The organism is Mycobacterium avium subsp. avium (assembly GCF_009741445.1).
GTDB lineage: Bacteria > Actinomycetota > Actinomycetes > Mycobacteriales > Mycobacteriaceae > Mycobacterium > Mycobacterium avium.
This window is the reverse complement of the sequence record NZ_CP046507.1, coordinates 2,862,295-2,976,890: the sequence shown is the minus strand read 5'-3', so window position 1 is coordinate 2,976,890 and position 114,596 is coordinate 2,862,295. Positions and strand designations below refer to the sequence as shown.

The window sequence follows — 114,596 nt, the reverse complement described above, 5'->3', positions numbered from 1 at the left end:
CGTACCGCTGCGCACCGCCGAGACGGCCCGGGAGGCGACGAGGCGTTACGATCGCCACGCCGCGGGCGTGGCGAAATTGGCAGACGCGATGGTTTTAGGTGCCATTGCTCGAAAGAGCTTGAGGGTTCGAGTCCCTCCGCCCGCACCGATGCGGTAAGGGCATTCATGCAGGTAGACAGCGGTTTTCATGTTCTCTCTGGCCGCTCCGTGGCCGCATTTTGGCCACAACTCACGAGTAACTTGGGCGAGCTGCATTGCTGGACGCGCTGCTCGATGAACGCGCCGCGGCCGCCCAAACCGGTGTTGCTAGGCGCGGCGGTATCAGCCGTGACGCCTGACGTGCGGTACTAGCGTGGGTCATCAGGCTGGCGGGGAAAGGGATGGGCGATGCTCGCTAGGTTGGCCCGGTCGCAACGTCCGACGCACGCCCGCAGGGCGACGGGGACAACTGCGAAAACTCGGGCGCGGCAGTGCAGCTGAAGTGGTTGAGCGTCGCCGAGCTGATCGCGGAAGCCGGCGGCGATCCGTGGGCGATCAACCAGAGCCTTCAGGCCGGCAGCCCCTCTCAAATATCCAGCCTCGCTGAGCCTTTCCACGGAGCCGGACGCCACACGGCCGAAGCCGATCACGCATTCGAGCAAGCCCGGAAACGCTTCGACGCGGCCTGGAATCACCAGAACGGCGACCACCCGATCAACGACTCCGCCGAAGTGCAGCGCCTCGTCAATCCCTTGGCGCGCAGTCGGAGCAACTTCCCAAGATCGGCACCGATCTGGAAGAACATCGCCGCCGCGCTGGCTGAAGCGCAGAAGGCGGGGACGCAACGAGTCAGCTTGTTGGAAGACGAGTTGCAGGGCCTCGACAATGTGATCGACGCTGCTGAGCATGACCTGCAATACGGCCATCCCAATCATGTGGGTGGGCAGGCAACCACCGGGCACACACACAGCGCCCCCCGGTGGATGAGGAATACCGTTTCAGAAGGGAAGTGACGAGTGTGGACCTTGGGAGCCAGAATCGCGGTTGCGGCGTCAGTTGTCAGCCTGCTCCTGAGTGGCTGTTCTGAAGTGCGCAACCCCATCGCGCCGCCACAGGCGCGGGCTCAGGTCATCGCCGCCGCCCGCGACATCGTCCAGGCGCTCCACGCTGAAGTGACCGAAGCGAACTTCAGCTACGAGTCGTGTAATGACCAGGGCGAGGCGCCTTTTCGCGGTGTTGTCAACCTGTCGTTTTGGATGCCAGGAGTGCCGCACAACCAGGCCGTCGACCCGCAAGCAGTCATCAAGGGCCTCGTCGCCGACGGGTGGAGCACCGATTCCGACTTCGTATCGCACGGCGCAACGCTGAAGAAGAACGGCGTCATCGTCATCCTGACGATCGCGCCGCAAGCCGGGCCCAGCACCGTCTATCACCGGCATGTCGGCGCCGACATCAACGGCGAATGCCGCGACACCACCGACCACCGCACTGACGGCTCGACGTCTCCCGTCGACGTCAGCAAGGAAATCCAGCCTCAGTGACAAAAGGCCGAGTGGGACAAACCTGACCGAAAGTTATTGCTCAGGGACTTTTGCGAACTTCCAGGCTGGTCGCGACGTCATGGGCGAGCTGGTCGGCTAGTTCCCTCGACACGGTGCCGGCACAGCGCCACCGAAATCCTGCGGACTGGTAGGCGTCAAACACGTCCTGCCGGGTACATGGACCTCACGGGATATGAGGGAGACGCCATGCCCACCGGATACGAGTCAACACCACACGGCGAAGAGGCCGTCAGCGCAGAAGATGTCGAGCTCGCCGAACTCAGGGCCGCGAAGGCGCGGGAACGCGCCGCCCGCGCGGGACTGTCGGCGGCGCGCAGTTTCGAGGAATCCGCCGTCCAACACGAACGGGTCGCCAAGACGCAGGACTGGACGGTCCAGCAGGGCGTGCCGGAGGTGGACATGCACCGCGCGTCGGCGATCAAGCACCGTCAGGCGGCGGCGGAGGACCGCAAGCTGGCCGAGCGCAAGCGCCGGGAATCCGCCGCCGACCTGGCCTCTCCGGCGTCGGCCAGCGACTGACGCCGGCCAGTCCTCGATGAACCGGGCCCGCACGTCGGGCGCCGGCAGCGGGCGAGTGTCGTACTTGCCGAACAGGCGCTACCGGACGTCGGCGACCCGGTCGTAGAGCCGGTCGCGCAGCCGAGCCGGCAGCGGCCGGGCCCGCAGGTTGACCTTTGGTAAGGCAACCCTTAGTTTGTGGGTGACGTACCGAGTCGTGAGCGGCTGGCCGGTGGTCGGCGAACGGGGATGCCACCCGCCCGGGCACGCCCGGGTGACGAGACCGGGATTGGCCGCGGCCCCGGCGGCGACGATGCTGCCCGGGCGTCGGATCGGCGAGGCCGGTGTCCGGCGCGCCGCGAGAAAGGAGCGCTAATGGCCCGCGGCCTCCAGGGTGTGATGCTGCGCAGCTTCGGCGCCCGCGACCACACCGCGACGGTGCTCGAAACCGTCCGGATCGCACCGCATTTCGTGCGGGTCCGCATGACCTCACCCACGCTCTTCGAGGACGTGGATGCCGAGCCCGCCGCCTGGCTGCGGTTCTGGTTCCCGGACCCGGACGGGTCGAAAACCGAATTCCAGCGCGCCTACACGATTTCGGAGGCCGACCCCGCCGCCGGACGGTTCGCGGTCGACGTCGTGCTGCACGACCCCGCCGGGCCGGCGTCGCGGTGGGCGCGCACCGTGCAGCCCGGCGCCACCATCGCCGTGATGGCGCTGATGGGCTCGTCCCGGTTCGACGTGCCCGACGAGCAGCCCGCCGGCTACCTGCTGATCGGGGACTCGGCATCCATCCCCGGAATGAACGGCATCATCGGCGTCGTCCCCGACGACGTCCCGATCGAGATGTACCTCGAACAGCACCACGACGACGACACCCTGATCCCGATTGCCGTGCACCCCCGGCTGCGGGTGCACTGGGTCGCCCGGCGCGACGAGAAATCGCTTGCCGCGGCACTGGAAAGCCGCGACTGGTCCAACTGGTACGCGTGGGCGACTCCCGAGGCCACCACGCTCAAGCACGTGCGCGCCCGGCTGCGCGACGAGTTCGGCTTCCCCAAGTCCGAGGTGCACGCCCAGGCCTACTGGAGCGCCGGGCGCGCGATGGGCACCCGCCGCGGGGACGAGTCGGCCACCACCGACGGCGGCACCGAAGCCGCGGAGGACATTGCGGCACAGGTCGATTCGCCCCAACGTCAGCCCGAGGCCGCGCCGGTGCCGGCGGTGCGCGGAAACTGGCGCGCCCAGGCCGCCGGCCGGTTGCTGGCACCGCTGCGCTGGGCGCTGATCCTGTCCGGCGTGCTGCAGGCGGTGATCACGGTGATCCAACTGGCGCCGTTCGTGCTGCTGGTCGAGCTGGCCCGGCGCCTGGTGGCCGGGGCGCCCGCCGCCCGGCTGTGGGACGTCGGCATCGCCGCGGTGTCGCTGCTGGGTCTGGGGGCGTTGCTGGGCGCTGCGCTCACGCTGTGGCTGCATGTCGTCGACGCGCGGTTCGCCCGCGACCTTCGTTCGGCCTTGCTGCGCAAGCTTTCCCGGCTGCCGCTGGGCTGGTTCACCGCCCGCGGATCGGGCTCCATCAAGCAGCTGCTGCAGGACGACACGCTGTCGCTGCACTACCTGGTCACCCACGCCATCCCGGACGCGGTCGCCGCGGTGGTGGCGCCGGTCGCGGTGCTGGTCTACCTGTTCGCGGTCGACTGGCGGGTGGCGCTGGTGCTGTTCGTGCCGGTGCTGGTTTACCTGGTGCTGACGTCGTCGCTGACGATCCAGTCGGGGCCCCGCATCCCGCAGTCGCAGCGCTGGGCCGAGACGATGAGCGACGAGGCCGGCGCCTACCTGGAGGGCCAGCCGGTGATCCGGGTCTTCGGTGGTGCCGCCGCATCGAGTTTCCGGCGCCGCCTCGACGAGTACGTCGGCTTCCTGGTCGCCTGGCAGCGCCCGCTGGCCGGCAAGAAGACCTTCATGGACCTGGTCACGCGTCCCTCGACCTTCCTGTGGCTCATCGCGGCCGTCGGCACCCTGCTCGTGGTCGCGGGCCGGATGGATCCGGTGAATCTGCTGCCGTTCCTGTTGCTGGGCACCACCTTTGGCGCACGACTGCTCGGCATCGCCTACGGCCTCGGCGGTATCCGGGCCGGCATGCTGGCGGCCCGGCGCCTGCAGAACACGCTGGACGAACCCGAACTCGAGGTGCGCGAGCCGGGCGAGCCCACCGGGGAGTCGGCGCAGGCGGTGGTGTTCGACAACGTCGGTTTCGGCTACCGCCCCGACGTTCCGGTGATCCACGACGTGTCGCTGACGCTGCGGCCCGGCACCCTCACCGCGCTGGTCGGCCCGTCGGGATCCGGCAAGTCGACGCTGGCCGCCCTGCTGGCCCGCTTCCACGACGTCGACCGGGGCTCGATAACCGTTGGGGGGCGCGACATTCGGTCGATGACGGCCGACGAGCTCTACGCCCGGGTCGGATTCGTGCTGCAGGAGACGCAGTTGGTGCACGGGACGGTCGCGCAGAACATCGCCCTGGCGGTGCCCGACGCCACCGCCGCGCAGATCGAGCAAGCCGCGCGCGAGGCGCAGATCCACGACCGCATCATGCGGCTACCGCACGGCTATGACACCGTGCTGGGCGCCGGCGTCGGGCTGTCGGGCGGGGAGCGGCAACGCCTCACCATCGCCCGCGCCATCCTGGCCGACACCGAGATCCTGATCCTCGACGAGGCCACCGCGTTCGCCGATCCGGAATCGGAATACCTTGTGCAGCAAGCACTTAACCGGTTGACGCGGAACCGCACCGTGCTGGTGATCGCCCACCGGTTGCACACCATCACCCGGGCCGACCAGATCGTCGTGCTCGACCACGGCCGCATCGTCGAGCGCGGCAGGCACGAGGAACTGCTGGCCGCCGACGGCCGGTACCGGCGGCTGTGGGAGGGCGGCCGGCGCGACGCGGTGACCGTCGGCACGGCCGGGGAGGTTGCCCGATGATTCGCACCTGGCTGAGCCTGGTCCCGGCGGACCGCCGCAACAAGGTCGTCGCCTATACGGTGCTGGCCCTGCTGTCCGTCGCGGTGCGCGCGGTGGCCACCGTTCTGCTGGTGCCGCTGGTGGGCGCGCTGTTCAGCGGCACCCCGCACCGGGCGCTGGTCTGGCTGGGCTGGCTGACCGCCGCCACCGCGATCGGCTGGGCGATCGACACCGCCACCGCGCGCATCGGCTTCAACCTGGGTTTCGCGGTGCTCGACCACAGCCAGCACGACGTGGCCGACCGGCTGCCCGGGGTGCGGCTGGACTGGTTCACCGCCGAGCACACCGCGACGGCCCGGCAGGCCATCGCGGCCACCGGCCCGGAACTGGTCGGCCTGGTGGTCAACCTGCTCACGCCGCTGATCTCGGCGGTGCTGCTGCCCGCCGCCATCGCGGTGGCGATAGTGCCGGTGTCCTGGCAACTGGGGCTGGCCGCGCTGGGCGGGCTGCCGCTGATGCTGGGCGCGCTGTGGGCGTCGGCGCGCCTGGCGCGGCGCGCCGATTCGACTGCCGCCGAAGCCCATAGCGCGCTCACCGAGCGGATCATCGAGTTCGCCCGCACCCAGCAGGCGCTGCGGGCCGCGCGGCGCGTCGAGCCGGCGCGCAGCCTGGTCGGCGACGCGCTGGCCGCCCAGCACGGCGCGACGATGCGCCTGCTGGCCATGCAGGTCCCGGGCCAGCTGCTGTTCAGCCTGGCCAGCCAGCTGGCCCTGATCCTGCTGGCCGGGACCGCCACCGCGCTTACCGTCAACGGCACGCTGACGGTGGCCGAGGCCATCGCGCTGATCGTCGTCATCGTGCGCTACCTCGAGCCGTTCACCACCATCAGCGAGCTGGCGCCCGCACTGGAGAGCACCCGCGCCACGCTCGACAACATCCGCGCCGTGCTCACCGCGCCGCAAATGAACGCCGGCTCGGCGTCCCTGCCGGGCACCGCGGCGCCGCGCATCGAGTTCGACGACGTCGTCTTCCGTTACGACGGGGCGAGCGCGCCGGTGCTCGACGGGGTGAGCTTCTCGTTGGAGCCGGGCAGCACGACGGCGATCGTCGGACCGTCCGGATCGGGCAAGAGCACCATTTTGGCGTTGATCGCCGGACTGCACGAGCCCACCCGGGGCCGGGTGCGCATCGACGGCGTGGACGCGGCGACGCTGGACGCCGAATCCCGCCGCGCGGCCAGCAGCGTGGTGTTCCAGCACCCCTACCTGTTCCACGGCTCCATCCGCGACAACGTGCTGGCCGGTGATCCCGGCGCCGGCGACGACGCCTACGCGCGCGCGGTGGCGCTGGCCCGCGTCGACGAGCTCGTTGCACGACTGCCCGACGGCGCCGACAGCGTGGTCGGGGAGGCCGGCTCGGCGCTGTCCGGCGGTGAACGCCAGCGGGTCAGCATCGCCCGCGCACTGCTCAAACCGGCGCCCATACTGCTGGTCGACGAGGCGACCAGCGCGTTGGACACCGAGAACGAGGCGGCGGTCGTCGACGCGCTCACCGCCGACCCGCGCTCGCGCACCCAGGTCATCGTGGCGCACCGGCTGGCCAGCATCGGGCACGCCGACCGCGTCCTGTTCCTCGACGACGGACGGGTGGTCGAGGACGGAACGGTCGACGAATTGCGCGACGCGGGCGGGCGTTTCGCCGAATTCTGGCGGCAGCAGCACGAGGCCGCCGAATGGCGGATTCCGGCCGGTTAGCTCACCGCGGTTGACCGCAACTCTTGCGGTATGCCTTACAGTTTGTCAGTCGGATCTGCATCCAGGAGGCGTGCCGCGATGAGTGCTGTGCTGTCGATACCGCGTTACCCCGGCGACGTCACCCCGCAGTGGCTGTCGGCGGCGCTGAGCGGGCGCGGCGCTCCCGTCGAGGTCGCCGAGGTGGACGTGGCCGCGATCGGCACCGGGCAGACCGGGGCCACCTATCGGGTGACGGCCCGCTACGCCACCGATCCCGGTGACCTGCCGCAGACCTTCGTGATCAAACTTCCCGCTCAGGACGACACCGTGCGCGACCGGGTGGTCATCGGCTACCGCAGCGAATGCGCGTTCTACTCCTCGGTGGCCGACCGGGTGCAGGTGCCGACACCGCGCTGCTTCTACTCCGAGATCACCGAGGACGCAATGGATTTCGCCCTGCTGCTGGCCGACCAGGCTCCGGCGGTGCAGGGCGATCAGCTGTTGGGCTGCGGTGAAACCGAGGCGCGGCTTGCGGTCACCGCGCTGGCCGGTCTGCACGCGCCCAGCTGGTGTGACCCGGTGTGGCTCGACTTCCCGGGCATCGCGTTCGGGCGGCCCGACGAAGCCGGGGCGGGCGGCATGGGCGAGGTGGCGAAGATGAGCGCCGACATCACGCTGGAGCGGCTGGGCGATCGGATGAGCGCCGAAGACCGCGAAACCTTCGCCGCGGCAATGGGTGTGATCGCGCCGTGGCTGCTGTCCGAGTATGACCGGTTCGCCCTGCTGCACGGCGACTACCGGCTGGACAACCTGCTGTTCGACCCGGACCGAACCAGGGTGAGTGTGGTCGACTGGCAGACGCTCGGGGTCGGCCTTCCGGCCCGCGACCTCGCCTACTTCACCGCGACCAGCCTGGATTCGCCGCTGCGCGCGGCCATCGAGGAAGAGCTCGTCGCCGACTACCACCGCGCGCTGGTGGCCGGCGGGGTCAGCGGCTACGACCGCGAAACCTGTTGGCGCGACTACCGGCTCGGGGTGCTGCAGGCGCCGCTGATCTCCGCGCTGGGGTTCGCGTTCGCCGCGGCCACCGAGCGCGGCGACGACATGGTGCTCACCATGCTGGGCCGCGGCCGCCGGGCGATCCGCGAGCTGGGCACCCTCGAGCTGATCGGCTGACGCCTCAGAGGTCGCCGGTGAAGTCGGCGCTCAGCCAGCGGTCGGGCCGGATGGTGAACAGCACCTCCTCGACACCCTCCAGGCTTTGCACGAACGCGCGCCCACCGTCCTCGCCCAGGTAACGGATGGCGACGGCCAATTGCACGTCGGACGGGGCCGGCTTGGTGGCGTCGACGACGGTGCCCTCCACCACCACGTACTGATACGGCGGCTCCTCGCGCTGGACCACCACAGTGACCTTGCCCGCCCGCTCGATGAGCCGGGCCTTGCGACTGGACGCCCCGGTCATGATCCGGATGTCGCCGCCGGGGGTATAGTCGTACCAGATCGGGACGGCGGCCGGCGGGCGGCCGTCGGTGGCCTCGACCGATAGGACCGCGACGTGTGTGCCGGCGAGGAACTCCTGGCGTTCGGATTCGCTGAAGGGTTTCATGTGGCCTGCAAGTGCGCGACGCGCGTGATCTATTCCCGGGGCCGGCGCTCAGTACTGGGTCGAGCCCTGATCGACCGGGATCTGGGCGGCGGTGACCTTGCGCGATTCGTCGCTGGCCAACCAGCACACCGTGTCGGCGATATCCTCCGGCTCGGCGACCCAGTCGGGCAAAAACGGTGTCAGCACGTGCGACAGCTGCGGGTTGGTCTCCATGGCCTGGCCCACCGCGGTGACCATGTCGCCCGAGCCCATCGGCGTGTTCACCGGTCCGGGATGGACGCTGTTGACCCGGATCGAATGCTTGCCCAACTCCGCGGCGAACGCCCGCGCCAGCCCGGTCACCGCGTGCTTGCTGGCCGTGTAGTGAATCATGAACGGCTGCATCTTCATTCCCGCCGCCGAACTGATCAGGATGATGGAGCCGCCGCGGCCGCCCTCGATGATCCGGGGCGCGCCGGCCATCACCGTGTTCCAGGTGCCGGTGACGTTGATGTCCATGACGTCGCGGAAGTCTTCCGGGGTGATGTCGTCCCAGGCCTGGGGGGCCGCGACCCCGGCGTTGGCGACGATGATGTCGAGGCGCCCCAACGCGGCCACGCCGTCGTCCACCACCTTTCGCAGCCCGTCGAAGTCGCGGGTGTCCACCACCGCGGCGACGATCCGGCGGTTCGCGGCCTCGACCAGGCGCACGGTTTCGCTCAGGTCCTCCGGGCTCGCCGGATCGTAGGGAACGCACGAGGGCAGCTTGCCGGCGATGTCGACGGCGATGATGTCGGCGCCCTCGGCGGCCATCCGGACCGCATGCGCACGGCCCTGGCCGCGGGCCGCCCCGGTGATGAAAGCTACTCGCCCCTCGAGCTTTCCGGCCATCAGCGCTCCTTCGTGGTAGTGGCTCGCTGGGCCGCCTTGACGAGGTTCGACCCGATGATCAGACGCTGTATCTCGCTGGTGCCCTCGTAGAGCCGCAGCAGGCGCACGTCGCGGTAGATGCGTTCCACCGGGACACCGCGCATGTAGCCGCTGCCGCCGTGCACCTGGACCGCGAGATCGGCCACCCGGCCGGCCATTTCGGTGCAGTACAGCTTGGCCGCCGACGGTGCCACGCGGCGGTCCTCGCCGGTCACCCACAGCCGGGCGGCCTCGCGCACCAGCGCGCGCCCGGCCAGCACCTCGGTCTGCTGGTCGGCCAGCATGGCCTGCACCAGCTGGAAGTTTCCGATCGGTGTGCCGCCCTGTGTCGCGGTGGAGGCGTAGGACACCGATTCGTCGAGCGCGCGTTGCGCGGCGCCGACCGCGAGGGCGGCGATGTGCACCCGTCCGCGCGCCAACGAGGTCATCGCCGCGCGATACCCGATGTCCTCGCTGCCGCCGATCAGCGCGTCGCCCCCGACCCGGACGTCGTCGAAGCTGACATCGGCGGTCCAGGCGCCCTCCTGGCCCATCTTGGCGTCCTTGGCGCCGACCTGCACACCCGCCGCGTCCGCCGGAACCAGGAAGACGGCGATTCCGGGTCCCTGGTCGTCGGCCGGCCGGGTGCGGGCGAACACCACGAACAGGTTGGCGACGGGCGCGTTGGTGATGAAGCGCTTTTGCCCGGAGATCACCCAATTGTCGCCGTCGGCAACGGCTTTGGTGCGCAGGCCGGCCGGGTTGGACCCGGCGCCGGGTTCGGTCAGGGCGAAGGAGGCGACGACGTCGCCGGCCGCCATCGGCTCGAGCCAGCGAGCCTTTTGCGCCTCGGTGCCGAAGCCGACCAGCACTTGACCGGCGATGCCGTTGTTGGTGCCGAACATCGAACGCAGCGCCAGCGAGGTGTAGCCCAATTCCATCGCCAGCTCGACGTCTTGCATCAGGTTGAGGCCGAGCCCGCCCCACTGCTGGGGGATGGCGTACCCGAACAGCCCCATCTTCTTGGCCTGGTCGCGCAGGTCGTCGGGCACCCGGTCGCCGTCCAGGATTTCCTGCTCGCGGGGCACCACGGCGGTGCGGACGAACTGGCGGGTCTGGGCCAGGATCTCGCCGAAATCCTGCTCCGAGACCTCGGCGACTTCAGCGCCGGCATCTGCGGACGCTCCCTCTTCTGGCACCTATCTGGTCGGGATCCCTGCGCCGCAGGGGGCGGGCCCCTCCGTCGGCCCGGGCCGGGTACCCGGCATCGAGGCAGATCCTATATGAAATATGATATTCGGACGTCGGGCACCCCCGGCCGGGGGCCAATTCAAGGGAGGCGTGGTACAGGTGTCCTTGCTCAGTGGTCAGACCGCGGTCATCACAGGTGGCGCACAAGGTTTGGGGTTCGCGATCGCCGAACGGTTCGTCGCCGAAGGGGCGCGGGTCGTCCTCGGCGACGTCAATCTGGAGGCGACGCAAACCGCGGCCAAACAGCTGGGCGGTGACCAGGTGGCGCTGGCCGTGCGCTGCGACGTCACCAAGTCGTCCGAGGTCGAAACGCTGATCCAGACCGCCGTCGAGCGGTTCGGCGGCCTGGACATCATGGTCAACAACGCCGGGATCACCCGGGACGCCACCATGCGCAAGATGACCGAGGAGCAGTTCGATCAGGTCATCGCCGTGCACTTGAAGGGCACCTGGAACGGCACCCGGTTGGCGGCGGCGATCATGCGGGAAAACAAGCGCGGCGCCATCATCAACATGTCCTCGGTGTCGGGCAAGGTCGGCATGGTCGGCCAGACCAACTACTCGGCGGCCAAGGCCGGCATCGTGGGCATGACCAAGGCGGCCGCCAAGGAGCTGGCCTACCTGGGTGTGCGGGTGAACGCGATCGCCCCCGGTTTGATCCGCTCGGCGATGACAGAGGCCATGCCGCAACGCATTTGGGACTCCAAGGTGGCCGAGGTGCCGATGGGCCGGGCCGGCGAGCCCAGCGAGGTCGCCAGCGTGGCGCTGTTTTTGGCCTCCGACATGTCGTCGTACATGACCGGCACCGTCATGGAGATCACGGGCGGCCGGCACCTGTGAGCGCGGTCCGCGAAGCCGTCATCTGCGAGCCCGTCCGGACGCCGATCGGCCGCTACGGGGGAATGTTCAAGGCGCTCACCGCCGTCGACCTCGGCGTCGCGGCGCTCGGTGGGCTGTTGCAGCGAACCGGGTTGCCCCCCGAGGCCGTGCAGGACGTCATTCTCGGGCACTGCTATCCCAGCAGCGAGGCGCCGGCGATCGGACGCGTCGTGGCACTGGATTCCGGTCTGCCGGTGACGGTTCCGGGCATGCAGGTCGACCGGCGCTGCGGCTCGGGACTGCAAGCCGTGATCCAGGCCTGCCTGCAGGTGCGCAACGGCGATCACGATCTGGTCATCGCCGGCGGCTGCGAAAGCATGAGCAACGTCGCCTTCTACTCCACCGACATGCGCTGGGGCGGCGCCCGCAGCGGTGTGCGGGTGCATGACGGGCTGGCCCGCGGACGCACCACGGCCGGGGGCCGGCGCTACCCGGTGCCCGGCGGCATGCTGGAAACGGCCGAGAATCTGCGCCGCCAGTACGGCATTTCCCGCCAGGAGCAGGACGAGCTGGCGGTGCGGTCACACCAGCGCGCGGTGGCCGCGCAGAAAGACGGCATCCTGGCCCAGGAGATCATCGCCGTCGCGGTGCCCACCCGGCACGGCGACGAGCTGATCGACACCGACGAACACCCGCGCGCGGATACCTCGGTGGAGTCGCTGAGCAAGCTCAAACCCGTTCTGCTGGAACAGGATCCAGAGGCCACCGTCACGGCGGGCAACGCCAGCGGGCAGAACGACGCGGCCTCGATGTGCGTGGTGACCACGCCGGAGAAGGCCGACGAGCACGGCCTGAGGCCATTGGTGCGGCTGGTGTCGTGGGCAGTGGCCGGGGTCGCCCCTCACATCATGGGCATCGGGCCGGTCCCGGCCACCGAGGTGGCGCTGGCCAAGGCGGGGCTGTCACTGTCCGACATCGACCTCATCGAGCTCAACGAAGCCTTTGCCGCGCAAGCGCTTGCGGTGATGCGGGAATGGAAGTTCGGCGCCGCCGACCACGACCGCACCAATGTGCACGGCTCCGGGATCTCGCTGGGCCATCCGGTCGGCGCCACCGGCGGCCGGATGCTGGCCACCCTGGCACGCGAGCTCACCCGCCGCCAGGCCCGCTACGGCCTGGAGACGATGTGCATCGGCGGCGGCCAGGGCCTGGCCGCCGTCTTCGAGCGGGTCGCCTGAGATGACCGATCCGCGGCTGCCCCTGCACGGCCTCAGCGTGGTGGAGGTGTCCAGCTTCGTCGCCGCGCCGTTGTGCGGCATGACGCTGAGTCAGCTCGGCGCGGAGGTGATCCGGGTCGACCCGATCGGCGGCGCTTCCGACGTGCAACGCTGGCCGCTGGCGGCGGACGGCACGTCGATCTATTGGACCGGGCTGAACAAGGGAAAGCGTTCGGCCACCATCGATTTGCGGTCCGCCGAGGGCCAACGGCTGGTGCAGCGACTGATCGTGGAGGGCGACGGCGTCGTCGTCACCAACGCGGCGGGCCTGTCCTGGCTGAGCCACGATGCGCTGGCGGCGCTGCGCGCCGACGTCATCCACGTCCAGCTACTCGGTCGCGGCGACGGCTCCACCGGCGTGGACTACACCGTCAACGCCGGCATCGGCTACCCGCTGGTCACCGGCCCGGCCGAGCACGCCGGCCCGATCAACCACGTGCTGCCGGCCTGGGACGTGTGCTGCGGACTGTATGCCGCGCTGTCCGTCGTCACCGCCGTCCACCGCCGCGAGCAGTCCGGGGCCGGCGCGCGGATCAGCCTGGCGCTGGAGGACGTCGCGCTGGCCACCGCGGCCAACCTGGGGTTGCTCACCGAGCCGCAAGTCGTCGGCACCCAGCGCGAACGGTTGGGCAACGCCATCTACGGCCAGTACGGGCAGGACTTCACCAGCCGCGACGGAGCCAGGTTCATGGTTGTCACGTTGACCGGTCGGCATTTTCGCGACCTGCTCGACGTGACGGGCACCGGCGCGGCGGTGTCGGCGCTCGCCGATGCGCTGGGTGTCGACTTCGGCTCCGAGGGCGAGCGCTACCGGTACCGCGACGTGCTCTCCGGTCTGTTCGCCACCTGGTTCGGCGATCACACCGCCGACGAAATCACCGCCGCGCTGTCGCACACCACCGTGCTCTTCGAGCGGTACCGCACCTTCGCCGAGGTCGCGGCGGGGCCGAAAGTCACTGCCAATCCGCTGTTTTCCCGATTGCACCAGCCCGGCCTGGGCGACTACTTCGCGCCCGGATTGCCGGCCGCGTTCGACGGCACCCATCCCGCCGGCGCGCCCGCCCCCGCCCTGGGGCAAGACACCGCCGAGGTCCTCGCGCGGCTGGGGCTCACCGCCGCGGACATCGAGCGGCTGGCCGACGCCAAGACCATCGCCTGCTGAGCAACCGAAGGGAATCTCAATGAGCGTGTCAAGCGGTGAGGACGCCCGGTGAGTGCGTCAGGCAGCTGCCACGGTTGGTTGCTGGGGTTGCCAGGTTCTGTTGTCGCGCAGCAGTGCCCACAGGACGTCGACGTGGCGGCGTGCCAGGGCAAGCAGGGCCTGGGTGTGGATATGGTTCTCGGATCGTTTGCGGTCGTAGAAAGCCCGCGAGGGACCTTCGATCTTGAGGCTGGACAGGGCGGCGAGGTAGAACACGCGGCGCAGGCGCCGGTTGTAGCGCTTGGGCCGATGCAGATTGCCGGTGATACGGCCGGAATCGCGTGGGACGGGTACCAATCCGGCGAACGATGCCAGTCGGCCGGGGTTGGTGAAGGCGGCCATGTTGCCGCCGGTGATTACGAGGAACTCAGCGCCCAGGTGTGGCCCCATGCCGGGCATCGACTCGATGATGGCGGCGCTGGGATGCTCACGAAATTTGTTGGTGATTTGCTTATCGATGTCCTTGATCTGCCGATCCAAGTCCAGCAGCCGTGCTGCGAGTTGCTTGATGAGCGCGGCGGTTCCGGCTTCGCCGGGAAGGGTGATTATCTGGCCTGCTGCCGCGGCGAGCGCCTTGTCGGCGATCGTGTCGATGTTGTTGGGCCATGCCCGGTTTTTCCGAAGGTGCTTGATCACGCCAGCTCTTTTTGCCGACCGGATTTCGCCCGGAGTGCACATAGCGGATACCAGGATCAACGGCGCGCGGGTGGAGTAGTCGAACGCAGCTTCCAGAGCAGGGAAGATGGCGGTGAGCATCGAGCGCAGCCGGTTCACGCCTCGCACCCAGTCAGCCATCAGATCCGACCGGTATGCGGTCAGCGACCGCAATTCGGCAACCAGGTCTTCGCCGGGTACGACCGGGGACAGATCTCGTCGGTGCCGAGCGGTTTCGGCGATTACCCGCGCGTCTTTGGCGTCGGTCTTGCCTTCGCCGCGGAACGCATGACTCATCGTGTTAACCGTGCGGCCCGGCACATACACCACCTCGGCTTTCGCGCTCAGCAGTACGGCGATCAGCAGCGCCGCCGGCGGCGAGGTCAAATCGATCGCCCACACCACGTGGTTAGCAATCCGGCCGCCCTGGGCGATCAGGTCTTCGATCGCGGCCTGTTCGTTCGGGATTTTCTTCGACCACACCACCTTTCCGGTGTCATCGATCGCGCACGCATGATGAGTGGACTTACCGACGTCGATACCCACCCACACTCGGTCGGGTTCGGCCATACCGCTACTCCTGTCGTCGCAGTCCCCGCGGACAACCCCGCCAACAGGTCCTTAGAGCAGCGTCATCGAGTACGCGTCAGATCTCAATCAGTGGCCAGGACCGTCCAAAACGGCAGGGCGGCCATTCCTTTCAAGCAACAACCGTTGCAACAACACATTAGCCACACCCCACCGTCCTGGGCATCCAGGACATCCAATCCCAGACCCCTTCAACCCTAAGGAACGCAGCACATGACCAGACTGGCCCAGACCCTCGGGTTGACCGAATTCCAGACCGAGATCATCGCCACCGTACGGCAATTCGTCGACAAGGAAGTCATTCCCCACGCCGCGGAACTGGAACGCGCCGACACCTACCCCCAGGACATCGTCGACCAGATGCGCGACATGGGGCTGTTCGGGCTGATGATCCCGCAGGAGTACGGCGGATTGGGCGAGTCGCTGCTGACCTACGCCCTGTGCGTGGAGGAGCTGGCCCGCGGCTGGATGAGCGTCTCCGGTGTGCTCAACACCCACTTCATCGTGGCCTACATGCTGCGCCAGCACGGCACCGACGAACAGAAGCAGCGCTTCCTGCCGCGGATGGCGGTCGGCGAGACCCGCGGCGCGTTCTCGATGTCGGAGCCGGAGCTGGGCTCCGATGTGGCCGCGATCCGGACCCGCGCCCGGCGCGATCCGGACGGCGGCTACACCATCGACGGCCAGAAGATGTGGCTCACCAACGGTGCCACCTCGACGCTGATCGCGGTGCTGGTGCGCACCGACGAGGGCTCGGACAAGCCGCACCGCAACCTGACCGCGTTCCTGGTCGAGAAGCCGGTCGGGTTCGGCGAAGTCGTTGCGGGCCTGCGGATTCCGGGGAAGATCGACAAGCTGGGCTACAAGGGCATCGAAACCACCGAGCTCATCTTCGACGGCTACCGGGCGGCCGCCGACGACATCCTCGGCGGCACGCCGGGGCAGGGCTTCTTCCAGATGATGGACGGCATCGAGGTGGGCCGGGTCAACGTCTCGGCCCGCGCGTGCGGTGTCGCGATCCGCGCCTTCGAGCTGGCGGTGCGCTACGCGCAACAACGCGAGACCTTCGGCAAGCCGATCGCCGAGCACCAGGCCATCGCGTTCCAACTGGCCGAGATGGCCACCAAAGTCGAAGCGGCACACCTGATGATGGTCAACGCCGCACGTCTGAAGGACTCGGGGGAGCGCAACGACGTCGCCGCCGGAATGGCCAAATACCTGGCCAGCGAATACTGCGCCGAAGTGACCCAGCAGAGTTTCCGGATCCACGGCGGCTACGGCTATTCCAAGGAGTACGAGATCGAGCGGCTGATGCGCGACGCGCCGTTTTTGCTCATCGGCGAGGGCACCAGCGAGATCCAGAAGAACATCATCAGTAAGCGGCTGCTCGCCGAATACCGGGTGTAGGCAACGATGAGCGTTCCGGATTTCGCGGCCCGACCGCAACTTTCCGACGACGTCGCGCATCTGATCCGCGGCCGGATCTTTGACGGCAGTTACGCCGCCGGCTCCTATGTGCGGCTGGATCAGCTGGCCGCCGAACTCGGGATCAGCGTCACACCGGTGCGTGAAGCGCTGTTCGCGCTGCGCGCCGAGGGCCTGATCAGCCAGCAGCCCCGGCGCGGCTTCGTTGTGCTGCCGGTCACCCGGCGCGACGTCACCGACGTGGCGAACGTGCAGGCGCACGTCGGCGGTGAGCTGGCCGCGCGTGCGGCGGTCAACATCACCGACGACCAGCTGCGCGAGCTCAAACAGATCCAGGCGCAGCTGGAGGACGCCTACGCCGGCGACGAGCACGAGCGCACTGTCCGGCTGAACCACGAATTCCACCGGGCCATCAACATCGCCGCCGACTCACCCAAACTGGCGCAGCTGATGTCCCAAATCACCCGCTACGCACCGGAATCGGTGTTCCCTGCGATCCCGGGCTGGCCCGAGCAGTCGATGAAGGACCACCGGCGCATCTTGTCCGCGCTGAAAAAACGGGACGACAAGCTGGCCCGCGCGGCGATGTCGGAGCACCTGGCCGCCGGTGCGGTTCCGCTGATCGATCACCTGATGTCGCGCGGCGTGGTGACCGATCAGAGCGGTCGGGCCTAGCGGCCGCCGGCGGCCCGGTCGCGAAACGTGCTGCGGTAACTTCGCGGCGACACCCCGGCCAATCGGCGAAACTGCTCGCGGAAATTCGTCGCCGACGTGAAACCGACTTGGCGCGAGATGGTTTCGACGCTGTCCGAGGTGCTTTCCAGCAGTTGTTGGGCATGTCGGATCCGGACGTTGTTGACCCATTGCATGGGTGTATGACCCGTCTCTTGTTTGAACCGGCGATTGATCGTTCGTTCGCTGCTGGATGCCCGTCGTGCGATGTCGCGCAGCGTAAGCGGCAGGTGCGCGTTCTTCTCGATCCAGATCAGCAGGCCGTCGAGCTCCGTGTTGGCGATGCGGCGGTTGCGGATGATGAATTGTGCTTGGCCGCCGTCGCGATGCAGCGGGGTGACCGCCAGGCGCGCGGCGTCGGCGGCCGCGGCGGAACCATAGTCGCGGGCGACCATGTGCAAACACAGGTCCAGACCCGCGGACGCCCCGGCGGAGGTCAGGACCTGCCCCTCGTCGACGTAGAGCGCGTCAGCGTCGAGTCGGACGTTGGGGTAGGTCGCCGAAAACAGTTCCGCCGCCACCCAGTGCGTGGTCGCCCGTTTGCCGTCGAGTACACCCGCCGCAGCCACGGTGAAGGCCCCGCTGCAAATGGAGGCGATACGGATTCCCTTGTGGTAGGCCGACTTCAGCGCGGCGGTGACGTCCTCGCGGACCACCGCCGTGACGTCGTTGCGACCCGGCACGACGATGGTGTCGGCGTTGGCGAGCTCGTCCAAGCCGAAGTCGGTGGCGATCCGAATCGGCCCGGCCGCGACCACGGGCTCGCAGCCGCAGACGCGCACTCGGTAGCCCGGCGCCCCGCCGTCGAGCCAGACGCGGCCGAACACCTCGATGGCAATCGCGAGGTCGAACGCGATGGCATCGGGCTCCGCCAGGATCGCAACAGCGTGCATGGTTTGGCAATATACCGGCGTAACGTGGCAGCCTTGCCACTGGCGGCGGCGGGAGGCGGCCGGCGAGCATTGCCGGGTGCATGCGCAAATCGTGTTGTACGACGGGTTCGACCCGCTCGACGTCATCGCCCCGTTCGAAGTCCTGGCCGCCGGCGCGGCGATGGTCGCCGGTGAGCTCGCGGTGACATTGGTTGCGGCCGAAGGGCCGCGCAGCGTGATCAGCGGTACGTGCGGGCTCGCGCTGGCCGCCACCGCCGCCCTCGATCCGTCTCGCCCCGGCTGGGTGATCGTGCCCGGCGCCAGCGGGCCCACCGTCGGTGACCCCGACGACGGCGTGGAGACCATCCCGGTGTTGCTGGCTCGTGCGGCCCAGTCCGAACTAACTCCGCTGCTGTGCAAGGCATTTGGTAATCCCGACGTGACCATGGCGGCGGTGTGTGGCGGTTCCCTCGTGATGGCGATGTCCGGCCTGATCGAAGGGCGCCGCGCGGCGACCCATCACCTGGGTTTGGAATTGCTCGAGGCCGCTGGCGTGCGCGCGGTGGCCGCCCGCGTCGTCGACGACGGCGACCTGGTCACCGCCGGCGGCGTGACCTCGGGGCTCGACCTGGGTCTGCACCTGTTGGAGCGCTGCTACGGACCCCGAATCGCCCACGCCGTCGAGGAACTCTTCGAATACGAGCGCCGCGGCACCGTGTGGCGGCCCGTGGGCCGAGAGCCGGCGGGGGTATAGGTGGGCATCGAAGGAGACTGGGACGTGCGCATCAAGACCCCGATCGGCACGCTGGCGGTGCTCTACACGTTCAGGCGAGTGCGCGACGAGCTTGTCGGTACGGCAACCTATAGGGGCGAAATCGTTGCGCTGCAAGATGTTACGAGCGAGGTAGTCGGCGGCGGCACCCGGCTCACCTGGCGCCAATCGGTGACCAGGCCCATGCGACTCAACCTGGACTTCGACGTGCTGATCGACGGTGACGTTCTCTGCGGACACTCGCGCGCCGGGCGGCTACCGCGTTCGGCCGTGTCCGGCACTCGTCGGTAGCCGCCATCTCTTGTCGCGCAGCCGGGTTGGGCATACGCTGCCATCGGGGTGGGCAACGAACGGAGGCAACGAGATGCCCGCAAAGCTTCGCGCGTCGGCCCTGTTGGCTGTGGCCGCGACGGCGATTGCGCTCGCGGCCCCGGCCTTCGCCGACCCGATGGACCCCATTCCCGGCACCGGTGTTTTCGTGGTGGGCCCCGACATCGCCCCGGGCCTCTACCACACGGGCGGCTCGGGCTCGGCCTTCGGGGTCTGGATCAACAATGTGCCGACCCAGGACTCGATGTGTTCGTGGTTCACCTACAGCACGGCGGACGCGAACAAAGAGCATGTGCTGCAGACGAATACCTCGATCGGCCCGATGTATGCGAACATCAACTCCGCGGTCAAGGCGTTCGAGTCGCAGAACTGTCAACCCTGGACACGGGTTTCCTGACGCCGGTCGGCGTCGGCGAGCAGCTCGCGCAGCCGGCGCACGTCGACCTTGCCGGTGACCCCGCGCGGCAGGTCGTCGTCGGATCGCAGCACCAGCCACACACTGGGAACCTTGAAGGAGCTCAACAGGTTTCGCGCGGCGGCGCGCAGTTGTGCGGCGGTCAACTCACGGCACACCACCGCCGCGCCCACCCGGTCACCCGTGGCGCCCGGCACATTGGTGACGACGGCGCCGTCCACCCCGTCGATGGTGCGTAGCGCGCGCTCGACCTCGCTCGGGTAGACGGTGGCGCCGCTGACCTTGAACATGTCGTCGGCGCGCCCGTGGTAGAACAAAAACCCCGCGTCGTCGAGATGACCCAGGTCGCCGGTGGGGTAGAAGCCGTCGACGGTGAACAACTCTTCGCGGCTGCGGCCACACATGCCGCGCAGCGTGTGCGGTCCCCGGATCTGGATGATGCCGGCGGTCCCGGCCCCGACCGGCGCGCCGGTGTCGGGGTCGACGATGCGGACTTCCATGCCGTCGAACGGCTTTCCGCAGCTGCCCCGCGCCGAAACGGGCATGTCGGTGTCGGCGGGGTAACCGCTGTACGGGCCGAACGCCTCGGTCATGCCGAAAAGTGTGGCCCGGGCGCCCGGTCGGGCGCGCTGTTCGGGCGGCAGCAGGGCTTGCAGGCTTCCGGGCCGCAGCGCCGAGAGGTCGGCGCCGACGGTGCCGGCATGCCTGGCCAGGGTCTCGGCCTGGTCCGGCCAGCCCCGAAACAGCGTGACCCGTTCGCTTTCCAGCAATCGCAGGGTGGTCTCCGGTCGAGGGATTTCCTCGGTCACCAGGGTGGCGCCGGCCAGCAGCGCGGACAGTATTCCGCTGCCGAAACCGCCCACCCAGAAGAACGGCATCGGCAGATACAGACGGGAGTCGGCGTCGATGCAGCGGGCCGCGAGGCCGGATTGCACCGCGCCCAGCGCGCTGCCGTGCGAGTGCCAGACGCCCTTGGGCGTTCCGCTGCTTCCCGAGGTGAACATGATCACCAGCGGGTCCGCGGGGGTGACGGTTTGGGTCATGGCATCGACGATCTGGCCGGCCCGCGCGCCGGCCGCGGCGGCGTCGAGCTGTTCGGTCGGCCAAACCTGTTGCAGCGCTGGCAGTTCGGAACGCACCGCCGCGACGTCGTCGAGGTAGCGGTGACCGCGGAATTCGTCCACGCTCACCAAGAACTGCACGGCGGCGACCCGCAACTGCGCGACGAGTTCACCGGCTCGCAGCAGCGTGCTCAGCGGTACCAGGACGGCGCCGATGCGGGTCAGGGCGATGGCGATCAGCACCCAACGGGTGTTGTTGGGCATGATCAATCCCACCCGGGTGCCCTTGCCGACGCCGGCCTGCACGAACACCGCGGCGAGTTCCCTTGTGGCGGTGTCGAGTTGGTCATAGGTGATGCGGTAACCCGGGTCGATCACCATCGGCTTGCCGCCGAACTCGACGCCGCGCGACCTGACCAGGCGATCGATGGTGGGTGTGCTCGCCTCAGGCATCGAACAGCTTCCTCAGTTGCCGCAGGTCGACCTTACCGCTGGACAGCAGTGGGACGTCGGCGCGGCGCAGGGAAGCGAACCGCCGGGGGATCTTGTACGCCGACAGTTCGGATTTGAGTCGTTCGCGCAGCGCGTCCGGATCGAGGGCGGCCCGGTCATCCGGCCACACCACCGCGGCGGCGACCAGCTGGCCGCGCCGGGCATCGGGAATCCCGACCACGTAGGCGGTCGCGCCGCCGGTGACCGCCGCGATCGCCTTTTCGACCTCGACCGCCGAGACGTTGGCGCCCGCGGTCTTGATCATCGCGCCCAGCCGCCCGGCGAAATAGAAGTATCCGTCGGCGTCGGCGCGCACCAGATCGCCGGTGTGGAACCAGCCGTCGGGGTCGAAACACTCTTCCCGGCTCCGTTTGTGGTACCGCTGCATCAGATACGGCCCGCGGATGCACAGTTCGCCCACCTCACCCACCGCGACGGCGGCCCCGGTGTCGGGGTCGAGGATCCTCGCCTCGAACCCGGGCGCGGGTTTGCCGAACGAGCCGCGCCGGTGCTCGGGCTGGTCGGCTTCGTCGTCGCCGATCAGCACCACCCCGCCGGCCTCGGTCATGCCCAGCATGTTGTGCCGCAGTTCGGGGTCGGCGGGCCGCGCCTCGACCGCCATGATCGGATACAGGTTCCCCCGCCGCATCGACGACAGATCGCGGTCGGCAAAGCTCGGGTGCTCGGCCAGGTGGGCGATCCCCGCGCTGAAACCGTTGGTCATGGTGGGCTTTTCGGCTTCCAGCAGGTCCAGAGTCGCCCCGGCGTCGGTGGCGTTGGAGCATATCAGCGTCGATCCGGCCACCAGTGTGGCCAGCAGTCCGAAGGCGAACCCGCCGATCCAGAAGAACGGTGAATTGCAGAACAATCGGTCGTCGGCCGTCAAACCCCGGATTCCGTTGAGGTTGCGCTGGTGTTCCAGCAGCGCACCGTGGGTGTGCACCACCCCCTTGGGGGTGCTGGTCGACCCGGAGGTGTACACGATGGCCAGCGGATCGCACGCCTGCACGTCGTCCTCCATCGCGGCCAGCAGTGCCGGGTCGATGCCGCCGCCCGGGGCGCCCACCGTCTGCGGGGCGAACAGCACCCGGCGCAATTGCGGCGCCGCGGTGCAAAACAACCGGCGGCCGGGATCGAAGTCGGTCTCCGACACCGCCTCGGACAAGCGCCGCGCATAGTCGTGCGAGCGAAAGGAGCGGGCGCTCAACAGGATCTCGACGTCGCTGTCGAGAAGCTGCTCGCGCAGCTCGCGCACGGTGACGAACGTCGAGAACGGCACCACCACGGCGCCGATCCGGGCCGCCGCCAGCATCGCGACGACGAACCGCGCACCGTTCGGGTGGAGCAGCCCGACATGCGTTCCCTTGCCGGCGCCAAGGGCGATCAGCCCCCGGGCGAGTTCGGCCGATCGGACGTCGGCCTCGGCGTAGCTGATCCGTTCGGCGTCGCAGATCAGCAGCGGGTGGTCGCCGCGCCACCGCGCCTGGTGCCGCAACGTCGCGCCGACCGTCGCGAAATCACCGGGCATGGTCGCGCAGTACCGTCGGCCGCTCGGCGAAGTAGCCGCGGACCGCGGCCAGGTCGGCCTTGCCGGACGGGGTTCGGGGCAGGGCGTCGACGATCGCGATCTCGGTGGGAATCTCGTAGCGCGCCAAGCGCTCTCGCAGATGCTCGACCAGTGCGTCGGTCGTCGACGGCGCGCGGAGTTCGACCATGGCCACCGGCGTCTCTCCCAGTCGTGGGTCGGGCCGGGCGACGACGGCCGCACCGGCGACCGCGGGGTGGCTTTCCAGCGCGGCGCGCACGTCGTCGGGCATCACCTTGAACCCGCCGCGAATGATCGCTTGGTCGGCGCGCCCGACGATCCAGACAAACCCGTCGGCGTCGATGCGCGCCATGTCGGTGGTGCGCAGCCAGTCCGCGTCGGGCCCCAGCTGCCCGGGCTTGACCTCCATCAGCCCGATTTCGTCCGGCCCCAGCGGTGTTCCGTCCTCGGCGACCACCCGCAGCGCCGCGCCCGGGTTGGCCCGGCCGACACTGCCCCGTTTGACCCGCCAGTACCGCCGGTGATCGGCGAGGGTCCAGCCCGCCACGCCGCCACCGAATTCCGTTGCCGCATAAGAGGTCAGCACCGGGATGCCGTACTTCTCGGTGAACGCGCCGGTCGTCAGCGACACGGTCAGCGCCGCGGTGCCGCACGTGACGACCTGGATGCTTTCCAGATCGGCGCGCGGCAGGTCGGAGTGCAGCACCGTGCGCAGCGCGGCGGGCACCAGCGACACCGCGCGGGGCCGGTGCCTGCGCACGGCGGCGGCCCAGGCGTTCAGCTCGAAGCGTTCCAGCAACACGAATGGCCTTGCGTCGGCGATGCATTGCAGCACGCGGAACACCCCGCCGATGTGCACCAGCGGAGAGTTCACGATGGCGACGCCGCGCCGCGGTTCGGTGGGCGCCGGTGCGGTGCCCGGCTCGACGCCCAGCACGCTGCGCGCCAGCATGTCGTAGCCCAGGTCGATTCGCTTCGGTGGGCCGGTGGTGCCGCTGGTCAACATGCGCACCGCCACACTGCGCGGCGCGGCGGCGGGCGGGGCGGCCGGCCCCGGCGGGTCGGCGAGGCGCGAGATCGGCATCGTCGGGGTGTCGTCGGTCACCAGGGCGGCCAGATCGTCGGGCTCGCCGATGATCAGGGGCAGCCGCAGCCGCGCCAGGTCGGCCCTGGTGCGCTCGTCGCCGCGGGACGGGTTGACCACCACGACCGTTCCGCCGCCCAGCAGCACGCCCAGGAACGCCGCCACCTGCCAGGGCCGGTTGCGTAGCAGCATCCCCACCTCGGTGCCGGTGGTGCGAGCGGCCACCTGTCGCGCCGTCGCGCCCAGCTGTGCCCAGGAAAACCATTGGCCGCCATACTCGATGGCGCGGCCGTGCGGCTCGAGGTCGAGCACGTCGGCGATGCGCTGGACAAGGGGATGACGCGGCATCAGCGGATCTTCGGTGTGCGTGCCGCGCCGCGTGCACCGGCGTCCCGGCCGGCGGCCAGCTCGGCGGTGCCCAGCGGATTGCCCAGCCGGGTGTAGATGAGGCCCTGCTCCATCGCCGCGCGATACGGCTTGTCCAGTGATTCCCAGATCGCCTTCACCGTGCCCGCGGTCGCGGTCGGGGGCTTGGCGGCGATGGTCGCCGCGATCTCGTGGGCCCGGTCCCAGAGCCGTTCGGCGGGAACCACTTCCGTCACCAGGCCGATCCGCAGCGCGGTGTCCGCCCCGACCCGTTCGTCGTTGCCCATCAGTGCGATCCGCAACGTCTCGCCGAGCCCGATGCGACGCATCAGGCCGACCGGTTCCAGGGCACAGACCAGGCCGGCCGACACATGCGAATCGAAAAAGGTGGCGTCCTGCGAGCAGATGACCACGTCGGACTCGTTGACGAAGTAGAACGCGCCCGCGGTGCACATGCCCTGGACCGCGCACACCACCGGCTTCCACATCTTCTGCCACTTCGGGCTCAGGGCTTCGCCGGGATCCTCGTGGTTCCAGATGTTTTCGGGCTGACCGTACGGCGTCTTGATGTCCAGCCCGGCGCTGAACGCCCGGTCGCCGGCGGCCCGCAACACCACCGCGTGCACCGCGTCGTCGAGCTTGACCAGGCGCCACGCCTGAGCCATCTCGGCACACATGGCGCGGTTGAACGCGTTGAGCTGCTCGGGCCGATTCAGCGTGATGGTGGCGACGTGGTCGGTGGCGTCCACCTCGAGCAGGATGGTGTCGAACCGTGCGCTCATCGGCATTGCCAATTCGGTTGGCGCTTCTCCACGAAGGCCCTCGGTCCTTCGGCCGCGTCCTCGGTTCGCAACACCCGCTCGCGGAAGGTCTCGGCGAGGATCTCCGCCTCGTGCAGCGGCACGTTCAGCCCCTTGAGGATGGCCAGCCGGGTGCCCCGAACGGCCAGCGGCGCATTGGAATTGACGATGTCGGCGATCTCGTGCGCCCGCTCCAGCAGCCGGTCGTGCTCGACGATCTCGCTGATCAGCCCGAGCTCGTAGGCGCGCTGTGCGCTCATCCGCTCGTGTTTGCCCATCAACGCCATCCGCAGCGCGATCGAGCGGGGCAGCACCCGCGACACCCGGACCAATTCGCGGCCGGCCACCAGGCCGATACTGACGTGCGGGTCGAAGAAGGTGGCCCGCTCGGACGCGATCACGATGTCGGTCGTCGTGACCCAGTCCATGCCCGCGCCGCAACAGATTCCGTTCACCGCGGTCAGCACCGGCTTGGCCATGGTGCGAAACGGCGGCGTCCCTTCCTGCGGGGCCTCCCATTGGTCGTAGGTCGACAAATACGGCCGCTCGTAGATCACCTTGCCGTCTTCGGGGATCTCCTTGACGTCGGCGCCCGAGCAGAACGCGCGGCCGGTGCCGGTGACGACGAGCAGCCACACCCTGTCGTCGTTCTCCGCCTCGTGGTAGGCGGCCCGCAGTTCGGTGATCATGTGCGGGCTGAGCGCGTTGAGGGCGTCCGGGCGGTTCAGGGTGATGGTCGCGGTGTGCCCGTCGACCTCGTACTTGATCGTGTCGAACGAATCAACGGGCATGAGTCATCCCTTCGTATCCCGGCGCCACCGAGCGTGGGCCGTATGTACGGGTGGGCGCCGCTTTTCGTGCATGGCGCCCACGCTCGACGCCCCGGCGCCTGTAGTCAGCGGCCACGGAAATCCGGGTCCCGTCGCTGCCGGAACGCCTCCAGGCCTTCCTTGAAATCACTTGTTCGGCAAGACAATTCCAGATTGAACAACTCCTGGGTCAGCGACTGGCTCAGCGTTGCGTGCTGACCGAAGCTCAGCGCCTGCTTGGCCAGGCCGAGCGCGGCGGTCGGTCCGGCGGCCAGCCGGCCCACCAACTCCTCGGCGGCGTCGTCGAGTTCGGCGCCGCCGACCGCCCGGTGGATCAACCCCCAGTCGGCCGCGTCGCGCCCGCCGACCTTCTCGCCCAGCAGCAGCATTCGCCGCGCCCGCGCCAGGCCGACCAGCCGGGCCAACAACCAGGTGGATCCCGAGTCGGGGCTGAATCCTCGCTCGACGAAAGGCTCCCAGAACACCGCGTCGGCGGCGGCGACGGTGAAGTCGGCGGCCAGCGCCAGATTGCAGCCGAACCCCACCGCCCAGCCGCGGACACTGCACACCACCGGCAGCTGGATGCCGGCGACGAGCTCGATCACCCGGTGCGCGGCGTGGGGGATGCGGCGCACCAGATCACCGGCGCGCGGGCGGGGCCCGCCCGGATCGTTGACGGCCACCCAGTCGGCGCCGGCGCAGAAGTCGTCCCCGGCGCCGACGATGTGGACGACGCGCAGCGAATCGTCGGAGGCCGCGGCGGTCAACGCATCGACCAGTGTGGCGATCATCAACTGCGTCAACGCATTACGCCGCGACGGGCGATCGAGCGTGAGGCGCAGCACCGCACCCTGGCGGTGCACCGCCACCGAACCCTCGGCTGCGGCCGCGTCGGCCCCCTGACTCACCGTCGAATCCGGCCTTTCTTCACCGATACGGTTACCCATACAGTAGGCAATACGATTGATACGCTGTATAAGTTAGCAAGGATACGCTGCCTGCGAAACAACCCCGGTGAAAGCCGGTGACAGCGCGACCCGCGCGGGCGGCGACGCACAGCGAAGCGACGAGGAGGAGCGGCGCCGATGACGATCGAGGAGGGGCAGGCCGCACCCGCGTCGGCGCCCGGCGGTGACGCCCGGTTCGGCGAGGCGCCGCTTGCCCAGACGGTGGCCGCGGCCGCCGCCATCCGGCGGCTCAGCTCGCTGCTGGTGTCCCTCGAACATCCGCACCCGGCGGTGGACGCCATGCTGGCGAAGTTCACCGAGTGGGAGAGCGAACTGTCGGCCGCGGCACCGGCGGACAATGCGCCGCGCATCGGGGAGATGCCTGATGACCCGCGGCGGGTCTATCTGAACCACGCCACCGACATCGGTGCCTACAACCCGTGTTTCCCCGAGTACCGGTTCACCGGGCTGGATGCCGAAAAGGCAACGGGGCGTGTGGACTTCCCGCTGGTCTACGAAGGGCCGCCGGGGCTGGTGCACGGCGGATTCCTGGCCGTGTTCTTCGACTGCGTTATCCAGCACCATAATTGCGTCACCGGCCGGTCCGGGAAGACCCGCTCCCTGGCCGTGACGTTCCGCCGGCCGACGCCGGTGCTGACCGAGTTGGCATTCGACATCACTCGGTCGCAGGGCGAACGGGGCATCACCTCGACCGCACGGCTGTTGCTCGGCGACGACGTGCTGTGCACCGGCGAGGTCAACACGTTGGCGTCGCGCCCGGATCAGCTCGCCGGGTCGCGATTCGGCCGGCGCCGAAAGGAATCTCAATGAGCGTGTCAAGCGGTGAGGACGCCCGGTGAGTGCGTCAGGCAGCTGCCACGGTTGGTTGCTGGGGTTGCCAGGTTCTGTTGTCGCGCAGCAGTGCCCACAGGACGTCGACGTGGCGGCGTGCCAGGGCAAGCAGGGCCTGGGTGTGGATATGGTTCTCGGATCGTTTGCGGTCGTAGAAAGCCCGCGAGGGACCTTCGATCTTGAGGCTGGACAGGGCGGCGAGGTAGAACACGCGGCGCAGGCGCCGGTTGTAGCGCTTGGGCCGATGCAGATTGCCGGTGATACGGCCGGAATCGCGTGGGACGGGTACCAATCCGGCGAACGATGCCAGTCGGCCGGGGTTGGTGAAGGCGGCCATGTTGCCGCCGGTGATTACGAGGAACTCAGCGCCCAGGTGTGGCCCCATGCCGGGCATCGACTCGATGATGGCGGCGCTGGGATGCTCACGAAATTTGTTGGTGATTTGCTTATCGATGTCCTTGATCTGCCGATCCAAGTCCAGCAGCCGTGCTGCGAGTTGCTTGATGAGCGCGGCGGTTCCGGCTTCGCCGGGAAGGGTGATTATCTGGCCTGCTGCCGCGGCGAGCGCCTTGTCGGCGATCGTGTCGATGTTGTTGGGCCATGCCCGGTTTTTCCGAAGGTGCTTGATCACGCCAGCTCTTTTTGCCGACCGGATTTCGCCCGGAGTGCACATAGCGGATACCAGGATCAACGGCGCGCGGGTGGAGTAGTCGAACGCAGCTTCCAGAGCAGGGAAGATGGCGGTGAGCATCGAGCGCAGCCGGTTCACGCCTCGCACCCAGTCAGCCATCAGATCCGACCGGTATGCGGTCAGCGACCGCAATTCGGCAACCAGGTCTTCGCCGGGTACGACCGGGGACAGATCTCGTCGGTGCCGAGCGGTTTCGGCGATTACCCGCGCGTCTTTGGCGTCGGTCTTGCCTTCGCCGCGGAACGCATGACTCATCGTGTTAACCGTGCGGCCCGGCACATACACCACCTCGGCTTTCGCGCTCAGCAGTACGGCGATCAGCAGCGCCGCCGGCGGCGAGGTCAAATCGATCGCCCACACCACGTGGTTAGCAATCCGGCCGCCCTGGGCGATCAGGTCTTCGATCGCGGCCTGTTCGTTCGGGATTTTCTTCGACCACACCACCTTTCCGGTGTCATCGATCGCGCACGCATGATGAGTGGACTTACCGACGTCGATACCCACCCACACTCGGTCGGGTTCGGCCATACCGCTACTCCTGTCGTCGCAGTCCCCGCGGACAACCCCGCCAACAGGTCCTTAGAGCAGCGTCATCGAGTACGCGTCAGATCTCAATCAGTGGCCAGGACCGTCCAAAACGGCAGGGCGGCCATTCCTTTCAAGCAACAACCGTTGCAACAACACATTAGCCACACCCCACCGTCCTGGGCATCCAGGACATCCAATCCCAGACCCCTTCAACCCTAAGGAGTCCGACACATGACCGCCTCGAGCACCTCCGACGATCGCGTGCTCTTCGACGTCGACGCCGAGCACCGCATCGCGACGATCACGCTGAACAATCCCAAGCAGCGCAACTCCTACGACGCCGCCATGCGCGAGGCCATCGCCCGCTGCCTGGATCGCGTCGCCGAGGACGACGACCTCACCGTCGTGCTGCTGCGCGGGGCCGAGGGGGTCTTTTCCACCGGGGCCGACATGAACAACGCCTACGGCTGGTACGGCACGTCACGCAACGCGGACGAGTCCACCCGGCGCCGCCCCAGCCAGCGTCGGCGACTCACGGTGGACCGCAAGTCTTTTGGCTTCTACCACAATTTCATGGGCTTCCCGAAGGTGACGGTCGGCGAGATCGCCGGCTACGCGCTCGGCGGCGGCTTCGAGATGGCGCTGATGACCGACATCTCGGTGATCGCGCGGGACACCAAGATCGGCATGCCGGCCACCCGCTTCCTGGGCCCCGCGCTCGGCAGCCTGCACATGTTCTTCCACCGGCTGGGGCCGGTGCTGGCTCGGCGCCTACTGCTGACCGGCGACATCATCGACGCCGGGCAGGTCGAACACCTCGGAATCTTCACCGACACCTGCGATCCCGCTGCGGTGACGGCCCGGGCGCGCTACTGGGCCGAGAAGGCGGCGAAGATGCCCGCCGACGGGGTGGTGATCGCCAAGGAGGCCTTCCGGCTGGTCGAGCAGAGCCAGGCGTATCAGGGCGAGGAGGTCGCCAGCTATCTGTTCCATGCCTTCGGCACCAACCTGCAATTCGCCCCGGGGGAGTTCAACTTCGTCAAGACCCGCGCCGAGCACGGCGCCAAGGAAGCGTTCCGGCTTCGCGACGAGCACTTCCACGTGCCGGAACCCGAGGCGTGACAAGCCTTTTCGGGAACGGTCAGCGATTCGCCGGCGCCTTGGTGCGGCCCCGCGCGGCCGACGACTTGGCGGGCTTGCGCTGCCGCGACGGCCCGGCCTTAGCGCCCTTACCCTCCTCGATCAGCCGGCTGGCGTGGTCGAGGATGCAGGTCAGGCCGTACTCGAAATTGGTTTCGTCGGGCGCCCCGATGCGATGACCGATCCGGGTCACTTGAGCCAGCAGCGGGGTCTTTTCCGGATCGATGGCAACGGCGTCCTCGATGGCGCGCGGCCCGACGTCGGACGACTGATTCTTTTCGTAGAGCCGTTGCAGCACCACCGAACCGCGCACGTGAACGGAGATCGCCGAGTAGGTGTCGAACGCGTCCTCCGGTGACAGGCCGGCCTGCACCAGATTGGCCACCGCTTTTTCCATCTCCTGGGCCCCCAGCCGCGCCGCCTTGGGGCTCAGCGCCGCCCGAATCAGAATCAGGTCGCACAGAATGGGGTTGCCCATGAACGTCTTACGCATCAAACGGGCGTGATTTCGCAACGTCTCGCGCCAGTCGCTGGCTTCGACGTAAGGGGTGGCGAACACGTACTTGCTCAGCGCGCGGTCGGTCATGGCGTTGAGCAGGTCGTCCTTCTTGCGGAAGTACCAGTAGATGCTCGTCACACCGACACCGAGATGTTTGCCCAGCAGCGGCATGCTCAGGTTGTCGATCGACACCTGCTCCGCGAGTTCGAAAGCGCCGGTGATGATGTCATCGGGATTGATGGACCCGCGCTCGCGTCGTTGGCGCTTGTCGGCGGTTGCCTGTTTTGCCACTACGGGCACCTCCATCAAAATCTGTTCCGTGCATGCGGTCCGGCGGCGGCGCAGCCGGTAAACTCGAATTTACCGGTTCCTCGGTTCTGACCTGCGTATACGCTTACGTGTCGCAATTTCCCTCTGCTACTGTAATACCTATCGTAGGCTTTTTGGTAAATCGGCTGGACAGGCGAAAATGACCAGGCTAGAGCAATGGATCTAGGGCTGGCCAATGCCGCCGCGGTGGTGGTCGGCGGCAGCCGCGGGATGGGGTTGGCGACGGCGCGCTGCCTGGCCGATGAGGGCGCGCGGGTCGCGGTGATCGGCCGCAGCCGCGACGCCCTCGACTCGGCGGTGACCGATCTCACCCGACGCGGCAGCCCGGACGCGCTCGGGCTGGTCGCCGACATCGGCGACGACGCCGCGGTGGGCCAGGCGTTCGGCGAGCTCGCGCGGCGCTGGGACGGCGAACTCAATGCTCTGGTGATCACGGTGGGGCCGGGCGCGGCCGGCACGTTCGAGGACCTGACCGACGAGCAGTGGCGCCAGGCCGTCGAGGACGGGGTGCTGGGCATGGTGCGCTGTGTCCGTGCGGCACTTCCGCTGCTGCGCAAGGCGCAATGGGCGCGGATCGTCAACTTCTCGGCGCATTCGACGCAGCGTCAAAGCGTGCTGCTGCCCGCCTACACCGCGGCCAAATCGATGCTGACGAGTGTTTCCAAGAACCTGTCCCTGCTGCTGGCCAAGGACGAGATCCTGGTCAACGTGATCTCGCCGGGCAGCATCGCGTCGGAATCGCTGGTGGGCTGGGCGAATTCGGTGGGCGTCGACGGGCGCGACCCGTACGCCCTGATGGAGGCGATCGGCAAGCATTTCGGTCATCCCGCGCACATGCCGCGCGCCGGCCTGCCGGAGGAGATCGGACCGGTCGCGGCGTTCCTGGCCTCACGACGCAACTCCTACATGACGGGCGCCAACATCAACGTCGACGGCGGTTCGGACTTCACCTGAACCGGCGGTGAAAGAAAACGATTGGCAGACAAAAGGAGTCGACTGTGGCTACGGCAGCAGACGCGCGCACCTGGGCGCGCGGCGCATTGCGGGGGATCGGTGACTCCCTCTACACCCCGTTCTGCGGACCGGACGGCGACGACATCGACTGGGACGCCTACCGGGAACTGGTGCGCTACTGCGTCGGCGATCTCGGCCACCCGATGTTGTGGTGCACCAGCGGCATCGCCGAGTTCTGGGCCCTGACCCTCGATGAGCGAAAACGCCTGCTGGAAGTGGCAATCGAAGAAGGACGCGCCGCGAATCCCGACGTGGTGATCCAGGCCTGCACGGCGGCCATGTCGGCGAAGGACTGCGTGGAGTTGACGCTGCACGCCCAGCAGGTGGGCGCCGACATCGCCTACATCCAGACGCCGATGATGGAGGCCCACGGCGGCGAAGGCGTGTTGCGCTTCTTCGAGTATGTGGCGGCGCGCACCGACATCGCCCTGGGCATGTTCAACTCGCCGTCGTCGGGCTACGTGCTGACGCCGGCCGAAAGCGCCCGGATCTATCACGAGGTTCCCGCGGTGTGCGCCACCAAGGAAGGCGCCTTCCGGCCGGGGGCCAGCCGGCTGCTGCACGAGCTGGCACCCGGCCTGGTGCTCTGGGAATGCGACAAGACGGTGTACCGCGCCGGGTGGCTGCGCGACGGGATCGTGTGCCCGGCGCAGCTGGGTACCGCCGGCTACCTGTTCGAGACCCCGCAGCGCCGATTGTTCTCCGAATATTGGGATTTGGTGCAGAGCGGCAAGCTCATCGAGGCGATGGACTACGGCCGGGAATCCGGGTTGGACCAGTTCGACCTGGACGTCGGGCCGTGGTGGACCTGCTACCCGGGCAGGGCCGATTACTTCACCCACTGGGGCGGGGCGTTCAAGTACGCCGCCTCGCTGCTGGGGCTGCCGACCGGCGCCTACCCGCACTCGCGTCCCCCGCAGGCCGAGCTGCCCGCCGAGGCCAAGGCCCAGATCGAGAACGCCTACCAGCGGCTGGGCCTCCTGGCAACGGCGTTGCGGTAGAAGCGGTTACACGGAAACGGGCCCGGTCGTCGACCGGGCCCGCCTCGCGTCACTCACTGTTGCTGTTCGGCCCGTTCGCGCTGCTCGTAGGCCTTGGCCTTGCCCCGGGCCTTCTCGGCGGCGGCTTCCTTCTTGCCGGCGCTGCGCTGAGCATCCGCCTTGTCCTGCTGGGCCTTGCCCTGCTCGATCAGGCCGTTGTGGCCGATGATGATGCCGATGACCTGCTTGGCCCTGCCCAGCACGTCGTCGACGATGCCCTGCACCAGCTCGACCGGGCCGCTCTTGACGTCAACCATTGCGTCTCCTTCCCCCATGATGGTCGGTTCTTTCCACGGACGTTCCCGTCGTCCCGCCGGGGGCAAACATGGCGCCGGCGTGGCCCTCGCCACAACGACTGCGCTCCGCGCGGCCGGGCCGTCAGCACCCGGCGGTACCCACGGCAGCCACGTGGCCGGCGCGGCAGGCGGCGCGGCGAAAATCGCAGATTAGTCCCGGTTCACGCGCGCCATACCGCAGTTGTGGAATGCGCTACCGATAGGTATACAGTATGGGTACAAACTTGCCTGCCGGGTCAGCCCTGCCGGGTCAGCTGTGAGGGGACGCCTTGATGAGTGCCGCCGACCATGTGGTCACCGACGAGGCGGTGCTGTACCAGACCACGGAAACCGGCGTTGCGGTCGTGACGTTCAACCGGCCCGAGCGGCTCAACGCCTGGGGACCCGACATCTCGAGCGGCTTCTACGCGTGCATCGACCGCGCCGAGGCGGACCCCGCGGTCCGGGTGATCGTGTTGACGGGCGCCGGTCGGGGGTTCTGCGCGGGCGCCAACCTGGGCGGCGCGGGATCCATCGATGCGAAGCTGGGCGACGGCGACACCGACGTCACCGCGTTGGTCGGCGATCGCCATCCCCACTTCCTGACCGCACTGCGCAAACCGATCATCGCCGCGATCAACGGCGCCTGCGTCGGCATCGGGCTGACCCACGCCCTGATGTGCGACGTGCGGTTCGCGGCCGCCGGCGCCAAGTTCGCCACCGCGTTCACCCGCCGGGGACTGATCGCCGAGTACGGCATCACCTGGATCCTGCCGCGGCTGGCCGGCTGGGGCGCGGCGATGGACCTGCTGTTGAGCGGGCGCACCTTCTTCGCCGAGGAGGCCGCAAAACTCGGGCTGGTCAACGAGATCGTCGCACCCGACGAGCTGATGGCCCGCGCCCTGACCTACGCCGACGACATCGCCCGCAACTGTTCGCCGGCGTCGCTGGCGGTGATCAAGCGGCAGGCCTACGACGACGCGCTGCGCGACGTCGTCGACGTCAGCGCCCGCGCCGAAACCCTCATGCACGAGTCGCTGCAGCGCCCCGACGTCATCGAGGGCATCACCAGCTTCCTGGAGAAGCGGCCGCCGCGGTTCCCACCCCTGGCCACCTGACCCGCCGGAAAGGATCATCATGACCGCCCTGAACTATCGCGTGATCGACGTCGACAACCACTATTACGAGCCGCTGGACTCGTTCACCCGCCACCTCGACAAGAAGTTCAAACGCCGCGGCGTCCAGATGCTCAGCGACGGCAAGCGCACCTGGGCGGTGATCGGCGACCGGGTCAACCACTTCATCCCCAACCCCACCTTCGACCCGATCATCGTGCCGGGCTGCCTGGACCTGTTGTTCCGCGGCGAGATCCCCGACGGCGTCGACCCGGCGTCGCTGATGAAGGTCGAGCGGCTGGCCGATCACCCCGAGTACCAGAACCGCGACGCCCGGATCGCGGTGATGGACGAGCAGGACATCGAGACGGCGTTCATGTTGCCGACGTTCGGTTGCGGGGTCGAGGAGGCGCTCAAGCACGACATCGAGGCGACGATGGCGTCCGTGCACGCGTTCAACCTGTGGCTCGACGAGGACTGGGGCTTCGACCGGCCCGATCACCGGATCATCGCCGCGCCCATCGTCTCGCTGGCCGATCCGACCAGGGCGGTCGAAGAGGTCGACTTCGTGCTGGCCCGCGGCGCCAAGCTGGTGCTGGTGCGCCCGGCGCCGGTGCCCGGCCTGGTCAAGCCGCGGTCGCTGGGCGATCGCAGCCACGACCCGGTGTGGGCCCGGCTGGCCGAAGCCGGGGTGCCGGTGGGATTTCACCTGTCCGACAGCGGCTATCTGCACATCGCGGCGGCCTGGGGCGGCAAGTCGACGTTCGAGGGCTTCGGCGCGAAGGACCCGCTGGATCAGGTGCTGCTCGACGACCGGGCGATCCACGACACGATGGCCTCGATGATCGTGCACGGCGTGTTCACCCGGCACCCCAAACTCAAGGCGGTCAGCATCGAAAACGGTTCGTACTTCGTGCATCGGCTGATCAAGCGGCTGAAGAAGGCGGCCAACACCCAGCCCCAGTACTTCCCCGAGGACCCGGTGGAACAGCTGCGCAACAACGTGTGGATCGCCCCCTACTACGAGGACGACCTGCCGGAGCTGGCGCGGGTCATCGGCGTCGACAAGATCCTGTTCGGTTCCGACTGGCCGCACGGCGAAGGCCTCGCATCGCCGGTGTCGTTCACCGCGGAACTGAAGGGATTCAGCGAGTCCGACATTCGAAAGATCATGCGGGACAACGCCCTCGATCTGCTCGGCGTGCAAGTTGGCTCGGCCGCCTGAGTATCCGGAACCGACGACGCCCGTGAGCGAATGGACCATAGGGGCGGTTCTCGACGAAATCGCCGACGTCATCCCCGACCGCACGATGACGGTGTGCGGCGACCGCCGCAGCACGTTCGCCGAGTCGGCGGACCGCACCCGCCGGTTGGCGAACTTCCTGTCCGGCAACGGATTGGGCGTGCACCGGGAACGCGCGGTCCTGCAGAACTGGGAGTGCGGGCAGGACCGGGTCGCCCTGGTCATGCACAACGATCTGTACCCGGACATGGTCGTCGGCTGCCTCAAGGCGCGCACCGTGCCGGTGAACGTCAACTACCACTACACGCCGCGTGAGGTCGGTGAGCTCTTCGACTACCTGAGACCGCGGGCGGTCATCTACCACCGCGGGCTGGGGCCGAAGTTCGCCGACGTCCTCGGCCGCGGCGACGTCGACCTGCTCATCGCGGTCGACGACGGCAGCGAGGCCCCGCAACTGCCGGGCGCGGTGTCGCTAAATGATGCTCTGGCCCAAGGCGATACCGGTCACCCGGTGCCGGGATCGCCTGACGATCTGCTGATGATCTGCACCGGCGGGACGACGGGCCGGCCCAAGGGGGTGCTGTGGCGCCAGTCCGACATCTACGTGTCGTCGATGGTGGGGGCGGATCACGCCTGCGCTCAGGAGATCCGCGACAAGGTCAGCGGCGCCGCCGGGGCGCCGTGGTTCGCCGTCTCGCCGCTGATGCACGCGGCCGGCATGTGGACGGCGTTCGCGGCGATCATGTCGGGGACCACCGTGGTGCTCTACGACACCGGCAAGAAGCTCGACCCGCGATCGGTGTGGGAGACCGCCCAGCGTGAGCGGGTCGGGATGATGACCATGGTCGGCGACGCCTACGCGGCACCGCTGGTCGCCGAATTGCGGCGCGGCTCATATGATTTGTCGTCGCTGTACGCCATCGGCACCGGGGGAGCGGCAACCAACGCCAAATACCAGCAGGCCCTGCTGGAGCTGCTTCCCCACATCACTCTCATCAACGGTTACGGGTCGTCGGAGACCGGCAACATGGGATTCGGCCACAGCCGAACCGGCACCCGAACCGACACCTTCACACTGCGCGAGGGTGGGCTGGTGCTCGCCGAGGACTACAGCCGCTTCCTTTCCCCCGGCGAGCCGCAGCTGGGCTGGGTCGCCCGCGAGGGACGAATCCCGTTGGGGTACTTCGACGATCCCGACGCCACCCGCAAGACCTTTCCGGTGATCGACGGCAAACAAGTGGTGATCTCCGGAGACCGCGCCGCCCTGGAACCCGACGGAACACTGCGGTTGTTCGGGCGGGACTCGCTGGTGGTCAACACCGGTGGGGAGAAGGTCTTCGTCGAGGAGGTCGAGGAGGTGCTGCGCGCCCACCCGGCCGTCGCCGACGCGCTGGTGGTCGGGCGGCCCAGCGGGCGTTGGGGCGAGGAAATCGTCGCGCTGGTGGAACTTCGTGCCGGAACCGGTGCCGCCGCCGACGAGTTGCACGCGCACTGCACGTCGCGGCTGGCGCGGTTCAAGGCGCCCAAGGAATTTCTGTTCGTCGCTGCGGTTCAGCGCCTGGGCAACGGTAAGGCGGATTACCGTTGGGCCAAACGTCACGCTGTCACCGAAGCTAGCGAGAAGGCGCCGATGTCGACATGAAAGCAATCGATTGTCTGGTCAACGTGCACTTCGGCGAGACCGAGAAGCAGCCGACGTGGATGCTCAAGGTGCGCGACGACTACTTCAAGGGACCGGCGTCGATGTTCGCGCCCGTCGAGTTGTCCGAGCTGATCGACGAGATGGACGCCCAGGGGGTGCGCAAAGCCATCCTGATGGACAACCTGGCCAAGCCGTCGGTGACCGCGCGCAAGTTCGTCGAGGACAAGCCCGAGCGTTTCGCCCTGGCGATGGGTGGGGTGAACCTGCTGCGGCCGATCCCGTCCCTGCGCGAGCTCGGCGCCGTCGTCGCCGACCTGCCCGTCGCGTATGCCGCTGTAGGACCGAGCTTTTGGGGGGATGGCCAGTATCCGCCCAGCGACGCCGTCTACTATCCGCTCTACACCAAGTGCGCCGAGCTCGAGCTGCCGCTGTGCGTCAACACCGGCATTCCCGGGCCCCCGATCCCGGGGGAGGTGCAGAATCCGATCCACCTCGACCGGGTCTGCGTGCGCTTCCCGGAACTCAAGCTGTGCATGATCCACGGCGCGGACCCTTGGTGGGACGTCGCCATCAGGCTGTTGCTCAAATACGCCAACCTGCGCCTGATGACGTCGGCCTGGTCGCCAAAGCGGTTGCCGGAGAGCCTGTTGCACTACATGCGTACCCGCGGGCAGGACAAGGTCATCTTCGCGTCCGACTGGCCGGTGCTCAAAATGCATCGCGTCGTCCCCGAGGCGGCCGGGTTGGATCTGCCCGCCGACGTGCTGGAAAACTACCTCTACAACAACGCGCACGAATTCTTCTTCGGTGGCCACAAGGAAGGCTGAGTATGGACCGCTATGAACTGCGCAGGCTCGACTACAGCCTGACCGACGATCACCAGGCGTTGCAGGCGGCCTACCGCGATTTCTTCACGACGCACTGCCCGATCGAGACGGTACGCGCCGCGGAGGAGACCGGCTTCGACAAGAACCTGTGGGAGCGGTTGTGCGCCATGGGCGCAACGAGCATGGCCGTCCCGGAATCCGCCGGCGGCGACGGGGCGACGCTGGTCGACCTGACGTTGGTGGCCGAGGAGATCGGCAGGTCGCTGGCGCCGGTGCCGTGGATCGACCAGGTCTGCACCGCCCGGCTGCTGGCCCGGCTCGGTGCGGTGGAACCCGATGTCGTTCACGGCAAGCGGCTCGCGGGGTTCGATCCGCAGCACGACAGCCTGTCGGGGCCCCGGCTCATCCCGACCGGGTCGATCGCCGACGCGATCATCGTGCGCGACGGCGACGACGTCGTCGCGCTGAGCTTCGGCACCCGCCCCGCGAAGGTGGACAACATCGGCCGGCTGCCCATGGCCTGGGTGGATCCGGCGGCGGCCGACACCCGCACCGTGCTGGCCGGCGGATCGGATGCACTCGCGGAATATCAACGCGCACTTGACGAGTGGCGCGTGCTCACCGCCGCGGCGCTGGTCGGCCTGGTGGAGGAGACCATGACGATCGCGGCCGAGTTCGCCAAGACCCGCTACACGCTGGGGGTGCCGATCTCGACGCTGCAGGGCATCTCGCACCCGCTGGCCAACATCGCGATCACCGTGCAGGGCGGCCGCAACCTGGCCCGGCGCGCGGCCTGGTTCCTGGACAACGAGCCCGACGAGCGGCCGGAGCTGGCGCCCTCGGCGTTCGTGTTCATGGCCGAGGAAGCGGCGAAGGCGGCCACCATGGCGGTGCATGTGCAAGGCGGGCTTGGTGTTTCGGCGGAGGCGGCGGCGACGGCGTATCTGGTGCGGGCCCGCGGCTGGGCGCTGGCCGGCGGGGATCCCGGGGCCAGCGCGAAGTACATCGGCGAGCTCGTCGCCGCACGGGAAAGCGGAAAGGGCGCATAGGTGGACTTCTCACGTGTCACGCTGTCCGACGAGGACCAGCGATTCCTGGACGAGGCTCGCGAGTTCCTGCGCACCCATGTGACCGACGAGGTCAGGCGCCGGGACCGGGAAACCGGCGACAACTTCGACGAGGGCGTGCACCTGGCGTTGGGTGCGGCCGGCTATCTGGAACGCGAATGGAAGCCCGAGGCCGAGGGCGGTTTCAGCCGGGTGCAACGTCGCATCTGGGAGCTGGAGAAACGACGCGCCCACGTGCCCTGGGTGACCTGGGGGACCACCGCCATGGTGGCCCGCTCGGTGGCCAAGTTCGGGTCCGAGGAGTTACAGCGGGAAGTGCTGCCCGGCGTGTTCAGCGGGCACGTGCGGCTGTGCCTGGGCTATACCGAACCCGAGGGCGGATCCGATGTGGCCACCTGCAAGACCAGGGCGGTCCGGGACGGCAACGGCTGGATCATCAACGGCTCCAAGATGTTCACCACCGGGGCGCACAACTGCCAATACGTTTTCCTGATCACCAACACCGACCCCGATGCGCCGAAGCACAAGAGCCTGACCATGTTCCTGGTGCCGCTGGACTCGCCGGGCATCGACATCCAGGGCATCCGCACCGTCGACGGGGACCGCACCAACATCGTCTACTACAGCGACGTGCGGGTCGACGACAAGTATCGGCTGGGCGACGTGAACGCCGGCTGGACCGTGTTGCGCGAGCCGCTCAACGTCGAGCACGGGGCGGTGGCGGCGGCCCCGGACGGGCTGCAGGACGTGTCGATCATGATGCACCAGGCCGGGTTCATGGCCGACACCCTGGACAAGGTCGCGGCCAAGGTCACGCTGCCAGACCCGCACGGGCGCAGGCTCATTGACGATTCGGCGATCGCGTATCGGTTGGGCCGCAACGCCGCGCGGATGGAGGCGGCGCTGAGCGCGCCCAGCATCTACGGACGCGTCGCCCTCGCCCAGACGATGCGCGACATCTCCCCGGACCTGATGGACATCCTGGGCACGGCGTCCGCGCTGCCGGTCGGCACCGACGGCGCGGCCGACGACGGCGCCTCCGAATACGTCTTCCGGTTCGCCCCGCTGGTCGGCATCTACGGCGGCACCCTCGAGGTGTTCCGCAACATGATCGCGCAGTACATGCTCGGCCTGGGCAAGCCGGCCTACGCGCCGGTGGCCCAGCGCGCCAGCTGACGGCGGGTGCCGGCGCGCCTCCTGCCGCGCCTCCTGCCGCGCCTCCTGCGCGCCGAACGTGCACTGGCCGCGAAATTCCGCGCACTTTTTCGCGCTGGGTGCACGCTCGGCGACGGTCAGGTGGTGAGGATGGTGGCCGCCGCGGTACCCGGGGCACCGTAGAGCTGAGCGAACCCGACGCGCGGCTCACCGGCCACCTGCCGATCGCCGGCTTCGCCACGCAATTGCCGCACCAGCTCGTGGATTTGGCGCAGGCCGGACGCGCCGATCGGTTCGCCGTTGGCGATCAGCCCGCCGTCGGTGTTGATCGGCATCGCGCCGGTGATCTCGGTGACTCCGTCGGCGAGCAGCTTCTCCTGCTCGCCGTCGGCGCAGAACCCGCACTCCGCCATGTGGATGATCTCCGCCCCGGCGTCGGTGTCCTGCAGCTGGATCACGTCGACGTCTTGCGGTGCCACACCGGCCTTTTCGAACGCGGCCCGCGCCGCGTACACGGTGGGCGCCACATCCTCGTCGACCGGGGCGAAGGTGGTGTTCACCTCGTAGGCGCCGTAGCGGCGGGTGCGCACCTCGACCGCGCGCAGATAGACGGGCTTGGCGCTGTACCGGTGCGCGATGTCGGCCCGGCACATCACCACCGCCGCCGCGCCCTCGTCGGGCGCGCAGAACATGTACTGGGTGAGCGGGTAGTTCAGCATCGGCGAGTTGAGGATCTCATCCTCCGGGATCGGCTTGCGCCGGAAGGCATTCGGGTTGCGGGCGCCGTTGCGGAAGTTCTTGGCCGCGACCTTGGCCAGGGTCCGCTGCGAGATGCCGTGCTGGTGCAGGTAGCGGTTGGCCTTCATGCCGAAGAACTGTGTGGTGAGGTACTGCCCATTCTCGGCATACCAGCGCGGCATCCCCACCAGGGCCGGGTCCTCGGTGAACGCACCCCGCGGGTGCTTGTCCAGGCCGATGGCGATGCCGATGTCGTAGTCACCGAGCCGGATCCCGTCGGCGCACGCCTTGGCGGCACTGGCCGCGGTCGCGCAGGCATTGAACACGTTGGTGAACGGAATGCCCGAAAGCCCCACCATGCCGACGATCGCGTCCGGGTTGGCCACCGTCCAGCTGCCCCCGGTGGCGGCCTGGATGTCCTTCCATTCGACACCCGCGTCGGCCACCGCGAGCTGGATGGCGTCGACGGCCATCTCCATCGCGGACTTGCCCTCGAAGCGGCCGAACGGGTGCAGGCCGACGCCGATGATGGCGACGTCATTCATTGGCGCCGCTCCTCCTCATCGCTTCGCTCTGCATCGTCGCGGCGCGACTCGCACTCACGCAATGGCTCCTGCATTCTTGAGCTCCTCGATGCGGTCCCAGTCCATCCCCAACTCCATCAGCACCAGCTCGGTGTGCTCACTGGCCTGGGGTGCCCTCGTCGTGGCGAGCGGCTCGTGATTGAACTGCACCGGACCGCGCACCACGCGGAAAGGCTTTCCGCCGCCGGCGAGTTCGACCTCGGCGATCATGTCGTTGGCGATGGCCTGCTCGTCGTCGATCAGGTCGAGCAGGCTCTGGAACGGTGCCCACTGGCCCTTCATCGTCTTCAGATGCTGGCGCCAATAGTCAAAGGGCTTGGCGGCGAACGCCTTTGCGATCAGCTCGGCGGCCGCGTCGGCGTTCTGGATCAACGGCAGCACATCACAGAACCGGGGATCGTCGGCCGCCTCGGGGATGCCGAGGTGCTCGAACGTGTCGCGGATCAGCCCGGTCGGGCTGATGATGCACAGGTTGATGGTGCCGCCGTCGGAAGTCTCATAGTTGCCCATGAACGGATTCACCGACGGCGCCCCGGCACCCGGCATCGGGGTGCGCATCACTTCGCCGGTCTCCATGCCCTGCGTCACGCTGGCGCCCGCCGCCCACCATGCCGTGCTCAGCAGCGACACGTCGAGCTCGACGGCCTCGCCGGTGCGTTCACGGTGCAGCAACGCCGCCGAGATCCCGCCGGCGATGAACATGCCGCCGATGGAATCGCCGAATGCGGGAATGCCTTGTCCCAGTGCGCCGCCCAACTCCTCCGGCGTCAGCGCGTAGCCGATCCCGCTGCGCGTCCAGAACGCCGTCCCGTCGTAACCGCCGACGTCACGCTCGGCGCCCTTGTCCCCGTACGCCGAACCGCGGGCGTACACGATGTTCGGGTTGACCGCCCGGATGTGCTCCACGTCGAACTTGTGCTTGCGACGCTGCGCGGGCATGTAATTGGTGAGGAACACATCGGAAGTCTTGGCCAGTTCGTAGATCACCTCCTGGCCGCCCGGCGTGGACACGTCGACCCCGACGCTGCGCTTGCCCCGGTTGGGGTGCTCCATCAGCGGGTGACGCTCCGGATCAACCTGGATGCCACCCATGTTCACGAAGCCGCGCTGGGTGTCGCCGCGCACCGGGTGCTCGACCTTGATGACGTCGGCTCCCCAGTCCGCCAGGATCGCGCCGGCGGCCGGGACGAACGTGAACTGCGCAACCTCGAGGACCCGAAAGCCCTGCATTACCTTCACCATTCCCGGGACCCTACTTGGCGTCGAAGGTAACCGGAAGTGCCGTCGGAGACCGAAACGGCTGACCGTGGATGTGCGGGTCGTCGTCGCTGAGCAGGGTGACGTTGGTCAGCCGATTCAGCAGGCATTCCATCGCGACGCGCGTCTCCAGCCGCGCCAGATGCAGGCCCAGGCAGGTGTGCTCGCCGGCGGCGAAGGAGATGTGCGGCACGTGTTTACGGAAGATGTCGAATTCCTCGGAACGCTCCCAGCGCCGCTCGTCGCGGTTCGCCGAACCGATGCACACGCCGATCACCGAACGCGCCGGAATCCGCACGCCTTGCAGTTCGGTGTCTTCGGTGGTGAACCGCTGCACGGTGGTCAGCGGCGTCTCGAAGCGCAACCCCTCCTCGATCGCCGGCGCCAGCAGCTCGCGATCGGCCTGCAGCGCGGCGAACTGGTCCGGGTGGGTCAGCAGCAGATACAGCAGGTTTCCCGACGACCGGTAGGTGGTTTCCAGCCCGGCCGGCAACAGCAGCCGCAGGAACGAGTAGATGGCCTCGTCGCTGAGCTTTTCGCCGTCGATCTCCGCGGTGACCAGGTCGCCGATAATGTCCTCGGTGGGCTGGGACTTACGTTGTTCGATCTGCTCGAGGAAGTAGTCCTTGAGCGCCGCCGACGCCTCGAAGGCCCGTTCGTAGTCGACGTGGTAGCTGATCAACTGCACCGCGCGGGTGTGGAACATCGGCAGGTCTTCATCGGGCAGCCCGAGCAGCCGGGCGATCACCCGGGTGGGGAACTCGAAGGTGAATTGCCTTACCAGGTCGGCGGTTCCGGCATCGATGAACTCGTCGATCAGCGCGTTGCAGATCGGGCGCACGATGGTGGGCTCCCACCGGGCCAGCGCCTTGGACTTGAACGCCGCAGACACCAGGTTGCGGTGGTCCCGGTGCTTCTTGCCCTCCATCGCCAGGATCGTCGGCCCCATGAACAGCCCGATGGTCTTGTCGTACGGCTTGGAACTGAACACCCGGCCGTCGCGGAACACGGTGTTGACCGCGTCGAAGGACACCGCGGAGTATTCCTGCTTGGGCATCAGGGACTCCGGCGTCTTGGAGTAGTCCATCACCGTGCCGGCGAACACGCCGGCCTCGCGGCGTTTGCGGGCGAAGAACGGGTAGGGGTCACGCAGGCTGACGGTCTCGCCTCCGGCGGCGGTGGGAACGTTGGTCGTCACCTGATCTCCAGCATCTTGATCTCAGCACGATCGAACACTTCTTCGTAAGATCATACTGTAATTATTACAGTAGACAATATGGCGGGGCCATGCCCCGATCGCCACCGGCTGCGGCGCCGCAGGTGTGGTCAGCGTCCGGAGTGGGCCGCGCGGGAGTCGGTCAACCGCGCGGCACGCGCCAGCAGGCCCGCATAAGCCACGCCGAGCAGCCGGGGCAGCGCCGCCATCGCCCGTCCGTCGGCCCCGATCAGGATCCGGGCCCGGTTCTTCTCGGCGCCGCGCAGGATGAGCCGGGCGGCCCTGGCGGGGGTGGTGAGCGCCGCCCGGTCGAAGAGCTGGGCGGCCAGGTCGGGATCCTCGGTGTCCGAGGTGCGCATGTTGGCGCCGAAGTTGGTACGCACGACTCCGGGGTGCACGCAGTGCACCGTCACCGGATGGCGTTCGATGATCATCTCCTGGCGCAGGGCCTCCGTGAAACCGCGCACCGCGAACTTCGACGTGCTGTAGGCCCCTTGGTAGGGGACCGCGATGAGACCGAAGGCGCTGGACAGGTTGACCAACCGCGACGGCCGCCGGTCGGAGCCGGCTTCGATGAGTTGCGGCAGAAAGGCTTTGGTCCCGTTGACCACACCGCCGACGTTGATGCCCATCAGCCAGTCGAAGTCCTCCCAGGACATGTCGGCCACGCTGGCGAACAGGTCGACGCCGGCGTTGTTGAACACCATCGAGGCGGGTCCGTGCTTGCGGCGCACCTCATCGGCGAAGCCCAGCACCGCATCCCGGTCCGCCACGTCGATGCGATACGGCGTGACCTGTCCGGGCCCGCACGACGCCTGGGTTTCGGCCAGGCCGTTGTCGTCGATGTCGGACGCCGCGACATGCGCGCCGCCCGCGGTGAGCGCCTGCGTCAGCGCCCGGCCGATGCCCGAGCCGGCGCCTGTGACCACCACGACCCGCCCTTGGTACTTCATCGGTGTGCTCCTAGCCTAAAAGCGCTCGGCCCCAGCGGGTTTCATCCGTCCACCGCCTGCTCGCGCGCCCACCGGTAATCGGCCTTGCCCGACGGGCTGCGCTCGATCACCGGACGGAACACGATCGCCTTGGGAAGCTTGTAGCGCGCCAGCGAATTCGATGCGTGGGCGATCAATTCTCCGGCGTCGACGGCGGCGCCGTCGGACAGCGCGACCACCGCGACGACTTCCTGGCCCCACCGTTCACTCGGCCGTCCGGCCACCACCACGTCGGCCACCGCGGGATGCGACGCGATGGCCGTCTCGACCTCCTCGACGAAAATCTTCTCGCCGCCGGAATTGATGCACACGGAGTCGCGGCCCAGCAGCTCGATATGGCCGTCGGCGTGGTGGCGTGCCCGGTCGCCCGGCACCGCGTAGCGCACCCCGTCGATGACCGGAAAGGTCTTGGCGGTCTTGGCGGCATCGCCCTTGTACCCGAGCGGGACATAGCCGCGCTGGGCCAACCAGCCCATCCCCTCGTGCCCGGGCGGCAGGATCGCCGACAGGTCCTCGGCCGCCACGAAGGTGTCCGGGCCGGCGTTGAAGGTGCCGGTCGCCACCGCCCCGGGCGTCGACATGTGGTGCATCTGCGCCCCGGTCTCCGACGACCCGACGCCGTCGACGACCACCGCGTTCGGCAGTACCTCGATCAAGCGCTGCTTGACGAACGGGGTCAGCAACGCGCCGCCGTTGGCCACCACGGCCAGCGACGACACGTCGGCGATCCCCTTCTCGATGGCCGCGACCAACGGGCGCGCCATCGCGTCACCCACCACCGTCACCACCATGACCTTTTCCCGCTCGATGGTGCGCACCACGTCCTCGGCGTCCAAATGGTCGACGACAGTGGGGAAGACGACCGTCTGGCCGGTCGTGATCGCCGTCATCACGCTCCACTGGGCCGCGCCGTGGATCAGCGGCGGCAGGATCATCAGCTTGGTTCCCGGCCCCGACGCGGCGCGCTGCACGATCTCGTCGATCGACGACGAGGGCTCGCCGGTCATCAGGTTGCGCCCCCCGAAGGACGTCATGAAGATGTCGTGCTGACGCCACAACACGCCCTTGGGCATTCCCGTGGTGCCGCCGGTGTACAGCACGTACAGGTCGTCCGGACAGTGCCGCACCGGCGGTGGCTCCGCGGACACCGACGCCAGCGCGTCCTCGTAATCCACTGCGCCGTCGAGTAATTCGTTGCCCGACTCGTCGGCGATCTGGATGAGCACCCGAAGCCGCGGCAGGTCGGGCAGGATCTCGGCCACCCGGGGCGCGAACGCCGCGTGGTAGATCAGCGCGGTCGCCTCGGAGTCCGCGAGCAGGTAGTGCAGTTCGCTTTTGACGTAGCGGAAGTTGACGTTGAACGGGGCGACGCGCGCCGCGAGGGCGCCCAGCAGCGCTTCGACGAATTCGTTCCCGTTGTACGCGTAGAGGCCGAGCAGGTCCTGGCCCACCTCGTGGCCGGCCAGCGCCTCGCGCTCGGTGTGGCATCCCAGACCCTGGGAGTGCAGATACGCGGCGAGCCGGTTCGACCGTTCGATCACCTGCCGGTAGCTGTAGCGACGGTCGCCCTGGATGATCAGCTCGCGGTCGGGAATCGCGGCCGCGACGGCCTTCGCGACCGCCGGTACCGTGAATGCTGTTGTGGTGTCGGACATTTTGCCTCTCACGGCTGGTGGGGTAGCAGGCGGACCATCAGGCCGGTGGCCTCACTGAGCAGCGTGCCGTCGGCCGCCGTCATGCTAGCGGAGATGAAGATCTTGCGGCCGTCGACGTCGGTGATGCGGCCGTGCGCCGTCAGCGGCGCGTCGATCGGGGTGACGTTGCGGTAATCCACGTGTAGGAAGGCGGTGCGCGTGGGTGGACAGTTCGCGCCAGACACCACCATGCCGAACAGCCAGTCGTAGTAGAGCGGGATCATGCCGCCGTGCACGGCGTTGTTGCCGCCCACGTGCGATCGGGTGAAATGCCCCTGCATGGTGACGCCGTGCGCGCCGGAGTCGACGACGGTCCACGGCGGCAGCAGCGGGTGGCCGAGGCCGGGCCGTTCGATGACCCGCCCGGCCGGCGACACGCCTTCGGGAACCTGGTGGCCGTCCAGCACCGCGCAGGCGTCCTCGACGTGCCGGGCGGCGACGGTCCACAGCGGATCCGCCGGGTTGGTGGCGACGGTCAGGTCCTGCAGCCGGCGCAGCGCGGCGACCAGCCGGCCCAGACCCGGCGGCGCCGACTCGGCGGGCTTGATCTCGGGGAATCCGCCGGCAGACCCGTCCAGCGTGCCGGGTGCGGTGTCGGTCATGGCCGGCTCCAGGCGCGCAGCAGCTCGTCGGTGGTGGTGATGGTGGCCAGCAGCGACAACGTGTTCGCGATGACCGCCTCGCCGTACTCGGCGGGGACGCCGGCGACGGCGTCGCGCGGGACGACGACGCGGTAGGCGGCGTTGACCGCATCCATGACGACGTTGGGAATCGCGATGTTCAACGAGACGCCGACCACCACCAGGGTGGACACGCCCAGGTTGCGCAACACCGCGTCGAGGTCGGTACCGCCCATCGGGCCCACGCCATGCCACCGGCTCAGCACCAAATCGCTTGGCGCGGGGCCTAATTCGGGCAACAGCGTGGCACCCGGGGTGCCGGGGGAGATGTCCACCCGGCCTTGCCCGGAGCGGCGACCCAGCGCGAAGATCTTGGCGTTGTGATTGGAGCCCAGTCCGTCCGGGCGCCGCTGCACCAGGCAGTGCACGATTCGCACACCGGCGGCGCGGGCCGGCGGCAACAGCCGCACGATGTTCGGCAGCGCGACCCGGCGGGCTTCCGCGGCCAGCGCGCCCAGGCCGGCGTCGGGACCGACGACCGCGCCCTGGACTTCTTGCGTGATGACGGCGGTGTGCGCCGGCGCCACCAGCTCTGCCAGGTCCGTCATGCCGGTGACGACGTTCCGGCCGGCGGCAACTCATAGAATTGGGTGGCCCATTTGCGCAGTGCCATATAGCCTTTGGCGTCGACCTTGGACAGCGGCGGGTGCTCGACGTATTTCTGGTAGCGCCAGATCTGCAGATCGTCGAAGACGGTGGACAGGAACTGCTTTTCGATGACCTCGCGCAGCTTGCCCTCGGGCACGTCGGCGGTGTCGCCGGGGACGCGGGGCCACCAGATCGAATAGAACAGGTCCGAGCACTCGTCGTCGACCGGTGTGCAGGTGAAGATCAGCCGATGGTTCTGCGCACCTTCGAAGACGCTGATCGCCCCGCCCAGGCCGAACAGGTGGCTGTGGAAGCGCAGCGCGAGGGCCTCGGGGTCGTCGCTGTTGGCATCGGGCCAGCCGGCGACGAACTGCCATTCCTGCTCGACGATCTTCCAGTCCAGCACCCGCGGCGTCACCGTGGCGTGGTGCACGTACTCGAAATGGGCGCTGTCGGGCGCGTTTTCGGCCACGATCTGCGGATGCACCGGCTCACGCTCGGCGCGCCGGGAAAACTCGGGGTAGGCCCGGTAGTAGGCCGCCGGGTCGGTCTCGAATTGCGGGAACTTACCGAAGATGTCCGGCATCTCCCACTGCGGCTCCTTGCCGTGCGGCTGGTGCCAGACGAACACGCAGTCGTACTGCTCGCGCACCGGGTACACCTTCAGCCGCAACCCGCGGTTGGGCCGATCGGGTTGGTAGGGGATGTAGCGGTTGGTGCCGTCGGGCCCCCAGCGCCAGCCGTGGAAGGGGCACTGCACGCAGTCGCCGACCACCGTGCCACCGTGCCCGAGATGGGCGCCCAGGTGTTTGCAGTGCGCCTCCAAGATGTGCAGTTCGCCGGACTCGTCGCGGTAGGCCACCAGGTCCTCGCCGAAATAGTGCAACGGGCGCACCTCTCCGATGGGGAACTCCGGTGACCAGCCGACCATGAACCAGCCGGTGACCTTCCAGGTGAAGGGGACTTTCACGCCAGCGCCTCCGATACGTTGATACTAAGTCCATTACAGTATAGATTTCAGCAGTCCGGCCGTCGCGCGGCAAGGAGTGACATGACGACAGCGGCTGACCAGCCAGGGCGGTGAGGATGACCGAAGCCGACACCCCGTTCGACGTACTCGTCATCGGCGCGGGATTCTCCGGGCTGTACATGCTGCACCGGCTGCGCCAACTCGGCATCCCCGCCCGGGTGCTGGAGATGGCCGAAAACGTCGGTGGCACCTGGCTTTTCAACCGCTATCCGGGCGCACGGTGCGACATCGAGAGCATCGAATACTCCTACAGCTTCTCCGAGGAGATCCAGCAGGAGTGGGTGTGGACGGAGTCGATGCCGGCGCAGCCCGAGATCTTGGCCTACCTCAACTACGTCGCCGACCGGCTCGACCTGCGCCGCGACATCCAATTCGGCGCCGAGGTCGTCGCGATGACCTTCGACGAAGACGCCGCGAGGTGGTCGGTGCGCACCCGGTCCGGCGACACCTTCCGCGTTCCGTTCGTGGTCGCCGCCTCCGGCATCCTGTCCGTGCCGCTGCAGCCCGACATCCCCGGGATGGACACCTTCGCCGGGACGTCGCTGGTCACCAGCCGCTGGCCGGCCGCGGGCGTCGACCTGACCGGCAAGCGCGTCGGCGTCATCGGCACCGGCTCGACCGGTGTCCAGCTCATCCCCGTGGTTGCCCGAGAAGCGTTGCACCTCTCGGTGTTTCAGCGTTCACCCGCATACACCCTGCCCTGGCGGGTGCACCGATTCCAACCCGGCGAGCTGGACGAGATGAAGGCGCGCTACGGCGAAATCCGCGCCGCTCAACGCGCCCACCCGATCGGCGCGGCCCGGCTGAGCGCCTTTTCCGTCCTGCTGGAAATGCTCGGGCGGCCGCCGCTGAAATCGGCCACCCGCGAAGAACAACTGCGCGCCATCGAGGAGCACGGCGTCCTGGGGGCGTTGAACTGGGGTGACGTCTTCTTCGACATCGAAGCCAACCGGATGGCCGCCGAACTGTACGGCGAGGCGGTCGCGCGGATCGTCAAAGACCCCGAGACCGCGGCGTCGTTGGTGCCGGTGCATCCCTTCGCCTGCAAGCGGCCGATCATCGACCAGGGCTACTACGAGACCTTCAATCGCGACAACGTCACCCTCGTCGACCTGCGCAAGGCGCCGATCCGGGAGGTCACCCCGGCCGGCATTCGCACCGACGACCGATTCCACGAGCTCGACGTCATCGTCTACGCCACCGGCTTCGACGCCATGACCGGTGCGCTCAGCCGGATCGACATCCGGGGCCGCGGCGGCATCGGGCTGGCCGAGTTCTGGGCCACCCAGGGGCCGCTGTCGTATCTGGGCCTGGCGGTCGCCGGCTTTCCGAACCTGTTCACCGTCCAGGGCCCGGGCAGCCCCAGTGCCGCCACCAACTTCGTCGCCGCCCTCGAACAGCACGTGGAATGGATCGGCGACTGCATCGCATACCTGCGCGCCAACCACATTCGCACCATCGAGGCGCTGAGCACCGCCCAGCAGGAGTGGATCGAGCACACCACCGCGCTCGTCGCGCCCACGGTTCTGGTCCACCCGTCGTGCAACTCCTGGTACAACGGTGGCAACGTGCCCGGCAAGAAGCGGATGTACATGGGCTATACCGGCGGGATCCCCGAATACCGGCGCAGGTGCGACGAAATCGCGGCCGGCGGCTACACCGGTTTCAAGCTGGCTTAGTTGAAGGTGAGCGGATGGCGAAGGCATTGAGCGGGCTCAGCCTGGCCAGAGACGCCGCCCGGGAACTGGCCATGCTGGTGCCGCGGACGGTGGCGGGCCTGCAGGAGTCGACCGGTTGGGCTCCGCTGTCGCCCCGCGGTGCACGCCAGTTCGGTGAGGTCATGCTGGACGAGCTTGTGCTGAGCGCCTTTTCGCTGCTGGGTGGCAGCCCGGCGGCGCTGCGCCCGGTCGACGCCTGCGCCGCTGCCGCCGAGGAACTCGCCGCGCTGGGCATCGACGGCGCGCACGCCGCGCCGAACCCGTTGCGGCCGACCTCGATTCGGCGGCGCAGCATCGCCGGTCTCGACTACGAACGGATGGCCTTCGAGCACGACCCCGCGCTGCCGGCGACGCTGGTGGCCGACGGCTTGGGCGGCCCGGCCCGGGCGGTGGTGCACCTGCGCCGGCACCGTGACGGGCCCAGACCCTGGCTGGTCTGGGTGCACGGCGCCGGCCAGGGCGGCACCGAAGACCTGCTGCTGTCCGGCATCGGCCGAATACATCGCGAGCTGGGGTTCAACATCGCGATGCCGGTACAGCCCGGACACGGGTGCCGGCGCCGGCAGTGGCCGGTCTACCCCGACATGGATCCGCTGGGCAACGTCGCGGGCATGATGCGCGCGGTGTCGGAGGTGCGCGCCGTGGTGCGCTGGGCCCGGTCGCAGGCCAGCACCCTTGTGGTGGCGGGCATTTCGATGGGCAGCCCGGTGGCCGCACTGGTCTCCCACCTGGAGAGGCAGGTCGACGCCGTCGCGCTGTACACGCCCATCCTGGGACTCAACGCGATGATCGCCCGGCACCTGCAGCGCTGGGGGCCGGCCCGGGACGGATTCCGCGAACTGCTGCAATCCCCGGTGGTCACCCGGCTCACCTCGGTGATCGACCCGCTGGCGGTGACCCCGGCGCCGCCGCCGGAGCGCCGGCTCATCGTGGGGGCCTGGCACGACCGGATGGCGATGCGCGAGCCCGCGAACGCCTTACAGGACCGCTGGGCCGGCCAGTTGTACTGGTACGACGGCAGCCACGTCGGGCACATCTTCTCCCGGCGGGTACAGCGCATCACCGACCGGTTCCTGCGCGACGCGGTGCTTGCCTGATGCGGCCCACCTGGACCGCTCGCACCGTGGTCGAGCTGTACAACCTGGTGGTGTGGAACGAACGCAACATCGAACTGGCCCGGGAGTTGTTGGGCGACACGGTTATCCGGCATGAGGTCGGCGCGGCGCACACGCTGACACACGCCGAGGCGGTACAGCGGGTGGTGGACATGTGGGAGATGGCCGACTCGCTGCACTTCGACCTCAACGTCGTCGTCGAGGGCGACGACGGCGAGCACGTGGCGATCGTCTACGACTCGACGATCAGGACCAAGGACGGCGCGGAAACCAACATCGCCGGCATCGAGGTTTTCCGGGTCGTCGATGGCAAGATCACCGAGGTTTGGAACTGCGGCTACCAGCAAGGGGTTTGGAATTGAGCGACCGGGTGCTTGACGAGTTGGGCTTCTATCTGCTGGCCGGGGCAGGAGGTGAGGGCCCCGCGACCCTGATGGACGAGGCCCGCCGCGGCGAGGAACTCGGCTTCGGCACCGCCTTCATCTCCGAGCGGTGGAACGTCAAAGAGGCGTCGTCTCTGGTCGGGGCGGCGTGCGCGGTCACCCACCGGATGCAGATCGCCACCGCCGCAACCAATCACAACACCCGTCATCCGCTGATCACCGGGTCGTGGGCGACCACGATGCATCGACTGTCCGGCGGCCGGTTCACCCTCGGCGTGGGACGGGGGATCGCCGCGATCTATGGGGCGTTCGGCATACCGGCGGTGACGACCGCGCAGATGGAGGACTGGGCCGGGGTGATGCGCCGCCTGTGGCACGGCGAGCTGATCTTCAACCACGACGGACCGATGGGTAAGTACCCCATCCTGTTTCTCGATCCGGACTTCAACGAGGACATCCGGCTGGCCCTGGTGGCGTTCGGGCCCAACACGCTCGCGCTCGGCGGGCGGGTATTCGACGACGTCATACTGCACACCTACTTCACCCCGGAGACCTTGCAGCGCAGCGTCAAGACCGTCAAGTCGGCCGCGGAGAAGGCGGGCCGCGACCCCGACAGCGTGCGGGTGTGGTCGTGCTTCGCCACCGTCGGCGACCATCTGCCCGAACAGCTGCGGCTGAAGAAGACGGTCGCCCGGCTGGCCACCTACCTGCAGGGCTACGGAGACCTGCTGGTGCGCACCAACGACTGGGATTCCGCTGTGCTGCAACGGTTCCGCGACGACCCGGTGGTGACGTCGATCGCCGGCGGGATCGACCACAAGGCCACCCCGGAGCAGATCGAGCACATCGCGACGCTGATCCCCGACGAATGGCTGGAACCCTCGGCCACCGGGTCTGCGCAGCAGTGTGTGGCCCGCATCCGCCAGGAATTCGACTACGGCGCCGACGCGGTCATCCTGCACGGCGCCACACCCGACGAGCTCGAGCCGATCGTCGCCGCCTACCGAGCCGGCTGACCGCGAAAGTGCAACTAGCGACGCGTTTCCCGAGAGGTGCCGTCGGTAGTTGCACTCTCGCGGCGTACCGGTTCAGGGCATGATGACGGTCCGGCTCACCGGTTCGGCGGCGGCCTGCCGGCTGGACAGGCCGCGCCGCAACGACGCCAGCAACGCGTCCCGCGTCTCACGCGGGTCGATGAGTTCGTCGAACCCCATGTGCTCGGCCGACCGGTAGGAGGCCTGCAGCTCGGCGTTGCGCAGCTTGGTGGAGAGGTCCTCACCGGCGTGCGAGGCGCGGCTCAGCGCCGCCGCGCTCATCGCGCCCATGGTTGCACCCGGGTAGGCGAACGTCGCGACCTGATGGTCGAATCCCAACAGCGACATGACCATCGACCCGAACCCGTACGCCTTGCGCAGCGTGACGTGCAGCTTCAACGTGGTCGCCGCGGTCTGGGCGGCGAACATCCGCGCGCCGGCGCGCAGCACACCGCTGCGTTCGGACCGGCTGCCGGGCAGCATGCCCGGGTTATCGGCGAGGAAGACGATCGGCAGGTGGAACGAGTCGGCCACCATGATGAAGTGTGCCGCCTTGTCGGCGGCGTCGGCGTCGATGGAGCCGGCCAGCACCTGAGGCTGGTTGGCCACCACCGCGACGGGGTGGCCGCCGAGGTGGGCGAGCGCGCAGATGATCGCCTTGCCGAACTGGGGTTGCACCTCGAACCAGTCGGGGCTGTCGAACACCACGTCGAGCACGGCGCGCATGTCGTAGACGCGGCGGTTGTCCCGGGAGACGATGTCGAGCAGCTCCGGCGTCGGCCGCGGCATGGCGGCGTCGCCGGCGGGCAGCGACGGCGGGTACGACCAGGCGCTGGGCGGGAAGTAGGACAGGTAGCGGCGGACGTCGTCGAGCACCGCTTCGTCGTTTTCGGCGACGTTGTGGATCACGCCGCTGGGCAGCGCGACATCCGGCCCGCCCAGGTCCTCTTTCGAAATGTCTTCTCCGGTGGACTCTTTGACGACGGGAGGCCCGGCGGTGAAGATCGCCCCCTGCCTGCTCATGATCCGGAAGTCGCAGACCGGGGCCACCAGCGCGCCGTGTCCGGCCGACGGGCCGAGCACGGCGGCGACGGTCGGGACGCGACCAGAGCACTGCGCCTGGGCCAGCAGGTCGGTCGGGGTGCGGCCGTAATGCCCGCCGGTGGGGCGAAAGCCCGCGCCCTCGAGCAGCATGACCAACGGAATCTTGTCCCGCAACGCCAGTTCGGCGATGCGGTAGCGCTTCGAGTTGCCGCCGGGCCCGATGCTGCCCGCCAGGGTGGTGAAATCCTCGGCGCCCAGCATCACCGGCGTGCCGTTGATCTCGCCGGAGCCGACCACCAGGCCATCGGCGGCGATCTCGCCACCGACCAGGGTGCCGAGTTCACGGAACGTGCCCGGGTCGAGCAGGTATTCGATGCGGGCGCGGGCGTCGAGTTTGCCCTTGTTGCGGTGCTTGTCCAGCCGCTCCGGGCCGCCCATGTCGAACGCGTGCTGACGGCGCCGCTGGAGATCGGCGAGCGTTTCTTCCCAGTCCTGGGCTTTCGGCATGCCTATGTCCTACCTCATAGAGGATTCGTCGCGCGACCAGTCGGGGGCGGGCCGCAGATCTGCAGGGTCACATACTGGATTGCTTACTGTAAAGTTACCCGCATGCCTGACCCCGGCCGTCTCGAGGTCGGCGGCACCGAGCATCCCGGATCGAGGAGTTGCACCAGTGAGCACAACCACGATGGACGAGGCCGCCAAGTTGCTGGCCGATCCGATGGCCTACACCGACGAGCAGCGACTGCATGCGGCACTGACCCACCTGCGCGCCAACGCCCCGGTGTCCTGGGTGGAGGTGCCGAACTACAAGCCGTTCTGGGCGATCACCAAACACGCCGACGTCATGGACATCGAGCGGGAGAACATGCTGTTCACCAACTGGCCGCGCCCGGTGCTGACGACCGCCGAGGGCGACGAGATGCAGGCCGCCGCGGGGGTGCGCACCCTGATCCACATGGACGACCCCCAGCACCGGGTGGTGCGCGCCATCGGCTCGGACTGGTTCCGGCCAAAGGCGATGCGGGCGTTGAAGGTTCGCGTCGACGAGCTGGCCAAGATCTACGTCGACAAGATGCTGGCGGCCGGACCGGAATGCGACTTCGTCCAGGAGGTCGCGGTCAATTACCCCCTCTACGTGATCATGTCGCTGCTGGGCCTGCCGGAGGCCGACTTCCCCCGGATGCTCAAACTGACCCAGGAGCTGTTCGGCAGCGACGACTCGGAATTCAAGCGCGGCAGCTCCAACGAGGATCAGCTGCCGGCGCTGCTGGACATGTTCGGCTACTTCAACGGTGTCACCGCCGCGCGCCGCGAGCATCCGACCGAGGATCTCGCGTCGGCGATCGCCAACGCCCGGGTTGACGGCGAACCGCTCTCGGACATCGACACCGTCTCCTACTACCTGATCGTCGCCACCGCCGGCCACGACACCACCAGCGCCACCATCTCCGGTGGCCTGCAGGCACTCATCGAGAACCCCGACCAGCTGCAGCGGCTGCGCGACAACCTCGACCTGATGCCGCTGGCCACCGAGGAGATGATCCGCTGGGTCACCCCGGTCAAGGAGTTCATGCGCACCGCCGCCAAAGACACCGTGGTGCGTGGAGTGCCCATCGCCGCGGGCGAATCCGTGCTGCTGTCCTACGTCTCGGCGAACCGCGACGAGGACGTGTTCGACGAGCCGTTCCGCTTCGACGTCGGGCGCGACCCCAACAAGCATCTGGCCTTCGGCTACGGCGTGCACTTCTGCATGGGTGCGGCGCTGGCCCGCATGGAGGTCAACAGTTTCTTCACCGAGCTGCTGCCCCGGCTGAAATCCATTGAGCTGACCGGTGATCCGGAGCTGGTGGCCACCACCTTCGTCGGCGGTCTCAAGCACCTGCCGGTGCGGTATTCGCTGGCGTGAGTCGGGGTCAGGCCGCCACCGCTGCGTGATCGCTACACTCCCGGTGGAGGTCTGGCAATGACGCGCAGGACGATTGTCATCACGGGCGCCAGCGACGGCATCGGCGCGGCCGCGGCTCGTCGCCTCAGCCGCGCCGGCGACCGGATCGTCGTGGTCGGCCGCTCCCAAACCAAGACCGCCGCGGTGGCCGCCGAATTGGGCGCCGATCACTTCGTCGTCGATTACGCCGACCTGTCCCAGGTGCGGGCGCTGGCGGACAAGATGCGTGCGCAATACCCGCGCATCGACGTGTTGCTCAACAACGCGGGCGGGGTGGCCAGCAGGATCGAGCTGACGGCCGACGGCTACGAACGCACCTATCAGGTCAACTACCTGGCGCCGTTCCTGTTGACCACCCAGTTGCTGGATGTGCTGCTGGAGTCCCGGGCCACGGTCGTCAACACGACCAGCTCCTCGCACAAGCTGATCCTCCGTGCCACCGTCGACGACCTGGAGAACACCGCCAACCGCAGGCCCGCCGTCGCTTACGCGTACTCGAAGCTGGCAATCGTGTTGTTCACCAAGGAATTACACCGGCGCTACCACGCGCGCGGCCTTTCCGTTGCGGCCGTGCATCCCGGCAACGTCAACTCCAACATCGGCATCGCCTCGGGTTCGCGATTTCTGGTGTTCATGCAGCGGTACACCCCGGCGGCGCTGTTCATCTCGAGCCCGGACCAGGGCGCCGACCCCTTGGTGCGGCTGGCGTCGAGCCCGTCCGTTTCGGAGTGGACGTCCGGCGCGTACTACGCCAAGCGCAAGATCGGCAAAACCACTCGCCTGGCGGACGATCCGCGATTGGCCGCCGAGCTGTGGGAGCGCACCGCGGCCAGGCTCGGCTGACGAGCTCCCGGGGTCGGCGGAGGACCGCCCGGGTGATCTTCGATACTCGCTGGTATCTATCCGATACTGGCCGGTATGCTGCTGGGCATGTCGCCCGTCAAACCGCTTCGCAGCCGCCCCACCCGCGGCGAGGTTCGCGACCGGATCCTGGATGCGGCGGCGAAGGTGTTCGCGGCCGAGGGCTTCGCCGGGGCCACCATCGACGCGATCGGTCAGGCCGCGGGGTTCACCAAGGGAGCGGTCTATTCCAACTTCGAGTCCAAGGACGAGCTGTTCCTGGCCCTGCTCGACCGCGAGTTCGAGCTGCGCGGGCAGCAGATCGCGATAGCGCTGGACCGCAGCGCCGGCGACACCACTGCGGCCGCGCGCGAGGTGAGCCGGTCGGTGCTCGACTCGGTCCGCGACCATTCCGACTACTACGTGCTGCTCGTCGAGTACTGGCTGCGCGCCCAGCGCGATCCGCAGCTTCGGGAACGCCTGATCGAGCGCCGCCGCGCCGCGGCCGACCAGGCCCTGCACATCGTCGAGTCGACCGACACCGTGCCGGGCGACCGGCGGCTGACCGACATCGCCCAGCTCGTCGTCACCCTCAACCTGGGCGTGGCGATGGAAGAGGTGCTGCGCCCGGGAACCATCAACCCCGACCTGCTCGCCCAGCTGATCACCGCGCTGCTGGAATCGGTACCGGTCTGACGGTGATGAGGGAAAGCCACACCATGGATGCCAACAACGAACCGGACGACGTCGCACCGGTGATCACCGCCGCCGGATTGGGGGTCGACGGCGAGCACGGGCCCCTGTTCTCGGGGGTCGACCTGGCCCTGACGCCGGGCTTTCACGCGATTCAGATGCCCGGCGGACCGGGGCAGACCACACTGCTGTTGACGCTCGCGGGACGGTTCAAGCCCAGCCACGGCACGCTCACCGTCCTCGGCGAAACAACTCCGCGCGCGATCCGCCGGCACTGCTCCATCGCGGCGTTCGAAGGCATCGACGATCTGGAGGATTCGGTGACCGTGGGGACCGTGCTCGCCGAGCAACGCCGGTGGCTGGCGCCCTGGTACTCGTCGGTGCCGCTGCAATCGCGCCCGGCCGAGCTCACCGAGGTCTTCGGCGACATGGCCCCGCCATCCGACAACACCTACGTCGTCGAACTGTCGGACCTCGAACTGTTCCTGCTGCGGATCACGCTGGCGTTGCTGTCGAACCGTCCGATTCTGGTGGTCGGCGACCTCGAACAGGTTCGTGACAACTCCCGACGAGCGATCGCGGCCGAGCGGCTCGGCGCGATCGCGAGGCAGCGCACCGTCGTCGTCGGGGTGACCAACCCGCTCGGCGCCGACGCGCCCGACCACGAACTCCACGATCACCGCATCCCGACCGGGGAGGACTGAAAGATGCTGGCTGGACTCGCCTTTGGCTCAGAGATCAAACGCTTCCGGCGTAGCCGATTGACGCGCGCGGCCATCGTCGTGCTGATGCTGCTTCCCCTGGTGTACGGGGCGCTGTACCTGTGGGCCTTCTGGGATCCCTTCGGCCACACCAACAAGATGCCGGTGGCGCTGGTCAACTCCGACCGGGGCGCCGTCGTGTCCGGCCAGCAGTTCAACGCCGGTGCGGAGATCGCCAAGAGTCTGACCGCCGACGGCAGCCTGGACTGGCACGTCGTGGACTTACCGGAGGCACGCAACGGAGTCGACCACGGCAAGTACTACTTCATGGTCGAGCTGCCGCCGGACTTCAGCGCGGCGATCGCGTCGCCGGTGACCGGGCAGCCCAAGAAGGCCAACCTGATTGCCGTCTACAACGACGCCAACAACTACATCTCGACGAGCATCGGTCGTACCGCCATCGAGCAGGTACTCAACGCCGTCTCCAGCCGGATCTCGGGACAGGCCGTCAATCAGATGCTGTCGGTGGTGGTTTCGTCCGGATCGGGTATCAAGCAGGCCGCAGACGGGGCGGCCCGACTCGACGACGGCGCCGGTCAGCTGGCAGCCGGCCTGGACAGTGCGCGGACCGGCTCGGCGACGCTCGCCGCCGGCGCCAAGCAACTGTCCGACGGAATCAACCAGGCCACCGACCCGCTGCTCGCGGTGACCAAGGCGGTATCGCAGATCGGCGGCAGCACAGAGCAATTGCAGCAGGGCGCCACCGCGCTCGCGCAGGCCAACGATCAGCTCGGCGCCATCGCCGCGGCGCAGGACGCCGCCGCGAGCTCGCTGACGTCGGTGATCGACCAGCTCTCCGCGCGAGCGGATCCGCTGGCGAACAACCTGCGCGGCATCCAGGATCAACTCCGGGGTCACCAGTTCACGCCCCAGATCCGCCAGCAGCTCACCGATGCGCAGAACGCGGCGATCGCCATGACTTCGGGGTTGCGGACCCCGGGCAGTCCGCTCGCGTCGGCGCTCGATCAGCTCGGCGGCAAGGGCCAGGAGCTGACCAACAAGCTCACCCAGCTGCGCGACGGGGCGCAGCAAGTCGCCACCGGTAACGCCGAATTGGCCGGCGGCATCGCCAAGCTCGACGACGGCGCCGGCCAACTCAAAGCGGGATCGGCCGAGCTGGCGACGAAACTCGCCGAGGGCGCCAGGCAGGTGCCGAACTGGACCACCCAGCAAAAGGAAGCGGTCGCCGACACCATCGGCGGCCCGGTGCAACTCGAGGCTTCCCATGAGAACGCCGCGCCCAACTTCGGCACCGGTATGGCCCCGTTCTTCCTCACCCTCGCCCTGTTCTTCGGCGCCTTGGTGCTGTGGATGGTGTTGCGGCCCTTGCAATATCGTGCGATCGCCGCGGAGGTGATCGCGATCCGCGTGGTGCTCGCCAGCTACCTGCCCGCCGCTGCGATCGCGCTGTTCCAGGCCGTCGTTCTCTACTGTGTGGTCCGGTTCGCCCTCGGCATGCACGCCGTCCACCCGGTGGCGATGCTGGGGTTCATGGTGCTGATTTCCGCCGCGTTCGTGGCCGCGACGCAGGCGATCAACGCTCTTGTCGGTCCGGCGGTGGGCCGGGTGCTGATCATGGCCCTGCTCATGCTGCAGCTCGTCAGCGCGGGCGGGATGTATCCCGTGGAAACCACGTCTCGGCCGTTCCAGGTCCTGCACCGCTTCGACCCGATGACGTACGGTGTCAACGGACTCCGGCAGCTCATCCTCGGCGGCATCGACGCCCGACTGTGGCAGGCGATCATCGTGCTGGCCGCGATAACGGCCGTCGCACTGGCGATCTCGTGTCTGTCGGCGCGCAGAGACCGGCTGTGGAACCTCAGCAGGCTGTTCCCCGCGATCAAGATTTAGGCCGCGCTCAGGCGATCCCGAAATCGATGATGCCCCGCACGATTTTGCCGTTGAGCAGGTCGTCGTAGGCGTCGTTGACCTCGTCCAGACGATAGCGCTTGGTGATCATCTCGTCGAGCTGCAGCTGACCGGTCTGATAGAGCCTGGCCAGCCGGGCGATGTCGGCCCTGGGGTTGCACGAGCCGAAGATGGTGCCCGCCAGTGTCTTGTTCATCAGGATGAAGTCCTGCAGCTCGATGTTGACCGACCGGGTCAACTGCGACGTCATGCCGGTGAGCACACAGGTTCCGCCCTTGCGGGTCAGCTTCAGCGCGTCGCGCACGTCGTCGGCGGTGATCAACGACGGCGAGACCACCACCGCGTCGGCCATCACCCCATAAGTCAAGTCCCGCACCAGGTCCAGGGCCTCGGCGATGGTCGCCACGCTGTGCGTGGCGCCGAACCGCAGCGCCGACTTCTGCTTGAACTCCACCGGGTCGACCGCGACGATCTGCGCGGCACCGCTGATCCGGGCGCCCTGGATGGCTCCGGTGCCGATGCCGCCGGCGCCGATCACCACCACGGCGTCCCCGCCGCACACCCCGGCCCGGTTGGCGGCCGAGCCGTAGCCGGTCGGGATGGCGCAGGACAGCAGCGCGCTCGGCGCCAGCGGCAACTGCTGCTCGATCTTCACCAGCGAATTCGTCGACACCACAGTGTGTTCGGCGAAGGCGCCGATCTTCGCGATGTGGCCGAGGTTGCCGCCGCCGGCCGTGTGGTGGCGGAAGGTGCCGTCGGTGGGCATCCCAGGGATCATGGTGCCGATGCCCACGTCGCAGAGGTACTCCATTCCGCTTGCGCACCAACGGCATTGGCCGCACACGGCGACGAACGACATCACCACGTGATCGCCCGGCGCGAAATCGGTGACGCCCTCACCCACCTCGCGCACGATGCCCGAACCCTCGTGGCCGCCGATGGTGGGGAACATGGTGGGCAGCCCCAGCGATCGCATCACCTCGTTGGGCGCCGACATGTCGCCCTTGAGGATGTGGTCGTCGGAGTGGCACAAACCGGCGGCGGCCATCTGCACCAGGACCTCCCCGGCGCGCGGCGGGTCCAGCTCGAACTCCTCGACCGACCAAGGGCCGCCGACGTCATGCAGGATCGCTGCCCGGCTTTTCATGCGGCGGGCGCGAACGTGACGGGAAGCTTGTTGGGGGAGCGGAAGGTGAGCCCGACGATCTTGGACTCCTCGCCGGTTCCGTCGTCGGGCACGAACGCCAAATCCCGCACCCGGTCGAACAGGCTGTTCAACATCACCCGGGTTTCCAGTCGCGCCAAATGCATGCCCAGGCACATGTGGATGCCCCCGGCGAAGGCGATGTGGGCCTGGCGGGGCCGGCGGATGTCGAAGGCGTTGGGATCGGTCCAGCGGGTCTCGTCGCGATTGGCCGAGCCCATGCACATGTCGATCTGGGCGTTGGCCGGGATGGTCTTGCCGCCGATTTCGACCTCCTCGGTGGTGGTCCGGGTGACCATGGTCAGCGGTGTCTCGAACCGCAGGGCCTCCTCGATCGCCATCGGTATCAACGACCGGTCCCGATAGACCATCGCCAACTGCTCGGGGTGGGTCAGCAACAGGTACAGCAGGTTGCCCGAGGAGCGGTAGGTGGTCTCCAGCCCGGCGGGCAGCAGCAACCGCAGGAACGCGATGATGGCCTCATCGGTGAGCTTTTCGCCGTCGATCTCCGCGGCCACCAGGTCGCCGATGATGTCGTCGGTGGGTTTGCGCCGGCGCTGCTCGACCTGTTTGAGGAAGTAGTCGTAGAGCTCGGTCGCGGCGTTCAGGCCGGCCTCGATGTCGGTGGGGATGGAGATCAGGTCCAGCGACAGCCGGCGGAACAGGTCGAGATCCTCGGCGGGCAGACCGAGCAGCGTCGAGATGATCCGCGTGGGGAACTCGAATGTCACCGCCTTCACCAAATCGGCGTGGCCGTCGTTCTTGATCTCGTCGACCAGTTGCTCGCAGACCGGCCCGATGACCGACGGCTCCCAGCGCTCCAGCGCGGTGGCGCGAAAGGCCTTGGCCACCAAGTTGCGGTGGTCGTGGTGTTCCCGGCCGCCCATCGCGAGGATGGTGTGGCCCATCACCAGGCCGATGGTCTCGTCGTACTTGTGCGAGCTGAAGATCCGGTCGTCGCGGAAGGCCTGCGACACGCTCTCGTAGTCGAACAGCACCCACTCGTCCTCGGGGCGCAGTTCCTCGGGCAGCTGGCTGGCGTCGGCCAGCGAGCCGTGCCAGACCGGGTCGGTGCGCCGCATGTGTTCGAAGAACGGGTACGGGCTGGTCTCGCCGGTGAAGTCGAGCGTCGGTACGACGGGTTGACCGGTCGGGCCAGTGCTCAGCGGCATAGCGCTCCTTACGCGAAAACGGACCGGTGGCGCGGGCCGCGCGCGGGTCCACGGCGGGTCGGTACCGAGCGGAATATCGCTATCATAGTATAAATAGCAACGAAGCCCAATGGCCGCAGCCTGTTCGCCGCCCGCGGCCTCCGGTCGGCGAACCGCGATCCCCGGCCCACCGGGAGTCGCCCCTCCTTTCCGCCCGCCCAAAAGCGCAGGTCTACTTTGAAGGTGGTGTCCGGCACCACCGTCCGCCGGGACCGTCGACGAGCCCGCTGATCAGCCGACGAAAACGAGTAGGTATGACACAGACGAACCTGGCCCGGCCGCAAGGCCTTACCCGCATCGACCCGGTGCTGCGGGATACCGCCGCCCAGTTGGGGGTGGTGGAGTTCCGCGCCGAAACCCTGGCCGCCGAGCGGGAACACGCCAACCGGTTGGCCGCCCAGCGCGCCGCATCCGCCGACACCCGCGGCGTGGCGATCGATTCGGTGTCGATCGCCGGGCCGGACGGTCAGCCGCTGGAGCTTCGCTTGTATCGCGGCCACACCGAATCCGCGGCGCCGCTGCTGGTGTACGCCCACGGCGGCGCGTTCGTCACCGGCAACCTCGCCACCGACCACGCGCACTGCGTGGAGCTGGCCCGTGACGGCGGGTGTCTGGTGGTGTCGGTCGACTACCGGCTGGCGCCCGAAAATCCCTGTCCCGCGGCGCTGGACGACGTCGAAGCCGCCTTCCGGTACGTCGTCGACAACAGCGCGGCGCTAAACGCCGACGCCAACCGCATCGCCGTGATGGGCCGGGACGCCGGCGCGGCCCTGGTGGCGGGCCTGACCCAGCGCATGTTCGACCAGGAGGGGCCGACGATCCTGATGCAGATCCTGCACCAGCCGATGCTGGATTCCGACGCCACGCCGTCGCGTCGCGAATTCCAGCGCACGCCGGGTCTGAACGGTCCGGCCGTGAGCCGGGCCTGGAACCACTACCTCGGTCACGCCAGCGCCAGCGGTCAGCACGTCCCCGCCCACCGGGCCAACCTCGAGGGCCTGCCGCCCACGTTCATCAGCTGCTCGGAGATCGATCCGTGCCGCGACGAGGCCATCGACTATGCCAATCGGCTGCTGCACGCCTACGTGCACACCGAATTGCATGTGATCGCAGCAACCTTCAACGGTTTCGACTCGATGGTCCCGGATTGGATTGTTGCCCAAGAGAACCGGGCGCTGCACGCGCAGGCGTTACGCCGCGTGTTTGCCATGTAGGACGGGCCGGGTGTCTGCCGGCGGCCGCCGCAGCCGGAGCGGCGGCGCGGGCCGCCGCTTACCGACTGAACTCCGGTATCTCTTACCGTAGTGCGCGTTGCTAACATCGGAATCGGCAGCCAACCGAGGACCGATCGGGCGGATGATCAAACACTCAAACCGATTCCGTTGCACCCGCAGCGATCGAATGTCACGAAGGATCCCCTCGGCACCATGAGCACCGTCGACTCCCCGGAAAAGATCCTCTTCACCTCGACCACCCAAGCTTTCCTGGAAAAGGAGGCGCCGCTGCGGCGGGTGCGGGAGCTGCATGCCGCCGGCACCGCGTTCGACCCCGGCTGGTGGCGGCGCGCCGCCGAGCTCGGCTGGACGGGCCTGCTGGTTCCCGAGGAGTTGGGCGGCGGCAGCGTCTCGGAGAGCGGCCTGGCCGATCTGGCGACGGTCGCCGAACAACTCGGCAAGACCGTCGCGCCCGGCCCGCTGTACCCGGTCAGCATCGTGCTGTCGGCGCTGGCCGAATGTTCCGGCGCCGAAACGCATCGTGACGTCATCGAGGCGCTGATCTCCGGTGAAACCGTCGCGTCCTGGGCGGTGTATGAGCCGGGTCAGGGCTGGGCGCCGCTGAATCCGTCGGTGACGGCCACCGAAACCGACTCCGGCTACCGCATCGACGGCGTCAAGGACCGCGTGGAGGCGGGCGCCCAGAGCGCGCTGCTGCTGGTGGTCGGGCGCTGCGGCGTCGACGGGCAGATCCGCCAGTTCCTGGTCCCGACGGACGCGCCGGGGGTGCGGATCGAGCCCCAGCAGTCGGTGGACCTGGTCAAGCAGTACGCCCGGGTGCACTTCGACGGTGTCGTCGTGCCGCGGTCCGCCGCGGTCGGCACCGCCGCCGAGACCGCCGCCCTGATCGAGCGACAAAGCCAGCTCGCCCAGGTGCTGCAATGCGCCGAGGTGGTCGGGGTGGTGCAGACGGTGTTCGACTTCACCACCCAATGGGCGCTGGACCGGCACACCTTCGGTCGTCCGCTGGCGTCGTATCAGGCCCTCAAACACAAGTTCGCCGACATGAAGCTGTGGCTGGAGGCATGCCGGGCCACCACCTGGGCGGCGGTCGCCGAGGTGGCCGCCCGCTCGCCCCAGGCGGGGCTGTCGGCCAGCATTGCCAAGTCCTATGTGGGCGAGATGGCCGGGCAGATCGTGCAGGCCTGCGTGCAGATGCACGGCGGTATCGGCGTCACCTGGGAACACGACCTGCACCTGTACCTGCGCCGGGTTACGTTGTACCGCGGCATGTTCGGCACGCCGGAGGAACACAACCTGCGCGTCTACCAGTTCGAGAAGGCGGGGCGTGCGGCGAAATGACGACCGAATCCGTCGCGCAATTCGCGGCCCGGGCGCGAGCCTGGTTGGCCGACAACATGCCCGCCATCGACCGCGAGTCCCCACCACCGGCCCCGCGCGACGACGAGCGGGCCTGGCGCAGGGCCCGCGAACTGCAGAAGCGGCTGTACGACGGCGGTTTCGCGGGCATTTGCTTTCCCCGCGAGTACGGCGGCCTGGGGCTGGACTACGAATACCAGAAGGCATTCGACGCCGAAAGCCTCGACTATGAAATGCCGTTGATCCTCAACACCCCGACCTTCACCATCTGCTGCGCGACGCTGCTCGACACCGGCAGCGAGCAGCAGAAGAAACAGCACATCGCCGCGGCACTGCGCGGCGAGGAAATCCTGGTGCAGCTGTTGAGCGAACCCAGCGGCGGGTCGGATCTGGCCGGTGTGCTCACCCGGGCCGAGCGGCGCGGCGACCGGTGGATCATCAACGGCGCCAAGACCTGGAGCACGAGCGCGTTCGCCGCCGACTACGGCCTGTGCCTGGCCCGCACCAACTGGGACGTGCCCAAGCACGAAGGCCTGACCATGTTCCTGGTGCCCATCAACCATCCCGGAATCACGTTGCGGCGCATCACCATGCTCAGCGGCTCCACCGAGTTCTGCGAGGAGTTCCTGGACGGTGTCGACGTGGGGGATGACGCCGTCGTCGGGGAGGTCAACGGCGGCTGGGCGGTGGCCTCACGCCAGCTCTACCACGAACGCCGGGCCGTGGGGCAGGGTTCCGAATTCGCCAGCGGCGGCGGCAGCGAGGGCGGCCACACGATCCCGGTCGACTACGTGAGCCTGGCCGAGAAGACCGGACAGGCCGACGACCCGCGCGTGCAGGAGATGGCCGGTCGCGTCCTGGTGCACCGCGCGGTGGCCGAGCAGCTGATCGGCCACGTGTACCGCAGCGTCCGGGACGGCGCACTGCCGCCGGCCGCCGGAACGCTGATCCGGCTGTTCCACTCCGAAACCGTCACCACCGACGTCGACACCGCGCTGGCGATCGCGGGCAGCGCCGGTGTGGTCGGGGAGCCGGGCGCCGGACTGGAAACCGGGCTGCGCTACCTTTCTCGGCAGACCGTCGCCATCGGCGGTGGCACAACGGAAATGGCGCGCAACGTCATCGGCGAGCGGGTGCTGGGCTTCCCCCGCGAATACGCCGCCGACCGCGGGGTGCCGTTCAACCAGGTGCGGCACGGGCAGCGCTCGGATCGGTCCTAACCTTCGGCGACGACGTTCTCGGCGAGGCCGCTGACCACCGGGATCTGCACCAGCGACAGGACATGGTGGGCAGGGCTTCCCGGCGGGGCCACCAGCACGTAGTCGCTGCCTTGGCGCAGCGCCCGCTCCCGTGCGGCGGCCAGCGCGCTGACGCCCGCCGACCCGAGGTGGGTGACCGCGCTCAGATCGACCGTCAAAGGGGCTACGCCGGAACGGCTTTCGACGGCGATCTGCCGGTCCAGGGTGGACGCGGTGTTGGAGTCGACGTCGCCGCTGACGACGATGCGGCCCGGCTCGGTGACCGTGGAGACGAATTCGGCGCTGCGCACCCCGTGGTCGCCGGCCCGGCTGACCAGTGAGTCGGCGACGAAGTTGGCCGGGCGCGAAAGCCGGTGCGTCACACTGGCGGTCGTCCCCTCGGGGCCGTGACTGACGTGCGCCTCTGACACCAGGGCCTCGGCCATGGCCAGGCCTCGGCCACGGCCGGTCTCGCCTTCCCGGTGATCCTTCCACCGTCCCCGGTCGATCACCGAGGCGTGCAGGTTGCCGTCGCCGGCCAGCATCGCTTCGACGACCACGCCGTCGGGAACCTCGGTGGCGTAGCCGTGCTCGACCGCGTTCTCGACGAACTCCGAGATGGCGTGCACGATGTCGGAGATGTCGTCGGCGTCGGCGCCGACGTCGGACAACCACTGCCGCAACCGGGTGCGCACCGTGCGCGCGGCGTGAATCGTCGCGTCCAGCGTCAAGTTCAGTGGGGGTGGCGGTGTGCGGCGTTGCGCCGCAAGCAGAGTCACGTCGTCGCTGTAGCCAGTCGAGCGCAGCAGCAGTTCCAGCGTCTCCGCGCAGAGCCGGTCGACCGTTCGCACCGACGATTCGATGACGAAGCCGCCCTGACCGGAGACGATGTTGGCGGCCAGGTCGGCGAATTCGGCGGTGCTGGCTCCCAAGGGCCGGCCCGGCCGTTCGATCAAGCCGTCGGTGTAGAGCAGGATCGAGTCGCCCACGTCGAGGAATTCGGTGCGGACCGGAAAGCCGGTGCCGCTGCCCAGCGGGCCCGCGCCGGACGGCTCGACGTAGCGCGCGGTCGCGTCCGCCGTCACCAGCAGCGGCGGCGGGTGTCCGGCTGTGCAGTAACTGAATTCGCCGCTGCCGAAGTCCAGCGAGCCGACGCACATGGTGGCCGAGCTGGACCCCGGGACGTGCTTGTGGAAGCGGTCGACCGCCTCGAGCGCTTCGGCGATCGGGTATCCCGCCAGGATCTGCATCCGCAGCGCGGTGCGCAGCTGGGACATCACCGCGGCCGCTTCCACCCCATGGCCGACGATGTCACCGACGATGAGCACCAACCGATCCCCGAGCGGGATCGCATCGAACCAGTCGCCGCCGGCCGCGGTGTCCTGCGCGGCCACCAGATACTCCGCGGTCACATCCGCGCCGGGGGTCACCGGCACCGACGGCGCCAGCAGCGCCTGCTGCATGACGGTGGCGGAGTCGCGCACGTTGCGGTACCGCTCGGACAGCTCCTCGAGGCGCGCTTCGGCGGCCATCCGGTTGCGCACCCGGTCGGTGACGTCGACGAAGGCGAGCTGCACGCCCTCGATCGAGCCGTCGTCGCCGCGGCGCGGCGTGACGATGAAATCGAAGAAGTGCTCCTGGGCCTTCCCCACGCCTTCGAAGTCGGCCTGTACCCGCCATTCCGTTCCCGACTGCGGCTCACCGGTCTGGTAAACCCGGTCGAACATCTGGAAGATCTGCTGGCTCTCCAGCTCGGGATACACCTCGCGGGCGAGCAGCCCGATCGGGTCGACCGGCGGACTGAGCGCGCGGTAGGCGGCGTTGACCGCGACGAATCGATGGTCTGGCCCTTCCAGGCCGACCAACAGCGCGGGGACGTTGTCGAAGACGCGGCGCACGTCATCGGCCGCGCCGACGATTCTGTCCCAGTCCTTTTCGGCCACCATTTGGCCCTCCTAGCGGTCTCCGTCCGGTGCGACCGTGGCGAAAACCGGGTCAATCGATTGACCAATTTGCACACGTAGTTGTTCAGATTAGCAATGGTTGCCGGTCCGGCATTGCAACGGCTTTGATACCGGCCCGTTAATCGTCGCCCGATCCGCCGACGCAGCGCAATTGACGCCGCCGAAAAACGCTGCTGTGGACTCCCTGAAAGCGCGTTTGCGGATGTGACGGTCGGGTATGTCGCTGGCGTGGCCGATCCGCTGGCGCAAAGCACGAAGGGCGCGAAGGGATTGCGGCGGCGCCTGTTGTCGTCGCGGGTGCTCACCCTCAACGGCTGGGTGGCGTTCAACCTGCCGCGCACGGTGACCGCGCTGGGTGGCGCGCTGCTGACCGGACTGATGCTGGTGCACATCTACGTGCTGGCCACCGAACCGGGTCTGCCGCGATATTTCGCCGCCTACGTGCTGGGGCTGAGCGCGGCCTGCGCGCTGGCGGCCGGCGCCATGGTGTTCGCTCTCAAACCGATTGTGCCCCAGGCTGGTTGGTATTTCGGCAGCCTGGTCTGCTCGGCGTTCCTTTGCGCGTATCTGGTAACCCGGTGGGTCCAGCTGCCCGGGCTGATCGGGGTGACCGCCCGATGGGACTTCGCGCCGGGAACGTTGGGCATCGCGTTCGCGGGGGCCTTCCTCGCGGTGCATACCACGGTGTTGTCGGGCATCAACGTGGCCTATCCGCAGCGTCAGCAGTGGTACGACTGACGGAGCGCAGGCGATGACGGTATTGGACTATCCGGTATGGCTGCGCGTCGATCATTGGCTCAACGTGCTGTTTGTGACGCTGATAATTCGCAGCGGCATCGAGATACTTTCCACCCACCCGAAGTTGTACTGGCACGACGACAGCAAGCCGGGCACCGAGTGGGCGCGCTTTACCCGAAAGGTGATGCCCCGCGACCGGATCTACGACACCCTCGATGAGGAGGAGGATTATCACCCGTTGATTTCCCTGCCCGGCCACGCGCAGCTGGGCATGGGCCGGCACTGGCATTTCTTCGCGGTGATCGGCTGGGTGCTGGTGGGGCTTTCCTATTACGTCCTGCTGTTCGCCACCGGCCAATGGCACCGCTACTGGCCCTATTCCTGGTCGATCTTCCCCGAGGCGTTCAACGACATCGTCACCTATCTGACGTTCAATCTGCCGCCGGTGCTGCCCGGTGAGCCCCTGGACGCCATGCAGAAGCTGACGTACGCGGGGGTGGTGTTCGTGCTGGCGCCGTTCCAGATCCTCACCGGCGCCGCGCAGTCCCCGGCGATCGAGGCGCGCTTCCCGTGGTACGTGCGGATGTGGGGCGGTCGGCAATGGGCCCGCAGCCTGCATTTCCTGGGGCTGGTCGCCTTTGTGGTGTTCATCGTGATCCACCTGTCGATGATCTTCTTCTGGGGCTGGGGAAGGCTCACCGCCGCAATGATTTTCGGCTCGGTGCGCAACACCTACTGGGCGACGGCGATCTCGCTGCTGATCATCGCCGCGATCGTCGGGATCCATGTGGCGGCCACGCTGTGGAGTCTGCGGCATCCACGCTCCGTGCAGCGGGTGCTGGGTCGGGTGGTCACCGCGGCCCGGCTGATGCTGCTGCGCCCGCTTAATTCGCGGCAGAACTACCCGGCGAGCAAGATCACCCCGCGGCATCGCATCAACGGAAAGCCGCCCACCAGCACGGAATACAAGGTGATGGCGGTGCACAACTTCGTCGACTGGCGGCTGCGGGTGGGCGGACTGGTGGAAAACCCGGTAGTCCTCGACCTTGCCGCGCTGCGTTCGCTGGCCGAGCCGGAAACCCAACGGGTGATGCACAATTGCGTGCAGGGCTGGACCAGCATCGGGGAGTGGACCGGAGTTCATCTGCGCCGGCTGGTCGATCTGGTGCGGCCGCTGCCGCAGGCGCGTTACATCTGCTTTCTGACCATGCAGGACAACAGCACCGACGAGCCGGCCTCGCACGGCGGCGGCCAGTTCTACGAAGTGCTCGACCTGGAATTCGCCGACAAGCCGCAGACCCTGCTGGCCTATGAAATGAACGGCGCCCCACTGCCGATCCAGCACGGCGCACCGTTGCGGCTGCGGGTGGAAACGCAGGTGGGTTTCAAGATGGCCAAGTGGATCAACCAGATCGAGTTCGTCGACGACTTCGCCGGGATCGGCATGGGCACCGGCGGTTGGCGTGAGGACCGCGTGTACTACGACAAGGACGTGGAGATCTGAGATGTCCGACGCGGCGGCCAACGGCATCGGGGTGCGGCCCGAGCTGATCAGCTTGGACGCGGCGGCCGTCCATCGGGTGCGCGAGCAGGTCGCGGCCAAGGGTGGGCACTGCGAGGCGTGCGGCGCAACGGATTTCGTGGTCGGCGACGCCCTCTATCTGGGTTTCCTGTTTCTGAACGAGGAGGCCGACGCCTACCTGGTGGCGTTGACCTGTGCCAATCCGCAATGCCCCGCGCCGCGGACCGCGATCAGGCTGTCCGAGAACGAGTTTTTGACCAGCGGCCGCGGCGCCGCCGGCCGTTAGCCGAGGCGTCCGCCGCTCCCGGGAGTCGGGGCCGGGCCAAGCCGAATCTGTCGATCAGGGGCGACAATTCGCGCAGCCGATCGCACATCGCTTGGAATCGGCGCTCGTCTTGTTCGACGAGTTGTCCCAGCGCGCTGTAGTGCGCCATGCGCGGCAGCCGCCCGGCGAGCGCGACACCCCACCTGATGCTCAGGTCGTAAACCCGTTCGTCATCGACGTCCTCGCGCCCCCCGAGTCGTTCGAGCGCCTCGATCTGCTCGCCGACCAACGCAAGGTCGTCAGTGATGTCGATCCGTGCCCGGCCGGGGGATGCCACGCTGCGGCGGATACCCTGCCGCGGCGTCGGTTACACGCCGCGCCGCGGCAGGGGCGCGAGATCAGGCCGAGACGGGCTTCTTGGCGGCCGGCGCGGACACCTTCATCAGCTTCATCAGGTTGCCGCCCATGATCTTCGCCTTGTCCTCGTCGCTGAAGTCGGCCAGCTCGTCGACGAAGCTGATCGGGTCCTTCAAACCCTCGGGGTGCGGCCAGTCCGATCCGAACACCACCCGGTCGGTGCCTACCATGTTGACGATCTCGGCGAACCGGTCCTCCCAGAACGGGCTGACGTAGACGCACCGCTTGAACGTCTCGATCGGATCCTCGGCGAACGCCTGCGGCATCTTCTTGTACACGCCCTTGAGGCCCTTGAACAGGTGCGGCACCCAGTCGGCGCCGTTCTCAATGGACAGGATGCGCAGGTCGGGGTTGCGGGACAGCGCGCCGTGGCAGATCAACGCGCCGAACGCGTCCTCGACGGGCCGGTGCCCCATGGCCAGGCTGCGGAAGGCGGTGGGCTTGAACGGCAGGAACTCGTCGCCGGGTTCCCAGATGTTGAGCAGCTCGGAGTAGCCGCTGTCCGAGGCGTGCATCGAGACGGGGATCTCGGCCCGCACGCAGGCCTGCCAGAACGGGTCGAACTCCTCGAAGCCGAACGAGCGGCTGCCGCGGTAGCCGGGCACCGGCGCGGGCCGGACCAACACGGTGCGGGCGCCGCGCTCGAGGCACCACTCGAGCTCCTCGAGCGCGCGGTCGACGATCGGCAGCGTGATCACCGGGGTGGCGAAGATGCGGTCCTTGTAGTTGAACGACCACTGCTCGTACATCCACTGGTTGAGCGCGTGGATGACGTCGTGCGTCATCTCCGGGTCGTCCTTCATGCGCTCCTCGACCAGGCTGGCCAGGGTGGGGAACATCAGCGCGTAGTCGATGCCGAGTTCGTCCATCACCTCCAGCCGGGCGCCGGGTTCGCGGAAGGCCGGAATGGCCTTCATCGGCTCGCCGAGGATTTCGCGGTAGCTCTTGCCGCCCGAGCCGTTGCGGAAGTACTCCTCCTGGGCGCCGGGACGGGCCACCACTTCGAACGTCGGGTTGGGGATGTATTCGCTGATGTGGCCGCGCACCACGATCTTGGTCCGGCCGCGGATCTGGACGTAGTCGATGACGTGCTTGCGGTGGTCCGGCAGGAACTTGGTCAGCGCTTCCTGCGGCTCGTACATGTGGTTGTCGGCATCGAACACCGGGAAGGAAAGCTCGCGAGACGGCATGGCGATCTCCTTGCAGAAGGCTGTAATTCTCACTGTGTGGTAATGACGTTACCACTTGTGCGGAACAAGGTGTACCTGCCCGTTCGGCCGTATTCGTCGCTATTCGGCCGGGGGCAGCCCGGAGCTCGGCGTGTCGCCGTTGATGATGGCGAAGTTCACGGTGGCGGTGGCGAGCAGCTCGTCGTCGCCGTCGCCGAAGATGTCCACCTGCATCACCATCGCCCGCCGTCCCGAGCGCAGCATCCTGGGCACCGCGAAGGCCGAACCCTGCCGCACCGGCCGCAGGTAGCGGACGAACAGGTCCGCGGTGGTCATCGTGGTGCCGGGCCGCAGATAGTCCAGCCCGAACTGCCCGCCCGCCACGTCGACCAGCGTGGCGATCAGGCCGCCCTGCAGCGCGCCGGAGGTGTTGACCACCGCGGGGCTGACCGGCATGGTCATCGCGAACTGACCGTTGCGGGTGCCGGGGCGCATGCCGATCTGCCCGAACAACTCCGCCAGCGACGGCGCGCCCGCGTCCTCGTCGGTGTCCCGGATGCCCAGCGCCCGGCTGCAGAAGTCGTAGAGCTGGCCGGCATCGACGGAGGTGCCGTTCAATTCCGCACCCAGCCAGTGCAATCGCTGCGCACCCATCATGGTCTGCATGACGATGGCGGCCGCCGCCCCGACGTCCAATCCGGGGTTGAACACTCCCTCGGTGATGCCCTGGCCGACGATGTCGCGGATCAGCCGGTGCAGCGGGGAGAGCACCCGGGCGTATTCGCGCGGACGGGTTTCGGCCAGGTGCTGGTTGTAAAGGGTCAACGCCCGATTGAGGCTGTCCTGGGTGCTCGATTCCGGTTGCTGGCTGACCCGGTCGATCACCAATTTCAGCGCCGCGGTGCTGTCCAGCCCGGCGGTCTCGGCGCGCCAGGTCTGCGCCGACTGGGCGATGGTCCGGTCGAACAGCGCCAGCAGCAGTTCGTCCTTGCTGCTGAAGTGTTGGTAGAAGGCGCGCAACGACGTCTTGGAGCGCGCGACCACCTCTTGGACGGTGAAGTCGGTGCGCCCGGTTTCGCCCAGTATCGCCACGGCCGTCTTGATGAAGCGGTCGCCGCGGGTGATCTCGACGTCCTCGTTGGGCTCGGCCATGAGAATGAGGTTACCGCGCAGTGTGGCACGGCTGACGAATGCCGAGCAGATTGCGAAGCCAGGATTGCGGAGTGTATCGCCTACCAGTTGGCCGCAAGACGCCCGGAGCGTTGGCGGCGGTGGCTATTGACTGGCTTCAGCGCGCAGTCGCGACTGTCTGTCCGTCGAGCGGCGACGCCCATCTGACTACCAACTTCGCGGTTACGCGGACTCTCCTGATCCCATTCGAGTGGGATTGACTCGCCCTGTCTCAGCGGCCTTCTGAATTTCGCGAGCGGCTATCGAGCACTAATCTCTTGTTATGTTCTCGGCTAAGTCTTCGAGCCAATTGCAAGTAAGTGATGGCGGCTTGCGTTTAGAGGCTGCCCGGTGTGATGCGTTAGCCGGCAAGCTATCGGCCAATACGCTTCCGTCGGTTGACGAGACGTCACCACTGACCAGCGCAGCGGCAGTCGAGGCGGCCTGTGAACAGGTCGCTGAAGCTGGCGTGCGAAGCGCGCGCCACGTGCAGGCGACCGCCGCGAAACTCCGCGCAGCTGCTGCCGGCTACGACACTCATGAAGCCCGTGCGGCCGCCGACCTGCGGGCAGTGGAAAGCTCAAGGGTGTGCTAGGTGGCGGCGAGGGCACGGTCAAGTCCCGGGAAGTGGTGTAGTGCTGTGTGATCCGGTGGGTTAGGCGGTGAGTGCGGGCATGTCGTTGGCTCCTATGTCGGGGTTGTCGTCGGTGATGGTGGTCAGGCGGCAGCGGGTGAGGATGTCGAGGCCGAGGTAACGGCGGCCTTCGGCCCATTCGTCGTTCTGTTCGGCCAACACGGCGCCGACGAGACGGACGATGGCGTCGCGGTTGGGGAAGATCCCGACGGCGTCGGTGCGGCGGCGGATCTCTTTGTTGAGCCGTTCACTGGTTATCTGGAGCACTGTGTGCGATAGCTGTTGTGACCTGCAGGTTTGTGTCGTGGAGGGTGTCCATGACGCGGCTGGAGATCGATATCGGTTGGCGGTCAGCATGGCCCGATCGTTACCGAATCGTGATGCGTCCGTTCATGGTGTCTTCCGGTGTCGTCGCGGAGTTGGCCAAGGGCGCACGCGAGTTGGCGGCGTAGCCGCCGGTTCTCATCGGCGAGTTCGTGGTTGCGGCGGTTGGCGATTTCGAGGCGCTGCCGCAGGGAGTCGTCGCTGGCGCGTTGTCGGGCAGGTAACGGTGTGCTTGGCTCGGGCCGGTGCTGGGCGCGGAGCCGGCAGATCTCGTCTTTGAGGTCGATTTGGGTGTAGATCCACGAGCGGGAGACACCGGCATGGCGGGCGACGGATTCGAAGGTGAGCACGGCGCCGGTCCGGTCGAGTTCGTGCATCGCCGCGATCGCCTTGGCGCGGGTGTGTTCGTGCCGCTGCTGGGCCGCCCGGATGAGGTTGATGCTGTTGTCAGCCCGCATGTTTGGCCTTCCCTGGTTCTGAATCGTTGAGGGCGGTGATGATGGTGTCCAGGTTGTGCAGGACTTGACGGTTCATCTCGGCCAGACGTTGTTGGCCGCGGGCTTCGGCGGCGGTGATCAGCTGCAGAGTCTGTTGCCGCTGCTGGTGGTGCTGGGGCAGGAACTCGGCGGTGGTGAGGAACATCGGGCAGGTCAGGCAGGCGTTGGCGTGCGGGCAGCTCTGCTGCACCGGCAGTCCGCAGTAGCCGTTGGGTAGGGCCTGGGTGGCTCGGCCGAGGCGCTGTTTGGCCCAGGCGGCCTCCGCGATCGGCCCGGACGGGTCGAAAATGATTGTGGCGCCGTGGATGTCGACCTTTCGAGCTGCCTCCCACTGACGGCGCACGGTGGTGTCGTGCAGGCGGGCGTAGTGCCCGGTCATCTGCGCGGAGTCATGGTCGAGGATGCGTCGCACGACCTCTTGCGGGACGTCGCGGTTGATCAGCCGGGTGCCCAGGGTATGGCGCCACTGGTGCGGGGTGAGGTGCACCGGCTGGCCGTGCTCGTCGCGGATGTCGCAGACGGACAGCCAGCGCAACAGCGCCATCCGGTAGGTGGGACTCGCGATCGGGTGGGTGCCGTCAATGTTCTTCGTCGGCCGTGGGAACAACACCGGCGTGCCTGCCGGCCAACGCTGGGAGGTGTGGTTGCGATGTTCGGCGATGAGTTCGCGCAACTGCTCGTCGATGGGCACCAACGCGTCGCGTTTCATCTTGTGGTTGAGGTAGCGCAGATACGGTGCGCCTTCGGCATCGGCGACCACACAATCGCTGCGCAGCCGCAGCGCATCAGTGATCCGTAGCCCGCAACGCATCAAGATGATCGTGATCAACCGGTGAGCGGGGTCGGCGTATCGGGCAAGGTTGTCGGGATCCTCGAGCTGGGTCATGACCTGTTCGGCCAGTGCCCGAGGCAACCGTTCATCGCGTTTGGGGTAGTCCTCGGCGAAGAACATCGCGTCTGCGGGAAGGTCTGTGTCCCAACGGTGTTGGCGGACGGTAGCGAAGAATCGGTTGAGCAGCCCGATATGGGTCCCGCGGCGTTGGGCACCGATGGAGTCGCTGCGCAGGTTGGCCAAATAGCGCTCCAGCACCGGCCGGTTGATCCGGTCGATGCTCTCGACGCCGATGTCGGCGAGGTACCCGGCGAAGCGGGTGAGCGCAACGACCGGCCTGCCGCCGCCGGCTTCCAGACCCAATCCGGTCGATAGCCGCCACCGGACCCACCGCTTGGCCAGATCCCGCAGCCACGGCTGCGGAATACCGTCGAAGCGCAGCGTGCGGTCTCCGTCGTAGCCGAGCCGGCGCATGCGCCAGACTTCGCGCGGGTATTCGGCGTCCCAGCCGCCGGCCTCGGCCAGGTCGGCGATCACCCGGGATGCGTAGCTGAGGAATCCACGGGAGCGAGTGTCGTTGATCGTCGACCGAGCCCAGTCATGCCAGGTGTCCTCGTCGTGGTGGAGCAGGGAGCCCACGCCTGCGGCGGCCAGTGCCTTCACCACGCGCATGACCACGTCCGGGGTGAGCTTGCCCTGCCGATCGTCGTGGCGGCGTTGCAGCACGTACTGCAGTTCCAGCTTCAGCTGACCGATCAGCCGGTCGAGCCGTATCTGCTCACTGGCCAACGGGGCTTCGGCGGCGAAGCGGTCGGCGAACACGTCGATGTCGGGTCTGCCGTTGACCTTCCAGGTGTTGGTGTGGGTTTGGCAGAACGCAGACGTGCCCTGCGGCCAGAGCTCGCAGTGCGGAATCCGGCAGGTCACCCCGGCCGCTGGTTGCTTGAACGGCTGCGGTTCGGCCAGCCATCCGGCCAGGCTGGGGCGCCCGGCGCGTTCCCATCGTTGCGCGTGCAGCCCGCACATGCCGCCACGGGCAGAGCCGTAACCGCAACCGGGCACCCGGCAGCGCTGGTTGGGTTGTCGCCGCCGCCACCGCGGATCGGTCGACACGACAAACTGCTCCACCGACGGGCGTCCTTCGTCGTCCCACCGTTGCCGATGTCCTTCACACAGGCCGCGTCCGCGGGCGGTTCGCCCGCACCCCTCAACCCGGCACTCGGCTCCACCAAACACCGGATCATCGGCACCGAATTCCAGTACATCGCTGCGGAATTCGCTGCGGACCTCGGCCATCAGCTTGCCGATTAGCCCCGACGGGCCGGCGGGCTTCAGCGACGGCGTGCTCATAGCCGCACCTGCCCATCGGTGAACCAGCCTGCCTGTTCCATGACCCGCCGAGCGTCCTCCACGGTGAGGTGCCCATACGTCGTGGTCGTCGTCGCCACGTGCGCATGTCCGAGCAGGTGCGCGACCACCTCGATGCTGACTCCGTCGCGCAGCAGCCGGGTTGCGGCCGTGTGTCGCAGCCAGTGCGGGTCGAAGTCGATCCCGGTCCGCCGGCGCAGCCTCCGCACCAGGTCGTAGACCGCAGCGTAGGTCAGCGGATGCCCCTGCGGGCGGCCCCACAGGTTGACGAACACGTAGTCGCTGTCCAGATCGCCGTACTCGCTGTGAAGGTAGTCGGCGAACAATCGGATCAACGCGCTGCTGACTGGGATCGTGCGGACGGTCTGTGACTTGGCGCGCGCGCCATTGGCGTTATCGCGTCGCCGCACCGTCACCTCATGCTCGGCAGCGGCGATGTCGTTGTGCCGCAAACCAAGTGCCTCACCGATCCGCATCCCGGTGTCGTAGAGCACGGCGAACAGCAATCGGTCCCGCAGCCGACCGCAACCATCCAGGATCGCCTGCACCTCGTCCGGTGAGAGCACCCGCGGCAGCTTCTTCGGCGCCTTCAACGCGATCACCCGCCGCGACCTCGGCGCGCCCTTGCTGATGTGGTGCAAAAACGGCTTCCAACCACCGCGCGCGCCGCCGACCTGCCACGAGGTCAGCAGAGCGCTGACATCCAGCCCATCTCGTGCGGCGTGGGTGTAAAACGCCCCGACCGCCGAAAGCTTGCGGTTCACAGTAGATTCCGTGCAGTGATGCGGCACCGACGGCAACACCGCAACCTGCCCATGCCGGGCCCGCAGCGGCAGCCGCAGCCAGGCCACGAACTCACCTACGTCATCAAGCCGCACCGCCCGCCAGTCCAGCCCACGCTCGGCGAGAAAACCGAACCAGTCCTTGAGATCGTGCGCGTACGCCTTGACCGTGTTCGGTGATCGCTCGATATCGGTCAGATACGCCAGATACCGGTCAACCGCTGCTACCGGAGCGTCGTCGTCGCCGAGAACGGTCCACGACTCACGCAACGAGACCGGCGAGATAACTCGTGCAATCTGCATCGCCCCTCCGCAGGCTCTTGCCTCCTGGACGACTGCAGATAAACACGTCCACCACGCAGAACCTGGGACCTCAACGCCTCGTGTCGGACATCAAGGACACCGCCTGCAGGACTCCAGATAACTGCGGGGTTGTTGGACCAGATCTGGGACCAGACATCTTTGGGGAATGCAGTGAAGGCCAGGATATCTTCGCGGGCGGTGGCCAGGTGGTCGGCCACGGCGGGCAGTTTGTCGGTGACGTAGTCGATGAGCCGGTCGAACTGCGCGGCCACCGCGGGGGCATCGGGTTGGTCGTAGACGCTGTGCAGCATCGCTTTGACCGCCGGCCACATGCTCTTGGGGCAGATGCTCATCAGGTTGGCCGCGTAGTGTGTGCGACACCGCTGCCAGGCCGCTCCGGGCAGGTTGGCCGCGATCGCCTCGCGCAGCCCGGCGTGGGCGTCGCTGGTGACCAGGCGTACGCCGGCCAGCCCGCGGGCGACGAGGTCGGCGAAGAACTCGTTCCAGGCCGGGCCGGTCTCGCTGGTGACCACCCGCATGCCCAGGACTTCGCGGTGTCCGTCACCGTTGACGCCAGTGGCCAGCAGCACGACCCCGTTGACCACGCGGCCGCCTTCGCGGACCTTCATCGTCAACGCATCAGCGGCGACGAAGGTGAACGGGCCAGCAGAATCGAGTGGGCGGTGACGGAACGCCTCGACGTGCTCGTCGAGGTCGGTGGCCATGCGGCTGACCTGCGATTTACTCAGTGAGTCGATGCCCAGGGTCTTGACCAGCTTGTCCATCCGCCGCGTGGAGACGCCGGCCAGGTAGCAGTCGGCGACCACGGTGATCAGCGCGGATTCGGCCCGCTTGCGGCGTTCGAGCAGCCAGTCGGGAAAGTAGGTTCCCTTGCGCAGCTTCGGGACTGCGACATCGATGGTGCCCACCCTGGTGTCCAGGCCGCGGTGGCGATACCCGTTGCGCTGCGCTCGCCGTCCCGGGGTGGGCTGGCCCCATTCGGCGCCCACGACGGCATCAGCATCCGCCGACAGCAGAGCGTTGATCACGGTCTGCAGCAGGGAGCGCATCAGATCAGGTGAGGCTTCGGCCAGGGCCTCGCCAAGAAGGCCGGCAGGGTCGACAACGTGGGGTGCGGTCATCGTGGGACTCCTCGAGGATTCTGTGGAAGGTTGACTCGAAGGATCACGCGGTGGCCGCTTTACGTCCATCACCGACACGATGACGAACCCAGCAACCGCGCTACACCACTATGCGGGACTCAACTGAGGGCACCATTCCCAACCTTGTCGCAAGTTCGGGCCCTCGACACTAAGTATCTGACGAGAGCTGCCGACTTTTGGTCCCGCAGCGCCAGCTTGTGGGAGCAGACATTTACCGAAATCAACGACAGGATGTTGGCCCCGAGAGGCGTCGCATGGAAGGGGCAGGCCGCAGTTGCGGCTCAAGCTCGTGCCTACCGTGACGTGATTAGTGTTCGTGCAGTGGCCGACCAACTGCACCAAGCTGCCGCGATCGCTCTTCGAGGCGACGAGCAGTTGCAGGCGTGCAGGGAAGGAGTCCTAGATGCCGTAGTTGCTGCAGAGTCAGATGGCTTTGACGTCGGCGAGGAATATTCGGTGGCGGATCGTTCAAAAGGTGGGCCGGCCAACTTCCGTTCGAGTCGACAAGCTCTGGCTGAGGAACACGCCAGCTTCATCCGCCATCGGCTCGCGGCATTGATCGCGACGGATCAGCAACTTGCGTCTAAGATCGCCGCCACTACGAAATGCGTGGACACCCTAACATTCGAGGGCTCTTCAGGGCGCGGCGACACTATTGCCGGTGATAATACTGATCACGGTATCCAGCTCGTCGACAACAAGACTCGAAAAGACTCGCCTCAGCCTGTGCCACCAGACCCGCAGCCAGGTCCCCTGCCGCCGGTAAACAACGGCGACGATGTCAGAAATATCTTGGATCCATTGCAGAATGGGGGAAAACGAGGGCGCTACGGAGTCGGCACGAATCCGGGCGTCAAAGAGCTGTGGGATAGATCCAGTATTAAACGGATGTGGGATTATCTCACGCGTAACGCCGCTGATAGCCCGGGACGGCCGGGTTATGACGGCGTAACGCGGGTCCTCCCAGACGGCACTGAAATAGGTTTACGTCAGAGCGGTAAAGGTTGGGGCGACACTATCGATGTCTGGTATCCCGACGGGTCGGACAAGAAACTCCATGTTCCTTATGCTCCGCCAGTGATTAACTCTCCACCGCAGATTCCGGCTGTTGGTCAGCCTGTGCCATTGCCAGGCTCTCCACCGCAGGTTGGAGGACCACCGCCTGTCGCCTTCCCTCCAACGCAAGTGGTTGATCCGGCCAGGCTGCCGCCATGGCTGCAGGATCCGTCGCCGCCGGGCTTTCATGTCACACCGGCCACGCCGCTTCCGATAGCGCCATTAGATACTCCGGACACGCCGACGTTGGCACCATCCGCGACCCCAGGATTGGCATCATCGTCCGGCGGAGCGTCTCCTTTATCCAACTTCGCTCACGACCTAGCGGATGCCGGCAAGAAGGCTGGTGAGGGACTTTTAGCCGGCATCGTAATTCTTGGCAGCATCCTCGCTGGTGGTGCATCGCCTGGTGGACAGTTTGCCCGGTGAGTACAACACCACAGTTTGATGAGCAGCGCCTGATGTCGGCTGCGTCGTTACCTGACCTCATCTGCGGACGAGTAAGTCAGTTTGAGTGCCTTCCGGTTACGGGTGCACTCGATCTCGGAGACATTCGTATTCCACCGCGCTGGCACTTAGCCGCCCCCGGAGATGAAGCCGAGCAGCCTGTTCGATGCATCGTCACGGGCCATAGGTTGCGTGGTGGCTGGCAAGCTTGCGACACCGTCGCGGCGTTCACATTCTCTGGCGTCGTACCGCTCGAGGTCATGGTTGACAACGCAGATTGCACGCTGCGCGACCTCGGTGCCGTGTCCATGGCCATGAGAAAGTCCCCATCTGTGGCCAGTAGGAAGTCCCCACTGGTGGCCAGGTAGAAGTCCCCACTCCTTTGCGGGCTCGTCGTGTCTTTTCCGGGAGCTGAGGGCCTGGGCGGTGACGGTGATAGCGCCAACTGTCACTTGATCACCGCCCAGGGAGCTCTATTGAAGTCTGCAAGGGAGCGTATGAACATCATTTCGGCGTATCACCAGGTCGGGTCGTATCGCGGCGCGGCCGAGCTGTGCGGTACTACGCACAAGACGGTCAAGCGGGTCATCGAGCGGGCCGAGGCCGGTGGCGCGCCCCCGCGGGAACCACGGCCACGCAACCTCGACGCGTTCACCGATCTAGTCGCCACCCGAGTCGAGAAATCACACGGCAAGATGTCGGCGAAGCGGATGCTGCCGATCGCCCGAGCTGCCGGGTATCAGGGCTCGGCCCGTAACTTCCGCCGCCTGGTAGCCGAGCAGAAAGTATTGTGGCGCAACGCTAACCGGCATCAACGCCGTCCGGCGGTCTGGTCACCCGGTGACTATCTGGTGATGGATTGGGCCGAAGCTGCACCGGGGTTGATGGTGTTCTGCGCGGTGCTGGCCTATTCGCGGTGGCGGTTTGTGCGGTTCGCCGCCGACGAGAAAGCCTCGACCACGCTGGCGATGATCGCCGAAGCCCTCGAGGCGATCGGTGGGGTTCCGGCCAAGATCCTGGCCGACCGGATGGGCTGCCTCAAAGGTGGTGTCGTCGCCAATGTTGTTGTTCCAACACCGGATTATGTGCGATTCGCGTCCCACTATGGCTTCGTTCCGGACTTCTGCCACGGTGCGGATCCGCAATCGAAGGGCATCGTGGAGAACCTCTGTGGCTACGCTCAGGACGACCTTGCGGTGCCGCTGCTGACCGAAGCTGCGTTAGCCGGTGAGCAGGTCGACCTACGTGCCCTCAACGCCCAGGCGCAACTATGGTGCGCCGAGGTCAATGCCACGGTCCACTCGGAGATCTGCGCCGTGCCCAACGATCGCTTGGTTGACGAGCGCACCGTCTTGAGGGAGCTGCCCTCGCTGCGGCCGACGATCGGCTCGGGGTCGGTGCGCCGTAAGGTCGACGGCCTCTCGTGCATCCGTTACGGCTCAGCTCGTTACTCGGTGCCTCAGCGGCTCGTCGGTGCCACCGTGGCGGTGGTGGTCGATCATGGCGCCCTGATCCTGTTGGAACCTGCGACCGGTGTGATCGTGGCCGAGCACGAGCTCGTCAGCCCAGGTGAGGTGTCCATCCTCGATGAACACTACGACGGACCCAGACCCGCACCCTCGCGTGGTCCTCGCCCGAAAAACCCAAGCAGAGAAACGATTCTGCGCATTGGGAACCGAAGCGCAGCAGTTCCTCGTCGGTGCTGCTGCGATCGGCAACACCCGACTGAAATCCGAACTCGACATTCTGCTCGGCCTTGGCGCCGCCCACGGCGAACAGGCTTTGATTGACGCGCTGCGCCGGGCGGTTGCGTTTCGCCGGTTCCGCGCTGCCGACGTGCGCTCGATCCTGGCCGCCGGCGCCGGCACCCCACAACCCCGCCCCGCCGGCGACGCACTCGTGCTCGATCTGCCCACCGTCGAGACCCGCTCGTTGGAGGCCTACAAGATCAACACCACCGACGGGACGGCCTCATGACCACCGCTGCCAAGCCGGTGGCACCGTCCTCGGCGGCACCGCTGGCTGCTGACCTTGACGCGGCGCTGCGGCGGTTGAAGCTGGCCACGGTGCGCCGCAACGCCGCCGAGGTGTTGCAAGTCGCCAAGACGCAACGCTGGACACCGGAGGAGATCCTGCGGACGTTGGTTGAGGCCGAGATCGCTGCCCGCGATGCCTCCAACACCGCCAACCGTCTCAAGGCCGCAGCCTTCCCGGTCACCAAGACCCTCGACGGGTTCGACGTCACCGGATCGTCGATCACCGCAGCCACGTTCGACTACCTGTCGAGCCTGGAATGGATTCGGGCACAACAGAACCTGGCGGTCATTGGCCCACCTGGTACGGGCAAAAGTCACCTGCTCATCGGCTGCGGGCACGCTGCCGTCCACGCCGGATTCAAAGTCCGCTACTTCACCGCCGCCGACCTGATCGAGGTCCTCTACCGCGGCCTGGCCGACAACACCGTCGGCAAGATCATCGACACCCTGCTCCGCGCGGATCTGGTCATCTTGGACGAGATCGGCTTCGCCCCGCTCGACGACACCGGGACTCAACTGTTGTTCCGGCTCGTGGCTGCCGGCTACGAGCGCCGCTCCCTGGCCATCGCCTCGCATTGGCCCTTCGAACAATGGGGGCGATTCCTGCCCGAGCACACCACCGCCGCCAGCATCCTCGATCGGCTGCTGCACCACGCCAGCATCGTCGTCACCTCCGGCGAGTCCTACCGGATGCGCCACGCCGACCACAAGAAGGGAGCCGCCAAGAATTAGCCAACCACCCGCAGCGGAGTGGGGACTTCTGCTGGCCACCAGCGGGGACTTCTACTTGGCCATTGACATGCCGCGGGCGTGAGTTCCCGGGCGGTTGTCGCATCTACGATTCCTGGGGTTGCTGGGATGCGTAGTGCCGGGTACTTTACGGCTCTCGGATTGCGAATATGGGGCCAATTCACGACGTACATCGCTGATTCGCGGTGCCTTGAGATGGGGCGGCTCATTCAACACAGCCTTTTTGTCGCTACCCAGCGACGGACGCAGCTGAGGACAGATATCCGATATTTGAGCGATGCCATCGCGAAGTCATTCGGCGACCTGGTCGACGGCCATCACTGACGCGTAGACAATGGCGGGTTGTCGAAGAAAACTGATCGCATTTCGAGGCGCTACTTAGTCGGCGTGGTATCGCTCGAGCGCCAGCTTCTCGCCTTTATCGGTGAGATTGAGCCAACACATTGTTCGCCAGCCCCACGTATCGTCAAAATTTCTGACGTAAGCCTCCTCGATCTTGGCCATTGCCGCTTCGAGCGGCAGGTCCCAAGGTTCGAAATGTGGAGTTTGCTTGCTGCCAGCGGCTGACCCGAGGATGAACAGACCCTCGGAGACTAGATCGCGAATCATGTTCAGCGTGAGTTGCTGCACCTTCTCCAGCGGTCGTGCCGGGCCGATCGGCGCAAGGAAGGAGGAATGCACATTGCTGAGGGAGATCCAGTCCTGCAATCCTTCAATTAGCAGACCCTCTTTGACGGTGTCATATTCAGCCGCAGCATTCATCGCCGACGTTTCCTTCCTGCGCTGGAGCCGCTGGCAGCATTCTTCCATGCGCCACGGTCACATGTTTGGGCTCGATGAGCAACGACAGTTGAGAGCGATCGGCCGTTGCAGGGGCCGGTCAGCCGCCCCGGGCCGCGATCATCGCCGAGCGGTTGACCTTGGTCGCCGCCGTGCGCGGGATGGCGTCGACGAATTCGACGGTCTTGGGCGCCTTGTAGGGGGCCAGCCGGCCCTTGGCGTAGTCGATCACCTGCTGCTCGGTCAGCGACGCGCCGTCGGCGCGCTGGACCACCGCATGCACCCGGCGCCCCCACTGCGGGTCGGCCAGCCCGATCACGACGACGTCGGCGATTGCGGGATGGCCGGCCAGGGCGGACTCGACTTCGGCCGGAAACACGTTGGCGCCGCCGCTGATGATCATGTCGACCCGGCGGTCGACGATGTAGAGGTAGCCGTCCTCGTCGAGGTGGCCGATGTCCCCGGCGGAGCGGAAGCCGTCCTCGGTCGACGGCAGCGGGGGCGCCCCACCCAGGTAGCGGTACCCCGCGCTCATCGGCGCCCGCAGGTACACGTCGCCGTCCTCGCCGGGGCCCAGCGGTCGCTGCTGGGAGTCGAGGATGCGGATCTCGGTGTCGCGGAAACCACGCCCGACGCTGCCCGGGTGTTCGAGCCACTCGTCGCCGCGCAGCGCGGTCAGCCCCAGGTTTTCGGTCATGCCGTAGGCCATCACGATCTGCTCGGGGGACAGCAGCTCGAACCAGGTGTGCAGCAGCGATGGCGGCATCACCGCGGCCCCCTGCAGAATGAACACGATGCTGGACAGGTCGCGCTGCCGGACATCGGGCCGGGCTGCGATGCGGGCCAGCATGGTGGGTGTGGCGGTGAAGTTGGTGATCCGGAAGCGCTCGATCACGTCGAGAACCAATGCGGCATCGAACTTTTCGAGGATCACCAGATGGTCGCCGCCCAGCAGCATGAGCAGCGGGGCGAAGCCGTTGGTGTGATACATCGGTGCGGGCACCATGATGGTCTGCGGCTGGGCCACCGGCGTCCAGTTCGACAGGAACGGCTCACCGTGCTGCGGGATCCACAGCGAGGGCGCCAGGTTGAGGATCACCTTGGGCACCCCGGTGGAGCCGCTGCTGCAGATGCCGTTGGCGGTGGGGGAGACGGCGACCGGCACGGCGGCCTCGGACTCGCCGGCCGCGCGCGCCTCGAGCCCCCAGCGGTTCGTTTCGTCGACGACGACGGCGGGGTTGATCACCTCGCGCACCCGGTCGCGTTCCCACTCGGGAAGATCCCAATGCATGGGCACGGGCACCGCGCCGATCTTCCAGCACCCCAGCGTGGCCAGCACCAGATGCTGCGAGTTGGGAATGGCAAGTGCGACAAGCGAACCCGTTTGGGCGCCGGTGGCGGCCAGGGCCCGGCCCCACTGGTTGGCGCGGGCGTCGAGCTCGGCGAACGTCAGCGAGGTGGCGGTGCCGTCGAGCGCGACGACGGTCACCGCCGTGTCGTCGCCGCGTTGCTCGGCGAGCTGTTGCAGCTTGGCGCCGAACGGGATTCCGTCGGCTAACGGGTTGGCCGCCAGTTCGGCCGGCGCCGACTCGGTCATGCCGACACCGGCTCGCTGAACAGCGTCTCGAAGGCGCCGTCGGCCACGCTGGGGATCAGCCGCAGCGCGAGTTCCTCGGTGCTCAGCGGCAGCCGGATCAGCGGCTGAGTGTGCCGGTCGAGCACGCTGACGTCGGACTCGTCGCAGAATCCCAACGCTCCGAGCAACTGGTGGGAGGTGCGCATGACCTGCCGCGCGGTGTCGGCGGCCTTGAGCCGAAGCACCAGCGCGTCGGCCGAATAGACTTGCGCCGGAAGCGTTTTCGGCCGACAGATGGTGTACTTCGCGAGTTCATGCAGGCCGCGGACCATGACGGCGGCATCGGCGACGGCGAACCTGACGGCCTGAAAGTCCGCCAGCGGCTTGCCGAACTGGATGCGGGCCTGCACGTGGTCGGTGACAATGCGCAGCGACTGTTGCACCGCGCCCAGGATGCGCCACGCCCCCAGCACCAGGTGCAGATTGACGTCGGCGCCGGGCACGGTCCCCTCCGGGGCGCTCACGGTGGCCGGCACCAGGAAGGGGCCGAGTTTGGCGCCCGTCCGCGATCCCGGCCGCGGACGGTAGCGATTGCCGTCGATGTCGGCGGCGATCCAGTCGCCGGCCAGGTCGCCGTGGTCGATGCGGGGGGCGGCGGGGTTCACCAGGGTCAGTCGCGCGCCGTCGATCGCCAGCAGCTCCTCGACCAGCGGGTAGGGCAGCGCGGCGGCCCCCGCGGCCTGGCACAGCACCGCGGCGGCCAGCAGATCGTCGGGCGCCGTGCGCACGTCGAGATCGAAGGCGCCCACCTCGGCCAGCGCGGTGCGGGCCGCCTCTCGCACGGTGTCGTCGGTCTCGGCGCGCAGCGCCGCCGGCGGCCCGCCCAATCGGGTGAACCGTTTGGCGGCGACCGTGGCGAAGTCGCTGATATCTTGCGGCAGATCGGTTTTCACCGGTGCCCTCCCAGTACGTCTCGGGCCACCAACATCTTCTGCACCTCGATGGTGCCCGATGCGACGGTGGCTGCCTGTGCGTAACGCCAATGATCTTCGATGGCCCCGTGCAGCGGCGCGCCGGACCCGGCATCCAGCGCGGTCGGGCCCAGCACGTCGAACAACAGCTCGGCGACCTGCTGATCGCACGTGGTGGTGGCGATGCGGGCGGCGCTGGCCGCTGCCCCGGCGGCCGGGTCGTCCTGCAGCGACACGGCGCGATAGGCCAGCAGCCGGGCGACCCGCAGGTCGACGAGCGCGCGCACCCAGCGGGCCCGGATCGATTCGGGCAGTTGCTCCCACTCGTCACCGAGCAGGCCGCGCATCCGCTCCAGCAGTGACTCGCAGCGCGCGTAGCGCGCGATCCCCACCCGTTCGTAGGCCAGCGCCTCGCGCATCACCCGCCAGCCGTCGCCGACCTCGCCCAGCACGTCGCCGGGATACGCCGGGACGTCGTCGAGGAGCATCTCGTTGAGGTGATGCGGCCCCAGCATGGACGGGATCGGCCGGACGGTGAACCCGGGCCGGTCCATCGGTATCAGAAAAAGCGTGAGCCGCTTGTGTTTTGGCGCGTCGGGGTCGGTGCAGGCCGCCAGCACGCACCACGATGCCATCAGCGCGTACGACGTCCACACCTTCTGGCCGGTGATCCGCCAACCGTCACCGTCGGCGACGGCGCGGGTGCGCAACGACACCAGATCGGTGCCGGCCTCCGGCTCGGAGAATCCCTGGCACCAGATCACGTCGCCGGCGGCGATGGCCGCCAGGTGCTTGGCCTTCTGTTCCTCGGTGCCGTACCGCATCAGGGCCGGCCCGACCCAGTTGATGCCCATGTACTGCGGGCCGCGCGGCTCGTGCTGGGCCCACATCTCCTCGCGCAGCACGGTCTGCTGCCAGACCGAACCACCGCCGCCGCCATGCTCTTTCGGCCACGCAAGGGCCAGCAGCCCCTCGGCGGCCAGCAGTTTGCAGAACGTCTCGGTGGTGGCGAGGTCCTGCGGGTTCTCCGTGCAGGCGCCCAGGAAGTCGGCGGGAATGTGGTTGGCGACCAGCTCGCGCAGGTGGCTTCGCAGTTGGGCGGCGTCGTCGCCGAGGTCGTAGTCCATGGTCGTCATCCCTTCGGCAGCCCGAGCAGCCGCTCGGCGATGATGTTGCGCTGCACCTCCGACGTTCCGCCGTAGATGGTCGCGGCCAGCGCGTCCTGACGTTCGAACAGCAGATCGGGGTCGGTGGCCGAATCGGGGCCCGCGGCGGCCGCCGCGAGTTCCCAAACACGTTGCAGGGTAAGCGATCCCAGCAGCTTCATGGTGTCGGCTTCGGGGCTGGGCCGGCCCGCGAGTTCGTTGGCCAGGGCCCGATACCCGGTGGCGCGCAGTGCTTCGGCGTCGGCCAGCAGGGAACCGAGCGCGGTGTGGATGTCGTGGCCCGGCCCCACGCCGTTGGCGGTCCGCACCGCGTCGAGTCCGCGGTTGATCTCGACCCAGTTCATGATCCAGATCATCTGGCGTTCGTGGTGCAGCGACGACAGCGCGACGTCCCAGCCGCCGTGCAGCGGCCCCAACAGGTTTACCGCCGGCACCTCGACGTCGTCGAGGAACACCTCGCAGAATGTTTCGTCGGAGATCGACGCCATCCGGATGGGTTCGATCCGCACCCCGGGCGAATGCAGATCCAGGATGAGGCAGGAGATGCCGTGGTGCTTGGGCGCCTCGGGATCGGTGCGGGCATACAGCGTGCACCAGCGCGACTCGTGAGCCTGGGTGGTCCAGATCTTGTGGCCGTTGACCCGGAACACGTCGCCGTCCCGCACGGCGCGGGTGCGCAGACCGGCGAAGTCCGAGCCGGCTTCCGGTTCGGACATGCCCAGCGCCCACCACTCGTCACCGCGCAGCAGCGGCACCAGCAGCCGCTCGATCTGGGCGGGCGTGCCGAACTGGCGGATGCCGGGGGCGGCGACGTTGGGGCCGGCGATGTTGGGCAGCTTGGGCGCCGAGCGCAGGGCCGCCTCCAGCCGGATCTCCATCGCGTCGCGCAGGCCCAGCGACCGGCCGCCGTGCTCGCGCGGCCAGGTCGGCTGGATCCACCCGGCCTCGAACGCGGCCCGCTGATAATCGCGGCGCAGCGTGAGGTCCCAGCGGTACCGCCGGTAGTTCTCGTAATAGTCATTCGGCAGGAACGCCGCCAGCCAGGCCGCGAACTCGGAGACCACCTCGGATCGAGTGCTTACCCCGCTCGTCACGCCGCGCCTCCGCAGAACCGGCGGCCCACCTCGTGGTAGAGCGCGCGGCTGTCGCCCAGCAGGGCGGCGGTCTGCCAGGCGTGCCGGACATAGAGATGCGCGTCGTGCTCCCAGGTCTGCCCGAGCGCGCCGTGCACCTGGACCGCGGTGCGCGCGCAACCGGTGGCCGCCTCACCGGCCGCCGCCTTGGCCAGGGCCGCCGCGGTCCACGCATCGCCGGGCGCCGTGCCGGGATCGGCGAGCCGGGCCGCCGCGGCGTAGGTGAGGCTGCGGGCGCGTTCCACGCTGACGTAGTTGTCGGCCAGCGCATGTTTGACGCCCTGGAACGCGCCGATCGGCTTGCCGAATTGGCGGCGCGTCTTGGCGTGCTCGACGGAGCGGCGCAGCGCCGCGCCGGCCACCCCCACCAGGTCGGCGGCGCACGCCACCCACGGCGCCGGCAGCGCCGACTCGAGGTCGACCGGCGCCACCGCGACCGGCTCGGCGTCGATCTCCACCCCGGCCAACGGCTGGGCGGGATCGGTGCACTCGGCCGCGGGCAGCGCGGTGACCCCGTCGCCGCACCGGGCGACCGCGGCCACCGTGCCGCCGTCGTCGGTTCGGGCCAGCGTGACGAGAAGCTCCGCGCGCGCCAGGTTGGGCACCGCGACCGCGCGACCGCGCAGCCGCCCCTGCCGCAGCGTCATCGGCACCCCGGGCAGCCGGGACTTTTCGGCGTGGACGGCCACGGTGGCGACGGCGCCGCCGGCGATGTCGGCCAGGACCCCGTCGAGGCCGCTGCCGCGCAACAGCCCGGCGGCCAGACCGACGCTGCACAACAACGGGATCGGCGCGATGGCGGCACCACACTCCTCGAGAACCACGACCAGTTCCATCGGTCCGTAGTCGCCGGCGTTCGCGGCGGCCAGCTCAGTCCAGCCCAGGTCGACGACCGTCTTCCACAGGGCGCGCCAACGCTCCGGATCGGTGATCGCTTGCCGGGCGGCATCGGGCGGACATTCCGTCCGTAATATGTCGCGCACGGCGTCGCGCAGCGACAACTGCTCCGAGTTCAGTCCGACATCCATAAGACCTCTAACATAGTAAAAATAATAAACTAGCCGGGCGGGTGCAATCGCACCGAATCTCACGCTTGAGGTGGCGCGCATGGTCGAGTGGTATCTGTTCCTGCCCCAGGTCCGGTTGTCGGCCGCCGACATCGCGGAACGGGCGCGCCGCGCCGAGGCCAGTGGTTTCGACGGCATCGCCTTCATCGATCACCTGGAAGCGCCCGGACTTCGGGACGAAAACATCTGGGAGGCAATGGGCATCGCCACCTGGGTGGCGGCCAAGACCGAGCGGCTGCGGATCGGCCACCTGGTGCTGTGCGACGCGTTCCGGCATCCCGCGGTGCTGGCCAAACAGGCGGTCACGCTGTCCGAGGCGTCGGAGGGAAGATTCGAGTTGGGCCTGGGTGCCGGATCCTGGCCGGCCGAATTCGCCAGATTCGATGTCGGCCAGCAGGATCCGAAGGCCAGGGTGGCCCAGCTCGCGCGGCACCTCGAACTCATCAAGCGGTACTGGGGCGACGACGGGCGCGGCGAGGCGCAGGCCCCGCGACGCTCGCATCCGATACCGCTGGTGCTGGGCGGAAGCGGCCCGCGGATGATGGAACTTGTTCGCACTCATGCGGATTGGTGGAATCTGCCGGCCAACAAGCTCGACAAGTTGCCGGCGCTGGCGCCGGCCGCGGGCAGCGCCCGGCTGTCCATTCAGCAGATGGTGGGCTTCGTCCGTGCCGGCCAGGATCCCGAAAAGGTGCGCGAGGTGAGCACCCGGCGCTTCGGCAACTTGGGGTCCGGTTTGGTCTGCGGGGACGCCGACGAACTCATCGGGCACTTCAGCGGCCTGGCCGCCCAACGCGTCGAGCGGTTCTACGTGTGGTTCGCCGACTTCGCCGCCCCGGATTCGCTGCGCGAGTTCGGCGAATCGGTGATCACGGCCTTCCCGGCCCGGTGAGCGTCAACCCCGTTGCGCGCGGCGGCGGGCCTCGGTGGGCACCACCGGCGGGCGGGCGAACGGGCCGCGCTGGACGGCGGACAACCGGATCTCGGGCAGATCGACCGACGGGTCGACGGTGTCCAGAAAGACGACCGCCTCGGCGACGTCGGACACCGCGATCGCATACATCTCGAACGGCACGTCCTGCAGCATCTCGGTGGCCACCGGGCCCGGCGTGACGAGGTGCACGCTGATCCCGTCGCGGTCGACCTCGAGCGCCAGCGCCCGCGCGAACGCATTCATGCCGGCCTTCGACGCGGAGTAGGCGGTGCGGGCCGGCATCGGTTCGTGCGCCGCCGAGGATGAGATGAACACCAGCCGGGAGCCGGCTTTCATCTTGGGCAGCACCGCCGAGGTCACCACGAAGCACGAATCCAGGTTGGCCGAGATGATGGCCCGCCACTGCTCGAAGGTCTGCTTGCGCGCGTAGGTTCCGCCCAGCGCGCCCGCCGCGTGGACGACGAGGTCGACCGTCTCCAATGTGCGTAGGGCAGCGGGGAATCCGATCGGATCGGAGGCATCGGCCACGACGTGGCGGGCACCGATCTCCTCGGCCGCCGCGCGCAACGGGGCTTCGCGGCGGGCGCACAGCAACACGTCGTAGCCGCGTTCGACCAGCTTGCGAGCGCACCCCTTACCGATCCCGCCGCTGCCACCGGTGACCAATGCGGTTCGCATGAGGATCGCAGGCCGCCCTTCAGGAGCGCCGGAGGTCCCGCGGCCGCGCCAGCGCCTGCGGGGAGAACGCGTGAATCCGTTGATCGGGCTGACCGGAGAGCACGTAGGTCTGGGTGTCGGCCAGATGCCGGCCGGCGATCCGGCGGGCGCGGTCGACGTTGCCCTCGGCGATGGTCTCGGTCAGCTTGACGTGGGTGTTGAGCACCGCGCGGCGCTGCGCGAGCGAGGGGTAGGTGCCGCGGGAGGAGCTCTCGTCGGCCCACTGCCTTTCGTGACTGGTCCACAGCGTCTCCAGGCTGCCGACCACCGCGATGATGGTGTGGTTTCCGCAGCCGCGGACCACGAGATCGTGGAATTGGCGGCCGATTTCGGTGAACAGCCGGCCGTCGTCGAGGTGGGTGGCCATCGACTCGTTGATCTTCGTCAGCTCGGGCACCAGCGTGTCCGCCCGGTCCGGTCGCCGCGCGGCCAACGCGGCGCAGGCGGGCTCCAGTTCCTGCAGCGCCATGCCCAGGTCGGCCACCGCCACGGATTCACTCTGCAGCAGCAGGCCCAGCATGTAGGCGGCGCTGGTCTTCGCCGGGGCATGCACGACGGCGCCGCCGCGGTTACCCCGTCGCACCGAAACCAGGCCCTCGGTCTCCAAAATCCGCAACGCCTCGCGCAGCGACACCAGGCTCACGTTGAACTGCTCGACCAGGACCTCCTGGCGCGGCAACAAATCGCCGTCGGCCAGCTCGCCGCTGATGATCTGACGGCGCAGCTCGTCGGCTACGATTTCGGCGATCCGCGGCGCCGACAACCGGCGCCGGGCGTCGGGGCCAATTCCCAAGGCGGTCATCCGATCCTCGAAACGAACAGCAACTCGCTGGCTTAGCTATTTTAACAGTAATGATATAAATAGCTTCCCTGATCGCGCGTCGATCGGAAGGGCGGGTGCACTTGAGCGAGCGGTCCGACAGCCGGCCGACACCGCTACGGGATTTGCGTGTCGTCGAGATCAGCGACCGGATAGCCGGCAGCTACTGCGGCAAGCTGCTGCTCGACGCCGGCGCGCAGGTGCGCAAAATCGAACCGCCGCAAGGGGATTGGCTGCGCCGGTATTCGGCGAGCGGTTCGCCCGTCGCCCCCGGCGCCGACGCGCCGTTTTTCAGCTACCTCAACGCGGGCAAACGCAGCGTGACGTTCGGCTCCGGCGGCGACGACGCGGCGCGGTTTCGCGCCGAACTGGCCGGCGCCGACGTCATCGTCGTCACCGCCGGCCCGTCGCGGGCCGCGGCGCTGGGCATCGACCCGTCCCGACTGCTGCGGCAGTCGCCGCGCGCCATCGTCGTCACCATCTCCGACTTCGGCTGGACCGGCCCCTTCGCGCAGCGGGCCGCCACCGAGTTCACGCTGCAGGCGTGGGCGGGCTCGCCGGGGTTCCGCGGCGACCCGGCCGGGCCGCCGATCGCCATCGGGGGCGATCTGGGCGAGTACATGGGCGGTGTGTTCGCCGCGTTCGGCGTGCTGGCGCTGCGCCGCCGCGTCGAGCGCGGCGGCCCCGGCGAACACCTCGACCTGTCCATGCTGGAGGCGTTGACCGCGATGCAGAGCAGCGAATGGCTGCATTCGCAGTTGCTGCGCGTCCCGCCGATCCTTCGCACCACCGAAGTCCCGTCGATCGAACCCGCCAAGGACGGCTACGTCGGGATCACCATGGTCACCGGTCAGCAGTGGCTCGACTTCGCCGCGATGGTCGAATGCCCGCAATTGGAGGAGATCGAACAGTTGCGGTTCCAGATCGGCCGGTGGCAATACCGCGACCTGATCCGCGAACTGATCCATCCCTGGTTGGCCGAACGCACCGTCGCCGAAATCGTGGAATTGGGGCAGCTTTTCCGGCTGCCGATCGCCGCGCTGGGTAACGGTTCCACCATCCGGGATCTGGAATACGTGCGCGAGCGCGACGTGTTCGTCGAGAATCCCGCGGGTTTCCACCAGCCCCGCCCGCCCTGGCTGATGTCGGCGTGTGCGCCCGCGCCCGTCGGGGACACCCCCGCCGTCGGCGAGGCCGACCGTGAAACACCTTGGCGCCGAGACGATTCCGGTTCCGCCCCGGACCCGACGCTGCCGCCGCTGCCGCTGGCCGGGGTGCGCATCGTCGACCTCACCGCGTTTTGGGCGGGGCCGTCGGCAACACATCTGCTGGCCGCGTTCGGCGCCGACGTGGTCAAGATCGAATCGATCCAGCGCCCCGACGGCATCCGGTATTCCGGTGGCATGCGCACCGATGTGGACGACTGGTGGGAGTACGGCTGGGTGTTCCACGCGATGAACACCAACAAGCGTTCGGTCACACTGGATTTGGGCTCCGAGCAAGGCCGCGGTTTGTTCACCCGGCTGGTCGCCGACGCCGACGTGGTGATCGAGAACTTCTCGCCGCGGGTGATGGACCAGTTCGGGCTGACCGCCGACGTGCTGCTCGACATCAACCCCCGGCTGGTGTTCGCCCGGATGCCCGCGTTCGGCGTCGAGGGCCCCTGGCGGAACCGGGTCGGGTTCGCTCCCACCATGGAACAGGTCGCCGGCCTGGCCTGGATCACCGGGCTGCCCGAGGGTCCGCCGGTCACGCCGCGCGGAGCGTGCGACCCGCTGGCCGGTGTGCACGCCGCGTTCGCCGTGCTGGCCGCGCTCAATTTCGCCGAACGCACCGGCACCGGGCAACTGGTCGAGCTCCCGATGCTCGAAACGGTGCTCAACGCCACCGCGATCCAGGCCATCGAGGCCGAAGTCTTCGGCGTCACGCTGAGCCGCCGGGGCAACCGCGGGCACGGCGCGGCGATCCAGAACATCTATCGCTGCGCCGGAGCCGAACGGGGCAAAGACGATTGGATCGCGGTCAGCGTCGGCGACGACGCGCAGTGGCGGGCGCTGGTGGACGTGATGGATCGGCCCGCGTGGTGTGCGGATCCGGATCTGGCCACCGTGGACGGGCGCCGGCAACGCGCCGACGACATCGACGCCCGGCTGGCGCGGTGGTTCGGCCGGCAGGACCTCGACTCGACGGTGGATCTGCTGGCCGGCGCGGGCATTCCCGCCGCGCCGGTGGTGTCGCCGTCACTGGTCACCGACAACCCGCAACTGCTCGCGCGCGGGTTCTTCGAAGCGCTGCACCATCCCAGCACCGGGGTGGGCCTGTATCCGTGCCCGCCCTTCGCGCTGCTCACCGGCCAGGACAAGTGGCTGCTGCGGCCCCCGCCGAAGCTGGGCGAGCACAATGAAGAGATCCTGCGCGATCGGTGCGGGCTGACCGACGAAGAACTGACCCACCTCGCGGCCGGCGGGGTGATCGGGACCCGACCCAAGGGCCTCTGAGAGAAGTGGAGGGTAGCTGATGCGCGTGACGGTCGACGAAAACCTTTGTGAGGCCAACGGCTTCTGCGAATCGCTCGCGCCCGACGTGTTCGAGTTGGGGGACGCCGACGTGGTGCAGATCGCCGACGTGCCGGTGCCGCCGCGGCTGGAAATCGACGTGCGCGCCGCGGTGGACCAGTGTCCCAAGGCCGCGTTGCGGCTGATCGACTGACCTATCGCCGCCGCAGCGAGATCGGCATCTCGTCGTAGATCGACATGTTGGTGATCAGGTTCGGATAGGCGGCCTTGGCCGGACCGATCTCGATGTCGTCGCAGCGCAGCAATAGCTCGTCGAACACCGCGCGCAGCTCGGCGCGTGCGAGCATGGCGCCCAGGCAGTGGTGCGGCCCGCCGCCGCCGAACGCCACGTGCGGGTTGGGCTGACGGCCGATGTCGAACGTGAACGGGGCGTCGAAGACCTCCTCGTCGCGGTTGGCCGACCGCAGCATCGAGACCACCCGTTCGCCCTTGGCGATGCGCTGGCCGTCCATCTCGACGTCGACCTTGGCGGTGCGGGTCCAGTACGCCACCGGCGACGCCCAGCGCAACACCTCCTCGACGGCCGTCGGCCTCAGCGCCTCGTCGGCGCGATAGCGCTCGACCTGCCCGGGGTTGGCCAGAAACGCCTGCAGCCCGATGGCCAGGGCGTTCTTGGTGGTGTCGCTTCCGGCGAAAGCCAGGACGAAGAAGAAGAATTCGAGTTCGTTGGCGGGCAGCCGGAATTCCTCGCCGTCTTCCCCGGTGATCACCGCGGTCGCGAGCGTGCTCCAGATGTCGCCGGTGGGGTTGCGCCGCTTGTCGGCGGTCAGCTGCATTGCATAGTCGAAGACCGAGGCGAACAGCTCGAGCTCCACCCCGCCGCGCGGGTGCGCATCGGGTGCCAGCGCCTTGAGGATGCGGTCGAACAGGTCGAAGATTCGCGGTCGGTCCCGCTCGGGGATGCCGAGGATGTCGCCGATCACCGTCATCGGCAACGCGTCGGCGACGTCCTCGATCCAGTCGCCGCCGCCGTGGGCGAGCAGGTTGTCGATCATCCGCGCCGCACGCGCCCGGATGCCGTCCTCCAGCTTGGCGATCGCCCGCGGATTGAACGCGTTCGAGATGAGCTTGCGGCGCTTGTTCAGCTCCGGCGGGTCCATGGTGATGATCGTCGGCGACGACGAGAACATGGCGACCGGCTGGATGAGCGGGCCGTCGGCCGCGGTGAACGACTCGGTGTCGCGGTGCAGGCGGACCGCGTGCCGGTGCTTGGTCGCCACCCAGAAATCCCGGTGCACGGTCGCCGCCACGCCCGGGGTGAGGTCGTGGTGAAAAAGCAGCCGGGTGCGGCGCAGCTCGGTGAAGAGCTCGTCGGGAAAGCCGTTGCACCACAAGGAGAAATCCGAAAGGTCGACCGCTGCCGTCGTCATCGCCAAACCCCGTTCTGCCGGATCGTCGCCGCACGCGGCGGTGGCCGCGTTGACGTTCAATGCTTAAAATAGTAAAAATAGACCTGGTCGTCGAACCGCGGTGAGCGCCGGGCGGCGCCCGGCTAGCCTTTGGTCCGGACGGGATACGGAGTGCAAGTGGCGCGTACAGTTTCGGATTCGGCCCCCGATTCGGCCGAGGATCCTTCGGAGCGGGAGTTCGGGCAGGCCGGCATCGCATTGTCGACCTACCGGTTCCCGACGGGCTGGTTCATCGTGGCGTTCGGATCCGACCTGGCCCCCGGCCAGGTCAAGCGCGCGCACTACTTCGGCGAGGAGTTGGTGCTGTTCCGCACCGCGTCGGGGCGGGTGCACGTGATGGACGCCTACTGTCAGCATTTGGGCGCCAACCTCGGCGTCGGCGGCACCGTGGAGGGCGAGAACATCGTCTGCCCCTGGCACGGGTGGCAGTGGCGCGGCGACGGCAGCAACGCGCTGATTCCCTACAGCAAGATCGGCTGCAAGAACAACGTCCGCATCCGCACCTACCCGAGCATGGAGTGGTACGGCTTCGTGCTGGCCTGGCACGAGCGGCACGGCCGGGCCCCGTACTGGCAGCCGCCGGTGCTGCCGGAGCTGGAAACCGGCGAGTACTACCCGCTGCATCCGCACACCCAGATGGTCAACCGGGTCAAGGTGCACCCGCAGATGATCATCGAGAACGCCGCCGACCCCTACCACGTCCAGTACGTGCACAAGGCGGCCAATCCGGCCACCACCGCGTCGTTCGAGGTGTCCGGCTACCACCTGCACGCGACGGTCAACGCGCATTTCGGCGGGGGCCGGGCGCAGACCTGGCTGACGCCGAACGGGCCGGTCGACGCCAAGATCATCTACGACAACTACTCGCTGGGCCTGGGCGTGGTGCGCTTCCCCAGCGAGCTGGTGGCCACCGTCCAGGTCACCGGTCAGACGCCGGTCGACGAGGACTACACCGACTACTTCTACACCCAGGCGTCCGTGCGTGAACCGGGCGACACCGGTGACGTGCCCACCGGACGTGCCGCCCGGTTCCTGGCGCTTCAGAAGGAAGTCATCAAGCAGGACTTCTTCACGTGGGAGAACATGAAGTACCTGGAGAAGCCGAATCTGGCGCCGGAAGAGGCGCACGACTATGCGGCGCTTCGCCGTTGGGCGCACCGGTTCTACCCGGGACCCCAACCCGCCCCGACCGATTTCGGTTACACCGCCGACGGCGAGCCCGACCCGGCAGCCGCGAAGGCCTGATGCGGGCACCGGCCGACTTCGGCGTGGACCGTTTCACCGTGCCCGCCGTGCTGGATCGGCGCGCCGAGCAGCATCCGGACCGGGTGATGATGTCGATCGCCGGTGTCGATGTGACCTTCGCGCAGATGCGGCAGCGGTCCTGCGCGGCGGCGAACATGTTGAGCGACTTGGGTGTTGGGCGCGGCGACCGGGTGGCGCTGTTCTCCGGCACCTGCCCCGAGTGGGTCTACTTCTGGCTGGGCGCGGCGCGGATCGGGGCGGTCAGCGCGGCGATCAACGCCGCGCACAAGGGCGATTTCCTGCTGCACGCCCTGCGGCTGTGCCGGCCCGCGGTGATCTTCACCGACCCCGAACATCGGTCCCGTGCCGAACGAGCGGCCGCCGCGCTCGAGGGCCCCGCACGCATTGTGGTGCAAGGGGATTCGCTGACGGCGACGCTGAGTCGAGCCGCCGACCGCGCACCGGCCGAGGACCGCGGGGACGCGGGCGAGCTGGGCTGCTTGTTCTACACCTCGGGCACCACCGGCCCGTCCAAGGCGGTCGCCACCACCTGGCACTACCTGTTCTCGGTCGCGGCGACCGTCGCGGCGGCCTGGGAGTTCCGCCAGGGCGAGGTGCTGTGGACGGCGATGCCGTTGTTTCATCTCAGCGCGGCGCCCAGCGTGCTGGCACCCATGCTGGTCGGCGCAACCACGGTGCTGGCGGCGGCTTTTCATCCCCGCGAGGTGTGGGACGACATCCGCGCGCACGGCGCCGTCGGATTCGCCGGAGCCGGGGCGATGGTGTCGATGCTGCAGAACCTGCCTGCCGATCCGGGCGACGCGCGGCTGCCCTTGCGGTTCATCTCCGCCGCGCCGATCGATGCGAGGTCCTACCGCGACATCGAAAAGCGTTACGGCTGCCGCATTGTCACGATGTACGGGATGACCGAGGCGTTTCCGATCGCCGTCAAGGCGCTGGCCGACGCCGGCATCCCGGGCACCTCGGGCCGGCCGAATCCCGATTTCGAGGTGCGAATCCTCGACGCGCACGGGAATTCACTGCCTCCCGACACGGTGGGTGAGATCGCTTGTCGCCCCAGACATCCGCACGTCATGAGCGAGGGGTACATCGGCGACGACCTGGCGGTGCGGCCGCACCCGGAATGGTTTCGCACCGGCGATCTCGGTCGGCTGGATCGCGACCAGAACCTGACATACGTGGACCGCATCAAAGACGCGTTGCGCCGGCGCGGCGAGAACATCTCCTCGGTCGAGGTGGAGACGGTGGTCATGGGTCACCCCGCGGTGGCCGAGGCCGCCGCCGTCGGCGTGCCCGGCGAACTGGGCGAGGACGACGTGTTGGTGGTCGTGACCCTGCGGCCGGGCGCCACCCTGGATTGCGCGGAGTTGCTCGACTTCTGCGCGGACCGGATGCCGTACTTCTGTGTGCCGAGATATGTGGAAACGGTGCCTGAACTCCCGAAGAACGCCATCGGCCGAATACGTAAAGATTTGTTGCGCGCCCGAGGATTAACGACGAACGTCTGGGATCGGGAGAAGCATGGCTATGTCGTCCGGCGCTAAGTAGAGTTAGCGTCAACCGCGCAGTTCGCCGTCGGGTTTCCCGGAGAGGGTTCACAAGCAGATGTCCCTGACCTATCAACAAGAACAGTTTCTTCAGGCCGCGACGAGCCGAGCCGCCATCCTGAACCTGAACGCCCGGCACGATCGGGCCTATTCGGACGGCGACCGCGATGGCTGGATCGCCACCTTCCGCCACTCCGGCGCGAGCTACACCCGCGACGGAGAGGCGTTCACCGATCTGCGCGCCGCGTTCGACGGCGGCGACGACCAGCGCCTGGTCACCGTCGATCACGAGATCCACGTCGACGGGGTGACCGCGACGCAGCAGTGCGTCGCCGTGTTGTTCGCGGCCATGTTCGGTGACGCGGCGCTGCGGGCCACCGGGGTGTTCCGCGACGAGCTGATCTACGAGCGGGGCGGCTGGTATTTCACTTCCCGTGCCTTGCAGTGGGATTCGGTACCGAGTCGGCACCCGCTCGTCATGTGAGCGGCGCCGGCACGTGGATCAGGACTTCGGCCGGCGGCTGGCCTTCGGGACCTATGAAGACGCGCTGCGCATGGTCGGCGCGAAGGGCGAACCCCGCGCCGCGGGCACGGCGGTCAGCGCCGCGCGCATCCAGCTGTTCGCCGCGATGGTCCGCGACGGCAACCGCTCGTACTGGGATTCCGCGTTCGCCCAACGCCATTGGGGAGGACTGCTGGCGCCGCCGGCGCTGTTGATGGGCTGGCTGATAGCACCGCCCTGGCAGCCCGACGGCCGGCCATCCGCCTCATTGATCGCCCTGCGGGTGCCGCTGCCGGGCACCACGTTCATCAACGCGGCCAACGAGGTCGAGTTCCCCCACCCCATCGTCGAGGGCGACGTGCTGACCGTGGTCGACGAGCTGGTGTCGGTGTCACCGGAGAAGCGGACCCGGCTGGGCGTCGGCCACTTCGTCGAGACGCTGGAGACCTATCGGCGCCAGGACGGCACGGTGGTCGCCACCTCGCGGAACACGTTGTTCCGCTTCACCCCGGGGCCGTCGTCGTGACCGGTGCGGGCGTGGACTGGAGCCGGCTCAGCGTCCCCGCCGAGCTGCCGGAAGTGGTCGACCACATCAGCTACCAGCGGGTGGTGGAAAACGCCGGAGCGACGTGGGACTACTTTCCCGGCCATTTCGATCCGGATTACGCTCGGGCTCAAGGCAATCCGACGATCTATGTCAACGCGATGCACCTGGCCGGCTTCGCCGACCGGGTCGCCACCGAGTGGGCGGGCCCACGCAGCCGGGTGGTGCGCCGCGCGATGCGGCTGGCCGGGCCGATATATGCCGGCGACACCATGATCGGGCGCGGCCGGGCGGTCGCCAAGCGCCGCGACACCTCGGTGGATCCGCCGAGATGCCTGGTCGACATCGAGATCGAAGTGACCAATCAGCATGGCGCGCTGTGCTGCCCGGTCGAGCTGACCGTGCAGCTGCCCTGACGCGCCGAGCGTGCAGTGGTTGCGAAAAATCCGCCGAATTTTCGCAGTGGTTGCACGCTCGGCGCTAATTCACAGCGGCGGCAGCTGCCCCTTGCACACGAGCGTCTGAAGCTCGACGTACTCATGTAGCCCCTCGGGACCGAACTCCCGCCCGATGCCGGATTGCTTGAATCCGCCGAACGGGGCGCCGATGTCCAGGGTGTACATGTTGATGCCGTACGTGCCGGTGCGAACCGCGGCGGCGACCTCGAGGCCGTGGGCGACGTCGGCCGTCCACACCGAACCGGCCAGGCCGTAATCGGTTTCGTTGGCGATGCGGATGGCGTCGTCCTCGTCGCGGTAACGCAACACCGTCAACACCGGGCCGAAAATCTCCTCCCGGGCGATACGCATGTCGTTGGTGGCGTCGGCGAACAGCGTCGGCCGCACATACCAGCCGCGCCCCGCCGGGCTGTCCTCGCCGCCGAGCACCATGCGGGCCCCCTCACTGCGGCCGGACTTGATGTACTCCTGGACCCGGCGCTGTTGGCGTTGGGCGACAAGCGGTCCGATGTCCGTCGACTCGGCGGCCGGATCGCCGACATTCAGCTCCGCCATCATGGCGGCCAGTGCGTCGACGACCTCGTCGTGCTTGCGGTCGCTGACCAGGATGCGGGTCTGGGCGACGCAGGCCTGCCCGTTGTTCATCAGCCCCGCACTCTTCAGGCCGGCGACGGTCTTGTCGATGTCGGCGTCGTCGAGGATGATCGCCGCCGACTTGCCGCCCAACTCGAGGCTCACCCGCTTGAGCCGCTCCCCGCACAGGGCGGCGATCCGGCGCCCCACGGCACTCGAGCCGGTGAACGCGACCTTGTCCACTCCCGGGTGGCGCACCAGCGCCTCGCCCACGTCGGTGCCGCCGGGAAGCACCGACACCACACCCGGCGGCAGCTCCAGCTGCTCGATCATCTCGGCCAACCACAAAGCGTCCAAAGGGGTTTCGGGTGCTGGTTTCACGATCACCGTGCACCCCGCGATGAGCGCCGGGATCAGTTTGGGCATGATCAGGAACTGCGGCACGTTCCACGGCACGATCGCGCCCACCACCCCGACCGGGGCCCGGTGCAGGTGCACCTCGCCGAGCACGCCCTGGCGGCGTTCGGTCCAGGGAAAGTCCCGGGCGGCGGCCAGCGTGAGGTGGATCAGCGTCGCGGCGGCCGCTCCCTGACCCATCCGGCTGAAGCTGCGCGGCGACCCCATCTCGTCGGTGATCAGGTCGGCCATCTCGTCCATGTGCGCGGCGTAGATCGTGGCGAGCTGTTCGACCTTGGCCATCCGCTCGGCATGGCTCATCCGCGGCCATGGGCCGTGATCGAAGGCCCGGCGCGCGGCGGCGACGGCGGCGTCGACGTCCTCGGGACCGGCCGCCTGGGCATGGCCTATCGGCTGCTCGGAGTGCGGCGAGATCACGTCGAGCTGCTGCGGATTGGCCGGCTTTCGCCACTGCCCGCCGATGAACAGTTCGTCGTAGCAACGATGGTCGGAATTCTTCGTCATCGGGCGCCTCCTCGAGGCAGCGATGGGCGCTGGACCGGATCCGCACCGTAATTTGCTATTGACGCTAACATAGCGAAAAAAGGACAAGTCAGGAAGCCGCGGATGGATCATCGGCGACGGCGAGGCGAGAGATGAACAGCGACTGGCGCAGTTATCCATTCCAGCTGGTGCCCGGAGACGGCCAGCTCGAATTCCCCGCTGCCGAAGGCGAACACCGTGACCAGGAGTCGGACACCTGGTTCCTAGCGGGCCAGCTGGAGGCCGCCGGGGCCGACCGGTCGTTCGCCTTCCTGACCATCTTCAACAAGAACCGGCCCGGCGGCACGGTGGTCGCCGATTTCTACACGATGGCGCTGTTCGATCTCGATACCGGCGACTACGGCACCTATACGGATTACGACATGCCGCCGGCCAATCTCGAGCCGGGGGCGCCACGCAAGATGGGGCTGGCCGCCGGCTATCTCGACATCAGCTACGCCGGTGGCGCCGGCACCGCATCATGGACCAGCTGCCGCAACGGCGACGGCGGTTTACTGCCCTACACCTACCGGGTGAGCCTGGTCGGCGAGGACCATTGCGGCCGGCGGATGCGCCTGGACCTGGCCGTAACGCCAACGCGCGCACCGACTCCGGTGGGCGCGTCGGCCTACAACGGAAAGATCGTCTGCTTCGGCCAACGCGACACCTACTCCTACTTCCAGACCGGCATGGCGATGACGGGCACCCTGCGCTGGGGCGAGCAGGTTCACCAGGTGTCGGGCAGCAGCGGTCATGTCGATCGGCAGTGGTTCCCGAAATACGCCGGCGGTGGCGGATCCGGCGGAGACCCACGGGCCAGGTCGCACGAGTGGCGCACCATCAACTTCGACAACGGCGTCGACCTGAGCATCTGGCGGCAGTTCGACCGCACGAATAACAATGTCCTGCAACCGTTTACCGGGATCACGGTCAGCTATCCCGACTCCGCCATGGCGCCGGAGTGCGCCGAGGACGTCGAGGTCACCGTCAGCAGCTACGTCCGCTGGCCGGAGAGCATGCGGCCCTTGGTGCGTCCCCTTGCCCCTGCCCGGTACCTGCCCGATCGTCACCGGATCACCTGTCCCACATTGGGACTCGACATCACCGGCGAGCCGGTGGTGGCGGCGCCGGCGCACGGTCTGCCGATCGAATACATGGAAGGCCCCTACCGTTACCGCGGGACCCTGCAGGGACAACCGGTGACCGCGTTTGCCTTCAACGAACGGTCCCTGGCGCTCTACCGCGATTGGGAATTGGTCGAGGTGCTCGCCACCACCGTCATGCATACCGAACCGTCCGATCCCGACCTGCGGGCGACGGTGGATCGATTGGCCCCGTTGGTGGCCGCCGGCCGTCGGCGCGAGGCGGTCGAACTGCTGGCCGCCGTGCGCCCCGCCCAGACAGGCGCGCTGGCAACGTTATTGGACGATCTGGTGACGGTGCTGTCCACCGAGTCAGCCGGTTGAGGCCGCCAGCGCCTTGGCCCAGGTGATGTGGCGGTGCTGCAATCCCGGCTCGTTGCGGCCGAACACCAGGTGGTCGCGCGCGCCGGACTCGAGGTTGGCTTGCAGGCTCTCGACCAGCCGGTAGTCCTCGTCGCGCACGGTGGCGTGCGCATAGTCGAAGACGGCCTGGACGCCCGCGGCGACGGATTCGTCGGAAAGGTCTTGCGGTGTTGCGTTCTGGTGGACGGTGATTGACCGGCCGGGCCGATCGCCGGGGTAGACGCGGAACAGCTCGCCGTTGGCGATGGTCACCGACAGCACGATGTTGGGGAACAGCGCGTAGATCACCACCATGTTGTGGAACGGGTTCCACTGGTCCTCGGGTATGTCGTCGAGCTCCAGGATGGTGTTGAGCGGGAAGACCAGCCTATGATGCGGCCCGTAGGAGTCGAACACCGTGCAGTTGCTGCGCGCGATCGTGGTGAAGGTCTGCCGGTGCACGGTGGCGAAATGGTAGTTCTCGGCGAACGTGTCGATCGCGAGTTTCCAGTTGATCGCGCAGTCGAGCACCTTCTCGCCGAGCGGGGACCAGCGGCCGATACCCCAGGAGTCGAGTTCGTCGGCGAGCGGCCCGAGGTGGGTGGCCACGTCCAGCGTCGCTCCCGGATCCAGTGACACCCAAAGGAATCCGGCGAACTCGGTGGCCGGCAGCTCGGTCAGGCCGGCAGAGCGCAGCGTCACGTCCGGGAATCCCTCGCGGCCCGGCAGTCCGACCAGCCGGCCGGTGTTGTCGTAGGTCCACGCGTGGTAGGGGCAACTGAACCGGCTGGCGGTGCCGCATCCGGTCGCCACCTGCGACTGGCGGTGCAGGCAGACGTTGTTGAACGCCTTCACCGAGCCGTCGGAGGTTCGGGTCAACAGGACGGATCGGCCCATCACCGTCTTGGTGCAATACGTCCCGGGGGCGGGCAGCTCCGAGACGTAGCCCACCAACTGTGGGCTGGCCAGCAGCATGGCGCGGTCCTGCTGGTGCCGCTGCACGCAGGTGTAGTCACGCGCGTCGACGACGTGGGCGGTGGGGGCGAGATCGGTTGTCCTGTCCCGCGCCAGCTTCAAGGCACGCCGGGTCAGGTCGATGAGCTGATCGTGTTGCATCCGCTCAGTACAGACCTTGCGACAGTTGTAAGGTCAAGGAGTGGCTGAGCAGTTGCTGATCGGCGACGTCACGGCCCTGACCGGAATCGCCTCGGGCCGTATTCGCCACTACGAGAAGATCGGGCTGCTGCACGCCGACCACCTGTCCAACGGCTACCGCGTCTTCGACGTGGAACAGGTGCTCGACCTGTTGCGCATCGACCCGATGCGCAGTCTCGGCGTCGGCATCAACGACATTCAGCGATTGCTGCACGGCGGGCACAGCACGCTGGCGGATCTGCTCGACGAGCACCGCGCACTGCTGATCCAGCAGCGCGACCGGTTGGACCAACTGATCCGCGCCCTGGACGAATCCTGCGCCCAGTCAAGGGCGGCCGCCGACGGCACCGACGTCAGCGAGCACCTGCTGCGCCAGCTGGCGACCACGCATCGCGACAGCATCGGGGTGATCGGGCGGCTCAGCGCCCCGCTGCCGGCGCCGGTCGCCGCGATGTATGCCGACCTGTTCGACGAGTGGGACCTGCCGGTCCCCGCCCTGTTCGGGCAGATGAGGCTGCCGAGCGCGGCCAGCACCCTGCTGGCCCAACTGGCCGAGACCCCGGGGCGCCAGGTGCTGTTCGACCGGCTGCGCCGGCTGGCCGCCGACGTCATCGCGCTCGGCGAAAGCGTATCGGCGGCAACCGAACTCGCGCACAATTGGATCGAGCAGCAGCTGGCCGACCCGCTGCCCGACGACGTGGTCACGGTGCTGCGAGGCGTGCAACCGCTGTTGGGGCAGGACCCGGTGATCGTGCAGGGGTTTCGGGCCTGGGCGGGCTCGATCAGCCCGGCGGCCGCCCGGTTCATCGAGGAGATCGCGCGGCAGACCGCGCGCCGGGGCCTGGCGGCGGTGAGCGTCATCGTGCTGCCCGCGGCGGACCGGGCCCAAACCGCCGATGCGACGCCGTGATACAAATGTGACTCGTGTGATCAACGGGGCACATGGGGTTTATGTCGTACCCTATGGCCTGTGTCCTCCGTTTCGCGGCGCGATCTGCTGAAATTCGCGGCCGCGGCGCCGGCCCTGCTGGGCCTGGGCGTCGCGGGTTCGACGGCGTACGCCGCGCCGGCGTCGGCATCGCTGGGCACCCTGCTCGACTACGCGGCCGGTGTCATCCCGGGCAGCCAGTTGCGGGCGGCCGGCGCCCTGGGGGCGATTCGGTACGTGTCGGACCGCCGGCCCGGCGGGAACTGGATGCTGGGCAAGCCGATCCAGGTGGCCGAGGCGCGCGATCTCAACGCCAACGGGCTCAAGATCGTGTCCTGCTACCAGTACGGCAAGGGCAACACCGCGGACTGGCTGGGCGGCGCCAGCGCCGGCCTGCAGCACGCGCAGCGCGGCATGCAGCTGCACGCCGCGGCGGGCGGGCCGGCCACCGCACCCATTTACGCCTCGATCGACGACGACCCGTCCTACGAGCAGTACAAGAGCCAGATCGCGCCGTATCTGCGGTCGTGGGAGTCGGTGATCGGCCATCAGCGCACAGGCGTGTACGCCAATTCCAAAACCATCGATTGGGCGTTGCACGACGGGCTGGGCTCCTATTTCTGGCAGCACAACTGGGGATCGCCCAAGGGGTTCACCCATCCGGCCGCCCATCTGCACCAGGTCGAGATCGACAAACGCAGCGTGGGCGGGGTCGGGGTGGACATCAACGAGATCCTCAAGCCCCAATTCGGGCAGTGGGTCTAGCCGCCGCCGGGCCCTCGCGAGCCGTCACCGCGGCCGCCGGGCCGGCCGGAAGGCCGACTCTTAGAAATTCCAGCAAACACTCGTTCGCTCATTTTCTCGGCGCGCGGCCGCCGGCGATCGCCGCACGGCGCCGCCGACGCCGGCTCGACGGCGCTTCGCGGCGCAAAATTTTTACATAACGATTCGATAACAAAACTGCTTTGATCTGCGCAGTTATAGCTACTCGACCGTAACCACCTGCACGCAGCAGGTTTGTTCGCCGCGTCCGCGCCGCCGGCGAAACCCGGTGTTACCCACAACACGGTTACCCATGCGTAGAACTCACCAGTAACCGATCAGCACGCGAAACGAGGGGCCGATCCTTATGACACTCTTAGTGCAGCCGATGAAGTCCGCCGCGCCGCTTCGCACCACCGGGGCGGCCGCCGACGTCACACCGGCCGGCCGTTTCCCGGCCGCGATTCGACGCGGAATCGACGGGCACCGACGAGGCCCCAACCCTCTGGCGGTGACCGCCACACGAACTTCAGACCTAAAGACGCATATCAGGGGAGACAGAGAAGGTGACGATCCACGAGCACGACCGGGTGTCCGCCGACCGCGACGGGCAGGGCCCGCATGGGGTCAAGCACCCACCAGCCGGGGACACGCATGCTCTGGTCGACCGCCTGGCGGCCGGCGAGCCCTACGCGGTGGCCTTCGGCGGCCAGGGCAGCGCCTGGCTGGAGACCCTCGAAGAGCTGGTCTCGTCGGCCGGCATCGAGCCGGAGCTGGCAACCCTGGTCGGTGAGGTCGACCTGCTGCTCGAGCCGGTGGCGAAAGAGCTCGTCGTGGTGCGCCCGATCGGCTTCGAGCCGCTGTCCTGGGTGCGCGCGCTGGCCGCCGAGGACCCGGTCCCGTCCAACAAGCACCTGACCTCGGCCGCGGTCTCCATCCCCGGCGTGCTGCTGACCCAGATCGCGGCCGTGCGCGCGCTGGCACGCCAGGGCATGGACCTGACGGCCACGCCGCCGGTGGCCGTCGCCGGACATTCCCAGGGCGTGCTGGCCGTCGAGGCGCTCAAAGGCGCGGGCGCTCGCGACGTCGAGCTGCTGGCGCTGGCCCAGCTGATCGGTGCCGCCGGCACGCTGGTGGCCCGCCGGCGCGGCATCTCGGTGCTCGGCGACCGTCCGCCCATGGTGTCGGTCACCAACGCCGACCCCGAGCGGATCAGCCGGCTGCTCGACGAGTTCGCCCAGGACGTACGCACCGTGCTGCCGCCCGTGCTGTCCATCCGCAACGGCCGCCGTTCGGTCGTCATCACCGGCACCCCGGAACAGTTGTCGCGCTTCGAGCTGTACTGCCGGCAGATCTCGGAGAAGGAAGAGGCCGAGCGCAAGAACAAGCTGCGCGGCGGCGACGTCTTCGCGCCGGTGTTCGATCCGGTGCAGGTCGAGGTGGGCTTCCACACGCCCCGGCTGGCCGACGGCATCGATATCGTCGGCGGCTGGGCAGAGAAAGTCGGCCTGGACGTCGCCCTGGCCCGGGAACTGACCGAGGCCATCCTGGTGCGCCGGGTGGACTGGGTGCAGGAGATCACCCGCGTACACGAGTCGGGCGCGCGCTGGATTCTGGACCTGGGCCCCGGCGACATCCTGACCCGGCTGACCGCGCCGGTGATCCGCGGCCTCGGTGTGGGCATCGTGCCCGCCGCGACCCGCGGGGGACAGCGCAACCTGTTCACCGTCGGCGCCGTCCCCGAGGTGGCGCGGGCCTGGTCGAGCTACGCCCCGACGCTGGTTCGGCTGCCCGACGGCAGGGTCAAGCTGTCGACCAAGTTCACCCGCCTGACGGGCCGCTCGCCGATCCTGTTGGCCGGCATGACCCCGACCACGGTGGACGCCAAGATCGTGGCCGCCGCGGCCAACGCCGGGCACTGGGCCGAGCTGGCCGGCGGCGGGCAGGTCACCGAGGAGATCTTCGCCGCCCGGATCGAGGAGCTGTCCGGGCTGCTCGAGGAGGGCCGCACCTACCAGTTCAACGCGCTGTTCTTGGACCCGTACCTGTGGAAGCTGCAGGTCGGCGGCAAGCGGCTGGTGCAGAAGGCGCGCCAGTCCGGCGCGGCGATCGACGGCCTGGTGATCAGCGCCGGCATCCCCGAGCTGGAGGAGGCCGTCGAGCTGATCGAGGAGCTGGGCGACGTCGGCATCAGCAACATCGTGTTCAAGCCCGGCACCGTCGAACAGATCCGTTCGGTGATCCGCATCGCCACCGAGGTGTCCACCAAGCCGGTGATCGTGCACATCGAGGGCGGCCGCGCCGGCGGCCACCACTCCTGGGAGGACCTCGACGACCTGCTGCTGGCGACCTACTCGGAGCTGCGGTCGCGGCCCAACATCACCGTCTGCGTCGGCGGCGGCATCGGCACCCCCGAGCGGGCGGCCGAGTACCTGTCCGGTCGGTGGGCCGAGAAGTACGGCTTCCCGCTGATGCCGATCGACGGCATCCTGGTCGGCACCGCGGCGATGGCGACGCTGGAGTCCACCACCTCGCCGTCGGTCAAGCGGATGCTGGTCGAAACCCAGGGCACCGAGCACTGGATCGGCGCCGGAAAAGCCGTGGGCGGCATGGCATCCAGCCGCAGCCAGCTCGGCGCGGACATCCACGAGATCGACAACAGCGCCTCGCGGTGCGGCCGGCTGCTGGACGAGGTCGCCGGTGACGCCGAGGCCGTCGCGGAACGCCGCGACGAGATCATCGCCGCGATGGCCAAGACCGCCAAGCCGTACTTCGGCGACGTCGGGGAGATGACCTACCTGCAGTGGCTGCAGCGCTATGTCGAGCTGGCCATCGGCGACGGCGACTCCACCGCCGACACCGCGTCACCGGGCAGCCCGTGGCTGGCCGACACCTGGCGCGACCGTTTCGAGCAGATGCTGCAACGCGCCGAAGCACGTTTGCACGCAAAGGATTTCGGTCCCATCGAGACGCTGTTCGACGGCTCGACCGAGGACGGCGCGCGGCTGCTGGAAAACCCGGCCGAGGCCATCGCCACCCTGCTGGCGCACTACCCCGACGCCGAATCCGTGCAGCTGCACCCGGCCGACGTCCCGTTCTTCGTCACGCTGTGCAAGACGCCCGGCAAGCCGGTCAACTTCGTGCCGGTCATCGACAAGGACGTCCGGCGCTGGTGGCGCAGCGACTCGCTGTGGCAGGCCCACGACGCCCGCTACGACGCCGACCAGGTGTGCATCATCCCGGGCACCGCCGCGGTGGCCGGCATCACCCGGATGGACGAACCCGTCGGGGAACTGCTGGACCGCTTCGAGCAGGCCGCCATCGACGAGGCGCTGGCCGCCGGGGTGCAACCCGCGGCCGTCACGTCGCGCCGGACCGGTCGCGCCGACGTGACGGGACCGCTGGCCGTGGTGCTGGACGCCCCCGACGTGCAGTGGGCCGGCCGCACCGCGATCAATCCGGTCCACCGCATCGCCGAGCCCGGCGACTGGCTGGTGCACGACGGGCCGGACAGCCGCCGCGCCACCCACTCGTCCACCGGGGCGCGGCTGCAGGTCGAGGGCGACCGCGTCGTCCTCAGCGTCCCGGTGTCGGGCACCTGGGTCGAGATTCCATTCACCTTGCCGCCCAACACCATTGACGGCGGCACCCCGGTGGTCTCCACCGACGACGCGGCCACGGCGATGCGCGCGGTGCTGGCGATCGCCGCCGGCGTGGATGGGCCGGAGTTCTTGCCGAAGGTCGTCGACGGCGCGGCCACCGTCACGGTGGACTGGGATCCCGAGCGGGTCGCCGACCACACCGGGGTCACGGCCACCTTCGGTGAGCCGTTGGCGCCCAGCCTCACCACCGTGCCCGACGCGCTGGTCGGCCTGTGCTGGCCGGCGGTCTTCGCGGCGATCGGTGCGGCGGCCACCGACACCGGCGTCCCGGTCGTGGAGGGCCTGCTGAGCCTGGTGCACCTGGACCACGCCGCGCACATGGTCGGCAAGCTGCCCACCACGCTGGCCCAATTGACCGTCACCGCAACGGCTTCGGCGGCCGCCGACACCGACATGGGCCGCGTCGTCCCGGTTTCGGTCACCATCGCCGACGCCGACGGCCAGGTGATCGCCACCCTCGACGAGCGTTTCGCGATCCTGGGCCGCACCGGCCCCGCCGAACTGACCGACCCCGCGCGCGCCGGGGGAGCGGTGTCGGAGAACGCGACCGACACCCCGCGCCGGCGCCGCCGCGACGTCACCATCACCGCGCCCGTCGACATGCGTCCCTTCGCGGTGGTGTCCGGCGACCACAACCCCATCCACACCGACCGGGCCGCCGCGCTGCTGGCCGGTCTGGAAACGCCGATCGTGCACGGCATGTGGCTGTCCGCCGCCGCCCAGCACGCGGTGACCGCCACCGACGGTCAGGCCCGCCCGCCGGCGCGGCTGATCGGCTGGACCGCCCGCTTCCTGGGCATGGTGCGTCCCGGTGACGAGGTCGCGTTCCGCGTGGACCGTGTCGGAATCGACCAGGGCGCAGAGGTTTTGGAGGTGGCCGCCCGCGTCGGGTCGGACCTGGTGATGTCCGCGACCGCGCGCCTGGCCGCCCCGCGCACCGTCTATGCGTTCCCCGGCCAGGGCATTCAGCACAAGGGCATGGGCATGGACGTGCGGGCCCGGTCCAAGGCCGCGCGCAAGGTGTGGGACAAGGCCGACAAGTTCACCCGCGACACGCTGGGCTTCTCGGTGCTGCACGTGGTGCGCGACAACCCGACCAGCATCATCGCCAGCGGTGTGCACTACAACCACCCCGAGGGCGTGCTGTACCTGACGCAGTTCACCCAGGTCGCGATGGCCACGGTGGCGGCGGCGCAAGTCGCCGAGATGCGTGAGCAGGGCGCCTTCGTCGAGGACGCGATCGCCTGCGGGCACTCCGTCGGCGAGTACACCGCGCTGGCCTGCGTGACGGGCATCTACGAGCTGGAAGCCTTGCTGGAGACGGTGTTTCACCGCGGCTCCAAGATGCACGACATCGTGCCGCGCGACGAGCTGGGCCGGTCCAACTACCGGCTGGCGGCGATCCGCCCGTCGCAGATCGACCTGCCGGACGACGAGGTGCCGGCGTTCGTCGCGGGAATCGCCGAGCGCACAGGGGAATTCCTGGAGATCGTGAACTTCAACCTGCGGGGTTCGCAGTACGCGATCGCCGGCACGGTGCGCGGGCTGGAGGCGCTCGAGGAAGAGGTGGAGCGGCGTCGCGAGATCACCGGCGGCAAGCGCTCGTTCATCTTGGTGCCCGGCATCGACGTGCCCTTCCACTCGCGGGTGCTGCGCGTCGGTGTGGCGGAGTTCCGGCGTTCGCTGGACCGGGTGATGCCGCGCGACAAGGATCCCGACATCATCATCGGGCGCTACATCCCCAACCTGGTGCCGCGGCCGTTCACCCTGGACCGCGACTTCATCCAGGAGATCCGCGACCTGGTGCCGGCCGAGCCGCTCGACCCGATCCTGGCCGACTACGACACCTGGCTCGCCGAGCGCCGGATCGAGATGGCCCGCACGGTGTTGATCGAGCTGCTGGCCTGGCAGTTCGCCAGCCCGGTGCGCTGGATCGAAACCCAGGACCTGCTGTTCACCGAGGAGGCGGCCGGCGGTCTGGGCGTGGAGCGGTTCGTCGAGATCGGTGTGAAGTCCGCACCGACCGTCGCCGGGCTGGCCACCAACACCCTCAAACTGCCCGAATATGCGCACAGCACAGTCGAAGTGCTCAATGCCGAGCGTGACGCGGCGGTGCTGTTCGCCACCGACACCGACCCCGAGCCGGAACCGGAGGCGGACGAGGCTTCCGATTCGGCCGTTCCGGCCTCATCGGACGGTGCACCCATGTCCGATGTCGCCCCCGCCGCCGCACCGGCTCCCGCCGCGGCTCCGTCCGGGGCTCCGCGTCCCGAGGACATCCCGTTCGACGCCGCCGATGCCACGCTGGCGCTGATCGCGCTGTCGGCCAAGATGCGCATCGACCAGATCGAGGAGCTGGACTCCATCGAGTCCATCACCGACGGCGCCTCGTCGCGGCGCAACCAGCTGCTGGTGGACCTGGGGTCGGAGCTGAACCTGGGCGCCATCGACGGCGCGGCCGAAGCCGACCTGGCCGGGTTGCGCGCTCAGGTGACCAAGCTGGCGCGCACCTACAAGCCTTACGGCCCAGTGCTTTCCGATGCGATCAATGACCAGCTGCGCACGGTGCTGGGGCCCTCGGGTAAGCGGCCCGGCGCCATCGCCGAGCGGGTCAAGAAGACCTGGGAGCTCGGCGAGGGCTGGGCCAAGCACGTCACGGTCGAGGTGGCGCTGGGCACCCGCGAGGGCACCAGTGTCCGCGGCGGCGCGCTGGGTCATCTGCACGAGGGCGCGCTGGCCGACGCCGCCGCCGTCGACAAGGCCATCGACGCCGCGGTCGCCGCGGTCGCCGCGCGGCGCGGCATCACGGTGGCGCTGCCGTCCGCGGGCGGTGGCGGTGCCGGTGCGACCATCGACGCCGCCGCACTGGGCGAATTCACCGAACAGATCACCGGCCGCGACGGCGTGCTGGCCTCGGCGGCGCGCCTGGTGCTCAACCAGCTGGGCCTGGACGAGCCGGCCGGCGCCGCGGCCGCGTCAGCGGCCACCGACGCCGAGCTGATCGATCTGGTGACGGCCGAACTCGGCGCGGACTGGCCGCGTCTGGTGGCGCCGGTGTTCGACCCCAAGAAGGCCGTGCTGTTCGACGACCGGTGGGCCAGTGCCCGCGAAGACCTGGTCAAGTTGTGGCTCGCCGACGAGGGCGACATCGACTCGCAGTGGCTGCACCTGTCCGAAAGGTTCGAGGGCGCAGGCCATGTCGTGGCCACCCAGGCCACCTGGTGGCAGGGCAAAGCCCTGTCCGCGGGCCGCGCCGTGCACGCGTCGCTGTACGGCCGCATCGCCGCCGGCGCCGAGAATCCCGACCCGGGCCGCTACAGCCACGAGGTCGCCGTGGTGACCGGCGCGTCCAAAGGTTCGATCGCCTCGTCGGTGGTCGCGCGACTGCTCGACGGCGGCGCCACCGTCATCGCGACCACGTCGAAGCTGGACGACGAGCGGCTGGCGTTCTACCGGGGCCTGTATCGCGACCACGCACGCTACGGCGCGGCGCTGTGGGTGGTCGCGGCCAATATGGCGTCCTACTCCGACATCGATGCGCTGGTCGAGTGGATCGGCACCGAGCAGACGGAAAGCCTTGGGCCCCAGTCGATCCACATCAAGGACGCGCAGACCCCGACGCTGTTGTTCCCGTTCGCCGCACCGCGGGTGGCCGGCGACCTGTCCG

General features: G+C 68.1%; 96 protein-coding genes, 1 tRNA gene and 3 pseudogenes (1 of these 100 running past the window's edge). 55 read left to right on the top strand and 45 right to left on the bottom strand.

Translation table 11 applies throughout. From position 1 onward, the window contains the following. The first annotated feature begins 61 nt into the window (after positions 1–61). The 7 genes from MAA44156_RS13730 to MAA44156_RS13700 all read left to right on the top strand — a co-directional run bounded on the left by MAA44156_RS13730 (position 62) and on the right by MAA44156_RS13700 (position 7,912). Positions 62–145: transfer RNA gene (locus MAA44156_RS13730), tRNA-Leu, on the top strand. Between the two features lie 340 nt (positions 146–485). Continuing rightward, positions 486–992 carry a putative alpha/beta hydrolase gene (locus tag MAA44156_RS13725; RefSeq protein WP_373365315.1) on the top strand — a complete coding sequence of 169 codons (507 nt, stop codon included), beginning with the start codon at positions 486–488 and terminating at the stop codon, positions 990–992. A 75-nt stretch (positions 993–1,067) separates the two neighbouring features. After that, positions 1,068–1,520, top strand: a complete 453-nt coding sequence (locus tag MAA44156_RS13720) for a lipoprotein LppJ family protein (protein WP_009975754.1) — start codon at positions 1,068–1,070, stop codon at positions 1,518–1,520. A 177-nt stretch (positions 1,521–1,697) separates the two neighbouring features. Continuing rightward, a complete protein-coding gene (locus tag MAA44156_RS13715) occupies positions 1,698–2,060 on the top strand; it encodes a hypothetical protein (RefSeq protein WP_009975755.1) in 363 nt (120 codons plus the stop codon). Positions 2,061–2,414: 354 nt separating this feature from the next. After that, the gene (locus tag MAA44156_RS13710; protein WP_009975756.1) at positions 2,415–5,024 is read left to right on the top strand and encodes an ABC transporter ATP-binding protein/permease; all 2,610 of its coding nucleotides are present in this window, start codon (positions 2,415–2,417) and stop codon (positions 5,022–5,024) included. After that, a complete protein-coding gene (locus MAA44156_RS13705) occupies positions 5,021–6,757 on the top strand; it encodes an ABC transporter ATP-binding protein (RefSeq protein ID WP_009975757.1) in 1,737 nt (578 codons plus the stop codon). The genes MAA44156_RS13710 and MAA44156_RS13705 overlap by 4 nt, the downstream gene beginning before the upstream one ends. A gap of 78 nt (positions 6,758–6,835) precedes the next feature. After that, the gene (locus MAA44156_RS13700) at positions 6,836–7,912 is read left to right on the top strand and encodes a phosphotransferase family protein (protein WP_023879822.1); all 1,077 of its coding nucleotides are present in this window, start codon (positions 6,836–6,838) and stop codon (positions 7,910–7,912) included. Between the two features lie 4 nt (positions 7,913–7,916). Here the strand turns inward: MAA44156_RS13700 and MAA44156_RS13695 are convergent, their stop codons facing one another. The 3 genes from MAA44156_RS13695 to MAA44156_RS13685 are packed head-to-tail and all read right to left on the bottom strand — an operon-like array spanning position 7,917 to position 10,432. After that, the gene (locus MAA44156_RS13695; RefSeq protein ID WP_003873183.1) at positions 7,917–8,345 is read right to left on the bottom strand and encodes a pyridoxamine 5'-phosphate oxidase family protein; all 429 of its coding nucleotides are present in this window, start codon (positions 8,343–8,345) and stop codon (positions 7,917–7,919) included. A gap of 48 nt (positions 8,346–8,393) precedes the next feature. Next, positions 8,394–9,215, bottom strand: a complete 822-nt coding sequence (locus MAA44156_RS13690) for a mycofactocin-coupled SDR family oxidoreductase (RefSeq protein ID WP_009975763.1) — start codon at positions 9,213–9,215, stop codon at positions 8,394–8,396. After that, positions 9,215–10,432 (bottom strand): acyl-CoA dehydrogenase family protein, encoded by a 1,218-nt coding sequence (locus MAA44156_RS13685; RefSeq protein ID WP_009975765.1) that lies wholly within the window; start codon positions 10,430–10,432, stop codon positions 9,215–9,217. The genes MAA44156_RS13690 and MAA44156_RS13685 overlap by 1 nt, the downstream gene beginning before the upstream one ends. Before the next feature lie 142 nt (positions 10,433–10,574). On the opposite strand from MAA44156_RS13685, the gene fabG reads away from it, so the two are divergent. Genes fabG through MAA44156_RS13670 form a run of 3 tightly spaced genes read left to right on the top strand, consistent with a single transcriptional unit; the run spans position 10,575 to position 13,742 of the window. Next, on the top strand, positions 10,575–11,324 hold the full coding sequence (gene fabG / locus MAA44156_RS13680) for a 3-oxoacyl-ACP reductase FabG (protein ID WP_015632616.1): 750 nt from the start codon (positions 10,575–10,577) through the stop codon (positions 11,322–11,324). After that, complete coding sequence (locus tag MAA44156_RS13675) at positions 11,321–12,541, top strand: acetyl-CoA C-acetyltransferase (RefSeq protein ID WP_009975768.1); 1,221 nt, start codon at positions 11,321–11,323, stop codon at positions 12,539–12,541. Before fabG ends, MAA44156_RS13675 begins: the two co-directional genes overlap by 4 nt. 1 nt (position 12,542) lies before the next feature. Next, positions 12,543–13,742: a CoA transferase gene (locus tag MAA44156_RS13670; RefSeq protein WP_003873178.1), complete on the top strand. Its 1,200-nt coding sequence runs from the start codon at positions 12,543–12,545 to the stop codon at positions 13,740–13,742. A 57-nt stretch (positions 13,743–13,799) separates the two neighbouring features. On the opposite strand, the gene MAA44156_RS13665 is transcribed toward MAA44156_RS13670, so the two are convergent. Beyond that, positions 13,800–15,005 carry an IS110-like element IS901 family transposase gene (locus MAA44156_RS13665; RefSeq protein WP_009974923.1) on the bottom strand — a complete coding sequence of 402 codons (1,206 nt, stop codon included), beginning with the start codon at positions 15,003–15,005 and terminating at the stop codon, positions 13,800–13,802. Positions 15,006–15,236: 231 nt separating this feature from the next. Here MAA44156_RS13665 and MAA44156_RS13660 point away from each other — a divergent pair, with 231 nt between their 5' ends. Beyond that, positions 15,237–16,430 (top strand): acyl-CoA dehydrogenase family protein, encoded by a 1,194-nt coding sequence (locus MAA44156_RS13660; protein ID WP_003873177.1) that lies wholly within the window; start codon positions 15,237–15,239, stop codon positions 16,428–16,430. A 6-nt stretch (positions 16,431–16,436) separates the two neighbouring features. Next, a complete protein-coding gene (locus MAA44156_RS13655; RefSeq protein ID WP_009975769.1) occupies positions 16,437–17,123 on the top strand; it encodes a GntR family transcriptional regulator in 687 nt (228 codons plus the stop codon). On the opposite strand, the gene MAA44156_RS13650 is transcribed toward MAA44156_RS13655, so the two are convergent. Beyond that, complete coding sequence (locus MAA44156_RS13650) at positions 17,120–18,073, bottom strand: GlxA family transcriptional regulator (RefSeq protein ID WP_009975770.1); 954 nt, start codon at positions 18,071–18,073, stop codon at positions 17,120–17,122. The genes MAA44156_RS13655 and MAA44156_RS13650 overlap by 4 nt on opposite strands. A gap of 76 nt (positions 18,074–18,149) precedes the next feature. On the opposite strand from MAA44156_RS13650, the gene MAA44156_RS13645 reads away from it, so the two are divergent. From MAA44156_RS13645 to MAA44156_RS13635, 3 genes are all read left to right on the top strand, one after another. Continuing rightward, on the top strand, positions 18,150–18,806 hold the full coding sequence (locus MAA44156_RS13645) for a DJ-1/PfpI family protein (protein ID WP_009975772.1): 657 nt from the start codon (positions 18,150–18,152) through the stop codon (positions 18,804–18,806). After that, the gene (locus tag MAA44156_RS13640) at positions 18,807–19,115 is read left to right on the top strand and encodes a hypothetical protein (RefSeq protein WP_009975774.1); all 309 of its coding nucleotides are present in this window, start codon (positions 18,807–18,809) and stop codon (positions 19,113–19,115) included. Between the two features lie 73 nt (positions 19,116–19,188). Continuing rightward, positions 19,189–19,551 carry an Rv1352/Rv1906c domain-containing protein gene (locus MAA44156_RS13635; RefSeq protein ID WP_009975775.1) on the top strand — a complete coding sequence of 121 codons (363 nt, stop codon included), beginning with the start codon at positions 19,189–19,191 and terminating at the stop codon, positions 19,549–19,551. On the opposite strand, the gene MAA44156_RS13630 is transcribed toward MAA44156_RS13635, so the two are convergent. From MAA44156_RS13630 to MAA44156_RS13605, 6 genes are all read right to left on the bottom strand, one after another. Next, positions 19,527–21,083, bottom strand: a complete 1,557-nt coding sequence (locus MAA44156_RS13630) for a class I adenylate-forming enzyme family protein (RefSeq protein ID WP_009975777.1) — start codon at positions 21,081–21,083, stop codon at positions 19,527–19,529. The two genes, MAA44156_RS13635 and MAA44156_RS13630, sit on opposite strands and share 25 nt — an antisense overlap. Then, positions 21,076–22,650 carry a class I adenylate-forming enzyme family protein gene (locus MAA44156_RS13625; protein WP_009975779.1) on the bottom strand — a complete coding sequence of 525 codons (1,575 nt, stop codon included), beginning with the start codon at positions 22,648–22,650 and terminating at the stop codon, positions 21,076–21,078. Before MAA44156_RS13625 ends, MAA44156_RS13630 begins: the two co-directional genes overlap by 8 nt. Beyond that, the gene (locus MAA44156_RS13620) at positions 22,640–24,100 is read right to left on the bottom strand and encodes a class I adenylate-forming enzyme family protein (protein ID WP_009975783.1); all 1,461 of its coding nucleotides are present in this window, start codon (positions 24,098–24,100) and stop codon (positions 22,640–22,642) included. Before MAA44156_RS13620 ends, MAA44156_RS13625 begins: the two co-directional genes overlap by 11 nt. Then, complete coding sequence (locus MAA44156_RS13615) at positions 24,100–24,906, bottom strand: enoyl-CoA hydratase/isomerase family protein (protein WP_029248428.1); 807 nt, start codon at positions 24,904–24,906, stop codon at positions 24,100–24,102. Before MAA44156_RS13615 ends, MAA44156_RS13620 begins: the two co-directional genes overlap by 1 nt. Beyond that, a complete protein-coding gene (locus MAA44156_RS13610) occupies positions 24,897–25,709 on the bottom strand; it encodes an enoyl-CoA hydratase/isomerase family protein (RefSeq protein WP_009975785.1) in 813 nt (270 codons plus the stop codon). The genes MAA44156_RS13615 and MAA44156_RS13610 overlap by 10 nt, the downstream gene beginning before the upstream one ends. A 104-nt stretch (positions 25,710–25,813) precedes the next feature. Then, positions 25,814–26,635, bottom strand: coding sequence for an enoyl-CoA hydratase/isomerase family protein (locus tag MAA44156_RS13605; protein ID WP_009975786.1), 822 nt, complete (start codon positions 26,633–26,635; stop codon positions 25,814–25,816). A gap of 177 nt (positions 26,636–26,812) precedes the next feature. On the opposite strand from MAA44156_RS13605, the gene MAA44156_RS13600 reads away from it, so the two are divergent. After that, the gene (locus MAA44156_RS13600) at positions 26,813–27,505 is read left to right on the top strand and encodes a hotdog family protein (RefSeq protein ID WP_009975788.1); all 693 of its coding nucleotides are present in this window, start codon (positions 26,813–26,815) and stop codon (positions 27,503–27,505) included. 34 nt (positions 27,506–27,539) lie between these two features. Here the strand turns inward: MAA44156_RS13600 and MAA44156_RS13595 are convergent, their stop codons facing one another. Beyond that, on the bottom strand, positions 27,540–28,745 hold the full coding sequence (locus tag MAA44156_RS13595) for an IS110-like element IS901 family transposase (RefSeq protein ID WP_009974923.1): 1,206 nt from the start codon (positions 28,743–28,745) through the stop codon (positions 27,540–27,542). 231 nt (positions 28,746–28,976) lie between these two features. On the opposite strand from MAA44156_RS13595, the gene MAA44156_RS13590 reads away from it, so the two are divergent. Beyond that, complete coding sequence (locus tag MAA44156_RS13590; RefSeq protein ID WP_009975789.1) at positions 28,977–29,867, top strand: enoyl-CoA hydratase/isomerase family protein; 891 nt, start codon at positions 28,977–28,979, stop codon at positions 29,865–29,867. A 19-nt stretch (positions 29,868–29,886) separates the two neighbouring features. On the opposite strand, the gene MAA44156_RS13585 is transcribed toward MAA44156_RS13590, so the two are convergent. Further along, the gene (locus MAA44156_RS13585) at positions 29,887–30,690 is read right to left on the bottom strand and encodes a TetR/AcrR family transcriptional regulator (RefSeq protein ID WP_009975791.1); all 804 of its coding nucleotides are present in this window, start codon (positions 30,688–30,690) and stop codon (positions 29,887–29,889) included. Between the two features lie 180 nt (positions 30,691–30,870). Between MAA44156_RS13585 and MAA44156_RS13580 the strand changes: the two genes are divergently transcribed. Together MAA44156_RS13580 and MAA44156_RS13575 are read left to right on the top strand one after the other, a co-directional pair. After that, on the top strand, positions 30,871–31,668 hold the full coding sequence (locus MAA44156_RS13580; protein ID WP_009975793.1) for an SDR family NAD(P)-dependent oxidoreductase: 798 nt from the start codon (positions 30,871–30,873) through the stop codon (positions 31,666–31,668). A 44-nt stretch (positions 31,669–31,712) separates the two neighbouring features. Further along, a complete protein-coding gene (locus tag MAA44156_RS13575; protein ID WP_023879827.1) occupies positions 31,713–32,729 on the top strand; it encodes a dihydrodipicolinate synthase family protein in 1,017 nt (338 codons plus the stop codon). Between the two features lie 53 nt (positions 32,730–32,782). On the opposite strand, the gene mbp1 is transcribed toward MAA44156_RS13575, so the two are convergent. Then, positions 32,783–33,025, bottom strand: coding sequence for a microaggregate-binding protein 1 (gene mbp1, locus MAA44156_RS13570; protein ID WP_003873164.1), 243 nt, complete (start codon positions 33,023–33,025; stop codon positions 32,783–32,785). 311 nt (positions 33,026–33,336) lie between these two features. Between mbp1 and MAA44156_RS13565 the strand changes: the two genes are divergently transcribed. From MAA44156_RS13565 to MAA44156_RS13540, 6 genes are read left to right on the top strand one after another with little or no spacing between them, the layout of a single operon-like run. Beyond that, a complete protein-coding gene (locus MAA44156_RS13565; RefSeq protein WP_009975795.1) occupies positions 33,337–34,161 on the top strand; it encodes an enoyl-CoA hydratase in 825 nt (274 codons plus the stop codon). A gap of 19 nt (positions 34,162–34,180) precedes the next feature. After that, entirely contained in the window at positions 34,181–35,383 is a 1,203-nt protein-coding gene (locus MAA44156_RS13560; protein WP_003873162.1) for an amidohydrolase family protein, read from the top strand. A 22-nt stretch (positions 35,384–35,405) separates the two neighbouring features. Next, positions 35,406–37,043 carry an acyl-CoA synthetase gene (locus MAA44156_RS13555; protein ID WP_009975796.1) on the top strand — a complete coding sequence of 546 codons (1,638 nt, stop codon included), beginning with the start codon at positions 35,406–35,408 and terminating at the stop codon, positions 37,041–37,043. Next, on the top strand, positions 37,040–37,870 hold the full coding sequence (locus MAA44156_RS13550) for an amidohydrolase family protein (protein ID WP_009975797.1): 831 nt from the start codon (positions 37,040–37,042) through the stop codon (positions 37,868–37,870). The genes MAA44156_RS13555 and MAA44156_RS13550 overlap by 4 nt, the downstream gene beginning before the upstream one ends. Before the next feature lie 2 nt (positions 37,871–37,872). After that, complete coding sequence (locus MAA44156_RS13545; RefSeq protein ID WP_003873159.1) at positions 37,873–38,919, top strand: acyl-CoA dehydrogenase family protein; 1,047 nt, start codon at positions 37,873–37,875, stop codon at positions 38,917–38,919. Then, a complete protein-coding gene (locus tag MAA44156_RS13540) occupies positions 38,920–40,113 on the top strand; it encodes an acyl-CoA dehydrogenase family protein (RefSeq protein ID WP_009975798.1) in 1,194 nt (397 codons plus the stop codon). Between the two features lie 116 nt (positions 40,114–40,229). On the opposite strand, the gene MAA44156_RS13535 is transcribed toward MAA44156_RS13540, so the two are convergent. From MAA44156_RS13535 to MAA44156_RS13500, 8 genes are all read right to left on the bottom strand, one after another. Further along, positions 40,230–41,375: a thiolase family protein gene (locus MAA44156_RS13535; RefSeq protein ID WP_009975800.1), complete on the bottom strand. Its 1,146-nt coding sequence runs from the start codon at positions 41,373–41,375 to the stop codon at positions 40,230–40,232. Between the two features lie 54 nt (positions 41,376–41,429). Beyond that, complete coding sequence (locus MAA44156_RS13530; protein WP_011724241.1) at positions 41,430–42,644, bottom strand: CaiB/BaiF CoA transferase family protein; 1,215 nt, start codon at positions 42,642–42,644, stop codon at positions 41,430–41,432. Between the two features lie 22 nt (positions 42,645–42,666). Beyond that, positions 42,667–43,869 (bottom strand): cytochrome P450, encoded by a 1,203-nt coding sequence (locus MAA44156_RS13525; protein ID WP_009975803.1) that lies wholly within the window; start codon positions 43,867–43,869, stop codon positions 42,667–42,669. 128 nt (positions 43,870–43,997) lie between these two features. After that, the gene (locus MAA44156_RS13520; protein ID WP_009975804.1) at positions 43,998–44,840 is read right to left on the bottom strand and encodes an SDR family NAD(P)-dependent oxidoreductase; all 843 of its coding nucleotides are present in this window, start codon (positions 44,838–44,840) and stop codon (positions 43,998–44,000) included. Between the two features lie 41 nt (positions 44,841–44,881). Then, complete coding sequence (locus MAA44156_RS13515) at positions 44,882–46,534, bottom strand: acyl-CoA synthetase (protein ID WP_009975805.1); 1,653 nt, start codon at positions 46,532–46,534, stop codon at positions 44,882–44,884. A gap of 8 nt (positions 46,535–46,542) precedes the next feature. Continuing rightward, positions 46,543–47,175, bottom strand: coding sequence for a PaaI family thioesterase (locus MAA44156_RS13510; protein WP_009975806.1), 633 nt, complete (start codon positions 47,173–47,175; stop codon positions 46,543–46,545). Further along, positions 47,172–47,801, bottom strand: coding sequence for a cysteine hydrolase family protein (locus MAA44156_RS13505; RefSeq protein WP_009975807.1), 630 nt, complete (start codon positions 47,799–47,801; stop codon positions 47,172–47,174). The genes MAA44156_RS13510 and MAA44156_RS13505 overlap by 4 nt, the downstream gene beginning before the upstream one ends. Continuing rightward, positions 47,798–48,811, bottom strand: a complete 1,014-nt coding sequence (locus MAA44156_RS13500) for a Rieske 2Fe-2S domain-containing protein (protein ID WP_009975808.1) — start codon at positions 48,809–48,811, stop codon at positions 47,798–47,800. The genes MAA44156_RS13505 and MAA44156_RS13500 overlap by 4 nt, the downstream gene beginning before the upstream one ends. A 116-nt stretch (positions 48,812–48,927) precedes the next feature. Between MAA44156_RS13500 and MAA44156_RS13495 the strand changes: the two genes are divergently transcribed. Genes MAA44156_RS13495 through MAA44156_RS13480 form a run of 4 tightly spaced genes read left to right on the top strand, consistent with a single transcriptional unit; the run spans position 48,928 to position 53,103 of the window. Further along, positions 48,928–50,550 (top strand): flavin-containing monooxygenase, encoded by a 1,623-nt coding sequence (locus tag MAA44156_RS13495; RefSeq protein WP_009975809.1) that lies wholly within the window; start codon positions 48,928–48,930, stop codon positions 50,548–50,550. 14 nt (positions 50,551–50,564) lie between these two features. After that, complete coding sequence (locus tag MAA44156_RS13490) at positions 50,565–51,686, top strand: alpha/beta hydrolase family protein (protein ID WP_009975810.1); 1,122 nt, start codon at positions 50,565–50,567, stop codon at positions 51,684–51,686. Then, positions 51,686–52,066, top strand: a complete 381-nt coding sequence (locus MAA44156_RS13485) for a nuclear transport factor 2 family protein (protein ID WP_003873147.1) — start codon at positions 51,686–51,688, stop codon at positions 52,064–52,066. The genes MAA44156_RS13490 and MAA44156_RS13485 overlap by 1 nt, the downstream gene beginning before the upstream one ends. After that, positions 52,063–53,103, top strand: a complete 1,041-nt coding sequence (locus MAA44156_RS13480) for a TIGR03857 family LLM class F420-dependent oxidoreductase (protein ID WP_019732716.1) — start codon at positions 52,063–52,065, stop codon at positions 53,101–53,103. Before MAA44156_RS13485 ends, MAA44156_RS13480 begins: the two co-directional genes overlap by 4 nt. A 72-nt stretch (positions 53,104–53,175) precedes the next feature. Here the strand turns inward: MAA44156_RS13480 and MAA44156_RS13475 are convergent, their stop codons facing one another. Beyond that, positions 53,176–54,672: an acyl-CoA carboxylase subunit beta gene (locus tag MAA44156_RS13475; protein WP_009975813.1), complete on the bottom strand. Its 1,497-nt coding sequence runs from the start codon at positions 54,670–54,672 to the stop codon at positions 53,176–53,178. Positions 54,673–54,853: 181 nt separating this feature from the next. On the opposite strand from MAA44156_RS13475, the gene MAA44156_RS13470 reads away from it, so the two are divergent. From MAA44156_RS13470 to MAA44156_RS13450, 5 genes are all read left to right on the top strand, one after another. Next, positions 54,854–56,074 carry a cytochrome P450 gene (locus MAA44156_RS13470; RefSeq protein ID WP_020371241.1) on the top strand — a complete coding sequence of 407 codons (1,221 nt, stop codon included), beginning with the start codon at positions 54,854–54,856 and terminating at the stop codon, positions 56,072–56,074. Between the two features lie 57 nt (positions 56,075–56,131). Next, positions 56,132–56,956: an SDR family NAD(P)-dependent oxidoreductase gene (locus MAA44156_RS13465; RefSeq protein WP_009975815.1), complete on the top strand. Its 825-nt coding sequence runs from the start codon at positions 56,132–56,134 to the stop codon at positions 56,954–56,956. A 75-nt stretch (positions 56,957–57,031) separates the two neighbouring features. Next, positions 57,032–57,649 (top strand): TetR/AcrR family transcriptional regulator, encoded by a 618-nt coding sequence (locus MAA44156_RS13460; protein WP_009975817.1) that lies wholly within the window; start codon positions 57,032–57,034, stop codon positions 57,647–57,649. Positions 57,650–57,672: 23 nt separating this feature from the next. Next, the gene (locus tag MAA44156_RS13455; RefSeq protein WP_019732717.1) at positions 57,673–58,350 is read left to right on the top strand and encodes a hypothetical protein; all 678 of its coding nucleotides are present in this window, start codon (positions 57,673–57,675) and stop codon (positions 58,348–58,350) included. Positions 58,351–58,353: 3 nt separating this feature from the next. Beyond that, positions 58,354–60,258, top strand: a complete 1,905-nt coding sequence (locus MAA44156_RS13450; RefSeq protein WP_011724248.1) for a YhgE/Pip domain-containing protein — start codon at positions 58,354–58,356, stop codon at positions 60,256–60,258. A gap of 7 nt (positions 60,259–60,265) precedes the next feature. On the opposite strand, the gene MAA44156_RS13445 is transcribed toward MAA44156_RS13450, so the two are convergent. Continuing rightward, positions 60,266–61,423, bottom strand: a complete 1,158-nt coding sequence (locus MAA44156_RS13445) for a Zn-dependent alcohol dehydrogenase (RefSeq protein ID WP_009975821.1) — start codon at positions 61,421–61,423, stop codon at positions 60,266–60,268. After that, positions 61,420–62,652 (bottom strand): cytochrome P450, encoded by a 1,233-nt coding sequence (locus MAA44156_RS13440; RefSeq protein WP_009975822.1) that lies wholly within the window; start codon positions 62,650–62,652, stop codon positions 61,420–61,422. Before MAA44156_RS13440 ends, MAA44156_RS13445 begins: the two co-directional genes overlap by 4 nt. A gap of 293 nt (positions 62,653–62,945) precedes the next feature. Here MAA44156_RS13440 and MAA44156_RS13435 point away from each other — a divergent pair, with 293 nt between their 5' ends. The 3 genes from MAA44156_RS13435 (at position 62,946) to MAA44156_RS13425 (ending at position 66,505) form a co-directional block, all read left to right on the top strand. Further along, the gene (locus MAA44156_RS13435) at positions 62,946–63,905 is read left to right on the top strand and encodes an alpha/beta hydrolase (protein WP_009975823.1); all 960 of its coding nucleotides are present in this window, start codon (positions 62,946–62,948) and stop codon (positions 63,903–63,905) included. Between the two features lie 213 nt (positions 63,906–64,118). Continuing rightward, a complete protein-coding gene (locus MAA44156_RS13430; RefSeq protein ID WP_023879828.1) occupies positions 64,119–65,267 on the top strand; it encodes an acyl-CoA dehydrogenase family protein in 1,149 nt (382 codons plus the stop codon). Continuing rightward, entirely contained in the window at positions 65,264–66,505 is a 1,242-nt protein-coding gene (locus tag MAA44156_RS13425) for an acyl-CoA dehydrogenase family protein (protein ID WP_009975825.1), read from the top strand. Before MAA44156_RS13430 ends, MAA44156_RS13425 begins: the two co-directional genes overlap by 4 nt. Here the strand turns inward: MAA44156_RS13425 and MAA44156_RS13420 are convergent. After that, positions 66,502–68,469 (bottom strand): SpoIIE family protein phosphatase, encoded by a 1,968-nt coding sequence (locus tag MAA44156_RS13420; protein WP_009975827.1) that lies wholly within the window; start codon positions 68,467–68,469, stop codon positions 66,502–66,504. The genes MAA44156_RS13425 and MAA44156_RS13420 overlap by 4 nt on opposite strands. A gap of 246 nt (positions 68,470–68,715) precedes the next feature. Here MAA44156_RS13420 and MAA44156_RS13415 point away from each other — a divergent pair, with 246 nt between their 5' ends. The 3 genes from MAA44156_RS13415 to MAA44156_RS13405 are packed head-to-tail and all read left to right on the top strand — an operon-like array spanning position 68,716 to position 71,033. Further along, complete coding sequence (locus MAA44156_RS13415) at positions 68,716–69,225, top strand: hypothetical protein (RefSeq protein WP_009975828.1); 510 nt, start codon at positions 68,716–68,718, stop codon at positions 69,223–69,225. A gap of 13 nt (positions 69,226–69,238) precedes the next feature. Further along, complete coding sequence (locus tag MAA44156_RS13410; protein WP_009975829.1) at positions 69,239–70,729, top strand: molybdopterin-dependent oxidoreductase; 1,491 nt, start codon at positions 69,239–69,241, stop codon at positions 70,727–70,729. Between the two features lies 1 nt (position 70,730). Continuing rightward, positions 70,731–71,033 carry a hypothetical protein gene (locus tag MAA44156_RS13405; protein ID WP_009975830.1) on the top strand — a complete coding sequence of 101 codons (303 nt, stop codon included), beginning with the start codon at positions 70,731–70,733 and terminating at the stop codon, positions 71,031–71,033. On the opposite strand, the gene MAA44156_RS23575 is transcribed toward MAA44156_RS13405, so the two are convergent. From MAA44156_RS23575 to MAA44156_RS13365, 8 genes and pseudogenes are all read right to left on the bottom strand, one after another. Further along, entirely contained in the window at positions 70,978–71,349 is a 372-nt protein-coding gene (locus MAA44156_RS23575) for a hypothetical protein (RefSeq protein WP_011724254.1), read from the bottom strand. The genes MAA44156_RS13405 and MAA44156_RS23575 overlap by 56 nt on opposite strands. A 61-nt stretch (positions 71,350–71,410) precedes the next feature. Continuing rightward, positions 71,411–72,619, bottom strand: coding sequence for an amidohydrolase family protein (locus MAA44156_RS13395; protein WP_009975831.1), 1,209 nt, complete (start codon positions 72,617–72,619; stop codon positions 71,411–71,413). Positions 72,620–72,718: 99 nt separating this feature from the next. Continuing rightward, positions 72,719–73,750 (bottom strand): hotdog fold thioesterase, encoded by a 1,032-nt coding sequence (locus tag MAA44156_RS13390; protein ID WP_009975832.1) that lies wholly within the window; start codon positions 73,748–73,750, stop codon positions 72,719–72,721. 673 nt (positions 73,751–74,423) lie between these two features. Further along, a pseudogene (locus tag MAA44156_RS13385) lies at positions 74,424–74,654 on the bottom strand (transposase); the annotation flags it as partial. Positions 74,655–74,752: 98 nt separating this feature from the next. Continuing rightward, positions 74,753–75,184 (bottom strand): DUF6262 family protein, encoded by a 432-nt coding sequence (locus MAA44156_RS13380; RefSeq protein ID WP_009975835.1) that lies wholly within the window; start codon positions 75,182–75,184, stop codon positions 74,753–74,755. Then, entirely contained in the window at positions 75,174–77,405 is a 2,232-nt protein-coding gene (locus MAA44156_RS13375; RefSeq protein WP_031351936.1) for a tyrosine-type recombinase/integrase, read from the bottom strand. Before MAA44156_RS13375 ends, MAA44156_RS13380 begins: the two co-directional genes overlap by 11 nt. After that, complete coding sequence (locus MAA44156_RS13370) at positions 77,402–78,508, bottom strand: site-specific integrase (RefSeq protein WP_029248429.1); 1,107 nt, start codon at positions 78,506–78,508, stop codon at positions 77,402–77,404. The genes MAA44156_RS13375 and MAA44156_RS13370 overlap by 4 nt, the downstream gene beginning before the upstream one ends. 122 nt (positions 78,509–78,630) lie before the next feature. Further along, a pseudogene (locus MAA44156_RS13365) lies at positions 78,631–79,650 on the bottom strand (IS256-like element IS1601 family transposase); the annotation flags it as partial. A 342-nt stretch (positions 79,651–79,992) separates the two neighbouring features. Between MAA44156_RS13365 and MAA44156_RS13360 the strand changes: the two are divergent. The 3 genes and pseudogenes from MAA44156_RS13360 (at position 79,993) to istB (ending at position 83,942) form a co-directional block, all read left to right on the top strand. After that, a complete protein-coding gene (locus MAA44156_RS13360) occupies positions 79,993–81,156 on the top strand; it encodes a hypothetical protein (protein ID WP_134799965.1) in 1,164 nt (387 codons plus the stop codon). A 494-nt stretch (positions 81,157–81,650) separates the two neighbouring features. Beyond that, a pseudogene (istA, locus tag MAA44156_RS13355) lies at positions 81,651–83,151 on the top strand (IS21-like element ISMav1 family transposase). Further along, entirely contained in the window at positions 83,148–83,942 is a 795-nt protein-coding gene (gene istB, locus MAA44156_RS13350) for an IS21-like element IS1612/ISMav1 family helper ATPase IstB (RefSeq protein ID WP_009979999.1), read from the top strand. The pseudogene istA and the gene istB overlap by 4 nt, the downstream one beginning before the upstream one ends. A gap of 396 nt (positions 83,943–84,338) precedes the next feature. On the opposite strand, the gene MAA44156_RS13345 is transcribed toward istB, so the two are convergent. From MAA44156_RS13345 to MAA44156_RS13320, 6 genes are all read right to left on the bottom strand, one after another. Then, entirely contained in the window at positions 84,339–84,770 is a 432-nt protein-coding gene (locus MAA44156_RS13345) for a hypothetical protein (protein WP_023884193.1), read from the bottom strand. A gap of 70 nt (positions 84,771–84,840) precedes the next feature. Continuing rightward, complete coding sequence (locus MAA44156_RS13340) at positions 84,841–86,337, bottom strand: class I adenylate-forming enzyme family protein (protein WP_009975847.1); 1,497 nt, start codon at positions 86,335–86,337, stop codon at positions 84,841–84,843. Further along, complete coding sequence (locus tag MAA44156_RS13335) at positions 86,334–87,269, bottom strand: acyl-CoA dehydrogenase family protein (protein WP_009975849.1); 936 nt, start codon at positions 87,267–87,269, stop codon at positions 86,334–86,336. The genes MAA44156_RS13340 and MAA44156_RS13335 overlap by 4 nt, the downstream gene beginning before the upstream one ends. Continuing rightward, a complete protein-coding gene (locus tag MAA44156_RS13330) occupies positions 87,266–88,423 on the bottom strand; it encodes an acyl-CoA dehydrogenase family protein (RefSeq protein WP_009975850.1) in 1,158 nt (385 codons plus the stop codon). Before MAA44156_RS13330 ends, MAA44156_RS13335 begins: the two co-directional genes overlap by 4 nt. Next, entirely contained in the window at positions 88,420–89,517 is a 1,098-nt protein-coding gene (locus MAA44156_RS13325; RefSeq protein WP_009975851.1) for an acyl-CoA dehydrogenase family protein, read from the bottom strand. Before MAA44156_RS13325 ends, MAA44156_RS13330 begins: the two co-directional genes overlap by 4 nt. A gap of 26 nt (positions 89,518–89,543) precedes the next feature. Beyond that, positions 89,544–90,614, bottom strand: coding sequence for an acyl-CoA dehydrogenase family protein (locus tag MAA44156_RS13320; RefSeq protein ID WP_009975852.1), 1,071 nt, complete (start codon positions 90,612–90,614; stop codon positions 89,544–89,546). 79 nt (positions 90,615–90,693) lie between these two features. Between MAA44156_RS13320 and MAA44156_RS13315 the strand changes: the two genes are divergently transcribed. After that, positions 90,694–91,545 (top strand): LLM class flavin-dependent oxidoreductase, encoded by an 852-nt coding sequence (locus MAA44156_RS13315; protein WP_023879831.1) that lies wholly within the window; start codon positions 90,694–90,696, stop codon positions 91,543–91,545. Between the two features lie 3 nt (positions 91,546–91,548). On the opposite strand, the gene MAA44156_RS13310 is transcribed toward MAA44156_RS13315, so the two are convergent. Further along, complete coding sequence (locus MAA44156_RS13310) at positions 91,549–92,265, bottom strand: SDR family oxidoreductase (protein ID WP_009975855.1); 717 nt, start codon at positions 92,263–92,265, stop codon at positions 91,549–91,551. A 19-nt stretch (positions 92,266–92,284) separates the two neighbouring features. After that, a complete protein-coding gene (locus MAA44156_RS13305) occupies positions 92,285–93,106 on the bottom strand; it encodes a FadR/GntR family transcriptional regulator (RefSeq protein WP_003873121.1) in 822 nt (273 codons plus the stop codon). A gap of 95 nt (positions 93,107–93,201) precedes the next feature. Between MAA44156_RS13305 and MAA44156_RS13300 the strand changes: the two genes are divergently transcribed. Beyond that, positions 93,202–95,622 (top strand): CaiB/BaiF CoA-transferase family protein, encoded by a 2,421-nt coding sequence (locus tag MAA44156_RS13300; protein ID WP_009975857.1) that lies wholly within the window; start codon positions 93,202–93,204, stop codon positions 95,620–95,622. Between the two features lie 19 nt (positions 95,623–95,641). Next, entirely contained in the window at positions 95,642–95,833 is a 192-nt protein-coding gene (locus MAA44156_RS13295; protein WP_009975858.1) for a ferredoxin, read from the top strand. A gap of 1 nt (position 95,834) precedes the next feature. Here the strand turns inward: MAA44156_RS13295 and MAA44156_RS13290 are convergent, their stop codons facing one another. After that, positions 95,835–97,130, bottom strand: coding sequence for a cytochrome P450 (locus MAA44156_RS13290; protein ID WP_009975859.1), 1,296 nt, complete (start codon positions 97,128–97,130; stop codon positions 95,835–95,837). Between the two features lie 96 nt (positions 97,131–97,226). On the opposite strand from MAA44156_RS13290, the gene MAA44156_RS13285 reads away from it, so the two are divergent. The 5 genes from MAA44156_RS13285 (at position 97,227) to MAA44156_RS13265 (ending at position 101,384) form a co-directional block, all read left to right on the top strand. Further along, on the top strand, positions 97,227–98,354 hold the full coding sequence (locus MAA44156_RS13285; protein ID WP_011724265.1) for an aromatic ring-hydroxylating oxygenase subunit alpha: 1,128 nt from the start codon (positions 97,227–97,229) through the stop codon (positions 98,352–98,354). Further along, the gene (locus MAA44156_RS13280; protein WP_009975862.1) at positions 98,354–99,919 is read left to right on the top strand and encodes an AMP-binding protein; all 1,566 of its coding nucleotides are present in this window, start codon (positions 98,354–98,356) and stop codon (positions 99,917–99,919) included. The genes MAA44156_RS13285 and MAA44156_RS13280 overlap by 1 nt, the downstream gene beginning before the upstream one ends. 61 nt (positions 99,920–99,980) lie before the next feature. Then, a complete protein-coding gene (locus MAA44156_RS13275; RefSeq protein ID WP_009975863.1) occupies positions 99,981–100,406 on the top strand; it encodes a nuclear transport factor 2 family protein in 426 nt (141 codons plus the stop codon). A 13-nt stretch (positions 100,407–100,419) separates the two neighbouring features. After that, the gene (locus MAA44156_RS13270; protein ID WP_009975865.1) at positions 100,420–100,950 is read left to right on the top strand and encodes a MaoC family dehydratase; all 531 of its coding nucleotides are present in this window, start codon (positions 100,420–100,422) and stop codon (positions 100,948–100,950) included. After that, positions 100,947–101,384, top strand: coding sequence for a MaoC family dehydratase (locus MAA44156_RS13265; protein WP_009975866.1), 438 nt, complete (start codon positions 100,947–100,949; stop codon positions 101,382–101,384). Before MAA44156_RS13270 ends, MAA44156_RS13265 begins: the two co-directional genes overlap by 4 nt. Positions 101,385–101,453: 69 nt before the next feature. On the opposite strand, the gene MAA44156_RS13260 is transcribed toward MAA44156_RS13265, so the two are convergent. Beyond that, entirely contained in the window at positions 101,454–102,920 is a 1,467-nt protein-coding gene (locus tag MAA44156_RS13260; protein WP_009975868.1) for an aldehyde dehydrogenase, read from the bottom strand. Positions 102,921–103,051: 131 nt separating this feature from the next. On the opposite strand from MAA44156_RS13260, the gene MAA44156_RS13255 reads away from it, so the two are divergent. Then, a complete protein-coding gene (locus MAA44156_RS13255) occupies positions 103,052–104,404 on the top strand; it encodes a lipocalin-like domain-containing protein (protein ID WP_009975872.1) in 1,353 nt (450 codons plus the stop codon). On the opposite strand, the gene MAA44156_RS13250 is transcribed toward MAA44156_RS13255, so the two are convergent. Next, the gene (locus tag MAA44156_RS13250; RefSeq protein ID WP_009975873.1) at positions 104,393–105,538 is read right to left on the bottom strand and encodes an aromatic ring-hydroxylating oxygenase subunit alpha; all 1,146 of its coding nucleotides are present in this window, start codon (positions 105,536–105,538) and stop codon (positions 104,393–104,395) included. The genes MAA44156_RS13255 and MAA44156_RS13250 overlap by 12 nt on opposite strands. 40 nt (positions 105,539–105,578) lie before the next feature. On the opposite strand from MAA44156_RS13250, the gene MAA44156_RS13245 reads away from it, so the two are divergent. The 3 genes from MAA44156_RS13245 to MAA44156_RS13235 form a co-directional block, all read left to right on the top strand. Continuing rightward, positions 105,579–106,487, top strand: a complete 909-nt coding sequence (locus tag MAA44156_RS13245; protein ID WP_009975874.1) for a MerR family transcriptional regulator — start codon at positions 105,579–105,581, stop codon at positions 106,485–106,487. Positions 106,488–106,547: 60 nt separating this feature from the next. Then, complete coding sequence (locus tag MAA44156_RS13240; protein WP_009975877.1) at positions 106,548–107,270, top strand: DUF1906 domain-containing protein; 723 nt, start codon at positions 106,548–106,550, stop codon at positions 107,268–107,270. A gap of 563 nt (positions 107,271–107,833) precedes the next feature. Beyond that, positions 107,834–114,596, top strand: partial view of a type I polyketide synthase gene (locus MAA44156_RS13235; RefSeq protein WP_065370717.1) — the 5' portion only. 2,528 nt of this gene lie beyond the right edge of the window; the window shows 6,763 of its 9,291 coding nt (coding positions 1–6,763); the start codon lies at positions 107,834–107,836; its stop codon lies beyond the right edge, outside the window.

What these genes read in the sequence shown, in the direction of transcription:
- MAA44156_RS13715 (WP_009975755.1), top strand. Translation starts at nt 1,698, where the DNA reads ATGGACCTCACGGGATATGAGGGAGACGCCATGCCCACCGGATACGAG.
- MAA44156_RS13710 (WP_009975756.1), top strand. Translation starts at nt 2,415, where the DNA reads ATGGCCCGCGGCCTCCAGGGTGTGATGCTGCGCAGCTTCGGCGCCCGC.
- MAA44156_RS13705 (WP_009975757.1), top strand. Translation starts at nt 5,021, where the DNA reads ATGATTCGCACCTGGCTGAGCCTGGTCCCGGCGGACCGCCGCAACAAG.
- MAA44156_RS13700 (WP_023879822.1), top strand. Translation starts at nt 6,836, where the DNA reads ATGAGTGCTGTGCTGTCGATACCGCGTTACCCCGGCGACGTCACCCCG.
- MAA44156_RS13695 (WP_003873183.1), bottom strand. Translation starts at nt 8,345, where the DNA reads ATGAAACCCTTCAGCGAATCCGAACGCCAGGAGTTCCTCGCCGGCACA.
- MAA44156_RS13690 (WP_009975763.1), bottom strand. Translation starts at nt 9,215, where the DNA reads ATGGCCGGAAAGCTCGAGGGGCGAGTAGCTTTCATCACCGGGGCGGCC.
- MAA44156_RS13670 (WP_003873178.1), top strand. Translation starts at nt 12,543, where the DNA reads ATGACCGATCCGCGGCTGCCCCTGCACGGCCTCAGCGTGGTGGAGGTG.
- MAA44156_RS13665 (WP_009974923.1), bottom strand. Translation starts at nt 15,005, where the DNA reads ATGGCCGAACCCGACCGAGTGTGGGTGGGTATCGACGTCGGTAAGTCC.
- MAA44156_RS13660 (WP_003873177.1), top strand. Translation starts at nt 15,237, where the DNA reads ATGACCAGACTGGCCCAGACCCTCGGGTTGACCGAATTCCAGACCGAG.
- MAA44156_RS13655 (WP_009975769.1), top strand. Translation starts at nt 16,437, where the DNA reads ATGAGCGTTCCGGATTTCGCGGCCCGACCGCAACTTTCCGACGACGTC.
- MAA44156_RS13650 (WP_009975770.1), bottom strand. Translation starts at nt 18,073, where the DNA reads ATGCACGCTGTTGCGATCCTGGCGGAGCCCGATGCCATCGCGTTCGAC.
- MAA44156_RS13635 (WP_009975775.1), top strand. Translation starts at nt 19,189, where the DNA reads ATGCCCGCAAAGCTTCGCGCGTCGGCCCTGTTGGCTGTGGCCGCGACG.
- MAA44156_RS13630 (WP_009975777.1), bottom strand. Translation starts at nt 21,083, where the DNA reads ATGCCTGAGGCGAGCACACCCACCATCGATCGCCTGGTCAGGTCGCGC.
- MAA44156_RS13625 (WP_009975779.1), bottom strand. Translation starts at nt 22,650, where the DNA reads ATGCCCGGTGATTTCGCGACGGTCGGCGCGACGTTGCGGCACCAGGCG.
- MAA44156_RS13620 (WP_009975783.1), bottom strand. Translation starts at nt 24,100, where the DNA reads ATGCCGCGTCATCCCCTTGTCCAGCGCATCGCCGACGTGCTCGACCTC.
- MAA44156_RS13615 (WP_029248428.1), bottom strand. Translation starts at nt 24,906, where the DNA reads ATGCCGATGAGCGCACGGTTCGACACCATCCTGCTCGAGGTGGACGCC.
- MAA44156_RS13610 (WP_009975785.1), bottom strand. Translation starts at nt 25,709, where the DNA reads ATGCCCGTTGATTCGTTCGACACGATCAAGTACGAGGTCGACGGGCAC.
- MAA44156_RS13600 (WP_009975788.1), top strand. Translation starts at nt 26,813, where the DNA reads ATGACGATCGAGGAGGGGCAGGCCGCACCCGCGTCGGCGCCCGGCGGT.
- MAA44156_RS13595 (WP_009974923.1), bottom strand. Translation starts at nt 28,745, where the DNA reads ATGGCCGAACCCGACCGAGTGTGGGTGGGTATCGACGTCGGTAAGTCC.
- MAA44156_RS13590 (WP_009975789.1), top strand. Translation starts at nt 28,977, where the DNA reads ATGACCGCCTCGAGCACCTCCGACGATCGCGTGCTCTTCGACGTCGAC.
- MAA44156_RS13585 (WP_009975791.1), bottom strand. Translation starts at nt 30,690, where the DNA reads ATGGAGGTGCCCGTAGTGGCAAAACAGGCAACCGCCGACAAGCGCCAA.
- MAA44156_RS13580 (WP_009975793.1), top strand. Translation starts at nt 30,871, where the DNA reads ATGGATCTAGGGCTGGCCAATGCCGCCGCGGTGGTGGTCGGCGGCAGC.
- mbp1 (WP_003873164.1), bottom strand. Translation starts at nt 33,025, where the DNA reads ATGGTTGACGTCAAGAGCGGCCCGGTCGAGCTGGTGCAGGGCATCGTC.
- MAA44156_RS13565 (WP_009975795.1), top strand. Translation starts at nt 33,337, where the DNA reads ATGAGTGCCGCCGACCATGTGGTCACCGACGAGGCGGTGCTGTACCAG.
- MAA44156_RS13560 (WP_003873162.1), top strand. Translation starts at nt 34,181, where the DNA reads ATGACCGCCCTGAACTATCGCGTGATCGACGTCGACAACCACTATTAC.
- MAA44156_RS13550 (WP_009975797.1), top strand. Translation starts at nt 37,040, where the DNA reads ATGAAAGCAATCGATTGTCTGGTCAACGTGCACTTCGGCGAGACCGAG.
- MAA44156_RS13545 (WP_003873159.1), top strand. Translation starts at nt 37,873, where the DNA reads ATGGACCGCTATGAACTGCGCAGGCTCGACTACAGCCTGACCGACGAT.
- MAA44156_RS13535 (WP_009975800.1), bottom strand. Translation starts at nt 41,375, where the DNA reads ATGAATGACGTCGCCATCATCGGCGTCGGCCTGCACCCGTTCGGCCGC.
- MAA44156_RS13530 (WP_011724241.1), bottom strand. Translation starts at nt 42,644, where the DNA reads ATGCAGGGCTTTCGGGTCCTCGAGGTTGCGCAGTTCACGTTCGTCCCG.
- MAA44156_RS13520 (WP_009975804.1), bottom strand. Translation starts at nt 44,840, where the DNA reads ATGAAGTACCAAGGGCGGGTCGTGGTGGTCACAGGCGCCGGCTCGGGC.
- MAA44156_RS13515 (WP_009975805.1), bottom strand. Translation starts at nt 46,534, where the DNA reads ATGTCCGACACCACAACAGCATTCACGGTACCGGCGGTCGCGAAGGCC.
- MAA44156_RS13510 (WP_009975806.1), bottom strand. Translation starts at nt 47,175, where the DNA reads ATGACCGACACCGCACCCGGCACGCTGGACGGGTCTGCCGGCGGATTC.
- MAA44156_RS13505 (WP_009975807.1), bottom strand. Translation starts at nt 47,801, where the DNA reads ATGACGGACCTGGCAGAGCTGGTGGCGCCGGCGCACACCGCCGTCATC.
- MAA44156_RS13495 (WP_009975809.1), top strand. Translation starts at nt 48,928, where the DNA reads ATGACCGAAGCCGACACCCCGTTCGACGTACTCGTCATCGGCGCGGGA.
- MAA44156_RS13490 (WP_009975810.1), top strand. Translation starts at nt 50,565, where the DNA reads ATGGCGAAGGCATTGAGCGGGCTCAGCCTGGCCAGAGACGCCGCCCGG.
- MAA44156_RS13485 (WP_003873147.1), top strand. Translation starts at nt 51,686, where the DNA reads ATGCGGCCCACCTGGACCGCTCGCACCGTGGTCGAGCTGTACAACCTG.
- MAA44156_RS13475 (WP_009975813.1), bottom strand. Translation starts at nt 54,672, where the DNA reads ATGCCGAAAGCCCAGGACTGGGAAGAAACGCTCGCCGATCTCCAGCGG.
- MAA44156_RS13470 (WP_020371241.1), top strand. Translation starts at nt 54,854, where the DNA reads ATGGACGAGGCCGCCAAGTTGCTGGCCGATCCGATGGCCTACACCGAC.
- MAA44156_RS13465 (WP_009975815.1), top strand. Translation starts at nt 56,132, where the DNA reads ATGACGCGCAGGACGATTGTCATCACGGGCGCCAGCGACGGCATCGGC.
- MAA44156_RS13460 (WP_009975817.1), top strand. Translation starts at nt 57,032, where the DNA reads ATGCTGCTGGGCATGTCGCCCGTCAAACCGCTTCGCAGCCGCCCCACC.
- MAA44156_RS13455 (WP_019732717.1), top strand. Translation starts at nt 57,673, where the DNA reads ATGGATGCCAACAACGAACCGGACGACGTCGCACCGGTGATCACCGCC.
- MAA44156_RS13450 (WP_011724248.1), top strand. Translation starts at nt 58,354, where the DNA reads ATGCTGGCTGGACTCGCCTTTGGCTCAGAGATCAAACGCTTCCGGCGT.
- MAA44156_RS13445 (WP_009975821.1), bottom strand. Translation starts at nt 61,423, where the DNA reads ATGAAAAGCCGGGCAGCGATCCTGCATGACGTCGGCGGCCCTTGGTCG.
- MAA44156_RS13440 (WP_009975822.1), bottom strand. Translation starts at nt 62,652, where the DNA reads ATGCCGCTGAGCACTGGCCCGACCGGTCAACCCGTCGTACCGACGCTC.
- MAA44156_RS13435 (WP_009975823.1), top strand. Translation starts at nt 62,946, where the DNA reads ATGACACAGACGAACCTGGCCCGGCCGCAAGGCCTTACCCGCATCGAC.
- MAA44156_RS13430 (WP_023879828.1), top strand. Translation starts at nt 64,119, where the DNA reads ATGAGCACCGTCGACTCCCCGGAAAAGATCCTCTTCACCTCGACCACC.
- MAA44156_RS13425 (WP_009975825.1), top strand. Translation starts at nt 65,264, where the DNA reads ATGACGACCGAATCCGTCGCGCAATTCGCGGCCCGGGCGCGAGCCTGG.
- MAA44156_RS13420 (WP_009975827.1), bottom strand. Translation starts at nt 68,469, where the DNA reads ATGGTGGCCGAAAAGGACTGGGACAGAATCGTCGGCGCGGCCGATGAC.
- MAA44156_RS13410 (WP_009975829.1), top strand. Translation starts at nt 69,239, where the DNA reads ATGACGGTATTGGACTATCCGGTATGGCTGCGCGTCGATCATTGGCTC.
- MAA44156_RS13405 (WP_009975830.1), top strand. Translation starts at nt 70,731, where the DNA reads ATGTCCGACGCGGCGGCCAACGGCATCGGGGTGCGGCCCGAGCTGATC.
- MAA44156_RS13395 (WP_009975831.1), bottom strand. Translation starts at nt 72,619, where the DNA reads ATGCCGTCTCGCGAGCTTTCCTTCCCGGTGTTCGATGCCGACAACCAC.
- MAA44156_RS13390 (WP_009975832.1), bottom strand. Translation starts at nt 73,750, where the DNA reads ATGGCCGAGCCCAACGAGGACGTCGAGATCACCCGCGGCGACCGCTTC.
- MAA44156_RS13380 (WP_009975835.1), bottom strand. Translation starts at nt 75,184, where the DNA reads ATGCGGGCTGACAACAGCATCAACCTCATCCGGGCGGCCCAGCAGCGG.
- MAA44156_RS13375 (WP_031351936.1), bottom strand. Translation starts at nt 77,405, where the DNA reads ATGAGCACGCCGTCGCTGAAGCCCGCCGGCCCGTCGGGGCTAATCGGC.
- MAA44156_RS13370 (WP_029248429.1), bottom strand. Translation starts at nt 78,508, where the DNA reads ATGCAGATTGCACGAGTTATCTCGCCGGTCTCGTTGCGTGAGTCGTGG.
- istB (WP_009979999.1), top strand. Translation starts at nt 83,148, where the DNA reads ATGACCACCGCTGCCAAGCCGGTGGCACCGTCCTCGGCGGCACCGCTG.
- MAA44156_RS13345 (WP_023884193.1), bottom strand. Translation starts at nt 84,770, where the DNA reads ATGGAAGAATGCTGCCAGCGGCTCCAGCGCAGGAAGGAAACGTCGGCG.
- MAA44156_RS13340 (WP_009975847.1), bottom strand. Translation starts at nt 86,337, where the DNA reads ATGACCGAGTCGGCGCCGGCCGAACTGGCGGCCAACCCGTTAGCCGAC.
- MAA44156_RS13330 (WP_009975850.1), bottom strand. Translation starts at nt 88,423, where the DNA reads ATGACGACCATGGACTACGACCTCGGCGACGACGCCGCCCAACTGCGA.
- MAA44156_RS13320 (WP_009975852.1), bottom strand. Translation starts at nt 90,614, where the DNA reads ATGGATGTCGGACTGAACTCGGAGCAGTTGTCGCTGCGCGACGCCGTG.
- MAA44156_RS13315 (WP_023879831.1), top strand. Translation starts at nt 90,694, where the DNA reads ATGGTCGAGTGGTATCTGTTCCTGCCCCAGGTCCGGTTGTCGGCCGCC.
- MAA44156_RS13310 (WP_009975855.1), bottom strand. Translation starts at nt 92,265, where the DNA reads ATGCGAACCGCATTGGTCACCGGTGGCAGCGGCGGGATCGGTAAGGGG.
- MAA44156_RS13305 (WP_003873121.1), bottom strand. Translation starts at nt 93,106, where the DNA reads ATGACCGCCTTGGGAATTGGCCCCGACGCCCGGCGCCGGTTGTCGGCG.
- MAA44156_RS13295 (WP_009975858.1), top strand. Translation starts at nt 95,642, where the DNA reads ATGCGCGTGACGGTCGACGAAAACCTTTGTGAGGCCAACGGCTTCTGC.
- MAA44156_RS13280 (WP_009975862.1), top strand. Translation starts at nt 98,354, where the DNA reads ATGCGGGCACCGGCCGACTTCGGCGTGGACCGTTTCACCGTGCCCGCC.
- MAA44156_RS13275 (WP_009975863.1), top strand. Translation starts at nt 99,981, where the DNA reads ATGTCCCTGACCTATCAACAAGAACAGTTTCTTCAGGCCGCGACGAGC.
- MAA44156_RS13260 (WP_009975868.1), bottom strand. Translation starts at nt 102,920, where the DNA reads ATGACGAAGAATTCCGACCATCGTTGCTACGACGAACTGTTCATCGGC.
- MAA44156_RS13255 (WP_009975872.1), top strand. Translation starts at nt 103,052, where the DNA reads ATGAACAGCGACTGGCGCAGTTATCCATTCCAGCTGGTGCCCGGAGAC.
- MAA44156_RS13250 (WP_009975873.1), bottom strand. Translation starts at nt 105,538, where the DNA reads ATGCAACACGATCAGCTCATCGACCTGACCCGGCGTGCCTTGAAGCTG.